At 45.1% G+C, this 115,343-nt stretch carries 108 protein-coding genes (1 of these 108 running past the window's edge); 23 read left to right on the forward strand and 85 right to left on the reverse strand.

Features of this window, described 5'->3' with window-relative positions; all coding sequences use genetic code 11:
* Positions 1-213 precede the first annotated feature (213 nt).
* The 25 genes from AA980_RS16395 to spoIIR form a co-directional block, all read right to left on the reverse strand.
* Positions 214-459, reverse strand: coding sequence for a hypothetical protein (locus AA980_RS16395; protein ID WP_047771756.1), 246 nt, complete (start codon positions 457-459; stop codon positions 214-216).
* A gap of 178 nt (positions 460-637) precedes the next feature.
* Positions 638-1,048, reverse strand: coding sequence for a F0F1 ATP synthase subunit epsilon (locus AA980_RS16400; RefSeq protein ID WP_024027589.1), 411 nt, complete (start codon positions 1,046-1,048; stop codon positions 638-640).
* 20 nt (positions 1,049-1,068) lie between these two features.
* Positions 1,069-2,490, reverse strand: a complete 1,422-nt coding sequence (gene atpD / locus AA980_RS16405; RefSeq protein ID WP_024027590.1) for a F0F1 ATP synthase subunit beta — start codon at positions 2,488-2,490, stop codon at positions 1,069-1,071.
* Between the two features lie 72 nt (positions 2,491-2,562).
* Entirely contained in the window at positions 2,563-3,420 is an 858-nt protein-coding gene (gene atpG / locus AA980_RS16410) for an ATP synthase F1 subunit gamma (RefSeq protein ID WP_024027591.1), read from the reverse strand.
* Between the two features lie 107 nt (positions 3,421-3,527).
* Positions 3,528-5,036: a F0F1 ATP synthase subunit alpha gene (atpA, locus tag AA980_RS16415; RefSeq protein ID WP_024027592.1), complete on the reverse strand. Its 1,509-nt coding sequence runs from the start codon at positions 5,034-5,036 to the stop codon at positions 3,528-3,530.
* A gap of 26 nt (positions 5,037-5,062) precedes the next feature.
* A complete protein-coding gene (locus AA980_RS16420) occupies positions 5,063-5,599 on the reverse strand; it encodes a F0F1 ATP synthase subunit delta (protein ID WP_024027593.1) in 537 nt (178 codons plus the stop codon).
* On the reverse strand, positions 5,596-6,120 hold the full coding sequence (locus AA980_RS16425; protein WP_024027594.1) for a F0F1 ATP synthase subunit B: 525 nt from the start codon (positions 6,118-6,120) through the stop codon (positions 5,596-5,598). The genes AA980_RS16420 and AA980_RS16425 overlap by 4 nt, the downstream gene beginning before the upstream one ends.
* 179 nt (positions 6,121-6,299) lie before the next feature.
* Positions 6,300-6,512 (reverse strand): F0F1 ATP synthase subunit C, encoded by a 213-nt coding sequence (gene atpE, locus AA980_RS16430; RefSeq protein WP_024027595.1) that lies wholly within the window; start codon positions 6,510-6,512, stop codon positions 6,300-6,302.
* Between the two features lie 67 nt (positions 6,513-6,579).
* A complete protein-coding gene (atpB, locus tag AA980_RS16435) occupies positions 6,580-7,293 on the reverse strand; it encodes a F0F1 ATP synthase subunit A (RefSeq protein WP_024027596.1) in 714 nt (237 codons plus the stop codon).
* Positions 7,294-7,320: 27 nt separating this feature from the next.
* Positions 7,321-7,692, reverse strand: a complete 372-nt coding sequence (locus AA980_RS16440; protein ID WP_034723623.1) for an ATP synthase subunit I — start codon at positions 7,690-7,692, stop codon at positions 7,321-7,323.
* Between the two features lie 405 nt (positions 7,693-8,097).
* Positions 8,098-10,320 carry a S8 family serine peptidase gene (locus tag AA980_RS16445; protein ID WP_024027598.1) on the reverse strand — a complete coding sequence of 741 codons (2,223 nt, stop codon included), beginning with the start codon at positions 10,318-10,320 and terminating at the stop codon, positions 8,098-8,100.
* Positions 10,317-11,333 (reverse strand): nuclease-related domain-containing protein, encoded by a 1,017-nt coding sequence (locus tag AA980_RS16450; protein ID WP_024027599.1) that lies wholly within the window; start codon positions 11,331-11,333, stop codon positions 10,317-10,319. Before AA980_RS16450 ends, AA980_RS16445 begins: the two co-directional genes overlap by 4 nt.
* Positions 11,334-11,710: 377 nt before the next feature.
* Complete coding sequence (locus tag AA980_RS16460; RefSeq protein WP_024027600.1) at positions 11,711-16,009, reverse strand: S8 family serine peptidase; 4,299 nt, start codon at positions 16,007-16,009, stop codon at positions 11,711-11,713.
* A gap of 775 nt (positions 16,010-16,784) precedes the next feature.
* Complete coding sequence (gene upp / locus AA980_RS16470) at positions 16,785-17,414, reverse strand: uracil phosphoribosyltransferase (RefSeq protein ID WP_024030601.1); 630 nt, start codon at positions 17,412-17,414, stop codon at positions 16,785-16,787.
* A gap of 123 nt (positions 17,415-17,537) precedes the next feature.
* On the reverse strand, positions 17,538-18,503 hold the full coding sequence (locus tag AA980_RS16475) for a DMT family transporter (protein WP_024030600.1): 966 nt from the start codon (positions 18,501-18,503) through the stop codon (positions 17,538-17,540).
* Positions 18,490-20,373: a phosphotransferase gene (locus AA980_RS16480; RefSeq protein WP_024030599.1), complete on the reverse strand. Its 1,884-nt coding sequence runs from the start codon at positions 20,371-20,373 to the stop codon at positions 18,490-18,492. The genes AA980_RS16475 and AA980_RS16480 overlap by 14 nt, the downstream gene beginning before the upstream one ends.
* A gap of 166 nt (positions 20,374-20,539) precedes the next feature.
* Positions 20,540-21,781, reverse strand: a complete 1,242-nt coding sequence (gene glyA, locus AA980_RS16485) for a serine hydroxymethyltransferase (protein WP_024030598.1) — start codon at positions 21,779-21,781, stop codon at positions 20,540-20,542.
* Between the two features lie 163 nt (positions 21,782-21,944).
* Complete coding sequence (locus AA980_RS16490) at positions 21,945-22,511, reverse strand: TIGR01440 family protein (protein WP_034724952.1); 567 nt, start codon at positions 22,509-22,511, stop codon at positions 21,945-21,947.
* Positions 22,512-22,836: 325 nt separating this feature from the next.
* Positions 22,837-23,283 carry a ribose 5-phosphate isomerase B gene (gene rpiB / locus AA980_RS16495; protein ID WP_024030596.1) on the reverse strand — a complete coding sequence of 149 codons (447 nt, stop codon included), beginning with the start codon at positions 23,281-23,283 and terminating at the stop codon, positions 22,837-22,839.
* Between the two features lie 214 nt (positions 23,284-23,497).
* The gene (locus AA980_RS16500) at positions 23,498-23,938 is read right to left on the reverse strand and encodes a low molecular weight protein arginine phosphatase (RefSeq protein WP_024030595.1); all 441 of its coding nucleotides are present in this window, start codon (positions 23,936-23,938) and stop codon (positions 23,498-23,500) included.
* A gap of 178 nt (positions 23,939-24,116) precedes the next feature.
* Positions 24,117-25,598 (reverse strand): C39 family peptidase, encoded by a 1,482-nt coding sequence (locus AA980_RS25855; RefSeq protein ID WP_024030594.1) that lies wholly within the window; start codon positions 25,596-25,598, stop codon positions 24,117-24,119.
* Positions 25,599-25,781: 183 nt separating this feature from the next.
* On the reverse strand, positions 25,782-26,339 hold the full coding sequence (locus AA980_RS16510; protein WP_024030593.1) for a manganese efflux pump MntP: 558 nt from the start codon (positions 26,337-26,339) through the stop codon (positions 25,782-25,784).
* A 328-nt stretch (positions 26,340-26,667) separates the two neighbouring features.
* Positions 26,668-27,711: an L-threonylcarbamoyladenylate synthase gene (locus tag AA980_RS16515; RefSeq protein WP_024030592.1), complete on the reverse strand. Its 1,044-nt coding sequence runs from the start codon at positions 27,709-27,711 to the stop codon at positions 26,668-26,670.
* 184 nt (positions 27,712-27,895) lie between these two features.
* Positions 27,896-28,342 carry a GNAT family N-acetyltransferase gene (locus tag AA980_RS16520; RefSeq protein ID WP_024030591.1) on the reverse strand — a complete coding sequence of 149 codons (447 nt, stop codon included), beginning with the start codon at positions 28,340-28,342 and terminating at the stop codon, positions 27,896-27,898.
* A gap of 290 nt (positions 28,343-28,632) precedes the next feature.
* Positions 28,633-29,472: a stage II sporulation protein R gene (gene spoIIR / locus AA980_RS16525; protein ID WP_024030590.1), complete on the reverse strand. Its 840-nt coding sequence runs from the start codon at positions 29,470-29,472 to the stop codon at positions 28,633-28,635.
* Between the two features lie 203 nt (positions 29,473-29,675).
* On the opposite strand from spoIIR, the gene AA980_RS16530 reads away from it, so the two are divergent.
* Complete coding sequence (locus AA980_RS16530) at positions 29,676-30,239, forward strand: CBO0543 family protein (RefSeq protein WP_024030589.1); 564 nt, start codon at positions 29,676-29,678, stop codon at positions 30,237-30,239.
* 35 nt (positions 30,240-30,274) lie between these two features.
* On the opposite strand, the gene prmC is transcribed toward AA980_RS16530, so the two are convergent.
* The 11 genes from prmC to AA980_RS16585 form a co-directional block, all read right to left on the reverse strand.
* Positions 30,275-31,219: a peptide chain release factor N(5)-glutamine methyltransferase gene (prmC, locus tag AA980_RS16535; protein ID WP_024030588.1), complete on the reverse strand. Its 945-nt coding sequence runs from the start codon at positions 31,217-31,219 to the stop codon at positions 30,275-30,277.
* Positions 31,212-32,285, reverse strand: a complete 1,074-nt coding sequence (gene prfA, locus AA980_RS16540; RefSeq protein ID WP_024030587.1) for a peptide chain release factor 1 — start codon at positions 32,283-32,285, stop codon at positions 31,212-31,214. The genes prmC and prfA overlap by 8 nt, the downstream gene beginning before the upstream one ends.
* A 165-nt stretch (positions 32,286-32,450) precedes the next feature.
* Positions 32,451-32,921 carry a hypothetical protein gene (locus AA980_RS16545; RefSeq protein WP_152681171.1) on the reverse strand — a complete coding sequence of 157 codons (471 nt, stop codon included), beginning with the start codon at positions 32,919-32,921 and terminating at the stop codon, positions 32,451-32,453.
* 217 nt (positions 32,922-33,138) lie between these two features.
* The gene (locus tag AA980_RS16550; protein ID WP_024031296.1) at positions 33,139-33,729 is read right to left on the reverse strand and encodes a thymidine kinase; all 591 of its coding nucleotides are present in this window, start codon (positions 33,727-33,729) and stop codon (positions 33,139-33,141) included.
* Between the two features lie 107 nt (positions 33,730-33,836).
* Complete coding sequence (rpmE, locus tag AA980_RS16555; RefSeq protein WP_024031297.1) at positions 33,837-34,049, reverse strand: 50S ribosomal protein L31; 213 nt, start codon at positions 34,047-34,049, stop codon at positions 33,837-33,839.
* A gap of 429 nt (positions 34,050-34,478) precedes the next feature.
* The gene (gene rho / locus AA980_RS16560; protein WP_024031045.1) at positions 34,479-35,744 is read right to left on the reverse strand and encodes a transcription termination factor Rho; all 1,266 of its coding nucleotides are present in this window, start codon (positions 35,742-35,744) and stop codon (positions 34,479-34,481) included.
* Between the two features lie 312 nt (positions 35,745-36,056).
* Complete coding sequence (gene glpX, locus AA980_RS16565) at positions 36,057-37,016, reverse strand: class II fructose-bisphosphatase (RefSeq protein WP_024031046.1); 960 nt, start codon at positions 37,014-37,016, stop codon at positions 36,057-36,059.
* A 222-nt stretch (positions 37,017-37,238) separates the two neighbouring features.
* Positions 37,239-38,525, reverse strand: a complete 1,287-nt coding sequence (locus AA980_RS16570) for a UDP-N-acetylglucosamine 1-carboxyvinyltransferase (protein WP_024031047.1) — start codon at positions 38,523-38,525, stop codon at positions 37,239-37,241.
* 261 nt (positions 38,526-38,786) lie between these two features.
* Positions 38,787-39,455, reverse strand: a complete 669-nt coding sequence (fsa, locus tag AA980_RS16575) for a fructose-6-phosphate aldolase (RefSeq protein ID WP_024031048.1) — start codon at positions 39,453-39,455, stop codon at positions 38,787-38,789.
* A gap of 139 nt (positions 39,456-39,594) precedes the next feature.
* Complete coding sequence (locus AA980_RS16580) at positions 39,595-40,452, reverse strand: class II fructose-bisphosphate aldolase (RefSeq protein ID WP_024031049.1); 858 nt, start codon at positions 40,450-40,452, stop codon at positions 39,595-39,597.
* 270 nt (positions 40,453-40,722) lie between these two features.
* Complete coding sequence (locus tag AA980_RS16585; RefSeq protein WP_024031050.1) at positions 40,723-41,094, reverse strand: response regulator; 372 nt, start codon at positions 41,092-41,094, stop codon at positions 40,723-40,725.
* A gap of 185 nt (positions 41,095-41,279) precedes the next feature.
* On the opposite strand from AA980_RS16585, the gene AA980_RS16590 reads away from it, so the two are divergent.
* Entirely contained in the window at positions 41,280-41,801 is a 522-nt protein-coding gene (locus tag AA980_RS16590; protein WP_024031051.1) for a DUF2529 domain-containing protein, read from the forward strand.
* 330 nt (positions 41,802-42,131) lie between these two features.
* Here the strand turns inward: AA980_RS16590 and AA980_RS16595 are convergent, their stop codons facing one another.
* The 10 genes from AA980_RS16595 to AA980_RS16640 form a co-directional block, all read right to left on the reverse strand.
* On the reverse strand, positions 42,132-43,727 hold the full coding sequence (locus AA980_RS16595; RefSeq protein WP_024031052.1) for a CTP synthase: 1,596 nt from the start codon (positions 43,725-43,727) through the stop codon (positions 42,132-42,134).
* A 246-nt stretch (positions 43,728-43,973) separates the two neighbouring features.
* Entirely contained in the window at positions 43,974-44,540 is a 567-nt protein-coding gene (gene rpoE, locus AA980_RS25860) for a DNA-directed RNA polymerase subunit delta (protein ID WP_024031053.1), read from the reverse strand.
* A gap of 104 nt (positions 44,541-44,644) precedes the next feature.
* Entirely contained in the window at positions 44,645-44,827 is a 183-nt protein-coding gene (locus tag AA980_RS16605; protein ID WP_024031054.1) for a hypothetical protein, read from the reverse strand.
* A gap of 327 nt (positions 44,828-45,154) precedes the next feature.
* Entirely contained in the window at positions 45,155-48,403 is a 3,249-nt protein-coding gene (gene icmF / locus AA980_RS16610; RefSeq protein ID WP_024030726.1) for a fused isobutyryl-CoA mutase/GTPase IcmF, read from the reverse strand.
* A 348-nt stretch (positions 48,404-48,751) separates the two neighbouring features.
* A complete protein-coding gene (locus AA980_RS16615) occupies positions 48,752-49,405 on the reverse strand; it encodes a TetR/AcrR family transcriptional regulator (protein ID WP_034723428.1) in 654 nt (217 codons plus the stop codon).
* Positions 49,405-50,544, reverse strand: a complete 1,140-nt coding sequence (locus tag AA980_RS16620; RefSeq protein ID WP_024027295.1) for an acyl-CoA dehydrogenase — start codon at positions 50,542-50,544, stop codon at positions 49,405-49,407. The genes AA980_RS16615 and AA980_RS16620 overlap by 1 nt, the downstream gene beginning before the upstream one ends.
* Before the next feature lie 155 nt (positions 50,545-50,699).
* Positions 50,700-51,830 (reverse strand): acyl-CoA dehydrogenase, encoded by a 1,131-nt coding sequence (locus tag AA980_RS16625; protein ID WP_047771784.1) that lies wholly within the window; start codon positions 51,828-51,830, stop codon positions 50,700-50,702.
* 86 nt (positions 51,831-51,916) lie between these two features.
* Positions 51,917-52,768: a 3-hydroxybutyryl-CoA dehydrogenase gene (locus AA980_RS16630; protein ID WP_024027294.1), complete on the reverse strand. Its 852-nt coding sequence runs from the start codon at positions 52,766-52,768 to the stop codon at positions 51,917-51,919.
* A 275-nt stretch (positions 52,769-53,043) separates the two neighbouring features.
* On the reverse strand, positions 53,044-54,231 hold the full coding sequence (locus tag AA980_RS16635; RefSeq protein WP_024027293.1) for an acetyl-CoA C-acetyltransferase: 1,188 nt from the start codon (positions 54,229-54,231) through the stop codon (positions 53,044-53,046).
* Between the two features lie 231 nt (positions 54,232-54,462).
* Complete coding sequence (locus tag AA980_RS16640; protein ID WP_024027292.1) at positions 54,463-56,565, reverse strand: 4Fe-4S dicluster domain-containing protein; 2,103 nt, start codon at positions 56,563-56,565, stop codon at positions 54,463-54,465.
* A 195-nt stretch (positions 56,566-56,760) separates the two neighbouring features.
* On the opposite strand from AA980_RS16640, the gene cls reads away from it, so the two are divergent.
* Positions 56,761-57,963, forward strand: coding sequence for a cardiolipin synthase (gene cls, locus AA980_RS16645; RefSeq protein WP_024027291.1), 1,203 nt, complete (start codon positions 56,761-56,763; stop codon positions 57,961-57,963).
* A 44-nt stretch (positions 57,964-58,007) separates the two neighbouring features.
* Here cls and AA980_RS16650 read toward each other — a convergent pair whose 3' ends face one another.
* The 5 genes from AA980_RS16650 to speE all read right to left on the reverse strand — a co-directional run bounded on the left by AA980_RS16650 (position 58,008) and on the right by speE (position 62,794).
* Positions 58,008-58,187 carry an H-type small acid-soluble spore protein gene (locus AA980_RS16650; protein WP_024027290.1) on the reverse strand — a complete coding sequence of 60 codons (180 nt, stop codon included), beginning with the start codon at positions 58,185-58,187 and terminating at the stop codon, positions 58,008-58,010.
* 494 nt (positions 58,188-58,681) lie between these two features.
* Positions 58,682-60,355 carry an arginine--tRNA ligase gene (gene argS / locus AA980_RS16655; protein ID WP_024027289.1) on the reverse strand — a complete coding sequence of 558 codons (1,674 nt, stop codon included), beginning with the start codon at positions 60,353-60,355 and terminating at the stop codon, positions 58,682-58,684.
* Positions 60,352-60,759 (reverse strand): DUF1934 domain-containing protein, encoded by a 408-nt coding sequence (locus AA980_RS16660; RefSeq protein WP_024027288.1) that lies wholly within the window; start codon positions 60,757-60,759, stop codon positions 60,352-60,354. Before AA980_RS16660 ends, argS begins: the two co-directional genes overlap by 4 nt.
* Before the next feature lie 254 nt (positions 60,760-61,013).
* Entirely contained in the window at positions 61,014-61,886 is an 873-nt protein-coding gene (speB, locus tag AA980_RS16665) for an agmatinase (protein ID WP_024027287.1), read from the reverse strand.
* An 80-nt stretch (positions 61,887-61,966) separates the two neighbouring features.
* Positions 61,967-62,794: a spermidine synthase gene (speE, locus tag AA980_RS16670; RefSeq protein WP_024027286.1), complete on the reverse strand. Its 828-nt coding sequence runs from the start codon at positions 62,792-62,794 to the stop codon at positions 61,967-61,969.
* A 337-nt stretch (positions 62,795-63,131) separates the two neighbouring features.
* Here speE and AA980_RS16675 point away from each other — a divergent pair, with 337 nt between their 5' ends.
* Complete coding sequence (locus AA980_RS16675; RefSeq protein WP_024027285.1) at positions 63,132-65,198, forward strand: transglycosylase domain-containing protein; 2,067 nt, start codon at positions 63,132-63,134, stop codon at positions 65,196-65,198.
* A 278-nt stretch (positions 65,199-65,476) separates the two neighbouring features.
* On the opposite strand, the gene AA980_RS16680 is transcribed toward AA980_RS16675, so the two are convergent.
* The gene (locus AA980_RS16680; protein WP_024031156.1) at positions 65,477-65,986 is read right to left on the reverse strand and encodes a YwhD family protein; all 510 of its coding nucleotides are present in this window, start codon (positions 65,984-65,986) and stop codon (positions 65,477-65,479) included.
* Between the two features lie 18 nt (positions 65,987-66,004).
* Complete coding sequence (locus AA980_RS16685) at positions 66,005-66,658, reverse strand: site-2 protease family protein (RefSeq protein ID WP_024031155.1); 654 nt, start codon at positions 66,656-66,658, stop codon at positions 66,005-66,007.
* Between the two features lie 168 nt (positions 66,659-66,826).
* On the opposite strand from AA980_RS16685, the gene AA980_RS16690 reads away from it, so the two are divergent.
* Positions 66,827-67,012: a 2-hydroxymuconate tautomerase gene (locus AA980_RS16690; RefSeq protein WP_024031154.1), complete on the forward strand. Its 186-nt coding sequence runs from the start codon at positions 66,827-66,829 to the stop codon at positions 67,010-67,012.
* Between the two features lie 81 nt (positions 67,013-67,093).
* Here the strand turns inward: AA980_RS16690 and AA980_RS16695 are convergent, their stop codons facing one another.
* The 4 genes from AA980_RS16695 to AA980_RS16710 form a co-directional block, all read right to left on the reverse strand.
* Positions 67,094-67,321: a hypothetical protein gene (locus tag AA980_RS16695; protein ID WP_024027435.1), complete on the reverse strand. Its 228-nt coding sequence runs from the start codon at positions 67,319-67,321 to the stop codon at positions 67,094-67,096.
* Between the two features lie 134 nt (positions 67,322-67,455).
* On the reverse strand, positions 67,456-67,959 hold the full coding sequence (locus tag AA980_RS16700) for a YwgA family protein (RefSeq protein WP_024027436.1): 504 nt from the start codon (positions 67,957-67,959) through the stop codon (positions 67,456-67,458).
* Positions 67,960-67,993: 34 nt separating this feature from the next.
* Positions 67,994-69,295, reverse strand: coding sequence for an HD domain-containing protein (locus tag AA980_RS16705; protein ID WP_024027437.1), 1,302 nt, complete (start codon positions 69,293-69,295; stop codon positions 67,994-67,996).
* 363 nt (positions 69,296-69,658) lie between these two features.
* The gene (locus AA980_RS16710; protein WP_024027438.1) at positions 69,659-69,880 is read right to left on the reverse strand and encodes a DUF1450 domain-containing protein; all 222 of its coding nucleotides are present in this window, start codon (positions 69,878-69,880) and stop codon (positions 69,659-69,661) included.
* A 303-nt stretch (positions 69,881-70,183) separates the two neighbouring features.
* Here AA980_RS16710 and AA980_RS16715 point away from each other — a divergent pair, with 303 nt between their 5' ends.
* Positions 70,184-70,930, forward strand: a complete 747-nt coding sequence (locus AA980_RS16715; protein ID WP_047771765.1) for an RsfA family transcriptional regulator — start codon at positions 70,184-70,186, stop codon at positions 70,928-70,930.
* A 117-nt stretch (positions 70,931-71,047) separates the two neighbouring features.
* On the opposite strand, the gene AA980_RS16720 is transcribed toward AA980_RS16715, so the two are convergent.
* Complete coding sequence (locus AA980_RS16720; RefSeq protein WP_024027440.1) at positions 71,048-71,917, reverse strand: lipoate--protein ligase family protein; 870 nt, start codon at positions 71,915-71,917, stop codon at positions 71,048-71,050.
* Between the two features lie 60 nt (positions 71,918-71,977).
* Here AA980_RS16720 and AA980_RS27005 point away from each other — a divergent pair, with 60 nt between their 5' ends.
* Positions 71,978-72,214, forward strand: coding sequence for a hypothetical protein (locus AA980_RS27005; protein ID WP_152681172.1), 237 nt, complete (start codon positions 71,978-71,980; stop codon positions 72,212-72,214).
* A 75-nt stretch (positions 72,215-72,289) separates the two neighbouring features.
* Here AA980_RS27005 and pta read toward each other — a convergent pair whose 3' ends face one another.
* Positions 72,290-73,261 carry a phosphate acetyltransferase gene (gene pta, locus AA980_RS16725; protein WP_024027441.1) on the reverse strand — a complete coding sequence of 324 codons (972 nt, stop codon included), beginning with the start codon at positions 73,259-73,261 and terminating at the stop codon, positions 72,290-72,292.
* A gap of 244 nt (positions 73,262-73,505) precedes the next feature.
* On the opposite strand from pta, the gene hemQ reads away from it, so the two are divergent.
* Positions 73,506-74,249: a hydrogen peroxide-dependent heme synthase gene (hemQ, locus tag AA980_RS16730; RefSeq protein ID WP_024027442.1), complete on the forward strand. Its 744-nt coding sequence runs from the start codon at positions 73,506-73,508 to the stop codon at positions 74,247-74,249.
* 245 nt (positions 74,250-74,494) lie between these two features.
* Entirely contained in the window at positions 74,495-75,001 is a 507-nt protein-coding gene (gerQ, locus tag AA980_RS16735) for a spore coat protein GerQ (protein ID WP_024027443.1), read from the forward strand.
* A 55-nt stretch (positions 75,002-75,056) separates the two neighbouring features.
* Here the strand turns inward: gerQ and AA980_RS16740 are convergent, their stop codons facing one another.
* The 3 genes from AA980_RS16740 to AA980_RS16750 form a co-directional block, all read right to left on the reverse strand.
* Positions 75,057-75,428 (reverse strand): DUF423 domain-containing protein, encoded by a 372-nt coding sequence (locus tag AA980_RS16740; RefSeq protein ID WP_024027444.1) that lies wholly within the window; start codon positions 75,426-75,428, stop codon positions 75,057-75,059.
* A gap of 16 nt (positions 75,429-75,444) precedes the next feature.
* Positions 75,445-75,771, reverse strand: a complete 327-nt coding sequence (locus AA980_RS16745; protein ID WP_024027445.1) for a YwdI family protein — start codon at positions 75,769-75,771, stop codon at positions 75,445-75,447.
* Between the two features lie 79 nt (positions 75,772-75,850).
* A complete protein-coding gene (locus AA980_RS16750; RefSeq protein WP_024027446.1) occupies positions 75,851-76,786 on the reverse strand; it encodes a helix-turn-helix transcriptional regulator in 936 nt (311 codons plus the stop codon).
* Positions 76,787-76,923: 137 nt separating this feature from the next.
* Here AA980_RS16750 and modA point away from each other — a divergent pair, with 137 nt between their 5' ends.
* Together modA and modB are read left to right on the forward strand one after the other, a co-directional pair.
* Positions 76,924-77,730, forward strand: a complete 807-nt coding sequence (gene modA / locus AA980_RS16755) for a molybdate ABC transporter substrate-binding protein (RefSeq protein ID WP_024027447.1) — start codon at positions 76,924-76,926, stop codon at positions 77,728-77,730.
* 9 nt (positions 77,731-77,739) lie between these two features.
* Positions 77,740-78,402, forward strand: coding sequence for a molybdate ABC transporter permease subunit (gene modB / locus AA980_RS16760; protein WP_034723534.1), 663 nt, complete (start codon positions 77,740-77,742; stop codon positions 78,400-78,402).
* 47 nt (positions 78,403-78,449) lie between these two features.
* Here modB and AA980_RS16765 read toward each other — a convergent pair whose 3' ends face one another.
* The 11 genes from AA980_RS16765 to fdhD form a co-directional block, all read right to left on the reverse strand.
* The gene (locus AA980_RS16765) at positions 78,450-79,469 is read right to left on the reverse strand and encodes a thiazole biosynthesis adenylyltransferase ThiF (protein ID WP_024027449.1); all 1,020 of its coding nucleotides are present in this window, start codon (positions 79,467-79,469) and stop codon (positions 78,450-78,452) included.
* A gap of 1,045 nt (positions 79,470-80,514) precedes the next feature.
* Entirely contained in the window at positions 80,515-80,748 is a 234-nt protein-coding gene (gene moaD, locus AA980_RS16770; protein ID WP_024029489.1) for a molybdopterin converting factor subunit 1, read from the reverse strand.
* The gene (locus tag AA980_RS16775; RefSeq protein ID WP_193392257.1) at positions 80,741-81,208 is read right to left on the reverse strand and encodes a molybdenum cofactor biosynthesis protein MoaE; all 468 of its coding nucleotides are present in this window, start codon (positions 81,206-81,208) and stop codon (positions 80,741-80,743) included. Before AA980_RS16775 ends, moaD begins: the two co-directional genes overlap by 8 nt.
* A 252-nt stretch (positions 81,209-81,460) precedes the next feature.
* Positions 81,461-83,386, reverse strand: coding sequence for a molybdopterin biosynthesis protein (locus tag AA980_RS16780; RefSeq protein ID WP_024029487.1), 1,926 nt, complete (start codon positions 83,384-83,386; stop codon positions 81,461-81,463).
* Between the two features lie 15 nt (positions 83,387-83,401).
* Positions 83,402-84,634, reverse strand: coding sequence for a molybdopterin molybdotransferase MoeA (locus AA980_RS16785; RefSeq protein ID WP_024029486.1), 1,233 nt, complete (start codon positions 84,632-84,634; stop codon positions 83,402-83,404).
* A gap of 20 nt (positions 84,635-84,654) precedes the next feature.
* The gene (mobA, locus tag AA980_RS16790) at positions 84,655-85,251 is read right to left on the reverse strand and encodes a molybdenum cofactor guanylyltransferase (RefSeq protein WP_024029485.1); all 597 of its coding nucleotides are present in this window, start codon (positions 85,249-85,251) and stop codon (positions 84,655-84,657) included.
* 14 nt (positions 85,252-85,265) lie between these two features.
* Entirely contained in the window at positions 85,266-86,075 is an 810-nt protein-coding gene (locus AA980_RS16795) for a formate dehydrogenase accessory protein FdhE (RefSeq protein WP_024029484.1), read from the reverse strand.
* A gap of 219 nt (positions 86,076-86,294) precedes the next feature.
* Positions 86,295-87,008 (reverse strand): formate dehydrogenase subunit gamma, encoded by a 714-nt coding sequence (locus AA980_RS16800; RefSeq protein WP_024029483.1) that lies wholly within the window; start codon positions 87,006-87,008, stop codon positions 86,295-86,297.
* A complete protein-coding gene (locus tag AA980_RS16805; RefSeq protein ID WP_024029482.1) occupies positions 87,001-87,831 on the reverse strand; it encodes a 4Fe-4S dicluster domain-containing protein in 831 nt (276 codons plus the stop codon). The genes AA980_RS16800 and AA980_RS16805 overlap by 8 nt, the downstream gene beginning before the upstream one ends.
* Complete coding sequence (fdnG, locus tag AA980_RS16810; protein WP_082195759.1) at positions 87,831-90,809, reverse strand: formate dehydrogenase-N subunit alpha; 2,979 nt, start codon at positions 90,807-90,809, stop codon at positions 87,831-87,833. Before fdnG ends, AA980_RS16805 begins: the two co-directional genes overlap by 1 nt.
* Positions 90,810-90,938: 129 nt before the next feature.
* Positions 90,939-91,700: a formate dehydrogenase accessory sulfurtransferase FdhD gene (gene fdhD, locus AA980_RS16820; protein ID WP_024029479.1), complete on the reverse strand. Its 762-nt coding sequence runs from the start codon at positions 91,698-91,700 to the stop codon at positions 90,939-90,941.
* Positions 91,701-92,112: 412 nt separating this feature from the next.
* Between fdhD and pdxK the strand changes: the two genes are divergently transcribed.
* A complete protein-coding gene (pdxK, locus tag AA980_RS16825; protein WP_024029478.1) occupies positions 92,113-92,949 on the forward strand; it encodes a pyridoxine/pyridoxal/pyridoxamine kinase in 837 nt (278 codons plus the stop codon).
* Positions 92,950-92,996: 47 nt separating this feature from the next.
* Here the strand turns inward: pdxK and AA980_RS16830 are convergent, their stop codons facing one another.
* The 3 genes from AA980_RS16830 to AA980_RS16840 are packed head-to-tail and all read right to left on the reverse strand — an operon-like array spanning position 92,997 to position 96,674.
* A complete protein-coding gene (locus tag AA980_RS16830) occupies positions 92,997-94,076 on the reverse strand; it encodes a Ger(x)C family spore germination protein (RefSeq protein ID WP_024029477.1) in 1,080 nt (359 codons plus the stop codon).
* Positions 94,073-95,164, reverse strand: coding sequence for a GerAB/ArcD/ProY family transporter (locus tag AA980_RS16835; protein ID WP_024029476.1), 1,092 nt, complete (start codon positions 95,162-95,164; stop codon positions 94,073-94,075). Before AA980_RS16835 ends, AA980_RS16830 begins: the two co-directional genes overlap by 4 nt.
* 25 nt (positions 95,165-95,189) lie before the next feature.
* Positions 95,190-96,674, reverse strand: coding sequence for a spore germination protein (locus tag AA980_RS16840; RefSeq protein WP_034724456.1), 1,485 nt, complete (start codon positions 96,672-96,674; stop codon positions 95,190-95,192).
* Between the two features lie 279 nt (positions 96,675-96,953).
* Here AA980_RS16840 and AA980_RS16845 point away from each other — a divergent pair, with 279 nt between their 5' ends.
* The 9 genes from AA980_RS16845 (at position 96,954) to AA980_RS16885 (ending at position 105,132) form a co-directional block, all read left to right on the forward strand.
* A complete protein-coding gene (locus AA980_RS16845; RefSeq protein ID WP_024029474.1) occupies positions 96,954-97,301 on the forward strand; it encodes a YojF family protein in 348 nt (115 codons plus the stop codon).
* Between the two features lie 19 nt (positions 97,302-97,320).
* Positions 97,321-97,986 (forward strand): bacillithiol biosynthesis deacetylase BshB2, encoded by a 666-nt coding sequence (bshB2, locus tag AA980_RS16850; RefSeq protein ID WP_024029473.1) that lies wholly within the window; start codon positions 97,321-97,323, stop codon positions 97,984-97,986.
* A gap of 486 nt (positions 97,987-98,472) precedes the next feature.
* The gene (locus AA980_RS16855; RefSeq protein ID WP_024029472.1) at positions 98,473-98,907 is read left to right on the forward strand and encodes a cytochrome c family protein; all 435 of its coding nucleotides are present in this window, start codon (positions 98,473-98,475) and stop codon (positions 98,905-98,907) included.
* Between the two features lie 18 nt (positions 98,908-98,925).
* Positions 98,926-100,791: a Sec-dependent nitrous-oxide reductase gene (nosZ, locus tag AA980_RS16860; RefSeq protein ID WP_024029471.1), complete on the forward strand. Its 1,866-nt coding sequence runs from the start codon at positions 98,926-98,928 to the stop codon at positions 100,789-100,791.
* A gap of 82 nt (positions 100,792-100,873) precedes the next feature.
* Positions 100,874-101,455 carry a hypothetical protein gene (locus tag AA980_RS16865; RefSeq protein ID WP_024029470.1) on the forward strand — a complete coding sequence of 194 codons (582 nt, stop codon included), beginning with the start codon at positions 100,874-100,876 and terminating at the stop codon, positions 101,453-101,455.
* The gene (nosD, locus tag AA980_RS16870) at positions 101,452-102,792 is read left to right on the forward strand and encodes a nitrous oxide reductase family maturation protein NosD (RefSeq protein WP_024029469.1); all 1,341 of its coding nucleotides are present in this window, start codon (positions 101,452-101,454) and stop codon (positions 102,790-102,792) included. Before AA980_RS16865 ends, nosD begins: the two co-directional genes overlap by 4 nt.
* The gene (locus AA980_RS16875; protein ID WP_024029468.1) at positions 102,756-103,553 is read left to right on the forward strand and encodes an ABC transporter permease; all 798 of its coding nucleotides are present in this window, start codon (positions 102,756-102,758) and stop codon (positions 103,551-103,553) included. Before nosD ends, AA980_RS16875 begins: the two co-directional genes overlap by 37 nt.
* Entirely contained in the window at positions 103,550-104,227 is a 678-nt protein-coding gene (locus AA980_RS16880; RefSeq protein WP_024029467.1) for an ABC transporter ATP-binding protein, read from the forward strand. The genes AA980_RS16875 and AA980_RS16880 overlap by 4 nt, the downstream gene beginning before the upstream one ends.
* On the forward strand, positions 104,224-105,132 hold the full coding sequence (locus AA980_RS16885) for a FixH family protein (protein WP_024029466.1): 909 nt from the start codon (positions 104,224-104,226) through the stop codon (positions 105,130-105,132). The genes AA980_RS16880 and AA980_RS16885 overlap by 4 nt, the downstream gene beginning before the upstream one ends.
* A gap of 122 nt (positions 105,133-105,254) precedes the next feature.
* On the opposite strand, the gene AA980_RS16890 is transcribed toward AA980_RS16885, so the two are convergent.
* The 3 genes from AA980_RS16890 to AA980_RS16900 form a co-directional block, all read right to left on the reverse strand.
* A complete protein-coding gene (locus AA980_RS16890) occupies positions 105,255-106,331 on the reverse strand; it encodes a PQQ-dependent sugar dehydrogenase (RefSeq protein ID WP_024029465.1) in 1,077 nt (358 codons plus the stop codon).
* Positions 106,332-106,347: 16 nt separating this feature from the next.
* A complete protein-coding gene (locus AA980_RS16895) occupies positions 106,348-107,202 on the reverse strand; it encodes a Cof-type HAD-IIB family hydrolase (protein ID WP_024029464.1) in 855 nt (284 codons plus the stop codon).
* Positions 107,203-107,279: 77 nt separating this feature from the next.
* Positions 107,280-107,948 (reverse strand): DNA alkylation repair protein, encoded by a 669-nt coding sequence (locus AA980_RS16900; RefSeq protein ID WP_024029463.1) that lies wholly within the window; start codon positions 107,946-107,948, stop codon positions 107,280-107,282.
* A 163-nt stretch (positions 107,949-108,111) separates the two neighbouring features.
* Here AA980_RS16900 and AA980_RS27520 point away from each other — a divergent pair, with 163 nt between their 5' ends.
* Positions 108,112-108,264: a hypothetical protein gene (locus tag AA980_RS27520; protein ID WP_024029462.1), complete on the forward strand. Its 153-nt coding sequence runs from the start codon at positions 108,112-108,114 to the stop codon at positions 108,262-108,264.
* 48 nt (positions 108,265-108,312) lie between these two features.
* On the opposite strand, the gene AA980_RS16905 is transcribed toward AA980_RS27520, so the two are convergent.
* Both AA980_RS16905 and ybaK read right to left on the reverse strand, forming a co-directional pair.
* Entirely contained in the window at positions 108,313-109,416 is a 1,104-nt protein-coding gene (locus AA980_RS16905; protein WP_024029461.1) for a PRK06851 family protein, read from the reverse strand.
* Positions 109,417-109,509: 93 nt separating this feature from the next.
* On the reverse strand, positions 109,510-109,986 hold the full coding sequence (gene ybaK / locus AA980_RS16910) for a Cys-tRNA(Pro) deacylase (protein ID WP_024029460.1): 477 nt from the start codon (positions 109,984-109,986) through the stop codon (positions 109,510-109,512).
* A gap of 255 nt (positions 109,987-110,241) precedes the next feature.
* Between ybaK and AA980_RS16915 the strand changes: the two genes are divergently transcribed.
* Positions 110,242-112,053 (forward strand): TIGR04190 family B12-binding domain/radical SAM domain protein, encoded by a 1,812-nt coding sequence (locus AA980_RS16915; protein ID WP_236691748.1) that lies wholly within the window; start codon positions 110,242-110,244, stop codon positions 112,051-112,053.
* A gap of 119 nt (positions 112,054-112,172) precedes the next feature.
* On the opposite strand, the gene AA980_RS16920 is transcribed toward AA980_RS16915, so the two are convergent.
* The 4 genes from AA980_RS16920 to AA980_RS16935 all read right to left on the reverse strand — a co-directional run.
* The gene (locus AA980_RS16920; protein WP_024029458.1) at positions 112,173-112,622 is read right to left on the reverse strand and encodes a hypothetical protein; all 450 of its coding nucleotides are present in this window, start codon (positions 112,620-112,622) and stop codon (positions 112,173-112,175) included.
* A 654-nt stretch (positions 112,623-113,276) separates the two neighbouring features.
* Entirely contained in the window at positions 113,277-113,984 is a 708-nt protein-coding gene (locus AA980_RS16925) for an ABC transporter ATP-binding protein (RefSeq protein ID WP_024029456.1), read from the reverse strand.
* Positions 113,985-114,764 (reverse strand): ABC transporter ATP-binding protein, encoded by a 780-nt coding sequence (locus tag AA980_RS16930; RefSeq protein ID WP_024029455.1) that lies wholly within the window; start codon positions 114,762-114,764, stop codon positions 113,985-113,987.
* Positions 114,739-115,343: the 3' portion of a branched-chain amino acid ABC transporter permease gene (locus tag AA980_RS16935; protein ID WP_024029454.1), read on the reverse strand. 370 nt of this gene lie beyond the right edge of the window; the window shows 605 of its 975 coding nt (coding positions 371-975); the start codon falls outside the window, past its right edge; its stop codon occupies positions 114,739-114,741. The genes AA980_RS16930 and AA980_RS16935 overlap by 26 nt, the downstream gene beginning before the upstream one ends.

Below are 115,343 nucleotides of genomic sequence, written 5' to 3' on the forward strand. Positions count from 1 at the left end.
CTGTCCGGTTCTGAGAGTTTACTGTCCACTTTTCCTCATTTACTCTCCACTTCCGACGATTTACTGTCCGCTTTTCCCCTTTTACTCTCCACTCCCTAAATTCCATCCACAAACAACTCAAATAGCCAGTCGCAAGACTGGCTCTGGCCAACTTCCACACCATCATCTAATTATTAGGATCTTTTTATAACGTATTCCTTTCCTTAAAACCATTTAAATGACCTTTTTTGAAGGACCTTTTGCATTTACTCTCCACTTTGGACATTTTACTGTCCGGTTCTGAAAGTTTACTGTCCGCTTTTCCCCTTTTACTCTCCACTTCCGACGATTTACTTTCCACTTTTCCTCATTTACTCTCCACTTCCGACGATTTACTTTCCACTTTTCCCCTTTTACTCTCCACTTCCGGTCATTTACTGTCCGCTTTTCCCCTTTTCCTCTCCACGTCCTAAACTCCACCCACAAACCTACTCAAATAGCCAGGCATTATGCCTGGCACACGTACCTTAAACATCATGAATATGCTAAAAACCCCTACACGAACTCTGCTTCCCTGACTCACATTCCCCTCCAACACCACAACAAAAAACCCCTCAAAGCGACAAAGCTGCCGCTAGAGGGGTTTTATTTTTATAAACTATAACATTCGTCTTTCCGATACGGCGAGGCGATTGATGGCGCGCTGCAGTGCCAGCTCAGCACGGCGGAAGTCGATATGCTCGGCCTTCTGATCGCGCATTCGCTGCTCTGCACGTTCCTTCGCTCTTAAGGCACGTTCTACATCAATTTCAGAAGCTGTTTCCGCTGATTGCGCAAGAATCGTTACCTGATCAGGACGAACCTCTAAAAATCCGCCGCTGACCGCGATAAATTCCATATTGCCCTCTTTTTTAAGACGGACCGCACCAATTTGAAGCGGAGCAACCATCGGAATGTGTCCAGGTAGAATGCCAAGCTCACCACTTTGAGCTTTCGTACTCACCATTTCCACATCTGATTCATACACCGGGCCATCGGGAGTAACAACACTGACTTTAATCGTCTTCATTTTTTACCCTCCTGGCGTACTTAGGCTTCTACACCCATGCGTTTTCCGGCTTCAACCACTTCTTCAATACGGCCGACCAAACGGAATGCATCTTCTGGCAGGTGATCATATTTACCCTCTAGAATCTCTTTGAAACCTTTAACTGTTTCTTTAACAGGTACATACGAACCCTTCTGGCCAGTAAACTGCTCAGCCACGTGGAAGTTTTGCGATAAGAAGAACTGGATACGGCGCGCACGAAGTACGACTAACTTATCATCATCAGAAAGTTCATCCATACCAAGAATGGCGATAATATCCTGTAACTCACGATATTTTTGTAAAGTAGATTGTACTTGACGTGCAACCTCATAATGCTCTTCGCCAACGATATCAGGCGACAAGGCACGAGAAGTCGATGCTAATGGATCCACCGCAGGGTAGATACCCATTTCAGAAAGCTTACGCTCAAGGTTTGTTGTTGCATCTAAGTGAGCGAAAGTCGTAGCCGGAGCCGGGTCCGTATAGTCATCGGCTGGTACGTAAATCGCTTGGATTGATGTAACTGATCCTTTATTCGTAGACGTAATCCGTTCTTCTAATTTACCCATTTCCGTAGCAAGTGTCGGCTGGTAACCTACCGCTGAAGGCATACGGCCTAATAGCGCAGAAACCTCAGAACCTGCTTGCGTGAAACGGAAAATATTATCAATGAACAATAACACGTCTTGTCCTTGCTCATCACGGAAATATTCAGCCATTGTCAAGCCAGTCAAGGCAACACGCATACGCGCACCTGGCGGCTCGTTCATTTGTCCGAAAACCATCGCTGTTTGCTTAATAACGCCAGAATCTGTCATTTCGTGGTAAAGGTCATTTCCTTCACGTGTACGTTCACCAACACCGGCGAAAACAGAAATACCGCTATGCTCTTGAGCGATGTTATTAATTAATTCCTGAATTAAAACGGTTTTACCTACACCGGCACCACCGAAGAGGCCGATTTTTCCACCTTTAATATATGGGGCAAGCAGGTCTACTACTTTAATACCAGTTTCAAGAATTTCTACCTCAGTAGAAAGCTCTTCAAATGTTGGTGCATCACGGTGAATCGAATCACGGCGGGCACTAGCCGGTACATCCTCTTTTAAGTCAATCGCATCACCTAATACGTTAAATACACGGCCAAGCGTCACATCACCAACTGGCACCGAAATCGGCGCACCAGTATCTTCCACTTCGATACCGCGGGTTAAACCGTCAGTTGAAGCCATCGCAATCGCACGAACCGTATCATCACCTAAATGAAGGGCTACTTCAAGAGTTAAGTTGATATCAACTTCCGATTGATTATGCGCTTTACTGACAACTTTCAATGCATTATAGATCGCAGGCAGATTGCCGCCGTCAAACTTCACGTCAACTACCGGACCCATAACCTGAAGAACGCGTCCTTTGTTCATCGTTTTCCCTCCTAACTTACTCTATCAAACAAATCCAAGCCTCGGGGCTCTTCTTTTTTTAAAAAAAATTATCTATTCAAGTGCTGCCGCACCGCCGACGATTTCGGCGATTTCTTGAGTAATCGCTGCCTGGCGGGCACGGTTGTAGATTAGAGAATAGTTTTTGATCATTTCTTTCGCATTATCGGTTGCGTTTCTCATCGCAGTCATCCGAGCGGCATGCTCGCTGGCTTTACTATCTAATAACGCACCATAAATTAAGCTTTCCGCATATTGCGGCAGGAGAACTTCTAAAATTTCTTCTGCTGACGGCTCAAATTCGTAGCTTATAAGCTTATGCGAACTAGATAAATCGGACAGCGGGAGAAGTTTCTTCTCGCTCACTTCCTGCGAAATCGCACTGTGATAATGGTTGTAATAAATATATAGTTCATCGAATGTTTCATCCGTAAACATACCGACGGTCGCGCTCGTAATGTCTTTAATGCTTTCAAAGTTAGGCTGATCTGAAATCCCGACAATTTCGAGGATGACATTCATGCCCCGCTTCACAAAAAAGTCACGAGCCACTCGGCCGATGGCAATGATAGCAAACTCATCATTCGACTTATGACGGCTTTGAATTGCTTGATGGACACGGCGAATCACGTTACTGTTAAACGCACCAGCAAGACCTCGGTCACTAGTCATGACTATATAACCGGTTTTCTTAACAGGACGGTGCTGCAGCATCGGGTGATTCACACCACCTGAGCCAATCGCAATCGACGCTGTCACTTCTTGGATTTTCTCCATGTAAGGAACGAATGCCTTTGCATTCATTACACCGCGGTTCCATTTCGCGGCTGAAGTCATTTCCATTGCTTTGGTAATCTGACTCATTTTTTTCGTAGAATTAATACTATTTTTTATATCGCGTAATGATGCCATTAGGTTCTCACCACCCTCATTCAAAGAATGTCTAGTCTCGGCTGCAGGCACCATGTGAATTTTTCACATGGTGCCTGACACCAGACCTTACTAAATGTCAGACCCTATTATTCGGAAACTGCAAACGTCTTTTTGAAGTCGTTGATTGCAGAAGCCATATCGTCATCAGAAGGAAGTTCCTTCGTGGTTGCAATATGGTCTAACAACTCTTTGCGGTTGTGGTCTAACCAATTATGGAATTCAGATTCAAAACGACGGATATCCTCTAATGGAATGTCATCAAGGAAACCGCGTGTTAAGGCATAAAGAATCGCCACTTGCTTCCCTACGGACAACGGCTTGTGAAGGTCCTGCTTTAGCACCTCAACTGTACGCGCACCGCGGGCAAGCTTTGCTTGTGTTGCTTTATCAAGGTCAGAACCGAACTGCGCAAATGCTTCAAGCTCACGGTAAGAAGCAAGGTCAAGACGGAGTGTACCGGCAACCTTTCTCATCGCTTTGATTTGCGCCGATCCGCCTACACGGGATACGGAAAGACCTGCGTTGATCGCTGGACGTACACCGGAGAAGAATAGGTCTGATTGTAAGAAAATTTGTCCATCAGTGATGGAGATAACGTTTGTTGGGATATAAGCAGAAACGTCACCTGCTTGTGTTTCAATAAATGGCAATGCCGTAATGGAACCAGCACCAAGTGTGTCGTTTAATTTTGCAGCACGCTCTAAAAGGCGGCTGTGCAAGTAGAATACATCCCCTGGATAGGCTTCACGACCTGGAGGACGACGAAGTAATAGGGAAAGTTCACGGTATGCAGCCGCTTGCTTCGATAGATCATCATAGACGATCAGTACGTGCTTGCCAGCGTACATAAATTCTTCTGCCATCGCAACACCTGAATATGGTGCTAAGAATAGCATTGGAGCTGGCTGTGAAGCAGATGCAGATACAACGATAGAGTACTCTAATGCACCGTGCTTACGAAGTGTTTCTACGGCACCACGCACCGTTGATTCTTTTTGTCCGATTGCCACATAGATACAGATCATGTCTTGACCTTTTTGGTTAATGATCGTATCGATGGCAACAGATGTTTTACCTGTTTGACGGTCACCGATAATTAACTCACGCTGGCCGCGTCCGATTGGCACGAGCGCGTCAATCGCTTTAATACCCGTTTGTAATGGCTCATGAACAGATTTACGAGCCATAACGCCAGAAGCAACCGCTTCTACTGGGCGTGTTTTTGTTGTGTTAATTGGACCCATTCCATCGATTGGTTGTCCTAATGAGTTAACTACACGTCCGATTAGTCCCTCACCAACTGGAACCTCCATGATGCGGCCTGTACGGCGTACTTCGTCGCCTTCGCGGATTTCCGTGAAAGGTCCAAGGATGATAATACCGACGTTATTTTCTTCCAGGTTTTGTGCCATACCCATAACGCCGTTCGAAAATTCAACAAGTTCTCCAGCCATGACATTGTCGAGGCCATGAACACGTGCGATACCGTCACCTACGGAGATAACTGTACCGACATCAGTCACTTGTATTTCTGCCTGATAGTTTTCAATCTGCTTTTTTATCAGGGCACTGATTTCTTCAGCTTTGATGCTCATGAGTTTCACCCCTAATCTTTCAAATCTTAACTTAACAATTTACGTTCTAAACGGCTGAGCTTACCGCTCAATGAGCCGTCATATATACGATTTCCAATCCGAAGGCGGAGACCGCCAAGCAAGCTGGAATCTACGATATTTTCAATTTTCAGCGATTTCTTACCGATTTTTGCGGCAAAAACTGAAGATAGGGCAGCACGCTCTTCCTCTGTTAAGGCACGGTAACTGTGCACTTCTGCCTCAGCGATACCCATTGCTTCGTTCGCCAGTTCAATAAACTCATTGGCCACATCAGCGACTTCATCCTCGCGATGACGGTCAATTAAGATTAACAGTGTATTGAGTACATATACATTTACCGATGCAAAAGCCTGTTTTAAAATTTCCTTTTTCTTATCAGCTGAAAGCTTCGAAGATTTTAATACGGCTTTAAATTCAGGATGATACCCGACAACTTCCCTCACTGCACGAAGGTCTTCTTCTATTACTCCAAGAGCTTGAGTCTCTTTCGCAATTTGGAAAAGAGCCAACGCGTAGCGCTTTGCTACCATGGAGTTACTCATCGTTTTTCTCCTGCCTCTTGGATATATTCGTTAATCAATTTGTCTTGATCCGCTGCGCTCAATTCTTTCTCAATTACTTTAGAAGCAATTAGGACAGACAATGATGCCACTTGTTCGCGAATCGCGGCAACTGCTTTTTCTTTTTGCTGCTCAATTTCTACCTTAGCGGCTTCTTTAATGCGCTCAGCTTCTGCGCGGGAAGCGGAAATGATTTCTTCACGCTGAAGATCGCCTTGCTTTTTCGCTGCTTCAATTAAACTTTGAGCGTCATTGCGGGCTTCTTTTAACATATTTCTTTGTTCTTCTACTAAAGCGGCAGCTTCTTTACGGCTCTTTTCAGCGGATGTGATTTCATTTGCCACATGCTCTTCACGTTCTTTCATGATGCCCATCAAAGGTCCCCATGCGAACTTCTTCAGCAATGCCATCAATATGATAAAAATCACTAATTGGAAAAGAATCGAGCCCCAATTAACTCCGGTATGTGCTGCTGCACCTAATACTAGACTGCTTGTAAACACCTCGGGTTCACTCCCTTCAAGAGTTGTTCCTTTATATATACAAAAAACCATCATTTTCAATCGTCATTTTTCGAAAAACTTTTATCAGGGTTTGTAACATTAACCTGATGGATATAGATATAAACGAATGGCGAAGGTTCTCAAGAAATCTTCGCCATCGGTCTCGGAGTTACTCTAGATTACTTACCTTGAACCATGAACGCGATAACAACCGCGATAATAGGAATCGCCTCAACTAACGCAACCCCGATGAACATTGTTGTTTGAAGCATACCGCGAGCTTCTGGCTGACGAGCGATACCTTCAACTGTTTTTGATACGATAAGACCGTTACCGATACCGGCACCTAGTGCTGCTAAACCGATTGCAATTGCTGCTGCTAATAGACCCATTTGTAATTTTCCTCCTTAAAATGTATAAATAATTTTATTTTTTTGTTCAAATAGATGAACAGTTATATTAATGGTCGGTACTTACCTTATGAGACAAGTAAACCATTGTTAACATGGTGAAAATAAATGCTTGAATGGCACCAACAAAGACTGAGAAGCCCTGCCATGCCAGCATTGGTACTGCTGCTGCAGCCCAACCCCAAGTTCCGGATGTAGCAAGACCGCCTGCGAGTAAACCTAGTAAAATCTCACCCGCATAAATGTTTCCGTAAAGACGGAGACCGAGAGTCAGCGTATTCGCAAACTCTTCAATAATTTTGATTGGGAACATGAACCAAAACGGTTTAAAGAATTCTTTCCCGTAGGCAGCTGTCCCTTTCATTTTGACTCCATAATAATGGGATAATCCCACCACCAATGTCGCCAGTGTCAGTGTTATTCCTGGATCGGCAGTCGGTGATTTCCACCAAAGTGTATCATTGATGACGATTGAAAATGGCAACCCCAGCATATTAGAGACAAAGATATACATCATCATGGTAATTCCAAGCACATGAAATCGTCCGCCGGTTTTCCAATCCATCGTACTGTTAATGATGTTCTTCACGAAATCCATGACCCATTCCATGAAATTCTGAACGCCGGTCGGCTTCATCGCCAGCTTACGCGTCGATAAAACGGCAATTAAAAAGACAACTGCACTTGCGATGGTAATCATTAACATGTCAGCTAAATTAAAATTAAGTCCAAAATATGTTACTATTGGAGCTTTGTGTTCCAACAATATTCACCTCGCTTCCCCAATTTTTTATGTATTTTTAATGCTGTGAATAAAAAAATCTATCATAATGACAATATAGGATGTCATTAACCCTATAACCACACTGATGAGGTGAAGCTGGTCTGGATACATCATCGTAACCATAACTGCCAGCGCCGCCGTCGCAAACCTTGAAAAAGATCCGAGTGAGCGCACCTTTTTCCCCTGTTGAATCGACTCGCCAAACTTGTCCATCTTTCGGACCATTAACCACAAATTAAAAAGGCTCAAACTCGTCCCAAAAACCAATCCCAGAAAGACGGGTTGATAAGACGTGAACCCCCAGCCGAGTACATAAATAGATAATAACAAAAACATCCATCTTCGCAGTCTTGAAAATATTAGTTGATATTCCGGCATGGTTGGTTTAATCTCCTGAAAAGAATTGACGGATTCGGAATCAATACCTGCCGTAAGTCCAACGAACAATCCGAGTATTAAGAAAATTACTTCTACACTGATGAAGCGGACTTGAGGTATTCGGGATAGCTGAAAAATAGTATTTCCAGCACCTAAACATAGGGTAAACAACATGAAAACCCTGTCATTTTACACCCTTTGTAAGCATACAATAGGCAACTTTCAATGTCAATGCGTTTAGGTGAATTATTCCACAATCTATACCCCGTAATTTCTTCCAAAACCGTATTCTGTTTTACACTATAATTGTATTGGAAAATCGCAACATTTTATGGCTAAATTGTGTCGATTTTGTGAACATTTCTTCACAAATTGTGTAAAGTAAACAAAGACTAGGACATCCGCCTAGTCTACTTTTTCACCAATCTTGATCATCGTTTCAATAAAATCCTCCTTGTTCGCCTTCTTGGCAAACACCTTCACAAGGTAGGTTCCCTCTGCCGGCAGCTGCTCACTTGGAATGTCCTGCTTGATCAGCCCCTTTTTCACATTCACCGCTGTATCCAAGAAGCCAATAAACCGGTAATCCTCAGGGTTAAACAAGGCAATCCCAAACTCTTCCGCCCCGCCCGGCAAATAGACCTCATACCTGTACTGTCCCGGTTTGTCCGCTTCAGCAAAATCAAAGCCCATCACCCTCGGGTAGCCCGGTTCCTCAAGCACATACAAATATGGGATTTGAATCGTCCTCGCCCCAGCTTGCAGTCTAAGATAGCCATCATGGATTTTCCCTTTAAAAATCTGCGGGTCGACCCTTAGCTCAACCATAACATCCTTTGCTTCGTGCGGTTCTAAGGTGAACGAGAGCGGGAACCTCCAGCTCAGCCCGTCAACACGGTTCGGAATCGTAAATGAATAGCGCGCGCTTCGCTCACTCGTATTTTCAACATGTAAAACAGCCTTATGACTGTCACGCTCATCGCTAAATTTTCCAAATTGGATACTGCTCGGAGTGACGAGCGACGCCGTTTTGATCGCTTCATCCACTTGGATCCTGCCAGCACCTTGTTCGAAGGTGCGATAGTAGCTCCCTGTTTTTGCGGTCACCGTTGCCTTGGAGGAATCGGCCCCGCCCGTTTTTACCAGCGGTTTCGCCGTGTTCATCAACGCTGCCTTGATTTGCTCAGGCGTCCAGTCCGGATGCGCCTGCTTAATCAACGCGCAAGCCCCGGCGACATGCGGCGCCGCCATACTCGTCCCCTGCAAGCTCAAATAGCCGCCAGGCACCGTCGAGTTAATCGCCACCCCCGGCGCGACAATGTCCGGCTTAATTTCCCACGACCCCGTCACCGGCCCCCTCGAGCTGAAATCAGCGAGCTGATCCCGTTCTTCCGCGACCAAGACCCGTGCCGACAGCCCTTGCTTAATTTTTTTTTGTAAAATAACTCCGTCAGCCTTCGAGAGTGAACCGACAGGGATGCTACTCTGCGTATCGAGGTTGCCCATGAAGCCCCCGCTCATATTATTGTAGATTAGCACAGCTGCCGCCCCCGCTTGACGGGCGTTTTCCGCCTTTTCCGAAAAAGTTAATGTTCCCCTTTTCATTAGGACTAGTTTGCCCTGCACCTGATTCAATTCGGTTTTCCTGCCAATCCCGCCTTCGACAATCTCGAGCGAGCGGTCAAGCGCCCAGTTGGCTGAGCCCTCCATTGGCTGAATCCGCAATCGATTCCGGCTTCCTTCTATTAATAAAGACGGTATCTCCATCGTCGGCGTCGAGGCCCCAACAGATATCGCCTTCGATGCCGTCCCCGGCGAACCGACTGTCCAGACATTTGGTCCGGAATTCCCAGATGCCGCCACGGCGACAATCCCTTTATCGACGGCGCGGTTGAGGGCAAGACTAATCGGCAGGTCGGGGCCGTTGATATCGTTCCCGAGCGAAAGGTTAACAATATCGACTTTATCCTTAATGGCCTGCTCAATCGCTGCCAGCACCTGCTCGGTTGTTCCGCCGCCGCCCGGTCCAAGCGCCCGGTAGGCAACGATTTGGGCCTCAGGGGCGACGCCTTTTATTTTTCCATTTGCCGCAATGATGCCGGCGACATGGGTACCGTGGATGGTCGCCTGCCCAAGGACCTTCGTTTCCATTGGATCACGGTCATTGTCAACGAGATCGTGGCCGCCGGCATAGTTCTTTTTCAAGTCTGGATGGGTGTAATCGACGCCGGTGTCGATGACCCCAACCGTCACACCCTTTCCAGTCAGGCGTTGATTTTTTTGATCAAAAATGCTGCGGACTGCATCGCCGCCAATGATTTTGACACTTCCCTCGGTTTGGACTCGATACTGGGTGACTGGTGAGATGTTCAGGATTTGTTTATTCCCGGCAAGCCGCGCGATTGCCTGTGATTTCCCTTGGACAGAAAAACCAGTAATCGCCTCGCGAAAAACACGGCGGAGTTTAACATCCCTAAACGGGCGGATGAGCTCATTAATTTCCTTCTCGGTATGCGGTTTTTCTAAAAGAACGATCGCGATCGTCTCCTGTGTGGGTTTGGGAATCGGCGGGTAGATGAGTGTTCGTGGAGCTTGAAAGGCCAGGATTAAGGCAAGCAGTAATTTCATTTGAAAAATTCCCCTTTTTTAATATCCTTTTCAACGAGCGGGGAAAGTATGCGGTTTTTTGGGAGATGGTATTTGGTTCCTCGTTTTGTACCGGTAGACGGCAGGTTTAGCGAATGGAGGAGATTTTTCGCCACGGCATCTGAATCAATATGTAAGAAATCCTTGAACTGCTTTCTAGTCATCGTAGGGCTTAAGAGAAGAAAAAAGTCATCCACCGCAGGTATATGGGCAGTCTTTGAAAGAAATTTGCAGATCGGACATTGCCAATTAGCTGAACGATAAATCATCGGAAGCTTATTACAATTTGGGCAGCATACGCCAGTTGAAATCTTATTAGGTAAGATATTGTGCTGGTGGAGAATGTCAGGGATTGCAATCGTGTGCTCAGCTAACAGGCAATCCGATAGATCATCTAGCTTCTTTTTGCTTAACTGGGGAGCTTGATATTTCCTTTCAAGTTCGTTTATTTTATCAAGAAGTGACTCTCCAAAGATCAAGTGGTCATAAATTTGCATATTATCTGGAGTTGTTTCGATAATCGTTGAGGTTTTGCTAATCAGAGCGATTGACTCAATTGGTAAATTTTTGATGTGTTTTTTTCGGAGCCAATTACGAAACTGGACATGGTGCCTTTTTACTTGTTGAATTGGATTTGAAATTCCTTCTTCCTTGCCCTGATACTCTTTTATGACCTGATTGGAGCCTTTTTTAAAGCGTAACGTACCGGAAATATTTTTAATTTCAGCAATCAGCACGAAGTACTGTGAGAGTATGAGCAAATCCAGTTGAAATGCCTTTTTATCATGAAGACGCAAGCCACGAAAAATGTAATACTTATCCTCCGGTAAGAACGAAAGGTAAAAACGTGTTTCTTTTTCACCATAATATCCTTTTAACCGCCATTTTAATTCCCTCTCAATCAACGGTCTTAGGGGATCAATTTTTGACATCCTTCTTAAGATCGCAATACACTGATGAATTTCAATAGAAACTGCTAAATCCAGTTTAATCATTAGCCAAAATCACCTCTATTTAGTAAATTCATTCATACTATTCGATTCTTGATGAGGAATTCCTGCGAATTTTGGACTATTTTGACGAAATTTTATCTTATTTTCACAAAAAGTTCAAAATCCCAGGAGAGTTTTTTCTTCGGAAAAAGTTTTGGCTACTTTTTGTGGAGTTTTGGCTACTTTTCAGAGGGTTTTGGCTACTTTTTTGATAGTTTTGGCTACTTTTCAAGGAGTTATGGCTATTTTTCAAAGGGTTTTGGCTAATTAGACATTATCTGGAAAATCCACCCTTAAAAAATCACCCATTTTTTTATAAATCAAATACCCCTAAACCTCAAAAAAGGCGGACATCTAACTGTCCGCCTTCCCACATGAAATTACTTAATCCAAGCTCCATCTGAACCTAGTTTATAACCGTCAATTGTTGTGCTGTAGGCCATTTTTCCAGACTTCAGATTTAGGTAATACCATTTACCGTTGATGAGCTTCCAGCCTGTGTTCATTGCACCGCTATTGCTTAAGTGGTACCACTCACCGCCAGTTTTCAACCAGCCAGTCTGCATCGCACCGCTGTTGTTTAAGAAGTACCATTTGCCGCCATCAAGCGCCCAGCCTGTTTGCATTGCGCCGGATTTATTTAGCAAGTACCATTTGCCGCCATCAAGTACCCAGCCCGTTTGCATTGCGCCGGATTTATTTAGCAAGTACCATTTACCGCCGTCAAGTACCCAGCCTGTTTGCATAGCACCATTTTTATTCAAGTAATACCACTTGTTGCCATCAAGCAACCAGCCAGTCTTCTTCACATCTTTCGTGTAGTAGAACCATGTGTTTCCTTCCAAATTCCAGCCATTTTTCACCACTGGAGCCGGATCTGGTTTTGGTTCTGGTTGTGGATCCGGTTTTGGATCTGGCTTAGGATCTGGGTTTGGTACCGGATCTTGATCCTTCACTTCCGCACGGAAGATCGTGATATCCTTCTTCGTTTCATTTCCGCCAAAGTCTTGGAGACGAAGGCTTACTTTGTTTTCGCCATGCTTCAAGTCAACCGTAAACTCATACGGAGTATCAGCAGGAGTCATGACATCTACTGGGCTCTTGTATGGTTGTACAAATACTTGGTCAGCGCCAACATATAAAGATAAATAGTTGAAGTTATCTTTTAATTGTAGCTTCACCGTAGCTTGATCAACATCATAGCCCACTTTTTCAGGGGCATCGACAACGATTTCACCCGGAGTTGTATCGACATAGACAATTCGGGAAATGCCGTACTCTTTGCCCGCAATGTCCGTTACCGTAATCGGAATCTTATACTTGCCGTCTTTCTCAAACTTAACTGTTGTAGAGAAATTGTATTGCTTCTTCGCTGCATCGTAAGTAAGGGCTACATCTTCGCCATTTACTTGGACTTTTTCTACGCCAAGGTCGTCAGTAGCATAACCTGAAACTGGAACCTCAAGCGATCTGTAAGTTCCATTTGCTGAAGGTGCCGACATGAACACAAGCGGAAGGGAAGTGTCACCTGCAGCTGTTTTCGAACTGCCAACATTGTAAGCATAATCAATCGCAAATACTTCAACAGACGTTTTTGCCGCCAGCGGAGTTGCAAATTTATAGCTTGTTGCCGTGCCGCTTACTGTATCTGTTACTAATTTTCCATCAACATAGATCGCGTAATTCATCACGCCAACGCCTTGCTCATCCGTTGTCCAGTTAACGGTTGATGCATCATTATCGTAGGTTGCTTTCACCTTTGGAGCTGTTGTATCGACATAAACTGGAATCTTCTTCGATTGATATTCTGCACCCTTGTAATCTACCACAGCTTTGATTTCGTAGTAGTACAGGCCGTCATCCACCTGCTTAGAATTAACAGTCCCATCCCAAGCACGGCTAGATTTCAAGTTATACGTACTAGACCCGGAATTGCCAGAATTATAATAGCTTTTCCGTACATCTTTTTCTAAGGCAACGCGGCGAAGGAGCTTGCCGTCTTTATCAAGAACGTTAAACTGCGCTTCAGAAGCATTCCGTAAGAATGTTGGCAGCGGGAAAGCATTATCCATTAGGCCATCGCCATTTGGTGAAACTGCATAATATTGTTTTCCAGGAACAGGAGCCTGCAAATACGTTTTACCCGCACTTGTAAACAGCATTTCATTCAAACCATGGTTAAAGAACTTCGTTTCGCCAAAATCCTTAAAGCCGTCAAGAATGCTAGGGCGATCCCATTTACCGTAAAAACCTACATATGGAACGTTTAGTGTTGCTTCTAATTTATTGTTCATATCTGTAAGTGTAACGAAACCTTCAACGAAAATATCCTCTTTCAGGTCTAAAGCAATTTTCTTACCGGCATTATCAAGACCCGGGATTTTTGCATTCGTTAAATCAACCTTTACGGAAAAATCAACCGATTGTCCGGCTGGCACTGTTAAGGTTTTTGGCGCATCAACTACCGCACCATCCATGTTGCCGGCAATTAACGCATTCGTATCTGGTTTACCAGTCGTTTGCTTAATCGTGTCCGTTAAAACGTCGGTATTCACAGCGTACGTTACCGCTTTATCGGAAATGTTCTTTGCCGTAAAGTTCATCGTGAATTGTTTGCTTGTGAAATCTTTTAACGCAACTTTGCCTTCGTTGCTTGATTTTTCAACAACGACAACAGGTGTTGAAACCGCGTTGAAGGTTTGCATCATCCCTGCACCTTGACGGCGAGGCGAGAATGGCTGGCCATTCAAATCAACAATTTTGCTGGAAGTGTTCATTAAGAGAACTTTTGCAAAGTGGGTCCGTTCGCCAGCTGTTAACGCCTTGAAACGATCATCCTTCTTCAAGTATTGCTGGACAAGTGCACTTCCGCCGGCAACGTGCGGCGCTGCCATTGATGTACCGCTCATCACTTCGTATTGATTATTGTTTACAGTAGAATAAATTTTTCCGCCTGGAGCAGTGATTTCAGGTTTGAAATCAAGGTTCGGTGTAACACCCCATGAAGTGAAGTCGGTCATCCGGCCCATTTCAGGATCTTCTGTTTTCTTTGTTTGTGTTACGCGAAGCGTTGTGTTGCCTGCTTTGATTGCTGCTTCAAGATCAAGGCCTTGCTGTCTTTGAATCTTCATGAACGGAATTTGCCATCCGCCTTGGTTTTCATAGAATACTGGGTTATCACTGTTATAAACGATAATACCGGCTGCTCCTGCAGCTGCAGCATTTTTCGTTTTATCGGCAAACGCTAAATCGCCACGCGGCATAACAACAATTTTACCTTTGACATCAAGTCCGGCATAGTCTGCTGGAGCTCCAAGCTTTCCGCCAAGGCTAACTAGCTGTAATGTATTATTTTTCGCAAGGTCGGTCCAATCATCAATTCCAAAGCCTGTTGCCGTGAAGCCTGCTGCACCATCAACAGTGATGTTATGTTGGTAAAGGTAGCTCACATTACCGGCCGCTGCGACTTGAATCGTGTCCGTATTTAGACCAGGTGCTCCAACAACGCCAATATCCGGATTGCTTGCATATGGATTTGGATTGGCTGCATAACCGTAAGAGATATGACCGGAGTTACCTGCAGATACCGAGCAGACAATTCCGTTGTCAACGGCACGCGTAATCGCTAAGTCTTCAGCACTCTTTGGATCATAGAAAGAAGCAGTCGAACCTAAGCTCATGTTTAATACATCTGCGCCTAGTTTAATAGAATCATCAATCGCTGCCAGGTAGATATCTGAAGACGTTGAAGCATAGTTTGGATCATTACTGAACACTTTCATGCCAAGTACCTGTGCTTCAGGTGATACCCCTTTAATTCCACCGTTTGCTTCATCACCGTTAGCCGCTACTGTGCCGGCAACGTGCATGCCGTGCATAGAAGCACCTGGTGCTAAATCAAGGATGGTATTGTTTTCATCATAGTAGTTGTAGCCATATGGCACTTTATCTGTGAAAAATTTACCTTTTAAGCCGGCTTGGTCAACCTTGGCTTTTGTTAACGCATCCTTGGAAGCATCTGTTACTTTGAAATCGCGGTGAGATGGGTCCACGCCTGTATCAATAACAGCGACAACCATGCCTTCACCTTTCAGTTTCGCATCGGCCCAAGTGGTTTGCGATTGGATAAACGAGTGGCTTGTTTTCATTTCCGGTGTTTCTTCTGGACGATTGTATTCGTTGGCAATATATACATTCTTAACGCCAGGAATCGCCTCAATTTTAGCAATTTCGCCGTACTGAACATCACCGCTGAAGCCGTTAAACGCAGTCGTGAAGGCCTTTTTATAGCTTAGTTTCACGCCTTTTGCAGAAATCTTGTCTTTAACAGTATTTTGTTGTTTTACTAGTGTTGAAGCTAGTGAACTCTTTTTACTTTCTGCTAAATCTTTGTATAATTTCCCCTCTTGTGTCGCGAATTCGACTGGTGTTTGTCCATCTACCTCGACGATCACGCGGACCCTATCCGATGGATTTAAGCTTGCACTTGTCTTAATATCCCCAGAATCGATTGTTTTCAGATCCTTACTTGTCAGGTCCTGTAGCTGCTTTACTTTTGCAGCAAAATCATTTTCTTGCGTGCTTTCAGCAGACGCTGATGCGGCAAACCCTAGATTAGAAAGTACTAGAGCAGACGCGAGCGCATATGAAGCAGCCTTTTTCTGTGTTTTTTTCTTCATGAATGCCTTTCCCCCCTATATGTCTATCAAATTTTGATTTTAAGTAATTATTCGAAAAATCAAAATAGCTAAACTTTATCTTAATAGTTTTTGTAAATTTGGTCAATATAATTTTTTTATTTTAAAGATAAATATTTTTCTATATTTTCAGAATTATATATACTGGTATAAAGAGGAAAACCATTCATCACCACCTTTCTTTCGACAAATTGGAAATTATTTTCTTTTTGGTTTGGAGGTTTTTTGGAATATCTTTTTTTCGATCTGTGGACTTGTTGGAATTTCATTTTAGATAGATTTGGTGGCCTTAATCGGAATATTATTTTATAATTAGAGATTTTTTATGAATTTAAAAGGTTTTTTTAGGGGACTCTCTCGTTTAGATGGTCTGTGAAAAAGGTTTTGGCTATTTTTCTTGGGGTTTTGGCTACTTTTTTACCTGTTTTGGCTATTTTTTTGATGGTTATGGCTATTTTTCAGAGAGTTATGGCTATTTTTCGAATGGTTTTGGCTATTTAGACATTTATTGGAAAATCCCAAACAAAAAAAGCCGAGTAGACTCGACTTTTTTTAAAGGCTGTGTTAAAAGGGGATGTTGATTTCCGTTTCAGGCGCGAGCGGTTCGCGGGGCGGGCGGTGAGCCTCCTCGGCGAATTGCGCGCCTGCGGAGTCTCACCTGTCCCGCTGCTCCCGCAGGAGTCTCGCGCCTTCCACTCCAATCAACATTGTGTTCAAAATCAACAATATTCTTTAACACAGCCTTTTTAAAAAGAAATTATTTCGTCCCAAATAACCGGTCGCCGGCATCGCCCAGGCCTGGCACGATGTAGCCGTGGTCGTTCAATTTCTCATCCAGAGCGGCGATGTAAATATCGACGTCCGGATGCTCCGTTTTCACGGCTTCGACGCCTTCTGGTGCGGCAATCAAGCACATAAATTTGATATGTTTCGCACCGCGCTTTTTCAAGGCATAAATCGCATCAATCGCGGAGCCGCCTGTTGCCAGCATTGGATCCACGACGATGAAGTCGCGCTCTTCGACGTCGCTTGGAAGCTTCACATAATATTCAACCGGCTTTAATGTTTCCGGGTCGCGGTATAATCCGACATGGCCTACCTTCGCGGCCGGAATACATTTCAACATTCCGTCCACCATGCCAATTCCAGCACGTAAAATCGGAACCAACCCTAGTTTTTTCCCTGACAACACCTTTGATTTTGTTTTACACACTGGTGTTTCAATCTCGATATCTTCAAGCGGCATATCCCTTGTGATTTCAAACGCCATCAATGTCGCCACTTCGTCGACGAGCTCGCGGAACTCCTTTGTTCCGGTATTAATATCCCGTATGTACGTAAGCTTGTGTTGGATAAGCGGATGGTCGAAGACGTATACCTTTGCCACAATAATCGCCCCTTTTACTAAAATTATTCAAACACTCCGTACTATTTTACAGAAATAAATTGCAATGAGCAACTCGTAGCCTGTCTATTGAAAGAAAAACTTGCCGACAAATGCCGGCAGGTTTTATGCAACTCCGCTGAGTAAATCTGGTTCTTTCTTATCGACTACAACCGTCAAGACGGCGCCTGCCATGATGAACACGGCAAAGACAATATTTTTCAGCGAGAAGTCGCCGTGTAAGAATAACACGTCTAGAAAAATCGCAAAGGCAACGTAAGAGATATTCAAGGACATCGCGCGAACAGGACCGATGAGTTTAATCGCTTGATAATAAAATACGTAAGAAAGTGTGCCGAACATGGCGATGAGCGCAATAAACCAGAAGGTCTTTGTCGTTGCTACCTGCACGGTTAGTGAATGGCCGACAAAAATCGGAATAATAATCACCGCAAAGATTACTGCTGAGGTTAATTGGCGGATGAACAGCGCCTGCAAGGGGCTTACTTCATCGTCCTTCATCCCGTATGCAGAAATCACCGACTCCATGCCCCAGCCAAAAATACAGAAAATGATAAAAATCAGGCCAATTGATACCGAGGTGCCGGTAATTAAATTGCCGGAATAGCCCAGGGCAATCGTGAAACCGATACTCGTCAGAAGCCCGAGCCAGTTTTTCAAAGAAAGTCGGTCCCGTAAAATTAAGAAGGCAAACAGCGCGCCGACGGCCGGAAAAATCGATGAAATCGATGCGGTGAACGATGGACCGATTGACTGCACCGATAAAACATAGAAGGTCATCCCGACCGGACCGCCAAGCGTGGCGGCAACTACAACCCACCAGCCGCTTTTCGTCCTCAGCTTGCGAAAGGCTGTGCCGAGTTCGCCTCTGACTGCCATTAACAGCATCATCCACAAGGAAGAGAACGTGTCATGCAAAAAGGTACTTAATAACGGCGCCGCTAAGAGAATATCGTTAAATTTTAAAAATGTGGTCGAAGATAGGGCATAGCCAATTAAAATCGTGTCAATTGCCCATGTTAATCCTGCACCTAAGCCAATCGCAACGCCTTTTGCATTAAATTTTTCCAAATTCCTCTGTCCCCTTAAACTGATCTTGGTATTGCTGTAAATTGCTTTGTGCACGGGTAAACCGCGTGAAGGCGTAGGAGCCAAAATCTTCGCCGCCGGCTTCCTTCATCAGTGCCCAGATTGTCCATAAGAAATCTAGGAAAATCTTATTCAATAACAGCTGCTGCAGGTTTGCGCTCGTGATTTCGCCGTTGAAGTATTCAAGCAAGAACAGCTTTTCCTCAGCAGGAGATAGTTCCGCCTCAATGATATAGCCGGCGACATCCCAAAGCGGATCGTTCATGCCAGAAAATTCCCAGTCAATCAAGTACATCTGCTCTTCCCCGCTCTTGACGAAGTTTTCCGCCAGCGGGTCATTATGGCAGGGAACAAGCTGCACCTGTAAGGATTGATAGAAGGCCTCTAGTTCGAGTACCTGTTGTTTCACTTTGGCATGGCCATCGAACAGCTTTCCATTTAATGCGGACAAAATGGTTTCATATTCGGTTATTTTTTCAAATACATCAAACCGGGAGCTGAACGTCTCCCCAGAGGTATGCAGAGTATTAAAAATCCCCGCTACCTTGATAAGGTTATCTTCCCGTGTGCCTGTCTTCGGATTGAGTGTTTCCGCATCCGGGATAAAGCGGGCAATCTTCAAGCCCGTTTGTTCATCGAAGTAAATCACCTCAGGATTAATCCCAAGCCGGCTGGTAATCTCCGAATTAACCTTCTCTGCCAGCCGATTAATATAATGCTCGGTTCCTTTTCCCGGGATCCTCACTGCCAATTGATCCGTGCTGGTGGTGACCTTATAATTCCGATTCGTTAAGCCGCCAAGTACTTCGACAGCGGTCACCTCTTCTACGCTGATGTTCAAAGCCGATGCAATGACTTGCTTCAGCTCTCTTTCTTTAAAATCAGCTTCTTTCTTTTGGAGGGATGGGTAGATGTTATCAACCACTTTAAAATGATGCAGATAGCTATCAATTTCGGCCCAAATCAAATCAGGAATCTTTAAAAAACCAATCTCTATTTTTCTAGATACATCTAAGAGTAAGTACTCGTAATTTACATATGGATTTTTATTGTTCTTAAATAAACGGAGCATTTCCATGTACACGTCATAAGAAATCTTCGTAATCCCCGTCATCTCGCCGTCAATCCGGTTTAATTGGTGAATGTCCTTGGAGATTTTATACAGATGATTGTTCTGAATTTCGATGAATGCCTCATCGCCCAATCCACTTTCTTTTGTCACCAGAATGCAGTCCCGTTCAGGGTGGTTAAGCAGGTCATAAACCGCCGTTTCCTCGATGAGAATATCATCTTCAAACAGAAGGAAATCATCAGTAATCAAGTCATTCGCCTTGGCAAGCGAGGCCATACTTCCCGTCCACAAATACCTTGGATTTTCAACAAAGTGCAGATTGCCATTTCCTTTTAAAAATTGCGCTTCGGCAAAGGCCCCTTTTTGATAACCGGTGACAATGATGATTTTTTCAATCCCGTTATTCTCTAAAATCGCAATGTTTCGCTCTAAAAGGGTCGTATCCTTGATGGGAAGCAGGCAGGCCGGTAAATCAAATTCTGACTTTTCCCCTGCGGCGAGGATGACTGCTTGTTTTACCGTTTTCCTTTCATTGCTGTACAGCTTGATTTTCGTTTCATGAAGCTGCTCTACCTCACTTTTCAGAAATTCAATACCTATTTCAGTAATGAGATAGCTGTGTTTATTACTCGATTTTTCAATCGTGATGTACTCTTCTTCAACTAAGTCATTCAATGTATAATTTACTTTTCCGATTGAAAGATTGCATAAATCAGCTAATGCTCGTTGACTAATTTCCGGTTCCTTTGAAATCAGTTCTAATAGACGAAATTTGTACATAGTGCGATTCAACTCCACCTTGTTCAATTTTTGAACAATAGAATCATACCATATTTTTTTGGGAAGTACAGATGTCTTTTTTAAAAATAAATCGACATTTTTTTTCAAGAATCGACTACGATGAAGCGAAAAATCGGCCTTCGTAGTGAAGGCCGATGGGTAACGTTTAATATTCCGGATAAAGGGTGAAGTTACTTGTTAATGCTTCAACGCGTTTACTCGCCTCTTCAAGCTTCGCTGCATCCTCATGGTTTTTCAACGTAAATGCGATGATGGAGGCAATTTCGTCCATTTCTTCTAGACCAAAGCCGCGGCTTGTGACAGCGGCTGTACCAATACGGATACCGCTTGTGACAAACGGGCTTTGCGGATCGAATGGGATCGTGTTTTTGTTCACGGTGATGCCAATTTCATCAAGCACCTTTTCGGCTACCTTGCCTGTTAAGCCAAGGTTCTGGACATCGACCAGCAGCAAATGGTTATCGGTTCCACCAGAGACAAGCTTTAGGCCTTCCTTTTCAAGGCTTTCCGCTAAGCGCTTGGCGTTAGCAATAATGTGCTCCGCGTAATCTTTGAAGCTTGGCTGTAGGGCTTCGCCAAAAGCAACGGCTTTAGCAGCGATGACATGCATCAGCGGACCGCCTTGGATCCCAGGGAAAATCGATTTATCAATTTTCTTGCCATATTCCTCTTTGCAAAGGATCATCCCGCCGCGTGGACCTCTTAACGTTTTATGCGTCGTCGTCGTCACGAAATCGGCATACGGCACTGGATTTTGATGCAGGCCTGCGGCAACGAGTCCGGCGATGTGAGCCATATCGACCATTAGGTATGCGCCGACTTCATCGGCAATCTCACGGAACTTGGCAAAATCAATTTCACGCGGATAGGCGCTGGCACCGGCAACAATCATCTTTGGCTTGTGCTCAAGCGCTTTTTCACGGACAACATCATAATTGATGCGGTGCGTTGTTTCATCGACACCATATTCAACAAAGTTATATTGAATACCGCTGAAGTTAACCGGACTGCCGTGTGTTAAGTGACCGCCGTGGGAGAGGTTCATGCCGAGAACGGTATCGCCCTGCTCAAGAACGGTAAAGTAGACGGCCATATTGGCCTGTGCCCCGGAATGAGGCTGGACGTTCACATACTCCGCACCGAAAATTTCTTTGGCACGGCTGCGGGCGAGGTCCTCGACCACATCGACATATTCACAGCCGCCGTAGTAGCGGCGTCCTGGATAGCCTTCTGCATATTTATTGGTTAAAACGGATCCCTGTGCCTCCATAACCGCTTCGCTGACGAAATTTTCTGAGGCAATTAATTCAATTTTACTGCGCTGACGGCCTAATTCTTTCTGAATCGCTTGATATACCTGCTCATCCGCTACTGACAAATGCTTCATATGATAAATCCCCCTTAACACTATTTACATATTGTGTGAAACCGCAAACAATTTGAAAATTCCCTCTCCATTTTAGCACGTTTTTCTTTTATGTAAAATTTAATATGGTGCCTGACACCTTCTTCCATTAAAAGGGAAATGGTGCCTGACACCAAGGACGTTTTTAAGAACAGCTTGAGTTTTCTTTGTTTCGTTCATAGACGGCTCTGGCGCCGCCAATCAGTTTTGGGCGTACTTTAGCCAGGGTTACATAGGCTTGGCCGATGGTTTTTTGCTTGACGCGGATTGGTACTGCTACATGTTTCAAGTGCATGCCGATGAGGGTGTGCCCGATGTCGATCCCTGCATCTGCCTGGACGAACTCGACCACAACAGCATCATCCATTTGCTCAAACGCATACGTCGCCATCGCCCCGCCCGCCTTCCGGACAGGAACAACGGAAACTTCGGCTAACCGGCGTTCCTCTGCCGTCTTACGCTCAACAACCAGCGCCCTGTTTAAATGCTCGCAGCATTGAAAGGCGAGTTGGATCCCCAGCTCCGCCTGAAGCTTTTTCAACCCGCGAAAAATCATTTCGGCAACTTCGATGGTGCCCGAGGTGCCGATTCGTTCGCCGATGACCTCGCTCGTGCTGCAGCCAATAACCAGCAGCTGCCCTGGCTTAAACGCTGCCTGCTCCTTGAATTCCGTTAAAATCGCTTCCAACTCTTTTTCCCATTCGTGAATCATCATCGGCACATCCCTTTCAATACGGCTGTTTTCTAACAAATTGTTTGCTTCCAAGGAATCGAATCAGCAAATCTACCTTTTTTCAAAAAATATCTTAAAAATTACGTGAAGGTGAGCCTTTTTCAGCCTCCCCCTCATGTTTATTTACCCAAAAACCTAGTCTATTTGCGAAAAAGCAGCGCTTATCTATGAACTTTCCATTTTTCCCCGAAGAATCTGCTCTTATTTGCGAATTTTCCTGTCTTATTTGCGAATTCACCTGTTTTATTTGCGAAAAGTTCGCTTTTATTTGCGAATCGCAAATTTATTAGTAAACTCAAGAAAGTTAGAGATTCTTTTCTTCATATTCAGTGATTTTGCCGACGCGGTCCGCATGTCGTCCGCCCTCAAATTCCTCAGTCAGCCAGATTTCGGCAATATCTCGCGCCAAGCCAGGCCCAATTACGCGTTCACCCATCGCGAGCACATTTGTATCATTATGAGCTCGTGTTGCTTTGGCACTAAACGTGTCATGCACTAAGGCACAGCGAATGCCTTTCACCTTGTTGGCGGCAATACTCATGCCAATACCAGTGCCGCAAATCAAAATCCCTCTATCAAACTCACCTCTTGCCACCTTTTCGGCGACAGGGAGCGCATAATCCGGATAATCTACCGATGTTTCACAATCACAGCCAAAATCAACATAGTCAATCTTTAATTCATCCATTAAATTGGCGATTTCCTTGCGAATATGGATGCCGCCATGATCTGATGCCAGTGCTACTTTCATGTAAAAATCCTCCTGTTCCATTCTTAGTCTTCATTTTATTTTGACATACCGCCCTAAAAATATAAAGATTCATGAAAAATAAAGGCTTCGTGTTTAGCAGAGGCACCTGTATCTGAGCTGTAAGCATAACATAAACGCCCGCTATTAGAGCGCAGGCCAAACCATCAGCATAAAATAAAAGCTCTCCATTTAAGCAGAGAGCTCCCATTCAGCATTACGGTTTTAATTTTTCGATTGCTTTATTGATTAATTCTTCCAGCTCGCGGAAGGTTTCTTGATACATTGCGAGGCTCCCGCCGTAAGGGTCAACGACGTCAGGATTGAATGGTTCGCCGCTGTATTCCTTTAAGGTAAAAACCTCAACGCTTGCCTGTGGATATTGCAGCAGGATCGCCGCTTTATGCGAGGCAGTCATCGTTAAAATCAGGTCGGCCCATTCCACCTCTGCTGTGGTCAGCGGGGTTGAGCGATGCTGATGTGAAATCTCGTTGTCGCCGAGTACTTTCTTGGCATGCGCTGATGCCTCACTGCCGGTCGCGGCATAAATCCCCGCCGATCTGACTTCAATGCCATCTAGGTTTTTATTTTTCAAAATTGCTTCCGCCATTGGACTGCGGCATGTATTGCCCGTACAGACAAACAAAATTCGCTTCATAAAAGCCTGCCCCCTTTCCTTCTTATCATTATGTCCCAAATTCCCAACAAGTTCATCATTGGTGCCTGACACCCTTAACATGTTCGTGGTTTCTAGGAACTAACAAATGGTGCCTGACACCCATAATACGTTCGCGTTTTCCAGGAACTAACAAATAGTGCCTGACACCCTAAATAATTTAGCGATAGGTTATAGCTTGTTTACCCAATTGCTCCCAGCCGCGTTTGAAGGCACTGATTGTGACTTTGCGGTTTTTGGTTACGGACAATGGGTCATTGAAATAAATATATTTGCTGTCATAGCCTGTGATGAGGACACTGTGTTCCTTATAAGTAATGGAAAGCTTGCCAGTCGGCGTATTCCACGTCTGCCAATATTGTGATGGGACGGTGTCATACCATGAGGTTACAATCACCCAGACAGGCTTGCCGTTATTCAGCTGCTTATAAATCTCTTCAAACCGGCTGCCGCTAAAATCGACGACCCGATTAGGCAGATATTTCTCTGCTAGCTCCGCGATTGGCCCGTGGTAAACGCCGAGACCCGGCTTCGAAAAGCTATACATATCACCGACAAACCCAGAATAAGGATTGCCGAAGTAAATTTGTCCATTCCTTGTTGAATACGGGGTCGGATCCCGCCGCACCTGGGATGCTAATGTCATTTTGTTCGCCTTCACACCGGCATCTTGGAGCATCATCGCAAGCGAGGTAACTTCACAGCCGCGCGGGAGCTCCGGCATTTGCGCTATCAGCGGGGCATTAAGCTGCACCGATGACACAGCACCGCTGCCGCCAAGGTAATACCTATCCCCTCCGCTTTGAATCCAGCCCGTTTTCATCGCGCCATCCGAATTAAGATAGTACCATTTGCCGCCATCAAACACCCAGCCGACTGCCATCGCGCCGTTTGCCGCCAAATAGTACCATTTGCCGCCGCTCGATAGCCAGCCGGTTTTCATCGCGCCATTACCAGCTAAATAATACCAGCGGTTCCCATCCTTTATCCAGCCCGTTTTCATCTTTCCTGATCCATCCAGATAATACCATTTATTACCATCCAACACCCAGCCGGTCTTCATCACCCCTGCGCTATCAAGGAAATACCATTTGCCACCGCTCGATAGCCAGCCTGTCAGCATGGCTCCACTATTTTTGAAAAAAAACCACTTGCCTTTATCGAGTAACCAGCCTGTTTTCATGACCCCGGTTTGGTCAAGATAGTAGCGGCTCCCGTTATCGGTAATCCAGCCTGTCTGCTTTTCGCCATCAGGACCATAGTAATACCAAAGCCCGCCCGCGCGGACCCAACCAACTGCTGCCACTGTTACTTCGATTGCATATGTATTTCCTGCCCCGTCATCCGCCGTAATATTGAGAATCGTGTTTGCAGGCTGCTTCAATATCGCCGCTTCAAACACGCCTTCCGCATTGGCTTGTGTGGTGCTGAGCAGACCCTGTTTATTTTCCACCTTGATGGCGGCATTCGGGAATGTTTTTCCTTTGATGACTGTCGTTTGAGTTGTTACTTTTTCTACTAATTGAATTTCCTCTGAATTATTTATCCTTACCTGCGTTTCTGCTCCCGCTAGTTTTGGAAAAAGAGCTTGAGAGATTACCAGCAATGTAAGGCAAAGATTGATCCATAATTTCCGTTGCACCGTAGTTCCTCCCCTGTTAGATTTAATAGATTGCTAGGTAAAAAATTTACCAGCTACTATTCTATCATAATTACAGGGGATTTTGGAAAATTGAAACATTTATGGCATCGGATGCTTTACCCGTTACTAGAACGGTATGAGTAGCTTTAAGCCAAAACAGAGTGGAATCAAAGGCTCGAACCCTTACCAGAACGGTATGAGCAGCTTTAAGCCAAATCCGAGCAAAATCGCGCCGCCAAGTGCTTCACTGTAGGTCCCGATCCAGCCCCGGACCTTTCTGCCCAGCAGTAATCCGGCCCAGGTTTGCATGGTGGCAACGATTCCAAAGCATAAAATCACCATAATGGTTTTTGCACCGTAGATGCCCAAGGTCAATCCGACGGAAAAACTATCAAGGCTAACACTCAAGGCAAATAACAATAAGCCGAAGCCAACCGGCGTAATGACTTTTTCCTCCCCTTTTTTAAAGGTTGACCAGACCATTTGCACACCTAGTACAATTAACAGCAGCCCGCCGATAAAGGTGGCAAACGCGCCAAATTTTTCTGATAAATATTTGCCGGCTATTAGTCCAACAAGCGGCATCCACACATGAAATAAGCCAATCATCAGGCCAATATTAAAAACCCTCCGCAGCGGCAGTTTGTACATCCCCATGCCAAGCCCAACCGAGAAGGCATCCATCCCCAGTGCAAATGCCATTATAACTAGTGTAAGTATTTCGCTAACCAATTCAGACATTCCGTCCCCGCCCCCTTGGACTAACTAACCTAAGCATATGCACGTCCAAACTGTTTTAGAAGCCAATCTCGGGAAACGGGGCGCTTGCCGTCACTCCAATTTTGCAAAAAAACACCAGTCCCCGCTAGGGGAGCTGGTGTTTAGTAGATGAGCCCGCTTGCCGGCGCCAAGACTCGCATTGGTATATTCGCGAAGATTGAGGACGGAGAAAAACGTGCGGCTTACGTATCGCTTATTCCGTAATGAAAAAACAAGCCGATTTTATCAAGGCTAACTTATACCGTAATGAAAAATAAACGGAATTTTTCCTGTGTGACTTACGGCTAGCTTATTCCGTAATGCTCTTATTCCCAGCCGCTTTCTGGAGGCGGTTCATGATGGCATCGCCTACTCCGGTGTGCGGGAACATTTCACTAAAAATAATATCCACGTCAAGCCGGTTAAAGCGGCGCAGTGTTTCATAAAGGGCAGCGGCAACCGTCTCAAGCTCCGCCCTCCTGCCGCACGCCAGGACATAATCTGCCTGATAGAAAGATTCAAGCTCCTCCGTCGTCAATACCCCGACCCGCAGTCCTTCCCGCTGCTTTTCTTCTACTAAATGCTGAAGAAACTCACGGGTGCCTGACACCATAAAAAGCGGGGCATTTGGGGCGTAGTGGCGGTATTTCATTCCGGGTGCTTTCGGCTTAGCTCCCGCTTCCGTTAAGGCTAGATCGACGCTAACCTCACCAATTACAGCTTCGAGCGCTTCTTTCGTGACGCCGCCGGGTCTTAGGATGACCGGGATTTCCTCGGTGCAATCGATAACCGTTGATTCAACGCCAACCCCTGTCGGTCCGCCATCAAGCACGGCGGCAATTTTTCCGGCTAAATCATCGATTACATGCTCTGCCTTCGTCGGGCTCGGTTTGCCTGAGCTGTTAGCACTTGGCGCGGCGATTGGCAGACCGCACTTTTTCAACAACGCTAGGGCCACGGGGTGATCCGGCATCCGCACCGCAACTGTCGCAAGCCCAGCCGTTGCCTTTTCTGACAAAACGCCGGCTTTCTTTTTAAAAATAATCGTCAACGGTCCCGGCCAGAACTTGTCCATCAGCACTTCCGCCTTAGCAGAAATCTCGGTAACAAATCCCTTGAGCTGCTGTTTTTCGGCAATGTGAATAATTAACGGATTATCCACAGGTCTGCCCTTTGCCGCAAAAATCTTCGCAACGGCTTCATCGCTCTCTGCGTTCCCTCCGAGTCCATAAACCGTCTCTGTCGGGAGCGCAACCACTTCGTTTTCCCGTAAAAAATGGGCTGCATCCACAACTTGTGGATTACTTTCTAAATTATCCACATACTTATCCACTTTCCAGATCTTTGTGTTCATTGTTATCCACCTTCATCACAGCTGAGTCATTTATCGAAATTTGACGAAAATAGTCACTTAGACCGATATTTTTCAATCAATACGTTTGAAAGTATAAAAGAAGGCGGGGATAAAAACAAGTTTTATCCACAAATTGTGCATAACTTTCCAGTAAAAGTGGATAACTTTGTGGATATATCCACAATTAGAGTGAAAAATTTAAAAATAATGAGTTATCCACATTTAAAACGTGGCGAATATGTTCTAAGTGATAAAATGACAGCGGCAGATCGCCGCGGCCAATCGGCTGGAAACCCAGCATTTCAAAAAGTGCCAGTGCGGCACCTTTATTTGTTGCCAAAAATAAACTATTCAACCCTTTCTCGTTCGCTAATTGCACCATTTGATCAAATAGAACTAGAATTTCCTTTTCAGCTTGTCCCGGCGAAACAACCAGCGACCGCAGCAGCCCTGAATCTGCGATTACCTCCATGCCAAGCGTTCCCCGGAGCGCGCCGTCCTCATCCTCTAATAGCAAGAAATTACCGATGGTCTCTACCGTCAGCCCATCCGTCCCAAGATTTGCTCTTGAAAGAAACTCTTGTAAATGGCCCAAATCTCCTCCATCAGCCTTACGAATTAATGCCTGCATCCCATCCACCTCTTTTTTAGCCGATCGGAAAGTATAACTTTCCGATCAGGCATAAGTGCAACTACGCCTCATGAACCGCCTAACGGCTCGCCAGTCGGCGAGTTTTCTTTAGATTCTATTCTATGAATATGAAAAAGTAGGCCAAATAGAACAGCCGGATTCAGGAATCTAGTAAATATTTTTTATTCGCATTCACGTTGGAGCTGGATTCAAAAAACTAGTTCAAAGTGATCCACACCTAAATTTTTGTAGCCCAAGACAAAAGCCAGTCCTTTTATCCAGGAACTGGCTTAATAAAAAATCTTTTCCCACATCTCGACGACAAAGAATTTCACCTTTACCGGTGCTTCATCTTCAACGGTGTACACTGGCGCCGCTTTTTCCTTTTTCGGCTGCTTTTTTTCTAGCGCAGGTTTATTCGCAACTTTCGACTTTTCCGTTACCCTCTCTTTATCAATGAATGCCGGCTGGCTTGCAGCCATCACTTCCACGTCTGAAGCCTTCTCATGGGCCATTTCCACTTCTTCAGAGTCCTTCTTCGCCTTTTCAGGAGCCCCTTCCACTTTTTCAGAATCTCTTTCCCCAGCCTTCGCCGTTTTTTGTTTTTCATCAAAGCCTTCACTAACGGCATCCCCATTTGAAAAATCAAGGAAGCACAACGGCGGATACAGTACGCACCACCAATTTGCTCCTTCACCACTGCCAAGCGTAATCAAAATCGCTTGATACTTGCCCGCCGGGTATAAATACTGGCCGTATAATTTCGTCGGAAACTGGACTTTTGCGAATTCTACCTTTACCGGCTGATCTGCCCCTTCCTCGAGGACTACTTTTTCGGCAATCGCTTGAATTTCCGGGAGCTTCGCATTGATGACGGTTCTTGCTTTTTCCATTGAAGTTAAATCCTGCACCCAGAGAGTAATCTGAGCGTTAACGGCATCGCGGACCTTCCGTTTAATCGCCTGATCTGTTTCAAAATCACTATTGGCGAGAATCCTGAGGCGAATCGCCTCCCCTGGAATCACAATCGATTCCTTCTGCGCCGCTTCCGTTTTTGGCATATATAAACTCAACATCGTTGCAAACGATAATACAATCAAATAGCCCCAAACTGCTAATTTACTTCTCATTTCCAGCACCGCCCCTTCACTATCAACATTGTGGACAAAAGACAAGAATCTTAAACTAGTAAAATTTGATATTTTTGCAAAGAGCAATAAAAGTTTTTTTTGTAAAAAAAATCATAAATATGAGGAAAATGGCGAATGATGATAAATAAGAAAAACTCCACAATTCATGCAGGATCATTTTTAATAAGGAGTTGGGTTTTAGAATGGCATTTATGGAAGGAATTAGAGAATCAAGAAAGGGCGCGCAGCTGATTATCGACGGAAGTGACATGATGTCTAAAGCAGTTGTTGATCACTTTCTCTTTACATGGCAATGGTGGTTCGGGATTGGATTATTTGTTGTCCCGTGGATTATTTGGCTCCTGCTTCGGAAAAAGGAGAGTACAGGAAGGTTACTTCTTGCGGGGTTGATCACGATGATATTAGCACTAATTATTGATCTGATTGCAGTTGAAGTAGGGTTATGGCGCTATCCGATGAAATTTTCACCTGTTGCCCCAATGTTACTGCTTCCTTATCATTTTTCGTTGGTCCCAGTGGCGATTATGTTTGTGCTGCAAATTAAGCCAAAAGCGAATTCACTGTTAAAAGGGGCGATATTTGCTGCCCTCGCCGCTTTTGGGGCGATGAAGTTTTTTGTCTGGATTCATTTTTACGACCCAAAAGACTGGTTGTCCATTTATGACTTTTGTATTTATTTATTTTTATTCTATGTAGCTTATTGGTTCAGTAAAATTGGCGGCTATCAATCCATAGCTGAACAATAATTGTTTTATAGGGAACCGGAAAAGGCTTCGGGAAATTACATCCCGAAGCCGATTTCGGCAAACACCATCCGGTCCTTGCCGTTGATATCATTAACAACTTCTACCCTAACATCTGGGAAAGAATCCCTAAAAAGCTCCGCGACCGCTTCGCCCTGACCGGCACCAATTTCGAAACAGACGAGCGCGGCCGGTGCCAATACCCGTGGCAGCTCACTCATAAAGCGGCGGTAAAAATCCAAGCCATCCGCGCCAGCGAACAAGGCCCGGTGCGGCTCATGCTCCGTCACCACCTCGGACATCGTCTCAATATCACCAACCGGAATATACGGCGGATTCGAAACCACCACATCCAGCTTAACGCCCCGATCCATAAACGGCGCCAGCAAATCCCCCTGAACAAACTCAACCTCCGCCCCTAGCCGCGCAGCATTCTCCCGCGCCACCACAAGCGACCGTTCAGAAATATCAGTGCCTGTAATTTGGGTGCCGTTTTTGGTGCCTGACACCCGCCGTGGACATTTGTCCGCCCCACGTGGACACTCGGTGCCTGACACCCGATGTGATTCTATTTCTAATTTCAAGCTGATGGCGATGGCACCGCTGCCTGTGCCGATATCGGCCAGTACCAATCCATGCCGGCCGCTAAAAAGCCGTTCTATCCGTTCGAGTGTTCCTGAGACAAGCTCCTCGGTCTCTGGCCTAGGTATCAGTACCTCTTCATTGACGAGAAACGACCGGCCGTAAAACTCCTCGGTGCCGATGATGTATTGAATCGGCATACCTTGACCATGTTCGCGAACAGCCTCCTCGAATGCCTCCCAAACCGCCGGCGTTACCTCCTCACGTAAATTCGCAAACAGCTGCGCCCGTGACATCCCGGTGAAATGGCGCAGCAAGAGCTCTCCCGCATTTTCATCCCGACCTGACCCGCTTAAAAAAGAAGAAGCCCATTTCAGAGCTTCAAATACTTTCTTATTCATTTGAGGCACTTTCCAGTCTGCGCGCTTGATCGTCCATAATCAAGGCATCAATCACATCGTCGAGCTTTCCTTCTAACACCTGGTCGAGCTTCTGAATCGTTAAGCCGATCCGATGGTCGGTCACGCGGTTCTGCGGGAAGTTGTAGGTGCGGATCCGCTCCGAACGGTCACCGGTACCAACGGCCGATTTCCGCACCTGGTCGTATTCCGCCTGGGCTTCCTGTTGGAACTTATCATAGACGCGGGCACGTAATACCTTCATCGCCTTGTCTTTGTTTTTGTGCTGTGATTTCTCATCCTGACACGAGACCACAATCCCGGTTGGAATGTGTGTTAACCGAACAGCTGACATGGTCGTGTTAACGGACTGTCCGCCGGCGCCGCTAGAGGCAAACGCGTCAAAGCGGATATCCTTATCGTGGATTTCCACTTCTACTTCTTCTGCTTCCGGCAAGCATGCTACCGTTGCTGTTGAGGTATGGATTCTGCCGCCTGATTCCGTTTCCGGTACACGCTGAACCCGGTGAGCGCCATTCTCAAACTTCAATTTCGAGAATGCACCTGTTCCATTTATCATAAAAATAATTTCCTTGAAGCCGCCAAGACCTGTCGGGTTGGCATCAATGACATCCGTTTTCCAGCCCTGTGCTTCTGCATAGCGGCTGTACATGCGGTAAAGCGTACCAGCAAACAACGCCGCCTCTTCGCCGCCGGCAGCACCGCGGATTTCAAAGATAACGTTTTTGTCATCGTTAGGATCCTTTGGAATTAGAAGAATTTTCATGCGCGCCTCTAATTCTTCAATTTGTGCTTCCAGTTCGTTTACTTCTTCCTTCACCATTTCACGCATATCGGCATCAAGCTTATCATCGAGCATGGTCTTGGCTTCTTGAAGCTGTTCACGAACCTCCTTATATTGGCGGTACGTTTGTACGGTCTCTTGTATATCAGCTTGTTCTTTTGAATATTCACGAAGTTTTTTTGTATCATTAATAATTTGCGGGTCGCTCAAAAGTTCGTTCAACTTTTCATAGCGATCTTCCACGGATTGAAGACGATCAAACAAGTTAATTCACCTCAGTTTTTAGTGCATAACAGTATAATTATAGTATAGGTAAAAAGCGCCGTCAAAACCAAATTGCTGGGAGAAAATTTTTTAGGGGATTTTTTTTCAAAAAAAGTAACACTGACACTGGCCGCAAAAAAAACATGCCCTAAAAATCAGAGCATGTTATCGGCGATCTTCTTTTACGCGCACTTCGATATGATATCGCGGTATTGCCTGGATGAGTTTTCGGTGAAGACGTGCCTCAGCGTCGACCTTTTTCTCGTCAGATAGCATTCCTTTTTTATTAACGGAAACCCACATCCGGTCGCCGTTTATCCAAACAGAGTCGGCAACAAATTCATTTGTACCTGCAATCACTTGCTTCGCTTTGTCAATATCGTTGCCCTGATTTCCTGCACCGGCCTCTCCGCCGCTTCCCGTTCTCTCAAGGTCAAGGAAGTTCGGATTTTGGTTGGTAATATCATCTTCCACAAGGTGCTGCTGATCCTTTCCGCGGTTAGACATATAATTAGGAGCGTTCCGATCTGTCCGCAAGTCATACGCCTCTTCATTTGCACCGCGATTGTTATTCTGACACCCACTCAACATAAACAACATAATCACCATAAGAAACATCCACTTCTTCAGTATCAACACCTCCTAATACTATCATGCCCATCTGAAAATTGAATCTGCCCAGTGAAATCCTTCCAATAGAAAAGGGATTTAGGGTGTCAGGCACCGCTCGTGGACAAATGTCCATCCCATGTGGACACCAACTCGTTCAGAAATAAAAAAAGACATTGTCCATTCCACACGGACAAATGTCTTTTTTGGGTGTCAGGCACCACATAAACTCAATCTCACCAACTTATCTCACCGGAATGGCTTTGGGGACTTCGTGGTGGTGACGGCAGCGGGGCTCGTAGGCCTCGGATGCGCCGACTAAGATGACTGGGTCATGGTAGGATGCGGGCCGGCCGTCAATTAGGCGCTGGGTTCGGCTTGATGGTGAACCGCAAACGGTGCAGACTGCCTGGAGCTTCGTAACTGTTTCCGCAACTGCCATTAATGGCGGCATTTGTCCGAATGGTTCGCCGCGGAAATCCATGTCAAGACCGGCGCAGACGACGCGGTGGCCGCTGTCCGCCAGCTGCTGCACAACCCGGACAATACCTTCATCAAAAAACTGAATTTCATCAATCGCAATGATGTCGATATCCGCTTCAACATGTTGAAGAATTTCTAAAGAATGGGAAATAGGCTTCGCCTGAAAAGAAGAGCCATTATGGGATACTACAGATTGCTCGCTGTAGCGATTATCAATTCGAGGCTTAAACACAGCTATTTTTTGTTTGGCAAATTGAGCACGCCTGACCCGGCGGATCAATTCCTCCGATTTTCCAGAAAACATACTGCCGCAGATAACCTCAACCCATCCGCTTTGTTTCATTAAATACATAAACGGCGTTTCCTCCTTAGCAAATCCTTTTAGATCTATTATTATGATTAGAATTTTTCAAAATAAAAAACAGGCAAGAATATTGCTTTCTTGCCTGTTTTGAGCGATTATTGCTGCTGATTCTTAAGGCCGTATTTTTTGTTGAAGCGGTCAACACGTCCGCCAGCTTCAGCGAATTTTTGACGTCCAGTATAGAATGGATGACATTCTGAACAAGTTTCAACACGGATTTCCTTTTTCACTGAACCAGTTTCAAAAGTATTTCCGCAAGCGCATGTCACCGTTACTGTTTTATAATTAGGATGAATTCCTGCTTTCATTCTTTTCATCTCCTTCCGCCCTGAATCTTTCGAAACAGAGTTAGCTAAAGTGCTTGTCTGTCGACGAGCACTGAAATACTTATAGCACACTGCAACAATTATAACAAGGGATATCTGTTTTTGCAAGGTGGGACTTTCAGGAAAAGTAGTTATTTTTTTAAAAAGGCTGTGTTAAAAGTGAATGTTGATTTCCGTTCCAGGCGCTTCGCTTTCCGCGGGGCGGGCGGTGAGCCTCCTCGGCGAATCAAGCGCCTGCGGGGTCTCACCTGTCCCGCTGCTCCCGCAGGAGTCTCGCGCCCTCCACTCCAATCAACATTGTGCTCAAAATCAACAATGTTCTTTAACTCTAAAAAAGAAAACTCTCCTTTTCCTGAAAAAATGTTCTTTCGGTGGAAAAAACCACACCGCTTGTCCCAAAATCCACCGTTTTTACGAACGGCGGCCCTTCAATTCCTCACCGAGCTGGGCAAAAAATTCTTCATTCGACTTCGTTTGTCGTAATTTTTTCAAGAAGCGTTCGGCAAAGTCTGGTGAGTCTGACATTGACTTCCGAATCGCCCATAATTTATCCAAATGATCCTTCGGAATAAGCAATTCTTCCTTACGCGTTCCGGAACGGCGGATATCAAGCGCAGGGAAGATACGGCGCTCAGCAAGCTGGCGGTCCAGATGCAATTCCATATTCCCTGTACCCTTAAATTCTTCATAAATGACATCATCCATACGTGAACCCGTATCAACTAAGGCCGTTGCGAGGATCGTCAAGCTGCCGCCTTCTTCAATATTACGAGCCGCACCGAAGAAACGCTTCGGACGGTGGAAGGCTGCCGGGTCAATCCCCCCGGAAAGTGTCCGACCGCTTGGCGGAATCACCAAGTTATAGGCACGAGCCAAGCGGGTGATGCTGTCCATCAAAATGACGACATCGCGTTTGTGTTCCACTAGGCGCATCGCCCGGTCAAGCACAAGCTCAGCTACTTTAATATGATTTTCAGGCACTTCGTCAAACGTCGAGCTGACGACATCGCCGGCAACCGAACGTTCAATATCGGTTACTTCTTCGGGACGCTCATCGATTAACAACACAATCAGCTCAACATCCGGATGATTCGTAGTAATACTGTTGGCAATTTCTTTCAATAGCATTGTTTTACCCGCTTTTGGCGGAGCAACAATTAAACCCCTCTGGCCAAAACCGACTGGTGCGACAACATCCATAATCCGAGTTGAAAGATGCTTTTGCGTTGTTTCAAGCTTCATTTTTCTGTTTGGATAAAGGGCAGTTAACGCTGGGAAATAGACGCGCTCTTTCGCCGATTCCGGATCTTCCCCGTTTACTGCTTCTACGTGCAACAGCCCGTAATAGCGTTCATTTTCCTTCGGTGGACGAACCTTACCGGAGACTTTATCGCCGTTACGCAGGTCGAAGCGGCGGATTTGCGATGCCGAAATATAAATATCCTCAGAACTTGGCGAATAATTAATTGGCCGCAAGAACCCGAATCCTTCAGATTGAATGATTTCAAGTACGCCTTCCATGAAAAAGTAACCCTGCTGTTCAGCACGAGATTTTAAAATCGCAAAAATTAATTCTTTTTTCGTTAATTTGCTGTAATAGGTCACTTTATATTCACGTGCGAGTTCATAAAGTTCCTTCAGCTTCATATTTTCTAAACTTGAGATTGTTAACTCCATTTGTGCACCACACTTTTAAATTTTTCCATCAAATCCGCTCGTTTAAAAGAACGGGTGATTTTCTTTGAATCGTCTTTTTTATGAGAGTAGAGGAATTGAAAAAGAAGTAGAAAGAAATGAATAGAATTGCAGAAATTATTAATAATAAAAACAATTACTATTTTACCCCTTGTACAAAAAATTAATCAACTCATTTTTTCAAAATCCTCTATTGGAAATTTTCTCTGGAAGGAAAACTCTTGGAGAGATCGGAAGTTTCTCTATTTTTTAACTGGTGCCTGACACCATGCCAGTGTCAGGCACCACAAACACCTACAGCACCAAGTTCGGTTTTTTCTTCAGGCTGTGACGGCCTTCGATAAAACGGACCGTTCCTGATTTTGCGCGCATAACAACGGAGTGTGTAGAACCGTATGAGCCTTTAAATTGCACACCTCGGAGTAGTTCTCCATCGGTAACACCTGTTGCCGCAAAAATAGCATCGTCGCCCTTGACCAGGTCGTCCATGCGGAGGATTCGATTGACATCCAAGCCCATTTTCAAACAACGCTCAACCTCGGCATCACTTTGCGGTAATAGTTTCCCCATTATTTCACCGCCGAGACATTTCAAGGCTACCGCCGCTAGGACGCCCTCCGGAGCACCGCCGGAACCAAAGAGAATGTCAACGCCGGTATTATCGAAAGCGGTGTTGATGGCTCCAGCGACATCGCCGTCGTTAATCAGCTTTATCCGAGCACCGGCTTCACGAAGCTGGGCAATAATATGTTCATGGCGCTCGCGGTTTAGAACGGTTGCCACGACATCCTCGATATCCTTATTTTTTGCTTTGGCAACTGCTTTAAGGTTGTCTAAAACGGATGCGTTGATATCAACAAGTCCGACTGCTTCTGGTCCAACTGCAATTTTTTCCATATACATGTCGGGGGCATGAAGCAGGTTGCCATGGTCAGCGACAGCCAGTACAGCTAAGGCATTCCAGCCGCCTGACGCTAAAATATTCGTGCCTTCAAGCGGGTCAACGGCGACATCGACACGCGGACCGTAGCCTGTTCCAAGCTTTTCGCCAATATAAAGCATCGGTGCTTCGTCCATTTCCCCTTCGCCAATGACGACCGTTCCTTTCATTGGAACCGTGTCAAACACATCGCGCATCGCTGAAGTAGCAGCACCGTCGGCTTCATCTTTTTTGCCGCGGCCCATCCAGCGGGCTGAAGCAAGAGCTGCTCCTTCTGTAACGCGGACTAGCTCCATTGTTAAACTTCTTTCCATTGATCTCCAACTCCCGTTTTCTCTATTACAACCTTCAAAACTTGCTTTTTGTCTAGTCTAGCAATACCGAACTGGGTACAAGCCCCGTTTCACGGGCGCTTTTCTATCTAGTTTTTTCAACCTCGCCAGCACTGGCCATATTTGTCCGATAATCGCTCGTCTACCTAAGTATTTAATAGTCTCGTCTTGCACTGGCCGTATTTGTCTGACTGGTGCCAGAATCTACGTATTTTTTAGCTGCTCGACCTCATCCTTTGTCAATGCTTCCCGCCAAACCGTGGCACCAAGGCCATTTAACTTTTCTTCGAGATTGCTGTAGCCGCGGTCAATATGCTCGAGCCCGGTTACTTCGGTAATCCCCTCAGCGATCAGGCCGGCAATGACAAGTGCTGCGCCTGCTCTTAGGTCGCTTGCTTTCACTTTGGCCCCTTGAAGCTGAATCGGGCCATTGATGATGGCGGAGCGTCCTTCGACTTTGATATTCGCATTCATTCTTCTTAGTTCATCAATATGCTTGAATCTTGCACCGTAAATGGTGTCGGTAACAACGCTTGAGCCAGCGGCCTTTGTGAGGAGAGTCGTAACTGGCTGCTGCAGGTCTGTAGGGAATCCCGGATAGACGAGCGTTTTAATATCAACCGCTTTCAAATCAGCAGATCCGCTGACAAACACCTGATCATCGCCCGATTCGATTTGTACACCCATCTCGCGGAGCTTGGCAATTAATGATTCTAAGTGCTGCGGGATGACATTGTCGATTAAGACGCCTTCCCCAATCGCAGCCCCAATAATCATATAGGTACCTGCTTCAATCCGGTCCGGGATAATCGTGTGGCGGCATCCATGCAGGGTATCGACACCATCGATGCGGATGACATCGGTTCCGGCTCCCTTAATTTTTGCACCCATATTGGTTAACAGTGTGGCTACATCAATGATTTCCGGCTCTTTCGCGGCATTTTCAATGATGGTCCGTCCTTTGGCTCTGACTGCGGCCAGCATAATATTGATGGTCGCTCCCACACTGACGACGTCAAGGTAAATCCGGGCGCCGCGGAGCTCGTCGGCACGTAAATAAATCGCACCCTGCTCGTTCGTTATTTGGGCGCCGAGTGCTTCAAAGCCCTTAATATGCTGGTCAATCGGTCTCGGACCTAGATGGCAGCCGCCTGGCAGGCCGATGACTGCCTTTTTAAAGCGGCCAAGCATCGCTCCCATTAAATAATAGGATGCACGCAGCTTTTTCACTTTACCGTTCGGCAGCGGCATGGAAATCATCGTTGCTGGGTCAACGGTCATTTCATCATCGCTAATTTCGACCTTTCCGCCGATTTCCTCGAGCAAGTCCTTGAGGATTTCAACATCAGAGATATCCGGCAGACCTTCAATCGTCACTGGTGATTCCGCTAAAATGGTTGCAGGAATTAAGGCAACGGCACTATTTTTCGCTCCACTGATACGAACAGTCCCCTTTAACGGATATCCGCCCGCAATTTTTAGTTTTTCCATTTCCGACTCCCTTCCAAGCCCTATTCAAGTATGTATGGTTGATGGAATGGATCCTTTTTGGTAAGTGCAATCATTGACAAAAAAGATTGCACTTACGATTTTATAAAAAGATCCTAGTCCCAAACAGGCTTTAGGTATATTTTTCCAACACCAAAAGTCAAATTCCGACAGTTTGTCTATTCTTTAGTTTACACGAAAATTCTAATTTCATGTATCGATATTAAAAAAATTTACACGAAAATGGAAAAAACAAAGAAAAACTTAAGCGTTTGTGTGATTATTCCAATCTTTTAGGAAGCCTTCCATGCCTTTGTCGGTCAATGGATGCTTGGTTAACTGCTCAATGACTTTATAAGGAATTGTGGCAATGTGTGCACCTGCCATTGCTACACGCGTTACATGGTCAGGATGGCGCACAGATGCAGCAATGATCTGGGCATCTAAGTTATGAATACGGAATAATTCTGCAATTTTAGCTACTAATAGTACACCATCTTCAGAAATATCATCTAGACGTCCTAAGAATGGTGAAACATATGCCGCACCTGCACGGGCAGCTAATAGTGCTTGGTTGACAGTGAAGATCAGGGTTACATTGACTTTAACACCCTTTTTTGCAAGATAACGTGTAGTCTCTAAGCCCGCTACTGTCATTGGCACTTTAATGGTAACTTTTTCATCGCCGCCATTAATTTTGATTAGTTCTTCCGCTTCTGCGATCATTTGTTCAGCTGTTTCAGCATATGGGGATACTTCTGCAGATACAGATTCCACTTCTGGTACCGCTTGAAGAATTTCCTCGATGCGGTCTTCGAATTTCACACCTTCTTTTGCAACTAAAGAAGGGTTTGTTGTTACACCAGATAAAACGCCCATTTTATAAGCCTTTTTAATATCCACTAGGTTTGCTGTATCAATGAAAAATTTCATTTTGTTTTTCACTCCCATTTTTCGACTAAATTTTTAAATTTCTGTTTACACACTGAAACCGTCCTCGTGTTAAGGACGGTTTCATTTTATCATATTTAGAGCAAACAACAAAAAATGCTGGCATCTGCCTGCGGGTTTGTTATGCTCTGCCTGAAGAACCGAATTCGCGCATTTTGCCGATTACAGTTTCTTTAATAGCATCGCGAGCTGGGCCTAAGTATTTACGTGGATCATATTCGTTTGGTTTTGCGGCTAACACTTCACGCACCGTCTTCGCTGAAGCGATTTGGTTTTCTGTGTTTACGTTGATTTTTGCTGTTCCAAGCGAAACGGATCTTTGGATATCCTTTGTTGGAATTCCAGTTCCGCCATGAAGTACAAGCGGCATGCCTGTAATCTTGCCGATTTCCTCCATTTCAGCAAAGCCAAGGTTTGGTTCGCCTTTGTAAGGACCATGGACAGAACCTAGTGCAGGTGCAAGGCAATCAATGCCAGTGCGCTTCACAAGCTCTTCACATTCTTTCGGATCCGCATAAATAACACCTTCAGCGACAACATCGTCCTCTTGGCCGCCTACAGTTCCAAGTTCTGCTTCAACCGAAACACCTTTAGAGTGTGCATAGTCAACCACTTTTGAAGTGATTTCGATATTTTCCTCAAATGGATGGTGTGAAGCATCAATCATAACAGAGGTAAAGCCTGCATCAATGGCTTCTTTACATTTTTCGAAGCTTGAACCATGATCAAGGTGAATAGCCACAGGAACTGTGACATTATAATCTTCCATTAACCCTTCAACCATTTTGACAACGGTTTTGAATCCACCGATATAACGTCCTGCCCCTTCAGAAACACCAAGAATAACTGGTGACTTTTCTGCTACGGCAGCCTGAAGAATCGCCTGTGTAAATTCTAAATTATTAATGTTAAATTGCCCAACAGCGTAGCCTTCCGCTTTTGCTTTGTTCAGCATTTCTTTCATTGAAACTAAAGGCATTTTTCTTCCTCCTTAATTTAGGTTGCTATCATTTCGAAACAGGGCTTTCCATAGTAAGGTTTTCCCTCAATTTTACTGATTATGTATACAGTAAAAATGATAGGCAGCCAGTAAAAATTTTCATATGTATCATACCAAATCAACGGAGGAAATGCCATTAATCAGCCAGCGTTTTAGAAATTGTCATAATGAAAGCGCATCCATATCTCGACATTTTAATAAACCTTCATTTTACATACTGCTAAATGAATGTTTTTCAGTCCGATTGGTTTAGTTGGCCTTTTGCGGAATATGTTTTCTTACGGCAGCACGGATATCATCAATGTCAAAAGGTTTGGCAAAATGAGTGATTGCCCCCAGATCCTTCGCTTCTTGAATCATATCCAATTCGCCGTAGGCGGTCATGATGATTACGCGGATATCCGGGTCGATGACCTTCATTCTTTTTAAAATTTCAATTCCGTCCATTCCCGGAATTTTCATATCGAGCAGAACTAGATCCGGATCATGCTTTTTGACAATGTCCAGCGCCTGAATTCCGTTGGCCGCTTGAAAAGTTTGATATCCTTCCTTTTGGAACACCTCGTTCAACAAAATTCGAATACCAAATTGATCATCAACGATTAAAATTTTCTCCTTCATTCATTCCACCTCTTCCGATTAATTAGATTCACTATTTGTAGATATTTACACCTATACACACTTGTAGTTATTCTCCTTCAGTTCTGAAAAATCCTGCCTGAATTTTGACAGATTGGGGAAATATCCTTTTATTTTTGAATTCGCTGTAAAACGACTATAATGATAGTGCGTAAAGGAGGATTTAGATGTTAAAAATGTTTACGACTCAATTAACCGGCTTGTTTAAACGGATCGAAGAAAAGGGAGAATTTTCGTTTGAGGACGGTGCCCGTTTGTTGGCGCAAGCGCCCGTTGGAGACGGCTCCATCTATATTTTTGGCACGAAGGAAATGAAGGCGGTCGAGCTTGAAGCCTTCGAAGGAGCGGAGCCGTTCAAAGGGGTCAAACGGATAACGGAAGCGGAGTTGAGCGATGCCGACCGGGTGTTGATTTTTTCCCGAACCTCCGCCGATGAAGACGCTGTTACAGTTGCGGCCGAGCTGCAGGAAAAGGGTATCCCCTTTGTGGCGGTATCCACCGTAATCGAGTCTGCTGAAGCTGATTTGGCGGAAATGGCGGATGTTCACATCGATTTGCGGCTGACCAGAGGCCTGCTTCCGGATGATTTCGGAAACCGCTACGGATACCCTTCTTCCATGGTCGCATTATTCGTCTATTATGGCTTAAAATTTACGATTGACGAGATTTTAGCGGAATATGAGGAGTAAAGCAGATACTTTTTTGAAAAACGGCCGTAAAAGAGGCCGTTTTTTTAGGTTCATTACGGTCTTGATAAAGGGGTAAAAATGTTTTGGCTACTTTTTTAGGGGTTTTGGCTATTTTTCTTATAGTTTTGGCTACTTTTTAGAGGGTTTTGGCTACTTTTCGGAGAGTTATGGCTATTTTTCAAAGGGTTTTGTCTATTTAGACATTTACTGGAAAAATTCAAAGACGAAAAAGGACCAACCCTCACCAAAGATATGGGGTTTATCCATTTAGACTTTTCTTACCAAAAAAAGACCAGCCCCCAACCAAGGGGAACTGGTCCAACAAAACTTTTATTTTTCAATAGTCGCTTTGATAAAGTCGTGGAATAGCGCTTGAGGACGCGTAGGTCTTGAGACGAATTCCGGATGGAACTGGGAAGCCACGAACCATGGGTGGTCGGCTAGTTCGACAATCTCGACTAATCGGCCATCTGGGCTTGTTCCGGAAAAAATGAATCCGGCCGCTTCCATTTCTTGACGATAATGATTGTTAAATTCATAGCGGTGGCGGTGGCGCTCGTAAATAACCTTTTCTTCATAAGCAGCAAACGCCTTCGTTCCTTCAAGCAAACGGCAAGGATAGAGACCTAACCGCAATGTACCGCCTAAATCCTCGACATCCTTCTGCTCTGGAAGTAAATCAATGATCGGATGAGTCGTTTCTGGAACAAATTCAGCGGAATGCGCATCGGAAAGTCCGAGCACGTTGCGCGCAAATTCAATCGTCGCCAGCTGCATCCCCAAACAAATCCCAAGAAACGGCTTCTTCTGCTCACGGGCATAACGGGTCGCTTCGATTTTCCCTTCGATGCCGCGGTCGCCAAAGCCGCCCGGCACAAGGACGCCGTCCACGTCATTCAATAACTCCGCCACATTTTCCCGCGTCACGTCATCAGAATTAATCCATTTAATTTCGACATCAGCATCAAAGGCATAGCCGGCATGTTTCAGCGCTTCAACTACTGAAAGATAGGCATCCTGAAGCTCAACATATTTACCGACAAGGCCGATGCATGTTTTCCCTGAAAGGTTTGTAACGCGGTCGACAAGCGCCTTCCATTCCGTCATTTCTGCAGCCGGATAATCCAATTTCAAATGGTCGCAGACGATTTGATCCATATTTTGTTCTTGCAGCGCAAGTGGAATCGAATAAAGGGTATCGGCGTCCTGACATTCAATCACCGCTTTGGCATCAATATCGCAGAATAAAGCAATTTTATCTTTCATGTCCTGCGGAACAGGCATTTCCGTCCGCACGACGATGATATTTGGCTGAATTCCGAGACTGCGCAGTTCTTTTACACTGTGCTGGGTCGGCTTCGTCTTCATTTCACCGGCTGCCTTAATGTAAGGAATCAGCGTGCAGTGGATGTACATGACATTATCGCGGCCGATATCACTTTTAATTTGGCGGATTGCCTCTAAAAACGGCAGCGATTCAATGTCGCCGACAGTGCCGCCGATTTCAGTTATCACAACATCGGCATTCGTTTCTTTTCCGGCGCGGAAGCAACGGTCCTTAATTTCATTGGTAATATGCGGAATAACCTGTACGGTTGCACCTAAATAGTCACCGCGGCGCTCTTTGCGCAACACTGTTGAATATATTTTACCTGTTGTCACATTGCTGTACTTGTTAAGATTGATGTCGATAAAACGCTCATAATGCCCTAAGTCCAAGTCCGTTTCCGCACCATCATCGGTTACGAACACCTCACCGTGCTGATAAGGGCTCATCGTTCCCGGGTCAACGTTAATATAGGGGTCGAATTTTTGAATCGTTACATTCAAGCCGCGATTTTTCAATAAGCGCCCTAAAGAGGCTGCGGTAATCCCTTTTCCTAGTGATGAAACGACACCGCCTGTTACAAATATATACTTAGTCATTAAATCTTCCTCCTCCATTACAGTTTGTACATTATTCGGATTGTTAAAGAATTTTTTCATAAAATTTATTCTACCCAAACCCGTAAAAAATGAAAAAACTCCGCCGTTAAAAGGGAGTTTTTCAAAATAAAAAACGCTCCACTCGCGATTGCAAGGGAGCGCATTTAGCTAAATAATGATTCGTTCCTTTTTTAAGGAGCCCAAACAAGATGATACAAGGGGGAGATTAAAATGTCAAGCAGCTTATCAGTCCTCTTCATCTTCCTCAATCTCTTCTTCTTCATCCAGGTCTTCATCAAGATCTTCGTCTTCATCAAGATCGAATTCTTCATCCTCTTCAATGACATCTTCATCGTCATCTTCGTCAAATTCGTCGACTTCGTCCAGATCAAGATCTTCTTCATCATCAAGAAGATCGTCTTCCTCGGCAAAATCATCGAGCTCGTCATACTCTTCCTCTTCGATTTCATCGAAGTCTTCGAGTTCTTCTTCATCAACAACCTTTTTCGCCTTTTTCTTCTTAGGCTTCACAACGGTTACGACTTCTTCCTCTTGTGTATCAATTGGATACCAGAGGCGAAGTCCCCAGCGATTCTCTCCTAATGAGAGGAAGCGGCCGTCTATATTCATGTCGGTATAAAATTGTGCCAATCTAGCGCGAATTTCTTGTTCAGAAATATCGGAAGCTGATTGAATCTCACTGACTAAATTACTAAAGGAGATTGGCTGCTTGCTATTTTTTAAATATTCATAAGCCATTTCGATGAGGGATAACTCTTGTAATTCCTCTTTTGAGTATTGTTTTAAACTCAATATTGGCACTTCCTTCCGCTTGTCTATCAAAATACATATTCTTCATTATAAACAAATTCTTCTCGTTTATGCTAGTGCTAGCAATTGTTTCCGCTGATTATTTCTTAATCTGTTTCATCATGATTATGATTCTTCTTTTCTTTAAACTTTTTTGTTTCTTTAATCGTGATGACAAGAAAGAAAATCGCCAGCAGCAGGAATGAGATTGCACCTAATTGCATTTCATATAAATAGTATAATGGCCAGGCAAAAATTATTAAAACAATAATCATATAACTAACCTTCATCGTCCCCACCTGCCTGTTATCTCTCGAAGTTTGTAATTTAGTTAGTTTGATTATATAAAAAAAATCAAGAATTTAACATCTTCTTGTTTAAAAAACATGGCTGTGTTAAATGAGAATGTTGATTTCCGTTCCAGGCGCTTCGCTTTCCGCGGGGCGGGCGGTGAGCCTCCTCGGCGAATCAAGCCGGGGTCTCACCTGTCCCGCTGCTCCCGCAGGAGTCTCGCGCCTTTCACTCCAATCAACATTGTACTCAAAATCAAAAATGTTCTTTTACACAGCTAAAAACATAAAAGACAATGGCTATGGGCAGCCATTGCCAGTTTTTCATTACATATTCCTGCGATACTGGCCGCCGACTTCGTAAAGTGCCTTGGTGATTTGCCCGAGGCTTGCGACTTGGACGGTGTCCATTAATGCAGCAAATATATTGCCGCCGCTGACCGCTGCTTCTTTCAAGCGCTTCAAGGCATCAGCCGACTCCCCGCCATGTGCCTCCCAGAAGGCACGCAAATTATTGATCTGCAATTCCTTCTCCTCTTGTGTTGCCCGAGCAATCTCCATATTATTCACGTCATCCTCGGAAGGCGGATTTGGGTTCAAATACGTATTAACGCCAATAATTGGCAATTCGCCGGTATGCTTCTTCATTTCGTAATACATGGATTCATCCTGGATTCTGCCGCGCTGGTACTGCGTTTCCATTGAACCTAGGACACCGCCGCGGTCATTCAAACGTTCAAACTCCTGGAGAACAGCATCCTCGACAAGTTCCGTCAACTCTTCCACCACGAAAGAACCTTGAAGCGGATTTTCATTTTTACTTAACCCATGCTCCTTGGTAATAATCATTTGAATCGCCATTGCCCGGCGCACCGACTCCTCAGTCGGAGTCGTAATCGCTTCATCATAAGCATTCGTGTGCAGGGAATTACAATTGTCCTGTAAGGCCATCAGCGCCTGCAAGGTCGTGCGGATATCATTGAAATCAATTTCCTGGGCATGCAGCGAGCGTCCCGATGTCTGCACATGATATTTTAATTTTTGGCTCCGCTCGTTTGCGCCATATTTATCGCGCATCACCGTTGCCCAAATCCGGCGGGCCACCCTGCCAATCACCGTGTACTCCGGATCCAACCCATTCGAGAAAAAGAACGACAGGTTCGGTGCGAAATCATCAATGTTCATCCCGCGGCTCAAGTAATACTCGACATAGGTGAAGCCATTTGAGAGCGTGAACGCCAGCTGCGAAATCGGATTCGCTCCTGCCTCGGCAATATGGTAGCCGGAAATCGAAACCGAATAATAATTGCGCACTTGATGGTCGATGAAATATTGCTGGATATCCCCCATCATTCGTAAAGCAAATTCTGTTGAAAAAATACACGTATTCTGGCCTTGGTCTTCTTTCAAAATATCGGCCTGCACCGTACCGCGCACCGTCTTCAATGTAAAGGCACGGACGTCCGCAAATTCTTCCACCGTTAACACGCGGCCAAGCTCTGCTTCCTTCTTTTGCACCTGCTGGTCAATCGCCGTATTCATGAACATCGCCAAAATAATCGGCGCCGGGCCATTAATCGTCATCGACACCGATGTCGACGGGTGGCAGAGGTCAAAGCCGGCATAGAGTTTTTTCATATCGTCGAGCGTACAAATGCTGACACCGCTCTCGCCGACTTTTCCGTAAATGTCAGGACGGTAATCCGGGTCTTCTCCGTACAAGGTCACCGAGTCAAACGCCGTACTCAGGCGTTTCGCGTCATCATCTTTCGATAAATAGTGGAAGCGGCGGTTTGTCCGTTCCGGTGTCCCTTCGCCGGCAAATTGCCGTTTCGGATCCTCCCCTTCACGCTTGAACGGGAATACCCCGGCCGTATAAGGGAACGAACCCGGCACATTTTCTTGGTACACCCAGCGGAGGATTTCCCCATAATCCTTATAGCGCGGCAAGGCCACTTTCGGAATATCGAGGCCTGATAGGCTTTTTGATTTTAGCACCGTGATAATCTCTTTATCACGGATTCTCGTCACGAATTTTTCACCTGAATAGGCGGCTTTCGTTTCCGCCCACGTAGAGAGGATTTTCCGCGACTCCGCTGTCAGCAAGTCTTCCGTTTCCTGTTTAACGGACTCTAAGGCAGCGACGACTTCCGGCTGCTCCTTAACTGCATCCAAAGCACCTTCAAGCTGGAATAATTTCCGGGCAATATTCGCCTGTGCTTCCGCTTTCTTATGATAACCGCGCACCGTTTCCGAGATCTCGCGCAAATAGTAGCGGCGGTCAGTTGGAATAATCACATTTTGCTTTTCAACTTTTGCATGCTTCGAAAAAGAAGTCAGCCACTCCGCCGCCATCTTTTCATTGACTTTTTCCACTAACGCCGCAAACAAGGCGTTTGTGCCCGGGTCATTGAACTGACTGGCAATCGTGCCATACACCGGCATTTCCGATGGGTCTTTTTCAAACAGCATATGGCTGCGCTGATATTGTTTCTGCACCTGGCGCAATGCATCCTCCGAGCCCTTGCGCTCGAATTTATTAATGACAATCAAGTCAGCAAAGTCAATCATATCAATTTTTTCAAGCTGCGACGGCGCCCCGAATTCACTCGTCATCACGTATAAGGAAACATCACAGATTTCCGTGATTTCGGCATCCCCCTGGCCGATCCCGCTCGTTTCCACGATGACAAGGTCAAAGCCAGCCGCTTTCGTCACTGCGACCGCATCTTTAATCGCCAGCGACAGCTCACTCTTTGAATGCCTGGTCGCGAGGCTGCGCATATAAACGTTCGGCGAGAAAATAGCATTCATGCGGATGCGGTCACCTAACAAGGCTCCCCCTGTTTTCTGTTTCGTCGGGTCAACCGAAAGAATCGCCACTTTTTTATCCGGGAGCTCGTTGATAAAGCGGCGGATCAATTCGTCTGTTAACGAGCTTTTCCCCGCGCCGCCCGTTCCCGTGATTCCGACCACTGGAATTCGTTTCTCAAGTGACTTCACTTGTTCTAGGACTAGCTCAGCTGTTGCCGCCGCCTCGTTCCTTTGATCGACATGAAGTTCGGCTAAGGTAATCAGCTTGGCAATCGCGTTAACATCGCCTGAAGGCAGCTTTTCGATTTGCTCGGCCGGATCAAGCGGAACCGTCGAAAAATCACACTCCGCAATCATCCGGTCAATCATTCCCTGAAGTCCCATCGTCCGCCCGTCTTCCGGCGAGAAAATCCAGGCAATCCCGTACTCGTGAAGCTCGGCAATCTCCCTTGGAATGATAACCCCGCCGCCGCCGCCATAAATGCGGATATGCGGTGCCCCTTTTTCCTTGAGTAAATCGTACATGTATTTAAAGTATTCCACGTGCCCGCCTTGATAAGAAGAAATCGCAATCCCCTGGACATCCTCTTGAATCGCGGCGTTCACCACTTCCTCCACTGAGCGGTTATGCCCAAGGTGGATGACTTCGGCCCCGCTCGCCTGCAGAATCCTGCGCATAATATTAATCGAAGCATCATGGCCATCAAATAAACTCGACGCCGTCACAAAGCGGATATGATGCTTTGGCTGGTAAGTTCCCATCGTAATCCCCCTTTTTGAAAAAACTCTCGTTTACCTGTTCGTACTTTTATTTAGGCTTGTTAAAAGTGAATGTTGATTTCCGTTCCAGGCGTGAGCGGTTCGCGGGGCGGGCGGTGAGCCTCCTCGGCGAATTGCGCGCCTGCGGGGTCTCACCTGTCCCGCTGCTCCCGCAGGAGTCTCGCGCCTGAAACGTAGAGCAACATTGTGCTTAAAATCAACAATGTTCTTTAACACAGCATTTATTTAAAAACGAATCTCATCCCACTTTTGCTAAACGAATCTCGTTCCCGCTTTTATTAAAACGAACCTTTTGTAAAAATGAACTTCGTTCGCCGCTCGCGATTTTGCCTACTTTTGCGGAACCTCTTGTGATGCCGAGACTTCACTGCTAATTCCCGATAACAAAATTTCGGTCTGCAATGCAATATATTCTTCGAGCGTAAATAATTTCCGTAATGCCCAGCGGCGGAAGCCCCACATTTGCCCCTGGACAAAAATATTATGGGCGATGATATCGACCTGTTTTTCCGTTAGTTTCAGTTCGCCGTTTTCGACACAGCGGGTGAGCAGGTCCGCAAACATCGCCACCATTTCCATTTCCTTTTTCAACACATACGGAAGGGCGTCCTTCGAAAGTGACTTCACTTCCTGATACATCACCAATACCTCGGCCTGCATTTCATCCATCACTTGAAAAAAATTGGCGATCCCCAGCTTCAAACTCGCAAGCGTCCCAGATTTCAAGGAGAGGTCCTGCTGCAGGCGCTCGCTGACATGGTCATAAATGCTGTCACAAACAAGATAAAGGACGTCTTCCTTTGTGCGAATATATTCGTAAAGCGTCCCGATGCTGAAGCCGGCCGCCTTGGCAATTTCCCTCGTCGTTGTCCGGTGGAAGCCCTTTTGTTTAAAAAGGGTGACGGCTCCTTTGATCATTTGATCGCGCCTCTTTTGCACGAGACGTTCGTCTTTGACTGATGCCTGAACTTCTCGTTTTTTCATCATTTAGTGATCATTCTCGAGATAACGAGACGCTGAATTTCTTGTGTTCCCTCATAGATCTGCGTGATTTTCGCATCGCGCATGAATCTTTCAACCGGATAATCCTTCGTATAGCCATAACCGCCAAACACCTGAACCGCTTCGGTGGTTACCTTCATCGCCGTGTCGCCGGCTAACAGTTTCGACATCGCCGATTCTTTTCCGTACGCCAGGCCGTTTGATTCAAGCCAGGCAGCTTGATAGGTTAATAGTCTTGACGCCTCGATTCCTGTCGCCATATCAGCCAGCTTAAAGCTGATTCCCTGCTGGGCGGCGATTGGTTTGCCAAATTGGTGGCGTTCTTTCGCATAATCAACCGCCGCATCTAAGGCACCTTGGGCAATTCCCACGGCTTGAGCAGCAATCCCGTTGCGGCCGCCGTCAAGCGTCATCATCGCAATTTTAAAGCCTTCGCCTTCTTCGCCAAGGCGGTTAGCGACTGGAACCTTGCAATCTTCAAAAATAATCTCTGTTGTCGGCGAGGACCGAATCCCGAGTTTCTTTTCTTTTTTGCCGACCGAGAAGCCTGGGAAATCACTTTCGATAATAAATGCGGTTGTGCCCTTTTGCTTGCTGGATGGATCCGTTAAGGCAAAGACAACATAAATATCGGCCACGCCGCCATTGGTGATGAAAATTTTTGAACCGTTGAGGACGTAATGGTCGCCTTCTAAGCGGGCCGTCGTCCTCATTCCGCCTGCATCGGAGCCGCTCCCAGGTTCGGTTAAGCCATAAGCGCCGATTTTTGCGCCCTCTGCCATTGGGCGGAGGTAGGTTTGTTTTTGCTCCTCGCTGCCAAATTTGTAAATCGGCCAGCCGGCAAGGGAGGTGTGCGCGGAAAGAAGGACACCTGTTGATGCGTCAACGCGGGACAGCTCTTCCACGGCGATACAATAAGCAAGATAATCGCTGCTGATGCCGCCGTACTCTTCCGGCCACGGAATTCCTGTTAAGCCAAGCTCAGCCATTTTGTCAAAAATCTCACGGTCAAAGCGTTCTTCTTCATCACGCTCGGCCGCCGTCGGTGCTACTTCGTTTCGCGCAAAATCCCGCACCATTTTACGTATCATTTCATGTTCTTCGGATAGTTTAAACTGCATTTTGATTGCCTCCTCTTATTAAAAAAACGCATTCTACAAATTTGAGCTGATATTGTACAAAATTAGGACGTTATTCTACAAATTTATGTGATGATTCTACAAAAATAAGTACCCATTCTCCAAAAACAAGTCCTTATTCAACAATTCCCATTCGATCAAAGATACTTACTAATCACAATCCGCTGTATTTCGCTCGTGCCTTCGTAAATTTCCGTTATCTTGGCATCACGGAAATAGCGCTCCACCGGGTAATCTTCTGTGTAGCCGTAGCCGCCAAATACTTGAATTGCTTCCGTTGACACCTCTACCGCAGTACGTGCGGCAAACAGCTTCGCCATCGACGCTTCCATCCCGCATTTCTGGCCACGGCCCCGCAAATCTGCGGCACGATAGATTAATAGTTTTGCCGCTTCCACATTTGTAGCCATGTCAGCGAGCTTAAACCCGATTCCCTGCTGGACAGATATCGGCTTGCCGAATTGCTGGCGCTCTTTCGCGTAGGCGGTTGCGGCTGACAGTGCAGCCTCGGCAATTCCAAGGGCCTGGGCGGCAATTCCAATGCGGCCGACCTCAAGGTTTGCCATCGCGACCTTAAAACCATCGCTTTCACGGCCGAGAAGGTTTTCTACTGGAACATGCATATCCTCGAATGTTAGCTGCACCGTTCGCGAGCCATGCAGTCCCATCTTCTTCTCATCCTTGCCAATTACAAGACCAGGGGTATTTTTTTCAACAATAAAGGCGGCAATTCCTTTTGTCCCTAATTTTGGCTCGGTCGAAGCAAAGACAATATAAATATCGGCCTCGCCGCCATTGGTAATAAACATTTTCGAGCCGTTGATAACATAATGATCACCCTTCTTCACGGCACGGGATTTTAAACTGGCCGCATCAGAACCGGAACTTGGCTCCGTTAAACAAAACGCCCCTAAATACTCGCCCGAAGCAAGCTTTGGCACATATTTTTGTTTCTGTTCTTCCGTTCCAAAATAAAGGATCGGCATCGTACAAACTGATGTATGAACCGAAAGAATGACACCAATTGTGGCACTCACCCTTGATATTTCATTAATAGCAATGATGTACGAGGTAAAGTCCATCTCGGCCCCGCCGTATTTTTCCGGAACGGGAATGCCCATCAGGCCGAGCTCACCCATTTTGCGAAGAATCTCGCGCGGGAATTCCCCTTTTTCCATGTTATCTATAAATGGGGCAATTTCGTTGGCAGCAAAATCACGCACCATGTTCCGCATCATTTCTTGTTCCGCTGTAAATGTAAGCTTCATGCAAATCTCCCCTTTTGGAGAATCTAAAGTGGCAGTATTCATTGGTACAACCCCTTTTCACTGAAAAAATGGGATCAGACGCTCGCTTACTTGTAAGTGTAGAAGCCGCGTCCTGTTTTCTTGCCGAGCCAGCCTGCTTTCACATATTTACGCAGCAGCGGGCATGGACGGTATTTGTCATCACCGAAGCCCTCATGGAGTGTTTCCATAATGTAAAGGCATGTATCAAGGCCGATGAAATCCGCCAAGGTTAACGGTCCCATCGGGTGGTTCATCCCGAGCTTCATCACTTCATCAATCGCTTCTTTCGTGGCGACGCCCTCATACAAGGTAAAAATCGCTTCATTGATCATCGGCATCAGCACACGGTTGGAGACGAATCCTGGGAAGTCATTTACTTCCACCGGAACCTTGCTCAACGTCTTTGTCATGTCTTCGATTACTTGGTACACTTCATCAGCCGTTGCGAGGCCGCGGATAATTTCGACGAGCTTCATCACCGGCACCGGATTCATAAAGTGCATGCCGATGACCTTTTCCGGGCGCTTCGTTGCCGCCGCTATTTCAGTAATCGGCAATGACGAGGTGTTGCTTGCTAAAATCGCATGAGCCGGCGCGATTTCATCTAGCTGCGCAAAAATTTTCGTTTTGATTTCCATATTCTCTACCGCCGCCTCGATAACAAGGTCGATTTCAGCAGCATCGTTTAAGTCGGTTGAGGCGGTCAATCTTGCCAGCACTTCCTGCTTTTGCTCCGCTGTCATCCGGCCTTTATCTACATTACGGGTGAGATTTTTGTTGATAACTCCGAGCCCGCGCTCAACGAACTCCAGCTTTAAATCATTCAATAACACTTGATAACCTGCTTGCGCACAAACCTGGGCAATCCCCGCTCCCATTTGTCCTGCACCGATGACCATAACCTTTGAAACCTTCATCTGTTCCCCTCCGTCCCGAGGTTGGAAATGAGTCCAACCTCTTTTTTATAAAAATATTTTAAAGAGCTGTTTTTGAGTTATTAATTGATATTCGCTAGTAAATAGGTGGTTTCCGCCAGTAAACGGTGGGGTTCGCCAGTAATGAAGGCTTTTCCGCCAGTAAGCAGTGGGTTTTCGCCAGTAATGAAGGCCATCCCGCCAGTAAGCGGTGGGGGTTCGCCAGTAAAACACGCTTATCCGAAAGTTACGCCACCCTTCAAAACAGCAAATCTCCCTTACCCCCGCGGAACCTCAATCATCACCGCATCGCCCTGGCCGCCGCCGCTGCAAATCGCAGCCACACCGATTCCGCCGCCGCGTCGCTTCAATTCGTGCATCAAAGTGATGATAATCCGCGCGCCGCTTGCGCCTATCGGGTGTCCTAACGCGACCGCACCGCCATTGACATTGACCTTTTCCGGGTCAAGGCCGGCATTTTTTCCACTGACTAAAGCGACAGCCGCGAACGCTTCGTTGATTTCAACTAAGTCAATCTCAGCAAGGCTCCTGCCCGTTTTCCGCAAAAGTTCATTGATGACCAGTCCCGGTGTTTGCGGGAAGTCCTTTGCTTCCACGGCAATTTCGGCGTGGCCGAGAATCACCGCTTCCACTTCACGTCCTTCATTCAAAGCTCGTTCTTCGCTCATGAGCACAAGGGCGGCCGCACCGTCATTGACCCCTGGGGCATTTCCGGCGGTAATCGTTCCCGTTGAATTAAATACTGGTGCTAACTTCGCTAGCCGCTCTAGTGAGGTGTCCTTCCGCGGTCCTTCATCGTGCTCGACAACCAGCGGCGCCCCTTTCCGCTGCGGCACCTCTACGGCAACAATTTCCTCTGCCAGCTTTCCGCTCTCCATCGCAGCAATCGCCCGAACATGGCTTCTCAATGCCCACTCGTCCTGTGCCTCGCGGCTAATGTCCATTTCCTCAGCTGTCGAGTTACCGTAAGTGCCCATGTGAACGCCGGTAAAGCTGCAGGTCAAGCCGTCATGGATCATTAAATCCTTAACAGCACTGTCGCCCATTCTGAAACCCCATCTTGCTTTTGGTAAAATATATGGCGCGTTGCTCATCGATTCCATCCCGCCTGCAACAATCACTTCTTCATCACCGGCGCGGATGATTTGGTCGGCCAAGCTGACACTGCGCATCCCCGAGGCGCAGACCTTATTAATTGTTTCTGTTTTGACTTCCCAAGGCAGGCCAGCGTGATTGGCGGCCTGACGGGAAGGGATTTGTCCTTGTCCCCCTTGCAGGACGGTTCCCAGGATGACTTCCTGCACATCCGCAGGCTTCACGCCCGCACGCACCAACGCTTCTTTAACTGCAATGCCCCCAAGCTGTGAAGCGGTAAAGCTGCTAAAGATACCCCCTAATTTTCCAAAAGGTGTTCTTACCCCGCTTAAAATCACCGTTCTCCCCATTCAAAACACGCTCCCTTTTCCCAATATTCAGTCATGTGGATTTAAACATACCCTTTTCGGCGACTGAACGCTCGCTCGAAAAAATATTAAAAAAAATATACGAATGTAAGCGTTTTATTTATATTCTTATTTTACATAAAAAGGAGCAGAAGTTGAACTGTTTTACACAAAATTGCTAAAATTTCAGAAATTCCGTTAACAACTCAACCTCTGCCAGGCTAAAAATGACTATTAAGAAGCTTCACCACAAACTGCTTTTTCTAAGATTTCAGCGACATCATAGGTCGCAACCTTTTCTTCAACCTCTTTCGCCTTTGTTCCGTCCGATAGCATCGTTAAACAGTATGGACAACCAGAACTGATGACCGAAGGATTGACTTCCAAGGCCTGCTCGGTCCTGCTGACGTTAATGCGGTGGCCCGTTTCTTCCTCCATCCACATCAAGCCGCCGCCGGCACCGCAGCACATCGCCTTTTCGCGGCTCCGTTCCATTTCGACGAGCTTCACACCTGGAATTGCTTTTAAAATTTCCCGCGGCGGATCGTAAACGTCATTATAGCGTCCTAAATAACAGGAATCATGGAAGGTAATCGTTTCGTTGACCGTGTGTTTTGGTACAAGTCGGCCATCCCTCACTAGCTCAAAGAGAATTTCGGTATGATGATATACTTCCACATCCTTCAAGCCGAAATCAGGGTATTCATTTTTGAAAATATTATAGGCATGCGGGTCAATTGTGACAATTTTCTTGACCTCCGCCTTTTCAAATTCCTCGATATTTTTCGCTGCCAGCTCTTGGAACAAGAACTCATTGCCAAGACGGCGTGGTGTGTCACCAGAGTTTTTCTCTTTGTTGCCGAGGATGGCAAATTTCACGCCCGCTTCATTCATAAGCTTCGCAAACGATAAGGCAATCTTCTGGCTGCGGTTGTCGTAAGAGCCCATCGCGCCCACCCAGAAGAGGTATTCGAATTCTTCGCCGGTCTTGTTCATTTCCTTCACGGTTGGAATTTGAACATCGTCGCGGACATCACGCCAGTTTTCGCGCTCTTTCCGGTTTAAGCCCCATGGATTGCCTTGGCGCTCAATATTGGTCATCGCGCGCTGAGCATCGGCATCCATTTTTCCTTCGGTTAACACTAAATAACGGCGGAGGTCGATAATTTTATCAACATGCTCGTTCATCACTGGACATTGGTCTTCACAGTTCCGGCAGGTTGTACACGCCCAAATTTCTTCCTCGGTGATCACGTCGCCAATCAAGCTTGGACTGTAAGCAAGCGAAGCAGCTGATTCCTGAGCCCCCTGCCCTGCCGCGGCCAAGGCAATTTGGTTGCCTTTTGTGTTTCCGAATGCGAATGTCGGGACCCACGGCTGCTTCTGGGTAACTGCGGCACCGTGATTTGTTAAGTGATCGCGAAGTTTAACGATTAGGTCCATTGGTGACAGCATCTTGCCTGTTCCCGTTGCCGGACACATATTCGTACAGCGGCCGCACTCGACGCAGGCATAGAAATCAATCATTTGGTGCTGGGTGAAGTCTTCAATTTTTCCAACGCCAAACGACTCTTGTGTTTCATCTTCAAAATCAACCTTTTGCAGCTTACCCGGTTTTTCTAAACGGTTAAAATAAACGTTTGCCGGTCCGGCGATTAAATGCGCATGCTTGGATTGCGGCACGTATACTAAGAAAGTCAATAAGAATAATAAGTGCGCCCACCAGGCAATATAGAAAATCGCAATCGATGCGGTTTCACCAAGCCAGGAAAAGCCGAGCGAAATGACCGAGGCGACTGGCTCTGTCCAGGACGGATCTTCTCCGTGCCAGATGATGCCCATGCCATTTCCGACGAGAACGGAAATCATCAAGCCGCCGATAAATAAGAGCACAAGGCCTGATTTGAAATTGCGCTTTAAGCGGACTAATTTTTCAACATAACGGCGGTGAAACGCCCAGATGACCGCGACAAAGATCATCAGTGTGACAATCTCTTGGAAAAAGGTAAACCCGGCATAGAGCGGACCTAACGGCAGGTGTGCCCCAGGTTTAATGCCTTTGATAATAAAATCAATCGCGCCAAATTGGACAAGGATGAAGCCGTAAAAAAACATGACGTGGATGGCGCCGCTTTTTTTATCCTTAAGGAGTTTTTTCTGCCCAAACACGTTTACCCAAATTTTTTGGAGCCGCTCTTTGACATTGTTGTCAAACTCGACCTTTTTGCCAAGTTTAATAAAGGCAATCCTTGTTTTCACGACATAAACGAACAGACTGATTGCGTAAGCGGTTACAAATAAAAATGCAATGAGGTTGACCCATAAAAGACCATTCATATAAAAAACGCCCCTTTCTTCGTTAATGATCATTTTTGCAAGTTGTCGAAAATAATTAATTTTCTGAACTTATCCTTAATTCTATTATATGGTGAATGAGCATTCAGTCAACCAATTTTTCGGAAGATTTCCTCGACTTATAGAAATAACCGCTATCGGAAAGACTAACAACACCGAATGGGGGAAGGATTTTCAATGACATTTGCACTCATTTTGAGCGGTCTGCTCGTTCTTATCATTTTATGGCTTGTTCTTGATTTTAGGTTAGGCAGAAAGAAGCATCTTTCGCTGGCAGGCCAAGTGGAAACGGCTATCCTCCATGGCAGCTTTGAGATGTTTACGCACGGCAAGGAATTGTTCCGTGATTATTTCGCCGAAATCCGAACGGCGAAAAAACATATCCATGTGTTGTTTTATATTGTTAAAGATGATAGTCTAGGCGAGGAATTTTTCACCCTTTTAAAAGATAAGGCGCGGGAAGGTGTAGAGGTTCGGCTCCTGCTTGACCGGATTGGGAGCTGGGAGGTTAACAAGGTGATGGTGAAAGAATTACTTGATGCAGGTGTCCAATTTGCGTTTAGTAATCGGATAAAGCTTCCCTTTCCCTTTTACTCCTCGCAGGTCCGTAATCACCGCAAGATTTCGATTATTGACGGCGAAATCGGGTACCTCGGCGGCTTTAATGTCGGGCGGGAATATATTGATGAGGACCCAAAGCTCAGCCCCTGGCGCGATTACCATTTAAAAATAAGCGGCGAAGGCGTTAATTTTTTGCAGAGTGAGTTTTTGATTGATTGGAATGAGTATGGCGGTGAGAATTTATTAAGCCGGCCGGCTTATTTCCCGGAGCTGCCAAAGGGTGAGGTCCGTCATCAATTTATTCCGACGGAAGCAGGTCAGCTTGAAGGAAGCTTTATTCGCTTGATTCAGAAGGCAGAGCAATCTATCATGATTGGCACTCCTTATTTTATTCCAAGTGCGGCGATTTTTGCGGAATTAACGGAAGCGATGCGCCGCGGCGTCGACCTTACCGTGATGGTTCCCTACACGGCTGACCATTTTCTTGTCCAAGAGGCTTCGTTCCGCTATTTACGAAAGCTGCTTGCCGCGGGCGCTTCGGTTTATCAATATAAAAACGGTTTTTACCATGCAAAAACGATTGTGATTGATGACAAAATCTGTGACATCGGCACCGCCAATTTCGATAAACGGAGCTTGTTTTTAAACAAAGAAATCAATTGCTTTCTTTACGATCCGGCTTTTATTGAACGTGTTAAGGCTGTAATTGAAAAGGATATCCGCGACGCCGAGCGCTTGACATTGGCCACACTTAACAAAGCGAATTTGTATCGGTCTGTGAAGGAAGGCCTTGCCGGGGCGATTTCTTACTTTTTATAAAAATGGAAAGAGTCTCCGAATCAATGCCGGAGACTCTTTTAACTTTATTCCTCAATAAGATTTAGCACCGGAACATCGCGCTCATTTTCGGGATCTTTCTTTGAATAAATCCGCGCCATTTTTGTGGCTTCGTCCACGTGCTGGATGATGACAGGGGTCCCGTCATAGGTCACATTAATCATATTGACGGATTCGGCAATCTCCTTTGCTCTTCCTACATTCATGGGTTCGGTTCACTCCTCACTGAAAATTCTCTATTAATATTTGTATTTTTTTGGGATGTATTCATTTTTATGGACTGTTTTTTGAGAAAATAAATCCGCAGGCTGATTGGGAAATCTTCTGTTGACATGTATGGATGATTTACTGTCCGGTTTTGCCGATTTACTATCGACTTTGCTACATTTACTATCCGGTTTTACCCATTTACTGTCTGGTTTTAGTCATTTACTCTCCACTTTTCACTTTTACTGTCCGTTTGCCGATTTACTGTCCAGTTTGCTACATTTACTATCCGGTTTTACCAATTTACTGTCCGGTTTTAGTCATTTACTCTCCACTTTTCACTTTTACTGTCTGTTTGCCGATTTACTGTCCGGTTTTACCCATTTACTGTCCGGTTTTAGTCATTTACTCTCCACTTTTCATGATTTACTGTCCACTTCAAAAAACAAGGCCCCCTTATCCAAGTAAGGGGGCCAAATCCAACCAACCAATATTACATTTTTTCCGGTGCCGAAACGCCGATTAATGCCAGCGCATTTTTCAAGGTAATTTGCACTGCTCTCACCAATGCGAGGCGTGCCTTTGTCCGCTCCGGCTGTTCGCTATCCAACACCTTTTCCGCATTATAAAAACTATGGAATGTCGATGCTAACTCAAAGATATAATTCGTAATCCGGTGCGGCACGCGTTTCAGCGCTGCTTCGCCGACAGCCGACGGGAACTCGCCAAGTTTTTTCAGCAAGTCGATTTCCTTTTCCGAAGTTCCCGCTAGCGAATAATCAACATCCGCATCAGCCGTCATGCCTTGCTCCGCGCCCGAACGTAAAATGCTTGAAATCCGTGCATGGGCGTACTGTGCGTAGTAAACGGGATTTTCGTTCGACTCTGACACCGCTAAATCGAGGTCAAAATCCATATGTGTGTCCGAGCTGCGCATCGCAAAGAAATAACGGGTCGCATCGAGGCCGACCTCATCGACTAAATCGCGCATCGTGACTGCTTTTCCGGTCCGCTTGCTCATCTTCATTTTCTCACCGTTTTTATAAAGGTGAACAAGCTGGATGATTTCGACCTCGAGGGCCTCACGGTCATAGCCGAGCGCCTGAATCGCCGCCTTCATTCGTGGAATATAGCCGTGGTGGTCGGCACCCCAAATATTGATCAGCTTTTCAAAGCCGCGGCCGAGCTTGTCCTTATGATAAGCGATATCCGGGGTCAGATACGTATACGAACCATCCTGCTTAATTAACACGCGGTCCTTGTCATCGCCGAAATCGGTTGAACGCAGCCACGTTGCACCGTCCTCTTCGTACACATAGCCGCTCGCACGTAACGCCTTCAAGGCCTCGTCAATTTTTCCATTTTTATAAAGCGAGGTTTCCGAATACCAGACATCAAAGCCGACACGGAAATCCTCGAGATCCTTCTTCAACTTCGCCATTTCATAGTTCAAGCCGTACTCACGGAAAAATTCAAACCGCTCCGTGTCGGGAACCTCAACGTACTTATCGCCAAACTCCTCTGCCAGCGTCTTGCCGATGCCAATAATATCGGCCCCGTGGTAGCCGTCCTCCGGCATCGCCTTTTCCAGCCCAAGCGCCTGAAAATAGCGGGCCTCAACAGATAATGCGAGATTATTAATCTGGTTGCCGGCATCATTAATATAGTACTCACGGGACACATCGTAGCCCGCTTTCGCTAAAATATTGCAGAGTGAATCACCAACTGCGGCACCGCGGGCATGTCCGAGGTGGAGGTCGCCTGTTGGATTGGCCGACACGAACTCGACCTGAAGTTTTTGACCGCCGCCGACCGTTGTTTCGCCGTACTTGTCCCCAGCCTTAAGGACCGTCGGAATCAAGTCGGTTAAATAGCTATTATTCATGTAAAAATTAATAAATCCCGGTCCCGCCAGCTCAATTTTTTCAATTGAAGCCTGCGACCGGTCGAAATTGGCTACCAACGCCTCGGCAATTATCCGCGGCGCCTTTTTCGCGACACGGGCAAGCTGCATCGCCATATTCGTCGAGTAATCGCCGTGAGACTTTTCCTTCGGGATTTCCAGAATTACATCGGGAATCTGCTCCTCTGTCGCAAGCTCCGCTTTCAGTACCGCTGCCCGGATTTCTTCCTTTATTTTACTTTGAACCTGTTCTACTATATTCATTTTTTATCCTCCTGAAAGGTAATTTCTAAATGGTATCTACCGGCGGGCGAGCCCTGCATCGTGAAATCATAAAGAATGTCAATCAGACCTTCCTTATGTTCGATTCTTCTCGCCATTGTTATCGTTTCAAACGTACCAAACGGCATTTCGTAGCTGCCGCGCAATTCTGTATGTAAGCGAAACGGGAGACGCATTTTCACAGCACCCGAGCGTAAAATCAGCGCTTCCTCGTTTGCCACCTTAACAATAGTGCGAACCGTGCCTTCCTCGTGCACTTCCTCATACCGAAGATAAAACGCATCTCCTTTACGATAAGCGCGGCCAAACACGACCAGTTCGAACGTCTCCTGCTCATCAATCGTCGTTTTCACATTAATTTTTACAGGTATTTCAGTATTCAACAAAAGTATTGCACTTCCTTCTTAAAAGGAACTCGAAGTCAGCTCTCTTTATTTGTCCTAGAATTCATCATTAACATACGCGCCACAACGCATACTCTACCTATTATAAACATTGCAGCCACACAAATCAAAGATGCCCGCCCCTACGATGGGGCAGGCATTAAACCTTTGGCGTCAGGCACCAATTACCTTTTTTTACTAAATGGTGTCAGGCACCATTTTCCAATTATAGCCAATCGGTGTCAGGCGCCTTTTCCCTATTTTACCCAGCCAAGTAGCATTTCGCGAAGTAGTTTGCTTGCTGTGTTTGCTGTTTGCTCGGAGGGGTCGTAAATTGGCGCCACTTCTACTAGGTCGCCGCCGATTACGTTTACCTCGGAACGGGCGATTGCATGGATTGAGGCAAGCAGCTCTTTCGAGGTGATGCCGCCGCAATCAACTGTCCCTGTTCCTGGCGCATGTGCGGGATCCAACACGTCGATGTCAATCGTGACATAGACAGGACGACCGGCAAGCGTTGGCAGGATTTCTTTTAAAGGCTCAAGGACATCAAATTTGGAAATGTGCATGCCATTTTCCTTTGCCCACTCAAATTCTTCCTTCATTCCGGAACGGATACCGAAAGAATAGACGTTTTTCGGTCCAATCAATTCAGCAATTTTGCGAATCGGAGTCGAGTGTGACAGCGGCTCGCCTTCATAATTCTCACGCAAATCGGTATGGGCGTCAAAGTGGATAATCGCCAAATCCGGATATTTTTTATAAACAGATTTCATCACTGGCCATGATACAAGATGCTCGCCGCCCATTCCAAGCGGGAACTTGTCTGCCGCAAGAATTTGATCGACGAACTCTTCAATTAAATCCAAGCTGCGCTGGGCGTTCCCAAACGGCAGTGGAATGTCGCCGGCATCGAAATATTTTACCTCGTCAAGCTCGCGGTCAAGGTAGGCACTGTACTCCTCGAGACCAATCGACACCTCGCGAATTCGCGACGGGCCGAAGCGAGAACCGGGGCGGTAGCTGACCGTCCAATCCATCGGCATTCCGTACAATACAACCTGACTTTCTTCAAAATTCGGGTGGCTCTTAATAAAGACATTTCCCGAATATGCTTCATCAAAACGCATCATTGCATCTCCTTCTTTCATGGGGTCAGAGCCCCATTACTTTACCGCATTACCTTGTCGGGGGTCTGACCCCCGACGCGTTACTTCACTAAATCGCCAACAAACTTAGGCAATACGAATGCCGCTTTGTGCAGCTCTTTTGTATAGTATTTTGTTTCGATTTCGTGGAAGCGGTCTTCGCTTACTGCTAATGGATCATATTTTTTCGAACCGATGGTGAATGCCCAGAGGCCGCTTGGATACGTTGGGATATTGGCTACGTACAAATTGGTAATCGGGAAGATTTCCTTGACGTCGCGCTGTACGCTTCGGATTAAATCTGCCTTAAACCACGGGTTATCGGATTGAGCAACAAAGATGCCGTCTTCCTTTAACGCCTTGGAAATCCCGGCATAGAAGCCTTTGGTAAATAAGTTAACAGCAGGACCAACCGGCTCCGTTGAATCGACCATAATCACATCATAGGCATTTTCGCTTTCCGCAATATGCATAAAGCCATCGCCCACCTGAACGTCAACACGCTCATCGTCAAGCCAGCCGGCAATCTCAGGCAAGAATTTCTTTGAATACTCGATTACTTTGCCATCAATATCAACAAGCGTCGCTTTCTTCACGCTTGGGTGCTTTAACACTTCACGGATAACACCGCCGTCGCCGCCGCCGACAACAAGCACATTCTCAGGGTTTGGGTGCGTAAATAATGGAACGTGTGCCACCATTTCATGGTAAACAAACTCGTCTTTAACAGAAGTCATGACCATGTCATCTAATAACAGCATGTTGCCCCACTCTTCGGTTTCAATCATATCCAGCTTTTGAAATTCCGTTTGCTCTGTATGTAAGGTTTTATTTACTTTCATTGTGATACCAAAGTTTTCAGTTTGCTTTTCTGTAAACCAAATTGACATCTTCATCTTCCTTCCATTTTATCCTATTTTCGGTATTGAACTTCGACTACTGTCTAGCTCCAGCGCCCAGCGGCTAGTGGACTTCGCTCTTCTCCCTACTATAAGTCAACATCGGATCGCTCCGCTCTCCGTGTTTCCTTTATCTCAGTCGAAGCGCTCTAGTCCATACGCCGCTAAACGGGCGCTTCCGCTTTTCTTTTTTATACTACCCAACCTATTGAATTACAAACGGAAAAAAAAGTCTAGCAAAACTTTATGAAAACGTTTAAAAAGAGTCTATTTTTTCAATACTATTACTATCTATTTTTTTCAAAAGGGAAGAACGGGGGTGAACTTAGTGGAAATCATGACTGATCACGGGTTTCGGAAGACAGTTAAATATTTGCGGGCATTTATTATCATCAGTTTGATCGGCATGATCTGTATGCTCGTTCTTTTCCTTGGCATTCTTGCCTATGCAAAAATTTTAGGGGCGCCGCCGCTCGCAGTTCCGCAATCCACGCTTTTCTATGCCGATGATGGGACACTGATTGGTGAGAGTAACAGCGGTCAAAAACGCTACTGGGTCGGGCTCAAGGATATTTCACCAGATTTAGTTAATGCGACCGTCTCGATTGAGGACAAAAGTTTTTACAGTCATCATGGTTTTGACCTTAAACGAATTGCCGGTGCTGTCCTTGCTGATATTCAAGCCTTTGCCAAGGTGCAGGGTGCCAGCACAATCACCCAGCAATATGCGCGGAATCTGTTTCTTGAACACGATAAAACGTGGAACCGCAAGCTGCACGAAGCATTTTATACCATCCGCCTTGAAATGAATTACTCGAAAAACGACATTCTTGAAGGCTATTTAAATACGATCTATTATGGCAACGGTGCGTATGGTGTCGAAGCGGCGAGTCAATACTATTTTGGCAAAAAAGCGGCGGATTTAACCCTTGCTGAAGCAAGCATGCTGGCGGGAATTCCCAAGGGCCCCGGCCTCTACTCGCCGCTTGCCTCTATGGAAAACGCCAAACGGCGCCAGGCAATTATTTTAGCAACGATGGTGAAAAATGGCTACATCCAAACTGATACAGCAAAAACGGTGGCAGCAGAGAAGCTCACAATAACAGGCAGCCACACGGCACAAAGGGTTAAAGTGGCCCCTTATTTTCAGGATGCCGTCAAAAATGCCTTGAAAAACCAATTACATCTTGACGACCGCACGATTGCCCTTGGCGGCTTAAAGGTGTTTACCACCCTTGACCTGAACCAACAGGAAGCCGCGGAAAGGCAAGTCCAGCAATACGTTTCCAACTCGTCGGAAATTCAGGTCGGGTTAGTCGCGATGGATCCGAAAAATGGCTATCTAAAAGCGATGGTCGGGGGACGGGACTATGAAAAAAGTCCGTTTAACCGGGCTGTGCAAGCGATAAGACAGCCGGGCTCGACCATCAAGCCGCTGCTTTATTACGCGGCGCTTGAGCAGGGATTTACACCATCGTCGACAATGCGCAGCGAGTATACGACCTTTCATTTTGATGATGGCCAGGCCGACTATACACCGCATAACTTTAACAATAAATATGCGGACGGCGAAATAACAATGGCGCAGGCTCTCGCCGTCTCTGATAATATCTTTGCCGTCAAGACGCATTTATTTTTAGGAGAAGAGACGTTAATCGAAACAGCAAAGCGCTTTGGGCTGTCGACAAAAATGGCCCAGGTTCCGTCGCTGGCATTAGGAACCTCAGGCGTTCGCGTGATTGAAATGGCCAATGCTTACAGCCTGCTTGCCAACGGCGGGAAACGGGTTAATCCGACCTTGATTACTCGAGTCGAGGATTATAACGGCCATGTTATTTTTGAAAAAAAACAGGAGGCCAAAAAGGTTTTAGATCCAGCCAAGGCGTTTGTGCTGACGCAAATGCTGACAGGTATTTTCGATAAAAAGCTAAACGGTTATGCCAAGGTCACCGGCAGCACGATCATCAACGATCTAACTCGGCCCTATGCTGGTAAATCGGGATCAACGGAAACGGACAGCTGGATGATTGGCTATTCGCCGCAGCTCGTTACGGCTGTTTGGGCGGGCTATGATATCGGCAAACCGATTGAGCTGACAGCGGAAAAGACATACGCGAAAAACATCTGGGCGGGCTTTATGGAGGAGGCGTTAGAGGGCAAGCCCGTCAAGTCTTTTACGACGCCGAAAGAGGGGGTTATCGGCGTTTACGTTGACCCCGCGAACGGCAAGCTGGCAACAAAAGACTGCCCGGTCCGGCGCTTCACCTATTTTGTCGCCGGCACCGAACCAACGGAATATTGCACCGATCACCTAAAGAATGAGAATCCAGACGCGAAGAAAGAGAAGGTCAACAAAAAAGTACCATGGTATAAAAAAATTATGCCATGGAGTTAATATGCTAAAGAAAACTCGCCGATTGGCGAGCCGTTAGGCGAAGACAGAGGCGTAGTTGCACTTATGCCTGATAGGAAAGTTATACTTTCCTATCGGCTAAAATAGAAAAGCTCCAGAGAATTTCCCCGGAGCTTTTCTTGTCCTAGTTTTACGTGTGTTCACACATTGCTAATAATACTATCTATTTTTCAAAAAAACCATAAGTAATTATTCGCTTTCTTAAAAAGATTGGAAAATGCCCAGCGCAAGCAGCCTAGGACCTCGAGCTATTTTCCCTATTACTCTGCCAATAATCCTTTTTTCAGTTCATCATTAGAATTATTCCACAATACCTCATTATGCCCGCGGAGGAAATCGGCCAGCACTTGCTTCGACTTCACATCCATATCGTCGACAATAATATGGCGCTTTAACGACTTATCCATCCGGTTTACATGCTCCGGCAGCGATTTGTAACCGCGGCGGATTTCCCGGTCCACGGTCATGTAGCAGGCGGTCACACCGGCATAATACGGTCCTTCCGGTTTGCGGTCAATTGTCACCCACACAAGCCAATACGGTTTCCCGTTCGGCACTTCTTCTTTCGTTTTTAAAAACTTGATCCCTTTTTCGACGACACTGCGGGCGTGCATGGCGCCGACATCGATTTCGGCAGTGCCTTCGTCGACATCAATAATAACCGGCGAGACATTATCAAGACTTAATGCCCCCTTGCCATAGCCCTTATGCCCGTCTGTCGGGTCACTTTTGATAATATTAAAAGCTAGCTTCTTCTTATTTTCATCCATCGCTGGTGCAGGCCTCCTTTATAAAAATAATCCCTTGATGAAAGAACCAAGGACATTCCACACCCAGGGAACGATTAGTTGAAAGAGTGGCTGAATCGTAACCCGATTCAATGGTTCAATCAGGACTAGAATCAAGAAAATTAACATTCCATATTGTTCATATTGTGTCATTTTTGCCCTAAGATGATTAGGGGCCAGATCCTCGAGAATCCGGTACCCGTCAAGCGGCGGGAGTGGCAATAGGTTAAAAACGAATAAGACGATGTTGAGCTGGGTAAATATATCTAGAAAATGATAAAAATTGACCGATTGCAATATTCCAAATCGGCCAAACCCGAAGGCGATGAGAAAACCAATTGCCGCTAACACCAAATTGGCAAGCGGTCCTGCCACCGATACAAGAATGCTCGCAAGGCGCGGTCTCTTAAAAAAGAAACGATTGACCGGTACCGGGCGAGCCCAGCCAAAGCCAGCGATTAGTATTAAGATGGTTCCGAACGGGTCAAGATGTTTTATTGGATTCAACGTCAGCCGGCCTTGGTTTTTCGCTGTCATGTCGCCGAATTTATAGGCAACATAGGCATGGGCAAGTTCGTGAAACGTAAACGCAAAGATCAGCGTAATCGCTACGTAGGGAATCTCCTGCAGCGGATAGGCAAGAAATCGTTCCAATAGTGTTTCTCCTTCCTCATGAAAACGGCTTAGGGACCGCCACTAGTTTTCCTTTAGTATACATGAAACGGCTTCAAAAAAGAAAAGCAAATGCGCTGACCGTGATTGCACTTTTTCCTTGTTTGTGAAAAACTACTAATAGTGACTTTTTAAAGGAGGAAACACATCATGCCATATGTAACCGTAAAAATGATTGAAGGCCGTTCAGAGGAGCAAAAACGGGCGTTAGTTGAAAAGGTAACTGCCGCAGTCAGCGAAACCACAGGCGCTCCAACAGAAAACATCACCGTCTTCATCGAAGAAATGAGCAAAAACCACTACGCCGTCGGCGGCGTCCGCGCAAGCGACAAATAAAAAAAGCAGCAAGAGTGTCATTAAGGGTGTCAGGCACCATGTGAAAAATTCACATGGTGCCTGACACCCTTTTCCATTTACTCACAAAAATTTCATCTCATCTTTGGGTTGGTCCAGTTTCATTTGTTCGAGTTCGACTTTCATTTTTTCTGTTTCGATTAAGAAATTTTCATGCTTTAGTTTCTCAAGCTCCAGTTGATCTTTAATCATACCGGCTTTTAACATGGTTTGTTTCTGGAAATGGCCTGTTAAAATGGCGACAATCGGAATTCCAAAAGTCATCACAACCGCAATTACTCCAATAATCAAAGCACTCCGCCTCCCTCATTTACTCGATAGACAAATCATAGCAAATTTTCAAAAAAATGAATACAAAATTAACTGAAAATTCCGCATTAAAAAACCGCCCGAATTTCTAGCTCTCCAAGCGGTTTTGACAAAACTTATTGAATTTTCGTTTTCAACTTCTCAATATAACAGTAGGCCTCGTCAATTTCGGCCTCGGTGTAGCGCTGGCTGCTTTTTAAGGTAAACACCTTGTTGGCAACTTCCGCTTTTGAAAGATTATCAAAATATAATACCGTCGAAACCAGCTCAAGGAATCTAGCATTCTGCCCATTCATATCGGTCAGGCAATCCTGCAAAAACGGCATTTCCACCTCATTCAGGCTCAAAAACTCTTTTCCGGAATCCGTCAGCGTGTAGCGATATTGAAAATAGCCGCCTTTTTTCTCCTTCACTTCATCGAGAAAACCCATATTACACAGTTCCTCCACCCTAGTCGTCAACTCCTCTGAGTACGGACCGTAAAAGTGAAACTGAAACCGCTCCTGAAACGGAAAGGCAATCTTCTTCGCAATATATATCATCTTCTGCAGCTTTTTTCTGCCGGTAATTTCACCGGACACCATAATCGCCTGCATCAGCTTCGCATGATCATTTAACACGTTCGTCATCTCCTACTCCATCTATAACCAATTCTTATTCTATCTCTAAAAGTGCCCGTATTTGTTTTTTTACGTTCTTTTTAGTCGAGTCATCCCGAAGGAAATCGGCCGGGTAATAAAGCTTATGATCGGTTCTTCTTTTTCCAGAAATAGCATCCACTATCTCCGACTCCCGCGATAACTCTCGCAAATCACCATTTTTCATTAATAAATGAATCGGCAGCCGCTCTTCTTCCTCGCCAGGGCGGTAAAAGTCATACGGCAAATCCGAAGACGAATCGACAACCAAATAATATTCCGGGTCAATCCCTGCTTTTTTGAATAAGGAATTTAGTTCGGCGAGCTTCTTGTATTCTTTCGCAGGATCAAATTCGGCAAACTTGAACAGATTGCGATTAACAAAGCGCCGGCAAAGGTCGCGTAAAATCGCGTCTTCTTCCTCCTGCCAAATTTGAAAATAATATAAAATAACAGATTCATCTAATTTTAAATAGTCTTCTAATGTCACCTGGCCATGAAAGATCGATGTAAAGTGGAGCGGTTCATATTTAAACGCATAGTTCTCTTCAAACAATTGCTTGGCGCGGTGAAGGATTTTCGTCAAAATCACCTCAGCGCTTCTTGATACCGGGTGGAAGTATACCTGCCAGTACATCTGGTAGCGGCTCATGATATAATCCTCAACCGCATGCATCCCGCTCTTTTTGATCACAACTTGGTCTTCCCGCGGCCGCATCACCCTTAGGATTCTTTCCATATCAAAATGACCGTAGCTGACACCGGTGAAATACGCATCCCGCTGCAAATAATCCATCCGATCGGCATCAATCTGGCTTGAAATCAGGCTGATGACGAGCTTCTTTTCCGACGTTTTCGCAATCACTTCGGCTACTTTAGCAGGGAAATCAGGGCCGACCTTCAAGAGAATCTCATTTACCTCTGTTTCTCCTAAAATGATCTTCCTGGTAAAGTCCTCATGATCAAAATCAAACACCTTTTCAAAGGAATGAGAAAAGGGGCCGTGCCCGAGGTCGTGAAGCAGGGCGGCACATAGGGTCAGAAGCCGGTCATCGTCGTTCCATTCCGGCCTGCCTGCAAACACATCATCAATGATGCGGCGGACAATTTCATAAACCCCGAGCGAGTGGTTGAAGCGGCTGTGTTCCGCTCCGTGGAAGGTTAAGAAGGTCGTTCCAAGCTGTTTAATCCGGCGGAGGCGCTGAAATTCCTTCGTTCCAATTAAATCCCAAATCGCCCGGTCGCGCACATGGACATAGCGATGGACAGGGTCTTTAAATACCTTTTCTTCGATTAGTTTTTCCGCCGAATATGCCATTGGTTTCCCTCTTCCTCATATACTTGCTTGGCTAGCTCCAGCGCCTAGCCCCTCGAGGTCACAAGCCAATCCGGCCAAAAGGTTAAAAAGCAACCTTTCGTCCGGCTCGTCTTGCGCTGGTCGGGGCTGAGCAAGGCGCTTCCGCTTTTCTTGCTCCTATTATATCCTAAAATCCACCTATTTTTCAGCAAAATTCCGCAGGATTTTTCGACAACCTGCTTTCGGTGTCCCTTTTGATGTCAGGCACCGAATTCCAATAAAAGGGAAATGGTGTCAGGCACCAAATCCCATAAAATGAAAAATGGTGTCAGGCACCCAGTTCCATAAAAAGTAAAAATCACCTAAGCTCTGAGACTAAGGTGATTATTTTACCTTTTTGCTAACTTTCTCCATTAATTCCTCTTCTGTTAATGCGGCGACTGGGCGGTTATTAACGAAGGCAAAGGTTTTTTTCCGGCCGGGTCCGCAATAGGACTGGCAGCCAATCTTGATGTCGGCGTCCGGATCGATATCTTTCAAGCGAGGGATTAATGTCTTCAAATTCACGGCCTGGCAATCATCACAAACACGAAATTCATTCGACATTCGTTACAACCCTTTCTACGTTCAATCTATTTGCTTTTATATTTATTTTATCCTACGAGGATTTTATAAACTGGTTAACCACATTGGTATTTTACATTTTCTCATTTGCCAATGCAAGTTGCAATCTTTAGCAATCGCGCCTGGGGGATATTAAATCTTTCAGTTAAAAAATCTACTATCCTTTCATTCCTTTTGGTATAAAGCTTGAAAAACTTGTCCATGATAAGACTAGAACTTTTAAAAATCGTCAGGATCATGCCTGACACCGTTAATTGGAAATTTTATTAGGGAGTTGAAAAAAATATGAAAGTTCGTCAAGATGCATGGACAGATGAGAATGATCTGCTTTTGGCCGAAACTGTGCTCAGACATGTCAGAGAAGGCAGTACACAGCTGAATGCCTTTGAAGAGGTGGGGGATAAGCTGAATCGGACCTCCGCGGCCTGCGGCTTCAGATGGAACGCCGTCGTTCGTCACCGCTATGAAAAAGCATTACAGTTAGCCAAAAAGCAGCGGAAACAAAGACAAAGAGTTTTAGGCAAAGACCAGGGCGGCAAGAAAAAGCTGCTGTACAGTCCGCCGGTAACCGCTTCCGTATCAGAGGAACTGGAAACATTACCGCTGCCAGCCGAAATGCCGCTCGAAACTGCTGTTGAAGTGCCGGAAATGGCCGTCGAGTTTGCCGCTGAAACATTTGTAAAACCAGCCGTAACACAGACATACCGACAGCCGGCAACAACAGGACTCTCGCTCGATTCAGTCATTAGTTATTTGCAAAACTTTCATCATGCCAATCTGCAAAATGAAGCATTAAAAAGTGAGAATGAAAGATTGAAACGAGAAATGGCAGAGCTAAGAAAGCAAAATGAGGAAATGACGGCAAAGATTGCCGGCCTCGAGCAGAATTCCGAAACCATTCAGGAAGACTACGAGACACTTATGAAAATCATGAACCGGGCAAGAAAGCTTGTTTTATTTGAAGAAGAAGAAAGACCCGCGACCAAATTCAAAATGGACCGCAATGGGAACCTAGAGAAAGTCGCCGAATAAGAGAGAACATTGGTATTGGGAGAAGAGAATAAAGCGCAGCATCTCATGAAGAAAAGCCGTAATCCATCAGGGGTTACGGCTTTTTTAGCTTATCAGAATTTATATCCATAAATTCAACTACGCCTCTGTCTTCGTCCTATCGGACTCGCCAATCGACGAGTTTCCATTTATCTGTTCATTCCGCTCGACAATCCTTTGGTAATAACCGGGAAATAACGCCAGCTCGAACGGATTCAATTGCCCTGCATATAAAAAATCGCTATTTTCCTTTAACTGGTTTAATAGCCGCAGCATCACATCAGCAATCGTGAAATCTGTCTCAAGCAATTCCGAAAGCGACGCCATAACCTCAGGGACAATTTCCGGGTAGACGAATTTTGTTTGTTCGGCTTGTTTCGCCCGCTGATAAAATTGCTTCACAAGCTCGGCACGGTTTCTGCCGCTGCCATTGACACAGAGATAAATCTGGACCGCGACCCCTTTTTTGAGGCGGCGCTGGGAAATGCCGGCGAATTTTTTTCCATTGATACTAAGGTCATAGCTCCCCGGGCAGTAGGAGCCGACGATTTCCCGGGCCTCAATCTCGAATGGAAAATCAGCAAACATCTTTTGAATCAGCAGCCACATCGCGTCATAGCCGCGATTGATATCAATCCCTTTTTCAGCCTCCGGAAAAATTAACGAGATATTTAGGACGCCTTCGTCCAGAACGACCGCTAGGCCGCCGGAATTCCGGACAATCACGTCGTACCCCTGCTGCTGTAAAAATTCAATCCCTGCCTGCAAAAACGGCAATTTTGTATCCTGAATGCCGAGGACAATCGTATTGTGATGGACCCATGTCCTTGCCGTCGCCGGTGCTTCGCCCGCCCCAACCGAGGCACAGATGGTATCATCGGTTCCGAACGATTGAATGGCTTGAAAGTGCATCCCGACCGCGGACTGGTCGATGATCCTCCACTCGGGCTGATGCAGTAAGTCTTCCATGTTGTGTCTCCTCTTTATTAAAAAAATCCTCTTATTATTATATCAAAATGAGTATGAGTAGTGGAAATAATGAAATCTTTGTATGATTTTGGACTTCTTACTCATTTTTTTCGATTGAGAGTAGGAGGTATTGGACTTTCTACCTCACTTTTTTGCTTAAAAGAAGGAGGTTTTTTGGTTTTGGCTATTTTTCAAGAGGTTTTGGCTATTTTTTCACCTGTTTTGGCTATTTTTCGAGGAGTATTGGCTATTTTTTTACCTGTTTTGGCTATTTTTCAACCTCTTTTGGCTAATTAGAAATTTTCTGTAAAAAAATCACCTTTTAATTATGTAAAAAGGAGCCAGTCCACATCCGGACCAGCTCCAAACTCCTTACAAACCCTGCGCCGCCGTAATTAACGCCAGTTTGTACACATCTTCTTCGTTACAACCACGTGATAAATCATTTACTGGCGCATTTAAGCCCTGCAAAATCGGGCCAACCGCTTCAAATCCACCCAAACGCTGGGCAATTTTATAACCAATGTTTCCTGCTTCAAGGCTAGGGAAGATAAACACGTTCGCATCCCCTTGCAGGACGGAACCTGGCGCCTTACTTTTTGCCACAGATGGAACAAATGCTGCATCGAACTGAAACTCTCCGTCGACCACAAGCGTTGCATCGCGTCGCTTCGCCTCTTCAACTGCTGCAACCACTCGTTCCGTTTCCTCCGATTTGGCTGAACCCTTCGTTGAAAAGCTCAACATCGCAATTCGTGGTTCGATATCAAACATCTCCGCCGTTTTTGCGCTTTCCACAGCGATTTCCGCTAAATCATTGCTGTCCGGGGCAATATTGATGGCGCAATCGGCAAACACATATTTTTCATCGTTGCGTACCATGATGAACACACCGGAAGTTTTCTTAACGCCGGCCTTTGTTTTAATAATTTGCAGTGCCGGGCGCACCGTGTCCGCAGTTGAATGAGCCGCGCCGCTCACTAAACCATGCGCTTTATTTAAGTACACAAGCATCGTGCCGAAGTAGTTTTCATCGAGCAAGATCTTGCGCGCATCTTCCTCCGTTGCCTTCCCTTTGCGGCGCTCCACAAATGCTGCGACAAGCTCGTCCATGCCCGCATAGCTTGTCGGATCATAGATTTCCACCGAATCCAGTGTAACGCCAACCTCAGCAGCTTTTGCCTGTACCTGTTCAATGTTGCCAATCAAAATCGGCGTGATTAATTTTTCAGCAGCCAACCGCCCTGCTGCACGGACAACCCGCTCATCCAATCCTTCTGGAAAGACAATCTTCAACTCGCGTCCGGAAATTTTACCCTTTAAACCTTCAAATAAATCACTCACAATAAACCCTCCTTAAACAAACTCCATTATTAGCATACTTTACCGTGGTAAAATTTCAAGCATAGTAGTCACAGACAGCGTTTTCATTCAAAAATTTATTTTATAAAAAAATGGCAACTCCGTTTTACTATTACCCTTTTTTGATAAAAATAACCACTTACGGTGACCTAGAGGTTTATTCATTCGCCCTTTGGTCAAACTATGATATAGTTATAGGCAGAATTATTATTTAGGAGTGATTATAATGAGTGAAGCAGCACAAACGCTTGATGGCTGGTATTGCCTTCATGATTTCCGTACTGTTGATTGGACAACTTGGAAAATGCTTTCAAGTGATGAGCGCCAGGCAGCCATTCACGAGTTTTTAAGTCTCGTTGAAAAATGGAACACAACACAGGAACGCAAAGAAGGCAGCCATGCTTTATATACAATTGTTGGCCAAAAGGCTGATTTTATGATGATGATCCTTCGTCCAACGATGGAAGAGTTGAATGAAATTGAAACCGAATTCAACAAAACAAAATTAGCGGAATTCACGATTCCGGCACATTCCTATGTTTCAGTCGTTGAGCTAAGCAACTACCTGCCTGCAGGTGAGGATCCATACCAAAATCCGCAAATCTTAGCTCGCCTGTATCCAACGTTGCCAAAAACAAAGCATGTTTGTTTCTATCCAATGGACAAACGCCGCCAAGGCGATGACAACTGGTACATGCTGCCAATGGAAGATCGCCGCAGCATGATGCGCAGCCACGGGATGATTGGCCGTACATATGCTGGAAAAGTAAAGCAAATCATCACCGGCTCCGTCGGTTTTGACGATTACGAATGGGGCGTGACCTTGTTTGCCGAGGATGTCCTCCAATTTAAAAAGCTTGTCTATGAAATGCGTTTTGATGAAGTAAGTGCCCGTTTCGGTGAATTTGGTGCATTCTTTGTCGGCAATATTTTAGAGGAAGAACGTGTGGCAACATTCCTTCACGTGTAAGAAGCGTCACATATAAAAAGTTCTCAGCAGATGCTGGGAGCTTTTTTTTCATCTCGCCGTTTATCCTCGGAGTCATATATTCGGACTTTCCTTCATACAAATAAAACAGCGAGTCTTAATGATTGCCCCCCAACTAAAGAGAAGGGATTTTTATTCTTTCCTGCAGTCACATTTTGGAGTAAGGGGAGTATCAATAGAATGTTGGGCCATTCGTTTATGTTTATTCATATTAGGAGGGAAAAAAGATGAGCCAATATTACAATCAACAAGGTTTTCAGCCCTATACCGGCGCTGCCGGACAGCAGGGCGCACAGCCGATTGCAGGCGGGGGGCAGGGGTTTATGCCCACACAACAGCAGGGATTTCAGCAATTTCCACCAGCGGCATCTGGGGGGTTCCCGCCACCAGCTGCAGGTGCCGGGGCGTTCCCGTCTCCACCAGCTGGAGGGGCCCAAGTGCCAGGGATGCTACCAATTGAGCAGTCATACATCGAAAACATTTTACGTTTAAACAAAGGAAAACTCGTCCACGTCTTTGCAACTTTTGAAGGGAACACCCAATGGAATGCGAAGGAATTTACCGGGATTATTGAAGCGGCAGGAAGGGATCATGTCATCTTAAGTGATCCACAGAAAGGAACACGTTACCTCATCCCAATGGTCGCCGTGGACTACATTACATTTGCGGAAGAAATCGAGTATGAATATCCATTCGGTGCCGGCCCGACCTTAAGCACGTTCCCGCCAAGGTAAGTGAAACTGCAAAAACACCAATTGTCCGCCAATTGGTGTTTCTTTTTGAAAAAGTTTAAAAATTCTTCACTGCGCCAACAATCATCAGAATCCATGCAGCTAAGAAACAAACGCCGCCAATCGGCGTGATTGCACCCAAAACGCCTACCTTTGTCAAGCTCAATAGGTACAAGCTGCCGCTGAACAAAATAATCCCTGCAAGCATCAACCAGCCGGACCAGCTGAATAACGAACTAGCCCCCGCCTTCCCAAGGAGAATCCCAATGATTAAAATCCCTGTCGCATGGAACATTTGATAGGTAACACCGGTTTTCCAAATCTCTAAATAGTGGGCATCAAGCCGATCCTTTAGGCCATGCGCCCCGAAGGCCCCGAGTGCCACTGCTAAAAAGGCATTGATCGCACCCACAATAATAAACACTTTCATTTAATTTTCCTCCATTTTAAAAGTCAAACAATGAATCGCCGTTTGCTTCGTCATCCATTTCTAATTTTTTCGCCTGCGGCATTGCTGCCGGCTGTTGGAAAACTTGTTGATTCAGGATAGGCTGTTGGAATATTTGTTGATTCATCGCAGGCTGCCCAATAACCGGAGCCGGTTGAATCACTGGCACTTCCATTTTCGCTGCCGCTTTTTCGTCTAAAATCAATTCGCATAATATTTTAATAGAGTACACTTTTTCCCGCAAGCTTTCTTGCTTAGCGCTGCTTTTCGCCAGCTTCAATTCCTCTTCTATTTTTGCTAATAATGTTTGGACAGGTATATTCACTTTGAACATTTCCCTTCTGTTTCACTTCTTTCGACAAATTCTCTCTGTTTCACGTGAAACAAGTCATAATTTGTCAGAATTAATAAGTCTCATAAATAACTGAACCTGTTTGCGATTGATCATAATCACCCAGAGAACTGATTTCTGTTTGAAACAATGAAGAAGATAAAATTTCCTTTACAATCCGGATGAGCGCTTCATTTTCTGGTGTTTTCAACATAACGAGGTCGTACCGTTCTTTAATTAACGGGACAAAGTCAACTCCCACCATTTTCGCTGCTTTTTCAATTCCTACGCCGACATCGGCCTTTCCGGTCGCAACAGCCGAAGCGACGCTTATATGATTCGTCTCCTCGTGTTCATAACCAGTAATCGCCTTCGAAGATATTTGATGAATTCTGAGCTGTTCATCAAGCAGAATTCTTGCTCCCGACCCTTTTTCACGATTAATCATCGTGATCTGTGGTTGATTTAAATCCGACCACGAAGTGAGATTGAGCGGGTTTCCTTTTTTAACATACAACCCTGCTTTTCTGGAAACGAGATTGATTAGGATGTACGGATATCCTGTTAAAATTCTTTTTACATATGGAAGATTATATTCCCCAGTATCACCATCAAACATATGTAAACTCACGATATCACAGTCACCATTGTATAAAGAGATGAGACTGTTTAAGCTGCCGGCGTAAGACCTGAGTGACTTATATGGAGAAGATTTCTCGATCTGTTTTCCGAGGATATCAAGGACGATATCCTGTCCGCTAATAACGACGTTGTGGGATTCCCTTATTTCTCTCCTCTGTGGTTCAGCAGCCGGAACGGCAGATGCGGGCATTTGGGCAGACTTCTGATTTTTAATATACTGGTCTAAATCGGCTGCATCCATCCGCATTTGTCTTCCGACACGGAATACGGGCAGCTCCCCTTTTTTTATTAAATCATATATGGTAAGCTTCGAAACTTTTAACAGCTGCGAAACCTCTTCAATCGTATAGGAAATCTCCTTTGACATGTTCATTCCCTCCTCATTCTATTGTATCTCATTACTTTTTAAAAAGCATTTTGCAAAAAATTTGTGATTTTTTTCATAGTATTACTAATATAACTAGTTATAATTAGTTATATCTAAATATAAGGAGAGAGATAAATTTGAAAAAAAGTTATCTATTATTTTTATCGGTAATGATGTTTATACTTGTCATTACTGGCTGCTCCACTAATGATCAAAGCAAACAGCCGGCTGAGAAAAATCAAACAGCACCAGATAAGAAAGTCGAATTAACCATTTCAGCAGCCGCAAGTTTACAAGATGCCTTAACCGAAATTACCGCAAATTTTAATAAAGAGCATGGTAATGTGAAAATCAACTACAATTATGGCGCTTCCGGAGCGTTGCAACAGCAAATTTCACAAGGAGCACCGGTTGACCTGTTCTTCTCGGCAGCGGAAGATAAATTCCAGCAATTAGTGTCAGAGGATCTAATTGAGAAGAAAAATGGCATTGATCTTGTCGGAAATGAATTGGTGCTAGTTGTTCCCAAAGACTCCGCAAAAGGAATTAAAACGTTTGGAGACCTGCCAAAAGCAGATAAGATTTCAATCGGTACTCCTGAATCGGTACCAGCCGGTAAATATGGGAAAGAGGTATTAGGAAACTTAAATGTCTGGAGCACTGTTGAAGGAAAAGTCGTCTATGCCAAGGATGTACGCCAAGTGCTTACATATGTGGAAACAGGGAATGTCGATGCTGGAATGGTGTATAAAACAGATGCGTTGACATCAGATAAAGTAGAAATTGCCGCAACGGCTGATGAAAAGACCCATACGCCTATCATCTATCCTGTAGGAGTCATCAAGGCAAGTAGCCATCAAAAAGAAGCTATGCTATTCTATGATTATCTACAAACGAAAGCAGCAATGGACGTTTTTGAAAAATACGGATTTAAAGGACTGTAAAAATCTAACATGATAGACCACTTTTGGGATCCTGTAAAACTCTCGCTAGAGATCGCAGTTGTTTCAGGATGTATCGTTTTGGTTATGGGGTTATTGTTAGGAAAATGGATGGCGAAGGCAAGGTTCAAAGGGAAAGCCGTTATCGAAACAGTTTTCCTGTTACCATTAGTGTTACCGCCAACCGTTGTCGGTTTCCTGTTACTTGTGATTTTTGGAAAAAAGAGTCCCATTGGCCAATTCATCGAATCGATCTTTCAGCAGCCGATTATTTTTACTTGGTGGGCAGCCGTTCTTGCGGCTGTAGTTGTCGCTTTTCCACTCATGTATCAATCAGCTAAGACCGGATTTGAAGAGGTCGATGGTGACGTTGAGGATGCAGCGCGGGTAGATGGGGCGAATAAATTCCAGCTCTTCCTCTTTGTTTCCGTCCCGCTCGCCTTGAAATCGATTATCTCAGGGGGAATCTTAAGTTTTGCCCGCGCGTTAGGTGAATTTGGCGCGACGCTCATGTTCGCCGGAAATATCCCCGGGAAAACGCAAACCACCCCTACCGCTATCTATGTCGCCATTGACTCGGGCAACATGCAGATGGCTTGGCTTTGGGTTTTGTGCATGGTTGGCATCTCCTTTCTGATGCTCGTCTGCGTTCAACTTTCGAGGGGAAAAAGTTAAATGGCATAGGAAAACCCGTACCAATGTTGGTACGGGCTTTTCATTTTTCATCCCAAAATCCGTTGATAAAGCGACTTGGCGTGTGTTAAATCCTTTGTTCCATGGATGAGGGCACGGCCATCTTGAAAAATTACGATCCGCTCGGTGCCGATTTCAACAGACAATAGGTACGGATTTCCCTTCACAGTGTATCCAAGCCCGCTCAGCTGACCGGAAAGCTGCTCGAGTGAAATCTCCCCGGCAGCGGACGGGCGAATTTGCACGGTATCGCGGCCGCATAAGACGGTTGTTTTGGTCATATTCTCATGGTCTAAATAAGGATATGTCCGCTCCTCACCACATGACAAACAGCCGGCAAACTTCGCCTTCGACATTTTCATACTTGTGTATTGATTCCGCCATAAATCAAAGCTGACAAACGAAGTCCGGACCGCATCCCAGTCCTCGACTAACATTTTCATTGCCTCCGCTGTTTGATGGGCAATGACCATTTGCACCGCCGGAGAAATAATTCCACCCGTATCACAGGTCATCCCCTGCAGTGGAATCGTCCGCAGCAAGCAATTTAAGCAAGGCGTTTTCCCGGGTATGATCGAAAAACTCATTCCGAAGCTGCCGACACAAGCCCCGTAAATCCATGGAATATTGTATTTTTGCGAAATATCGTTCATCATCATCCGCGTTTCAAAGTTATCGGTGGCATCAAGCATCAAGTCAACATCACCGACAAGTTCTTCCAGCAATTCGGGTATAGCATCACCGATAATCGCCTGGATTTCGACATCGCCGTTAATCGCTCGCAAGCGTTTTTCCGCTGCCGCTGCTTTTGGCAGCTTTTCAGCGACATCCTCTTCGGTATAAAGCTGCTGGCGCTGGAGATTGCTCGCTTCAACATAATCGCGGTCAATAATGGTAAGTTTGCCAACTCCGGCGCGGGCGAGGATTTCGGAGCTCCCTGAGCCCAAGGCACCAGCGCCAATAATGAGAACATGTTTCTTGCTTATTTTTGCTTGTCCCTCTTTCCCAATCCCCGGGAAAAGGACTTGCCGTGAATATCGGTCGTTCATACTTTTTCCCCTTTTCTAACAGAAAACCCGCCAATTGGCGAGCTTTCAGGGTATGAATTTATCGTTATTAGTTGGATTCCAATGGTCGAGATGCGTGTTGATTAATTTGAATCGTTATTAGAGTGCCCTAGTGCCTCGGCTTTTCGCACGTTCGGGCACTATGAGTCTCTCAGAGTGCCCATGTTACACCGTTTTTCGTGTGCTCGGGCACTGTAAACCGCTCAGAGTGCCCATGTTACACCGTTTTTCGTGTGCTCGGGCACTGTAAACCGCTCAGAGTGCCCATGTTACACCGTTTTTCGTGTGCTCGGGCACTGTGAACCGCTCAGAGTGCCCATGTTACACCGTTTTTCGTGTGCTCGGGCACTGTAAACCGCTCAGAGTGCCCATGTTACACCGTTTTTCGTGTGCTCGGGCACTGTGAACCGCTCAGAGTGCCCATGTTACACCGTTTTTCGTGTGCTCGGGCACTGTAAACCGCTCAGAGTGCCCATGTTACACCGTTTTTCGTGTGCTCGGGCACTGTGAACCGCTCAGAGTGCCCATGTTACACCGTTTTTCGTGTGCTCGGGCACTGTAAACCGCTCAGAGTGCCCATGTTACACCGTTTTTCGTGTGCTCGGGCACTGTGAACCGCTCAGAGTGCCCATGTTACACCGTTTTTCGTGTGCTCGGGCACTGTAAACCGCTCAGAGTGCCCATGTTACACCGTTTTTCGTGTGCTCGGGCACTGTGAACCGCTCAGAGTGCCCATGTTACCCTGCTTTTCGTGTGTGCGGGCACTGTAAACCGCTCAGAGTGCCCATGTTACACCGTTTTTCGTGTGCTCGGGCACTGTGAACCTCTTAGAGTGCCCATGTTACACCGTTTTTCGTGTGCTCGGGCACTGTAAACCGCTCAGAGTGCCCATGTTACACCGTTTTTCGTGTGCTCGGGCATTGCCAACCTCTTATTGTGACCGGCCATCCATTTTTTTCGCTCGTTCGGGCACAATCAACCTCTTATTGTGACCGGCCACACGATTTTTACACTCGTTCGGGCAAAATCAGCCGCCGCTCACAGGCGGGATAAACGCAATTTCGTCGCCTTCGCCAATGATTTCATCGTTCCCAGCAAACTCTTCATTGATTGCTGTCATCACGGTTTCCATGCGCGGTAAATCATACTTTGCCACAAGCTCATCCTTAAACTCAGCAACTGTTTTTCCACCGGCATCCAACGTTAAAAACTCCACACCGACCGCATCGCGCAAATGAGCAAAAAACAATATCTTATTCATTCAGATCACCCTCCTCTGGCTTACCGCTCGGGTAGGCAACGGTCTCTAATTGGTTGCCCATCCATGATTCGCCGTCTTCCCAATGCTCTTTCTTCCAGATTGGAACGATTTCCTTAATCCGCTCAATTGCATAGCGGTTCGCTTCATAGGCATCGGCACGGTGCGGTGTCGACACAGCAATCACAACCGCGATATCGGTAATATCTAAGCGCCCGACCCGGTGGGTAATCGCAACCTGAGAACCGGCCCAGCGCTCCTCAATCTCCGCGCCGATCTGCTCGAGCTTCTTCACCGCCATTGCTTCATACGCCTCATAGATTAAAAATAACGTCTTTTTGCCGTGCGTTAATTCGCGGACCGTCCCAATGAAGGTAGTAATCGCACCGGCTTCACGCTGGACTACCTTATCAATCACAGCCTGAATCTCAATCGGTTCCTTAGAAATTTCGTACATCTTCATGATTTCACCTCTTCGGCCCTCGCATTACGCGTGGGGTAGTTGACCAAAACTAGCCAATTCTATTGCATCCATTTACCTCTTCGTTCCTCGCATTACGTCCAGGGTAGTTGACCAAAATTGCCAAATCCATCGCATCCATTTACCTCATCGTCCCGCGCATTACACGTGGAATAGTTGACCAAAATCAGCCAAATTTCTAGGATCCCTTCGACATTTGGGGTCTAGATACTAGTAATAGTGGGGTAGTCGACCTCAATCAGCCAAACTCTTAAGCTCTGCATTTCCAACGACTTCGTAGCCGCCGATTTTTTCAACCTGCTCGCGGAAGGCTGCTGATTGAATGATCTCTACGAGCAGCCGGCCGTGTTCACTTTCAAAAAAGCTGCGCTTCATTACTAAATCGTATTCCTCGTCGGCAACCGGAACAAAGTCTAAGCCCATCGCTTTTGCCGCTGGATAAATCCCAAGACCGGCGCCGTTCCCATCACCGTTCACTTCCGCTGCTACCGCTAAATGGGAAAACATTTCTCGGTCATAGCCGGTAATCGCTTCCGGCTCCAAGCCCGTTTCCTTCAGCAGCAGATCGAACAGGATTCGAGTGCCGGCGCCTTTTTGCCGGTTGACGAAGTTTGCATCGGTCCTGACTAAATCGGTGACAGCGGAAATCTCAAGCGGATTCCCTTTTGGCAGAATCCAACCTTGCTTTCTTTTTAAAAATGGATAGAGAATAACGTCTTGTCCGGCTAAAAGTTTCCTTACATATGAAATATTATATTGCTTTGTGTCTGGGTCAAGCAAATGAATGCCCGCTACATGGGCCTCGCCCTTACGAATCGCCATGATCCCGGCCATACTGCCGACATGCGAAGAGACAATCTTCATGTCGGTCCGCACCCGTTTCAACTGTGACGATAACAAGTCAATCGTTAAATCGTGGCTGCCGGAAAACACGATCGCCTCCTTGATCTCCTCAAGCGGGCGCAGCAATTCGACCTCAGCGAAATCTCCCTGCTCATAGCCAATGATATTCGGCGGCACAATTAACAGACCGTCTGCCCTGACATAGGACATCGTGACCCCCGCTGCTCTTGTTAGCGGGTTGGCGACAAATTGTCCATCCACATAGCCGATATTCATTCGGACAAAATCCTCAGCACCCATTGACGACACAATCCGGCGCCCAAGCTTGACGGTTACTTTCTGACGCTGCGGTACTGGAACCCCTAAGTATTGACAGACAAGGGGCTGGACAAACCACTCTAAGGCAAGATACGCGGAAACAGGATAGCCTGGAACACCAACGACAATTTTTCCATTTATTTTTCCTAAAACAGTTGGTTTTCCGGGCCGTGCGGCGACCCCATGGGTATAGACCTCGCCAAGTTCGCCGATAATGTGGACCGTAAAGTCCTTCCTGCCCGCCGAGGAGCCGGCATTAATTACAATAATATCCGCGGTTTCCGCAGCCTCCAATAACACTTCTTTAATCTTTTCCGGCTCGTCCTTCACGATGGAATGGAGCCTAGGCTCGCCGCCCCAATCCTTAATGAAACCGGAAAATACCGTGCCGTTAAATTCAATAATTTTTCCTGACGACAGTGCAGCACTCGCCTCTACCAACTCATTGCCCGTTGGGATGATCGCCACCACTGGTTTTTTGACAACAGGAATAACCAGCTGCTGGGCGGCAAGCAGTACACCTAAATCCGCCGGCCGTAACTGATGTCCCTGTGGAAAAAGCATTTCCTCTTGAACAATGTCCTCGCCAATCGGGCGGATATGCTGCCAAGGGGTGGCAGGTTCGATGATTTCAATCGTTTCTTCGTCGACGACATGAACATGTTCAATCATAATCACGGCATTGAACGGCGAGGGAATCGCATTCCCTGTGTCGACAAAGCAAAAATCCGCTCCGATTTTCAGAAAAAGTGGATTTTGCTCATGGGCTTGATAGGTACGTTCCGCGACAACAGCAATCCCATCCATCGCCGAGGCGTGGTAGTGCGGCATTGACACCCGGGCAAAAATCGGCTCGGCAGTCACACGGCCCAAGGCTTCAGCGACAGCAAGATGCTCTATCTCCGGGGTCAGCCTGGAAGCAGCAAGAATTTCTTCCCTGGCCTCGGCGCGGGGTTTATCTTCTAAGTAAATTTTTCGCTTGTACGGTGTTTGATTCATTTCCCTGATGCCCCCTTACCGTGACGGAATCACAGGTACATATTCACCCTGTGATACGCCTTCTTTTTCTGAACTAATCTCAACAATGCCATCACTTTTTACCAATGTTGTAATTAAGCCTGATTTTCCGATAATCGGCTCGGCCCACCAGTCGCCGTCCTGCTCAAACAAGCGGACACGGATATAATCCGACCGTCCTGGTGAGGATGGAATGTTTTTCGTTATTTTTGCAAAAATTCGCTCCGGCTTCCGTCCGAGGACTTCACCTGTTAGCGTCCGCAAAATCCGCTCACCGAACAGCTTAAAAATAATCATCGCCGAGGCCGGGTGTCCCGGCAAGCCAATCACCGGTTTTCCATCTGCCACTGCTAAAATCGTCGGTTTCCCCGGCTTGATTGAAATCCCATGAACGAACACTCCAGGGTCGCCTAAGGATTGGATCACATCGGTTGTATAGTCCTTGGCCCCGACAGAGCTGCCGCCGGAGAGAATTAAACAATCGCATTGCTGATAAAGTTCAAACGCCTTTTGCTGGAATTCAGCAAAGTCATCCTTAACAATCCCGCCGTAAACAACCTCAACATTCCAATCGCTCGCAAGTCCGGCAATCGTTAAATAGTTAATATCGCGGATCTGCCCCACTTGAAGTGTTTCTGTTTGATAGGGGACAATTTCGTCGCCGGAGGAAAGGTAGCCGGCTGTTATTTTTCGAAAAACGGTTACATGTGTAATTCCTAACGAGGCGAGTGCCCCTAATTCCTGGGGTCGAAGCTTCGTACCGGCCGCCAGGAGAATTTCCCCTTCGCGAATGTCTTCGCCCTTTCGGATGACATTTTCCCCTGGGGCTACCTGCTTGTACGTATTGAGGAGATCCTCTACGTCTTCACAGTGTTCAATCATGATGACGGCGTCGCTGCCTGCCGGAAGCATCCCGCCGGTGGGAACATAAACGGCCGTCCCGGAGCTGACCGTCATAGTCGGAACCTCGCCCATGTGCACTTCCCCGGCAAGCGCTAAAAAGCCGGGCATCGATTCGGAGGAGCCATACGTATCCTTCGCCCGAACAGCATAGCCGTCAACCGTTGAGCGGTCAAAGCCGGGGACATTTTCCTCAGCAATCACCGGCTCGGCAAGAATATAATGAAGCGCCTTGTCAAGCGCCCGCGTTTCTGTTTGCTTAATGGCCGGTACTTGCTCCGCGATTAAGGCAAATGTCTCTTCCACTGTTTTCACTTTGAAAAATTGCATGGTTCCTTTTCCTCCTTAGCTCAATCCGCTTCGGCCCACTTTTTGGCATCTTCATATTCATTTGGGTGATTCATATTGAAAAAAACTCGTTCAAGGTCATGTTGGCTATAAGTCTGGAGCTCGCTTTCTGTTACGTAGAGAACATGTAAGCGGTCAAGCAGATGTTTCATCCGCAAACTACCTTCTTCGATACTCTTAGCTGCTTCTCCTGCTACTTTTTTATGAAAAACAGCAAATAACGGGTGCTGTTTGCCATTGATGACAGGGATGACGGCATCATAATGGCCGCAAGCATGGACAAGTGCCTCGGCGAGCTCGACGGAAATAAACGGCATATCACAGGCGACGATAAAATTCACATCGTAATCAGAAGCTGTTAAACCTGCATGAACACCCGCCAGAGGGCCCATTCCCGGATAATGGTCCGGGATCATTTTCATTTCTAAAAATTCATAGGTTTCAGGTTCATTGGTTACGAGAATTATATCATCAAAGAGCAATTTAAGCGCATCGCAGGTTCGTTCAATATTGGTTTTCTCGTTTATCTTTAACAGGGCTTTGTTCGTGCCCATCCTGCTCGACTTTCCGCCTGCTAAAATAATCGCGGCAGCTTTCATGTAAAAACACCCTCTTAATTTGTCTCTTTTTTTTCACCGATCACATGATACCCATTCTCCTGCGCTACAAAATCCAGATGAATCGAGTTCAAATCGAGTAAAGCAGCGGAGGGCTGGCTGATATATTGTCTTGTATCAATAATTTTAATATAGCCATGGCAAGTACCGCAAACCTGTATTTGCGAAACCGCATCGCCTTCAATGGTGAGAAATTGGATTGTCTTATGGTCTTCATTGCCGCAATGTGAGCATTCGAGACGCTTGGCATGCCAGTGAGCAAGACAGCGTGGGCAATGGATGACCTTTTTGCCTTCTTCTTTCAGTGTTGCTAATCTTACTGGTTCGCCGCAAACAGGACAGCCTGCCCCAGGGTTTGAATGATGAATTTCGTGCTGGACCTTTTCAGCGGTCAATTGTAAGTAGGGACGAAGGGCGGTTTCTGCGAGGAATTGCGGGATCCATCCTTCTAGGCCGTGACAAGCAGCAAAGCTGGCAAAATAAACATGATTAAACGCAAACGCCTCTTCAATCCAGCGAATTGCTATTTCTTCGTTTAGCAGGCTCTCGATGCCTGAAAGCTTCGGCTCAAGTTCAGGATTGCTGTTTATAAGGATGGCACTTATTTCCTCTATCCACTGTTGGAATAGTGAAATTTCAAAATCAATAGCCGTAAGTGCGGCTGCAGGCACTCCTGCTTCCATGGCCGCTTTATCAAGATTGGGCCTAATTATTTCCGGGTTTAGCTGTTGCTTCCACTGTTCCTGAAGCTGGACGATTTTCTTTTGCAAATCCTGGTATTCTTTTGAAACAACGGATTTAATCATCGTTGTCGCACCTCTTTTTAGGGTATTTTTTTGATTCGCTGATATATTAGGTAGATTCGCTGATAAAACTTAAAATTCGCTGATATATTGCTTAGATTCGCTGATAAACTGTTAATATTCGCTGATAAAACCACATTCTTCTAGTTAAACCTGTTTATTTTAATGGAAATGGCTGTCACAACAAAGACAGCCATTCCCTTTTGACTATAAATTTAAATATCAGGCACCCTTTTTACGCTTTGGATCATCTAAGTCAGGGAAGTTGCCCTTTTTCACTTCTTCGTCATACCAGTCGCCATAGTGGCCTTTTGCCCACCAGGCAGGAACTTTTCCGTTAACTACGCCGGAATAGCCTGGTCTTGAGTGTTTATGAACGACAGATAGATAGACGTGTCCAACGATTACGGCAATTCCTAAACCGAAACCAACGTTATGAAGGAAATAGCCCCATTGCACAAGTGCTCTTGGAAAGAATTCAGGGAACCACATCGTGAAACCTGATGCAATAACCAAGATCGCACAGAAAATCTGGATCACCGAGTTTATTTTTTCTCCAGCGTTAAAGAAGGTTTGTTTTATATGCTTAAACTTAAAGCCGAATAATTCTTTAACGAATTCACTGAAGAATTGAAGGTCGCGCTTCTTCCATGTGATTAATTCTTTCATCCATTGGAAAAAGAACTTCGGACTAAAAATTAACAAGATGAAGGTTGGCATTATAAATACTACGGCGAAAATTCTATGCAATAGCCGTGCCATGGCCGGACCGCCAAGAACTGGATAGAGCCAGTTAAAGAAGTCGGTATACATTGGCAGGGCCGTGATGTAAAGAGCAAAGAATGCAAGGCCATTGATTGCGTGTGCCCAAACGAACGCCTTTGGGAAGCGGCGCACCTTTACATTCGCTTTTGGGTGCTTTTGATAATTACTCATGGCTGCCACCTCCATCTTCTGCGTCATTACCCGCTTTTTTACTAAAAAACTTATTAGCGACAAATGCGCCGACAACCGCCATCGTGGTGGCACCAATCATTGCTTTCCCGATTGGCTGCGCATAGTCCTTCCATAAAACAGCTGAAGTAGGGACTTTCGGATTTTCAGGAAGGCCGTACACGCTTGGCTTTTCTGCCAGCACGTAAACCGTATGCGTACCGCCAACGCCCTGCGGATTATAGACCATGGCATTCGGGTAACGATCCTTAATTTCCTTCACACGCTGCTCTGCTTTTTGGATCATGGCGTCTTTATCGCCAAACTCCATTGCACCCGTGTGACAGGTTGTTACGCATGCCGGCTGTAGGCCCTCTTCAATTCGGTCCGTACACATCGTACATTTATGAGATTTGCGATACTCTTTGCCGTTTTTATCCTTGTATGTCTTTAAAGAAATCACTTCAAATGGACAGTTTTGAACACAGTAACCGCAGCCAACACACTTGTCTTGATCAATGACAACTGTTCCATACTTCGTATAACTGATCGCATTTTCAGGACAAACCTTTTCACAGGCAGCATCAGAACAGTGGAAGCAGCTAGAATGACGGAACAGGTAGTCTAAATCGCCTTTGCCATTTTCATGCTCGATGTACTGCAGGACATTCCATGTATCTGCTGTTGTTTTCGCATGTGATTGCACACTGCCAAGGAATTCCGTCGGCTCCGCCGGCAGGTCGTTCCAGTTTTTGCAGGCCACCATACAGGCACGGCAGCCGTCACACTTTGTGACATCGACATATTTCACATATTCTTTCGCCATTAGTCAGCCCTCCTTACATTACAGAGGAATGCTTTGAATTCTGGAATCGTCGTATTGGCGTCACCAATATGCGGTGTTAGACGATTCGCTGTATCGCCTGTGGCAAATCCTTTATAGCCGAAGTGCCACGGCATTCCAATTTGATGAACTTTTTTGCCGCTAACACTATAAGGCTTAAAGCGTTTTGTCACCATTGCATAGGCTGTGATTTCTCCACGTGCTGAGCTGACAATGATTTTATCCTTATTCTTAATGCCTTTTTCCTTGGCAAGCTCTTCACTCATTTCGACAAACATATGGCCGGCAAGCTCTGAGAGCCATTCTTGGTTCCGTGTCATTGAGCCAGATTGCCAGTGTTCACTTACCCGGTACGTTGTTGCAACAATTGGGAAATTTTTCTTATCGCCTTTTTTATTGAAATCGCCCTCGATTACCACGGCAGCCGGGTTCAATTGCGTATTCGAAAACGCATTTGGAACAGGGCTTTCAAATGGTTCGTAGTGTTCAGGGAACGGTCCATCATTCAAAGTAGGAGCAAACAATAAGGCGACACCATCTTTATTCATCATAAACGCCCCGGTACCACCAGGCTCAGTTGGTGCTGTAACTGCCTTAAAGTCCGGCACGTCATTGCCGACCCATTTCTTCTCGGCACCATCCCACCAGATCACCGCTTTTTCCTGGCTCCATGGTTTGCCGCTAGGATCTGCTGCGGCACGATTATAAAGAATCCGGCGGTTCATCGGCCAAGCATAGGACCAGTTCAAATAGTGTTCTCCGCCTGTGTCCTTGTTGTCACGGTTCTTCGATTTGTTTTTGCCCTCTTCAGGATAGAAGCCGGAATAAATCCAGTTGCCGCTTGAAGTCGTCCCGTCATCTAACAACGCGCCGAAGCTAGCGATTAAATTACCGGTCTTCAAGTCATAGCCGTTGATTTCTTTCGCAACAAGGTCAATATCTGGTTCTTCGCCTGTGCCGTAGTTCCAATCAAGCGCTAAGAATGGTTTATCAGCCGATTTTGGACTGTTCGCATATAGCTTCTTCAGTTTTAAGGCAAGTTCATGAATGATATCAAGGTCTGGTCTTGCTTCGCCTCTTGAATCAATCGCCTTCCAGCGATACTGCATCCAGCGCGAGCTGTTCGATACACTGCCCTCTTTTTCAAACGATGCCGATGCTGGAAGCAGGAATACCTCGGTATTGATTTTCGCAGGATCGCTGCCGGCCTCTTTTTGCCAGAACGATGAAGTTTCCGTTTCCCAAAGGTCAACTGCAACCATCCACTTCAGATTCCCAAGTGCCTCTTTTTCCTTACCGGCGTTCGGGCCGCCGACAACTGGGTTTGTGCCAAATAAGAACGTTCCGTCCAGTTCACCCTTATACATCGCATTAAATAAGTTGATATGTGAGTAGTTTTTATTCCCTTTTGGTAAAAATTGATAGCCAAACTCGTTTTCTGCCGTTGCATTTGCGCCATACCATGCTTTAAGCAAGCTGACGACAAATTTTGGCTTGTTGCTCCAGTAGCCTGTTTTAGGTGTTTCTTTTTCCAAATAGCCTTTCAGTGTTGCATGCTCTGGAACGGTAGCTTTTGGTGCACCTAGATAACCTGTTAAGTTATCAAATAATAGACCGAAGTCTGTTGAGCCTTGAACGTTGGATTCGCCGCGCATCGCGTTGATTCCGCCGCCTGGTAAGCCGATGTTTCCTAACAGCAATTGCAGAATTGCATAGATACGGACGTTTTGTGAGCCGACGGTATGCTGAGTGGTTCCCATTGCATACATGATTGTTCCTGCTTTGCCAACTTTTCCTGTTTCACAGAAGGTTTTACAAACTTTTAAGTAATCTTCTTTTGCTGTTCCAGTTACGGCTGTGACCGTGTTGACATCATAACGGGAATAGTGCTTTTTCATTAATTGGAAAACAGAACGCGGGTGCGCTAATGTTTCGTCTTTAACCGGCTTGCCGTCTTCCGTTGTTTCAATGGCCCATTTTGTTTTATCGTAGGCTCTTTTTGTTTCGTCATAGCCTGAGAATAGGCCATCATTAAAGTCATAACCTTCTTTGACGATAAAGGAGCCGTTTGTATAGGCAGCAACATACTCTTTGTGGATGAGATTGTTTTCGAGTGCATAATTGATCATCCCGCCGATAAACGGAATATCCGTCCCGGAGCGAAGCGCAGCGTAAACATCAGCCTGTGCGGATGTACGTGTATAACGCGGGTCCACCGAAACGATTTTTCCGCCGTTCTCTTTCGCCTTCGTTAGCCATCTAAAGCTAATCGGGTGATTTTCTGCAGGGTTCGCGCCAATAATCAATGCACAATCAGTATGCTGCAGATCATTCCAATGGTTAGTCATTGCTCCACGACCAAATGTAGGTGCCAGACCGGCAACCGTTGAACTATGTCATATTCGTGCCTGGTGCTCTAAATAGGTGACACCAAGCCCTCTCATTAGTTTCGCGAGCAAATAAGTTTCTTCGTTATCAAGTGCCGCCCCGCCAAGGCTGGCAATTCTTTCGGTTTTATTGACGGTTACACCATTTTCTACTTCGACAAACGAACGGTCGCGTGTTTCTTTGGTGCGTTTGGCAATGGTATCGAGCATCCATTCCCAATCCTTCTCTTCCCATTTATTGCTTCCTGGTGCACGATAAAGCGGTTTGGTTAAGCGTTTTTCAGATGTATAAAGCTGTCTTAATGTTGTTCCCTTGCTGCAAAGCTTACCTTCGTTAATTGGGTTATCCGGATCCCCTTCCGTATAAACCACGGTATTATCTTTGGTGTGAACGAGGATTCCACATCCGACACCACAGTAGCAGCAAATGGTTGGTGTTACAGTTGCTTTGGCAATTTTGAATTCTTTTGATTTTGCATAAGCCTTTTTATCATTAAAGCCGAGCTCGACAACTGCAAGTGTTGCTGCTGTTGCGCCTGATAGTTTTAAAAATTGCCGGCGATTTAGGTTCATTTCAACCATCACTATTCTCCTTCCCAAACATATTGATTAGAACATCCCTTAAAAAAGTGAAAGCCCCTTAATCCGGTGCTAGACACTCTTTTTCTCTCTATTTAATTCCTTGCTTTTCATCCACCCCTTTCAATGCATCTCTGCAGCCAGCTCGACGTTTAAGTCGTTTTCGACTCTGCCTGACGAGGTATAAATCGTCGCCATTTTCCCTCTTAAATAGCCGATTACCTCAATATTTAAATATTTTGCCAGCTGTACTGCCTGTTTAGTGGCCGCTGTCCGCGAACCGATAACAGGGAAGCCAAATTTAGCTGCTTTGGAGAGCATTTCATATGAAACCCGGCCAGTTGTTAGTAAAATTAACCTTTCGGGTTGTAAACGATTTCTCAGCGCATGACCAATAATCTTGTCGACGGCATTGTGTCGGCCGATATCTTCGCGAATCGTGATATCGCCCTGTTCATCGACAATACAGGCACCATGCATTCCGCCTGTTTCGAGATAAAGATCAGAGTTTTGCGCGAATTGACTGCGCTTTTTTAACAGATAACTTAGTTGATAGGCTTTGTTTGATGTCACTTTGTCAAAGCTCTTCACGTCTGTCATTGAGAAGAAGGTGACACCCCTGCCGCAGCCGGCGGTGTAATGCTTCTTTTTTGAAAAAATTTGCGTATAATCAAAACCGGTGTGGAGCGAAACATTGATGGTGCCCATGTCTTCGTTAATGTCGACCGATTCTAAATCGCTTGCCCCCTGAATAAATCCTTCAGAAAACAAATATCCATATGTCCAATCTTCAAGGTCGGATTTTGTCAGTTGAAAAACAGCCATTTCATATCCGTTAATGATTAACGAAATCGGATATTCATCCGGACAACCTTTGCGGTTCATGGTTTTTCCTCCACTCCAGGTATTTTCCTTATCTTTTCATTGTAGAAATAGAATCAATTCCACTCAGCGACATTTGTCACATTGTCGAAATTTGTAACCTTTTTAAAAGGGATTTTGCCTGCAAAAGGCAAGGATTACCCTTCTCTTTTTAATTTGTGTCAGATTTCCAACAATTGCAGGTATGGAAAATGGAATAATTGTAAGCGATTCCGAAATGACCTGCCACATACCCCCATCCTAAGCCGCCATTTTCCTTTTGAAAGTAATATTTATCACACAAAATGATTGGAAATAGTAAAAACCCTGGAATTGTCATTTTTCTGTCAACTATTAGCCCTTCATTCGCAATATCTGTTAATTTTTAAAAAATGTTTTATAATAATAGATAGGTTTTTAGAAGGAGGAGTACATGATGACAATCAAAAAAGTAATGACGATTGCCGGCTCGGATACAAGCGGCGGCGCTGGGATTCAAGCGGATTTGAAGACGTTTCAGGAGCTCGGCGTCTATGGGATGACGGCACTAACAACGATCGTAACGATGGATCCACACGATTGGCGTCACAGCGTGTTTCCGATTGCCATCGAGACACTGAAAACACAAATCGATACGATTCTTTCCGTCGGCATCGACGCAATGAAAACAGGGATGCTCGGAACGGTTGAAATTATTGAATTAGCGGCAAAAGTGATTGATGAAAACAAGCTTGACCGTGTTGTGATTGACCCTGTTATGGTTTGCAAAGGCGAAGACGAGGCATTACACCCGGAAACAACCGATGCGATGCGTGAGCTTCTATTGCCGCGTGCCTTAGTTGTTACGCCTAACCTTTTCGAAGCGGGGCAGCTGGCAGGTACGAAAACACCTCATACAGTGGAAGAAATGAAAGCGGCAGCCGTGAAGATTCACGAACAAGGAGCAAAGTTCGTGTTAATCAAAGGCGGCAGCAAGCTTCATTCTGAAGAAAAAGCCGTCGACCTCCTATATGATGGCCAGGAATTCAAGCTGTACGAGTCTGAAAAATTCGAAACAACCTACACCCACGGCGCGGGCTGTACCTATTCTTCAGCTATTACCGCTGAGCTTGCTAAAGGGAAGTCTGTTTATGAAGCAGTCGATGTGGCGAAGGCATTTATTACTGCAGCCATCCAGCAAGGTTTCCGCTTAAATGAATTTGTCGGACCAACCTGGCATGGTGCCTACCGCGGCGCTGAGGCAGTAACGGAGTATTGCGAGGATTGTGAATAGAACCGAAGAAAGGAGCCGGTCTACCAGACCGGCTCCAACTTTTACCTTTAATCAACCACACCTTTTTCGAGAATGACCACATTTACCTTTACCCTGACCAATACATTCGGATATTGGTCTAACCACTGTTGATAACGAAAGTTTCTTGTTCTGCTGCGAACTTGATCACCAAAGCCTATGGGATCAATCTTTAACTTCTGAAACGTACGAATCATCGCTGTGGCTTCCTTTTCCAACTCTTTTTCCACTTGTTTCTTAATTATAGCAATTTCCTTTTCGTCCGTTTTCTTCCCTGTATATTCCTTAATGATCCCTCTCACCTTTACATCGACATTAATTTCCGGTTTTTTTTTTAAGTTAACAACACGATAAGTATGCTTTGTATTAATATTCTCGATAGCCGCATATTTCTTATTTTTTAACTTCAGTTTATAGGTCCCTAACTTTATGTTTTCTATTAGTGCCTGAAAAATAAATTGCTGATCTTGGCGGAGATTTTTCACATAATGATCATCCTTAAATAAAGCAATCCCCTTCAGATGGACATTCTCCCCTTTTTGCTCAATCAGCGGTAAAAACGGATCCTTTAATTTGGAATTGTAGGCATTTAGGAATTGGTGGAGGTTATTCGTTGGCAATTCACCCGAGTTCATATTTTGTTCGATTAGCATCGATAAATATGCACCCGTATCGCGATCACCGTACTTCTTTTTCAAAAGTTTATTTGTTTCCCCATCGACAACGGCAACAAACAACCGCTCACTAATAGAAGGGTCCCTTTGCAGCGAGTCCACTAAATCGCCAATTCCATGTTTTGCTACTTCCTTGCTATATAAAGCCACTTCTAATTTGCCGGTTACCACTTGACGGGATGATTGTTGATTGATTTTACTGAATGTTTGTGTACTCAATTCATCACTAGCGATAAAGGTTCTATTTCCTACGCTCTTGTCAGGTCTATAAATAGGACGAACGGTCGTGGCCTTAAACGTATGTCGATCGACATAATCATAACCTACAGCAGATGGCATGTTAATATCATCTAAAATCTGCCTTTGTACACGGCCAAACATATAGGAAGAAAAAATAATGAGTAACACCACCGCTATTTTTATCTTTTTCTTCATATTTTTTTCCTCATTTTAAAACGAATATGATAACAAATAAAAAGAAATGGTATATAGGCAAACAATATCCAAAATCCAATTTCCCCGACAATTGTATTATATTGTTCGATTGTTTCGCGATCAATTAAGATACAACTAACAATCAGGCAAAGAAATAAAAGGACGGCGAGAACATTCCGCTGTTTTAGCTTAAACATTTCCTTTATTCCCCGGCTCGCCGACCAAAACATCAAACAAATGATTGGTAACATGACAACAGCCCAGGATGTTACGCCAATAATTTCGAAACGCTCCACGAAAGGTAATTTGATAATCTTCCACATCATTAATGTCGGCCAGATCACTTTTTGCAAATACCCCTGATCAAAGAATCCTAATGTAACGATCATGATCAGAAGATACAGGCATGTTGTGAAAAGATTCCCTAAATGAGCCCATTTTTGTGAACTCTCCGGTTGTTTAATAAAAGGGTAATAGAACAATCCATATTCAAAGCCAGAAAAAGCTAATACCGCTCCCTTAATAGATTTAGCGATGTCAAAAAGCGAATGATCAAAGACTGGTAATAGATTGCGAAAATCCGAAAATTGAATGGGCACAAAAAAGGTTAAAATTAAATAAGCGGGTAACACAACCGCCAAAAAGCAAACACCGGTAACAGTGCGAAACCCGCCTGAAACGACATAGTAGACACTAAACAGCAATACTAAAGCAAACGGCCATGTTTTTAGTAAAGGAAACATCCAAACTTGAACAATTTCTATATACGAGCGCAACACGGTTACACTCTCTGCCAGAACATAAAGAATAATGAGCAGGCTTAACAAATTACCGAGCCATTTTCCAAAAGTACGTTGGTGAATCGTCATTAAATCGCCCTTGTCCTTATTTAGCATCATGTACATCATCCAGATTAATAGATGTACGATGATTCCTGATATTAAAATCGGAATCCACGCATCATGGCCGACATAATTAGCGATATCTCGTTGAAAACTTAAAGGCCCAACACCATATTGCATCCCATGCACAAGGAAAAATACAAGGAATGGTGAGACAAGAAACTGATCTTTTATCGCCGTTTTCATAGGAAACCTCCTTTACAATTGGCGGCTATTCGTCGATATCCTTCACCTCACTAGCTTTTTGTTTTGAAAAACGCTGCGGATCTTTTGTTTGTAAAAACACAGGTCTTGTTGATTGAAGAGAAAAAGGTACACGAATAAATGAATCTTTTAAATCCTTAAACCTGGGGGGGTAAATTGGTTCTAAGTAAGGCCTGCCCAGTGACGTTAACCGGAGTAAATGAATCATTAAAAAAATAAACGCAACCGCAATCCCTAATAGTCCCCATAAATCGGCAAGCAAGAGAAACGGAAACCGGAGTAAACGAATCGTATTACCCATCCGGTATACCGGTGTTGTAAAGGAAGCTAATGCCGCAAGTGCAACAATAATCAGCAGCACATTGCTTGTTAACCCCGCATCCACTGCTGCGGTTCCAATCACGATACCACCCACGATACCGATTGTTTGACCAACCTTTGACGGAAGTCTTGCCCCGGCTTCCCGGAGCAGCTCAATCGTTAACTCCAGAATGATGGCTTCAAGAATGGGCGGTAAAGGAATATTCCTTCTTGATGATACTAATGTCACCATTAAATCTTTCGGGATTAATTGATAATGATACGTTAAAACGGCCACATAAATCGGCGTCACCAAAATAGAAAAAGAAACGGCAAAGACCCGAATAAGCCTAAAGGCGGAAGACATTTGCCAATTGACATAATAATCCTCAAACGCATTAAATAATCCCATTACCGAAATCGGACCAATCAACGCATGGGAGGAGCCATCGACAAGAATCACCACACTGCCTTCTGCCAGCACACCTGCGACACGGTCAGACCGCTCGGTATCAATTAATTGCGGAAAGAGAGAATGCCCATTATCGGCAATCAGCTGGGCAATAATCGAACTATCGAGAATTTGATTGAATTGCAAATCGTTAAGCCGCTGACAAACAGTATTAACGTTATCTTCATTCGTGATTCCTTCAATGAATAACACGGCCACTTTTGTTTTTGAAAGTGTTCCAATCGTAAACTCTTTTACTGTTAATTCTGATATTGGCAATCGTTTGCGAACGAGATTTAAATTTGTCGTTATTGACTCCACAAAGGCTTCTTTCGGGCCGACAACACTATACTCCTCTTCAGGGATGGTAACCTCACGGGCCTTTTTCATTTCCGCGCGGACAAGGATGCACGCTCTATCATTTACATCGAGTTGAATCAGGACAGACCCTAATAAAAGCTGATCTTGAATTTGTTGCAGATCACTAGTAATTAAGACATCCTCAAAAGGAAGGGCGGCCTTAATCTCTTCTAATGTTGTGAATGCTGATTTATTTAAATAGGGAAGAATATCACGATGCAAAATCTCGACATCAATTAAGGTGCCAAAATAAGCAACCCAATATGGCAGCGGCGACTGTGGATGATGAAAATGAACAAAATCACCCGATTTTTTGTACATATTTATTAAGGCAACAAGGTTGTTTTCTTGTTGTTCAGCAGGTTGTTTTCGAAACCACATTTTCACGAATCCTTATCCCTTCTGGCTTTTCTAAAAACTATGTTCCTAGGATTAAGGATTTCCAAGTTAATATTTCTTAATTAAAGTTAATTGTTTCCAATTGTTATTTTTTTCTAAGCAATCATTTCGCATTTTGCAACTGATTTTAGTATGATAGTTACATTATTAAATAAAAATAGTCAAAGGGTATGACCCCTGTGGCTAAACTCTTTATAGTAAAAGGCTTAAAAATTTTCCATAGTATATTTTGGAGACCCTTTAGGGAAAGGAGGCCGCATTTTGGAATATATTGATGTTAAAAACGTACAAGACGCCATCAATCGCTTTGCGAATAAAAACGTCTACATTCATATGGAAACGACCAACGGTGCCTATGCATCGCACCATGATCAGTCTTTCTTTTCAGCTGGCGCCTATATCCGTAATGCGCTTGTCCGTTACGAATTAGGAAAAATCACCGGAACAGGCCCTTACCGTGTTGGCCTAAAAATAAACCTCGGCTGGATTTATGCTGAGGGCCTTACACATTTTGAAATCGATGAAGAGAATCACCTATTATTAGCCGGCCACGATAGTAATGGAAAACTTGCTGTTGCGCTGGAAATCAGCAGTACACCATTCGCATAACCGGAAAGGAGCATGAATTATGGAAAAAGAGCGCCATGTTTTGGTTGTTTTCCCTCACCCTGATGATGAGGCCTTTGGTGTATCCGGGACGATTGCGACCCATGTACAAAATGGAACGCCTGTCACCTATGCCTGTTTAACCTTAGGGGAAATGGGACGCAACATGGGGAATCCCCCATTTACCAACCGGGAAAATCTGCCGAAAATCAGAAAGCAAGAGTTACAGGAAGCAGCCCGGGTTTTGGGCATCCAGGACCTAAGAATGCTTGGATACCGTGATAAAACGATTGAATTTGAAGATGATGAAAAACTCGCGGCCTCGATGCTGGCAATAATCGAGGAAGTCAATCCATCCCTCATCATTACATTTTATCCAGGCTATTCGGTCCATCCCGACCATGACGCCACTGGTGCGGCCGTCGTACGCGCTGTTGAAAAATTGCCCGCTGCCGCAAGACCAACCTTACACTGCGTCGCCTTCTCGAATAATTGCGTCGAAGAGCTTGGGGAAGCAGACATTGTCCATGACATAACCCCTGTCGCTGACAAAAAACTCGCCGCCATTCGCGCCCACCGCTCACAAACCGAGCAGATGTTGATCGGCATGGAAGAGAAATTAAAAAATCAAGACCCGCAAACAATGGTCTGGATCAATAATGAACGGTTTTGGACGTATACGTTTTAACATTAAAGCCCTTCGATTTTTCGAAGAGCTTTTTTTATTAAAACAAAGTAGTTATTTTTCCAAATAAACGTTTCAAAATAAAAACTCCTTCGAGGAGCTTTTTTTATTAATACGAAGAGGGTTTATTTTTCCAAATTATGTCTAATTAGCCAAAACCCTTTGAAAAGTAGCCATAACATCATGAAAAGTAGCCAAAACAGGCTAAAAAGTAGCCATAACTAAAAAACCTCTTCCTTCCATCATGTAGTGACGAGATTCACAAAGAGTTCACCCTTTTCAAAAAACACCCTCAAGAGAGCGCTGACATTTTTTCAAACCAAATTCACAAAAAGTTCAATTTTTCAAAACCACGATTTCCTTAACCCTTTCCAACTTCTTCACAAAACGTTCAAAAACCTCGATAAAGATGTGCTCTACATCACTATTTTACCGTTGACCAGTGGGTAGGATGGAGTTGTTCATTTATATAAAAGGAGGGGGACAAAATTGCAAAAAGCCATTATTAGCTTTGTTATCTTTGCATTACTTGGTTTTGGCCTTGGATACCTCGTATTTGGGGTCATCATGGGGGACTCCGCGAAACAGCCGCAGGTGGCGCAGACTGAGACAAAGGACGAAGCGACAACTAAAGAAGAGAATACAGCGGCCACTTCTTCCGCGAATGAAGACAATATCCTTAATCAAAAGGGATGCCTTGGCTGCCATAGTGTTGAAGCACTCAACATCAAAGGCGGGGCAGTCGGACCTGACCTTTCACAAGCGTTTGTTAACGTTGAAGGAAAACATGGCAAACCGATTCAGGAATTCCTAAAACAGCCTACATCTGCCGTAATGTCAGGCGTTATTAGTAAAAGTCCATTAACAGATGACGAGCGCAAGCAGGTTTTAGACCTATTAAAGCAAGCATCTGAAGCCAAATAGAAAGGAGAGTGTAAGTAAATGAAAAAATGGATCCCAATCGCCTCCGGTTTGCTTGCCGGTTTTATTGCCGCAACAATCACATTCGCTGACTTTTCCGCAAAGACAAACACGGAAGCTGCTTCAAGCAACAAGAGTGATGCTGAAAAAGTGTATGTTCCATTCGGTCAAAAAGATGATTATTACTTATTCGCATCTGGCGGCCACTCTGGACAGATGTTTATCTATGGTGTGCCATCGATGCGCAAAATCAGAACAATTCCTGTCTTCTCGCAGGATTCCGCAACGGGCTATGGTTTTGATGAGCACTCGAAAAAATTAATGGGCGGCTATACGTGGGGGGACCTGCACCATCCGGCCTTCTCGGAAACAAAGGGCGATTATGATGGAAAGTGGATGTTTGCAACCGATGTTGGCAACAGCCGTGCCGCTGTTGTTGATTTGGAAACCTTCACGACAAAAGATATCATCAAGGTTCCAAACACAGCCGGCCCGCACTGTGCTGCATTCGTAACGGAAAATACAGAGTATATGTTCCTGCCGACTCGTTTCGCCGTGCCGGTTGGCCAAAAATATGAATCACTTGATAACTATAGCCAAAACTACCGCGGGGTTATGTCAGCGGTTACCTTTGACGAAAAGAATGTCAAGTTGAATATTGCTTACCAGGTTGCACTTCCACCTTGGTCCTATGATCTGTCTGATGCAGGTAAAAAAGGCTCTGCCGATTGGGCCGTGATGACGACCTACAATACAGAAGAAGCAACAACAACATTAGAAGTAAATGCTTCGCAAGCAGACCGTGACTATATTGTTCTTTTTAACTGGAAAGAGCTTGAGAAGATGGTCAAGGAAGGCAAATATGAAGATGTTGATGGCCAAAAGATGATCTACCCTGAAAAACAAAAAGGCGGTATTTATTTAGTGCCGGTCGCTAAATCACCACACGGAGTCGATGTTACACCTGATGGTAAATACTTTATCGCTTCCGGAAAATTAGCACCTGCGATGACGGTATTCTCGTTTGAAAAGGCATTTAAAGCTGTTGAAAACAAAGACTTCGCCGGTGAACGTAACGGGATTCCAATCCTTAATTATAAATCCGTGATGGAAAGAGAAGTAAACCCAGAAAATGCCCTTGGACCGCTTCATACCCAATTTGACGACAAAGGCATGGCCTACACTACAATGTTCATTTCTTCAGAAGTCGTAAAATGGGATCCGAATACGGGGAAAACCTTAGACCGTGTCCCTGTTCAATATTCACCAGGCCACTCTGTTGCTGCTGAAGGTGACACCGTCTCACCTGATGGGCACTGGCTCGTTGCTCTGAACAAAATTGCCAAGGACAGCTACTTGTCAGTTGGACCGTCACACCCTGAATCGATGCAGTTAATTGACATCAGCGGCAAGATGAAGGTGATTCAATCGGCACCGGTTGACCCAGAGCCGCACTATGCCCAAATGATTAAGGCCGACAAGATTAAAACGATTAATGTTTATCCAAAGGATGAAAAAAATAAAGATGCCGTTTACAAGCAAAATGATACTAAAATAGTCCGTAAAGGCAACGAAGTCCACGTTTACGGGATCGCGATGCGCTCAAGATTCATTTTCGACGCAAAAGCAAAACGCCCGGACGTAATTGAGGTTAACGAAGGAGATCACGTCTTCATCCATTTAACCAATATTGACTTTGATGAAGATATTACCCATGGTTTTGCGATTAACAGCTATGACTTGAATATAGAAGTTCAGCCTGGACAAACAAATACGATTGAGTTTACAGCCGATAAAGCGGGGACGTTCCCAATCTATTGTACAAACTTCTGCTCAGCCTTACACCAGGAAATGAACGGCTACTTCTTAGTAAAACCGAAACAATAAATGTTTTTCAGTGGGTATCAATTAGAAAAATTGGTACCCACCTCCATTTATCTTTATTTGCACTATTAAAGGAGTGGTTAACTTGAATGATAGTAGTCGGAAAAGTACTAAATTATCAATCACGTCTTCATTACTAATTGGACTATCAGCTATTTTAATCGTCGTTTCCTTATTTTTTCCGTGGTGGAAGATGGTCTTTTATGCACCGCAATATCCGGAAGGCTTAAATATTATCGTCTATCCGAACAAGCTCGAAGGACAAATTGATATTATTAATGGGCTGAACCACTATATCGGGATGTCGAATTTCGGTGCAGAAAATTTCCCTGAATTATCCTACCTTGCCTACCTTGTTGGCGGATTAGCCGTTATAACCCTATTAACGGCGATTCTTCGCAATAAGAAAGTGCTTTACGGGCTGATTAGCATCTTCATGATTGGCGGTCTGGCCGGCATAATGGACCTCCATTTTGCTTTACAAAAATACGGAACCAATTTAAGTCCAAAGGCGCCGATAAAAATTGACCCATTTGTTCCGCCGATTATCGGTCAAAATACAGTGGCAAATTTTGTAACACACAGTTTACTAGGCACAGGCATCTATTTTGTCATCGCCGCCTTTATTCTATTACTAATTCCGGTATGGAAGGATCGAAAAAAATGAAAAAACTAATGCTCTTTTCTTTCATTTTTTCCCTGTTTATAGTCATGAAACCTGAGAAAAATATGGCAGCCGAAAACTTGCAAGCAATGATCGACTCCATGAAAGAGGGGGCGGTATTAAAGCTTGAAAATAAAACCTATGAAGGCAATATCGTCATCAATAAACCACTGACGATTATTGGCGCAGCTAAAACCGTGATCAAAGGAGACGGAACCGGGAACGTGATTTCGATTAAGGCACCAGATGTAAAATTGAGCCATTTAACGGTGTCAGGCGGAAGCATGGACCGCAACTCCAGCGAGGAATACGCAGCCATCAAAATCTACACCGATCATAATGTGGTTGAACATGTCAGCATCCGCCATTCCTTTCACGGTGTTTATTTAAGCAAGGCCCACGATAATACCATCCGCTACGCTGATATTAAAGGGATGGGAAAAGGGGAAATTGCCGCCCAAGGCAATGGCATTCATGTTTTTTATGCAAATAATAATCTCTTAGAACACAATACCGTCGACGGCACTCGGGACGGAATGTTCTTTGATTACGCCAATGGAAATAAAAGCTATGACAATAACATAACCAATACGAGATATGGTCTGCATTACATGTACTCAGACGAAAATATTTTTAAACGAAATGTATTTACAATGAATACGGGCGGCGCTGCTGTCATGAACTCGAATCATCTGAAACTAGAAGACAACCAATTCATCATTAACTATGGAAACCAATCGTTTGGCCTGTTGCTATTGCAAGCCAATGATAATGATATAAAAAACAACACCTTTTACATGAACCAGCGGGGCTTGTATATTGACCAAGCAACAAGAAACACGATTCAGGGGAACCGCATCATCCAAAATCAGATTGGCATTGAACTGTGGGCCAGCTCCAACGAGCAAATATTCACCTTGAACCGGATTTCCGAAAATACCATCCCCGCCGTTACCCTTGGCGGCAAAGGGGAAAACAATGCTTGGAGCAAGGATGGCAAGGGCAACGACTGGGGCGCAAGCTTTCCGCTCACCGATTTAAACCAAGACGGGATCGGTGATTTTCCAGTCACCTATCATTCTTCCCTCCATCAGCTGATTGAGGACCAAGAACTGACCAATCTATTTTTAAAAAGCCCGGCGATTTCAATTTATGAAAAAATCAATGCGACATTGATGGACGACGAAGTTATGTTTCAAGATTCACACCCATTAGCAGCCGCAAAAGCTGAGCATGCTTGGATTCTATATCTAGTCATCACGGGGGTTGCGGTGTTGATCTTATTGAAGGGGGGACATCGACTATGCATTATATTTGGAAGGAATGGAAGGAAAATATAAGAGGTAAAGGGCTCTGGCTTTCATTAAGTATTATTGTGCTCATATCTGTCAGTATTTTGTTCCGTTCCACAGCGCTTTCCTTTGATAAAGGCTTTTATGTTTTGTTAATCAATCTATTTGATACGCTCATCTACTTTATTCCGATTCTAAGCCTATTTATCGGGGCGTTCTCGATTTTTCAGGAAAAGGAACAAAAGACGTTGATCATGCTGCTCACGAAGAAGGACAATTATCCAAGCTTTTTGGTTAAAAAAAGCCTCGGGCTTTATACAGTTGTGCTTGTCCCGCTGATTGTCTGGTTTTTCATCTATTTGCTGCTATTGAAATTTACCTTTCAACTCGATATCAAAAGCTATTTAGTGTTCGTGGCAGCGATTGTCCTGATGACGCTTCTTTTCTTGCAGATGGGCGCAGCGATCGGGAGCTTCAGCCGTTCGCGGATGCAAATCATCGGCTATACAATATTCGTTTGGTTTTACTTTTTCTTCCTGCACGATTTTATTCTGCTATCGTTTTTACCTGACGTCACCTATGAAAATGTAAAATTCTTTTCCGCGATTTACTTTTTAAATCCGCTTCAGTCCGTTAGGATGTACTTGGAAACCGGGATGGGTGTGTATTCGTTCGGTCACATGTCGAGGCTAATGCAAGCCTTTATGTGGACAAAGCCGGTCCTCTTTTTGCTCGGAAATTTGCTTGTCTGGCTTGCGGTTTCTGTTGGTACCGCAATTGTCTTCAACCGTAAGGAGGGGTATGAATGATTAAGGTGGAGCATTTAGACCAATCGTTCGGAAAAAAAGCAGTGTTAGATTCGGTCACGATTCAGATTAACAAAAACGAAATTTGTGCGCTTGTCGGCCGCAATGGCGCGGGGAAATCCACGTTTATTAATAGTCTCCTAGGCTTGCTGCCTGTTAAACAAGGGTCTATTTCAATCAACGGGATGGAAGTCACAAAGAAAAACGCTGCTTGGAAAAAGGCCATTGCCTACTTGCCGGAGAAGTTTATGCTTTATCCGATGCTGACCGGGCTCGAGAATATGACCTTTTTTGCCGAAGCTGTAGAGAAAACCGCCGATTTGGAACGAATCGAGCACGCGCTTCGATCGGTCAGCTTGTGGGACGACCGCAATGTCCAAGTGAAGTCTTATTCAAAGGGAATGCTCCAGCGCCTCGGCCTAGCGATTACGCTTTACCAGGATTCCAGCATCTTGATTTTGGATGAGCCGACAAGCGGCATTGATCCGATGGGAAGAAAGGAAATTCTCGAGGTGCTGAAATCCCTTCATGATAAAACGATTCTGCTGTCGTCGCATCATCTCGATGAAATCCGCCAGGTCTGTACCCATGTGGCCTATTTAAATGAGAGAAAAATGGAGAAATTTACAGTTGACGATTTTTTGGCGACACACAATTTAGGAGGGATTGAGTCATGAAGAAAAGTATGTTGTTTGCGACTTTTTTGCTAATGCTGATGGCGATGCTGACTGGCTGCAGTTCGGGACCTGATTATACAATCAAAGTAACAAAGGAGCTTTATTATCAACAGAATACCGCGGCACCGTTTGAAATTAAAGTAACCGAGGGGAAAAAGGCGGTTAAAGGACTCGCTGTCTCCGCAGAATTTTCGATGGCCAATATGGATCACGGCACAACGGATGTGAAGTTAGCTGAGGGCAAAGATGGTACCTACTCCGGTAATGTTGCCCTGCCAATGAGCGGGAAGTATGAGGTCGCTTTTAGGATGGAAAAAGACGGTGTGAAATCGGAAAAGGTCATTGAAATCAACGTAGTGAAAGCGAAAGGAGTCGCCACAATAAACGGCGAATGGATTACGAATGAAGATTTAGCTTTTTATCAATTGGTCAATCGCTTGCAGCTGGCAATTAACCGAGAAACCGCTCAGCAAAAATATACGGGCAAGCAGTTAGAGGAAGAGCTTGCCTATTTAGACTCACAGGAGAAAATAAGCAACGATAAGAATCAATTATTAACACAGATTATCCGCCTGCGCTCAATGGCAATGCTTGCCGATGAAAAGGGGCACAAAGCGGCGGATACTGAGGTTAACGCGGCAGTCAGCAAGGCGCGCGAGCAATATAATGGATTCCCATCTGCGAAAAAGTTGATTAGTGACTACGGCGAGGACAAGTTTTGGGCAACAGAAAAGCAGCAATATAAGCTGATTGTTTTATCCCGGAAGGTCCAAGAGGACGTCGTTGCGCAAGTGCAAAAGGAAAACCCACAGGCCGGCGAGCAAGACGTCCTCTACCAGGCACAGCAAAAATACGAAGAACTCCTCGTCTCTCAAGTAAACTCCTTAAAGATCGAAATTCTTTAGGGAGTTTCTACGTTTCAATTGGCGGAAAACAGTATCCAACTGTCGAATAAGCTGAGCCAACTGTCGAAAACCCCTTCCCAATTGTCGAAAAGACAAAATCGCACTGGTTCTGTCCTCATGAATTATTTAATATCATCCACCCGAACCCGATACAATTTGTCGTCCTTCGCATCAGGATCTCCGCGGCCGTCAGTATTGTTACTGACAAAGTATAAATACTCGCCGTCAACAAACACATCACGTATTCGCCCCAAATCGCTTATTACCACCCTACTTTGCTTCCGTTCCACATCAAACTCGCGAACGGCATTCCCTCTTAACTCCGCAACATAGAGCTTGCCGTCAGCTGCCGCCATCCCAGAAGGAGCCCAAGTTACCTCAGCACCTGACTGGAACAAAGGCGTTTCCATCCCCGTCTTTTTCTCCATTCCTTGTATAACCGGCCAGCCAAAATTCCCGCTAGCCTTAATCCGATTAATTTCATCATGTGCCGATTGCCCGTGTTCACTTGCATATAACGTCTCTCCAATCCACGCTAACCCCTGCGGATTCCGGTGACCATAACTATAAATATACGAATTCGGATCCGGATTATCGACCGGAATCGCCCCATCCAAATTCATTCTTAAAATTTTCCCATTTAACGAACCGAGATTTTGAGCAACAGAAGGTGTTGTCGCATCACCCGTCGTAATATAGAGCTTCCCATCAGGACCAATCTTCATCCTGCCGCCATGATGGTAGGCCGCACTTGGAATGCGATCAAGCAGAATCCGCTCCTCCTTCCAAATACCAGCATTATAACCTAACACAACAACACGATTAAACTGCCCCCCGCCATCATCCGTATATGTATAATAAGCAAATGCCTTTTGTTTCGCAGCAAATTCAGGGTCTAGTACAAAACCGAGCAGCCCTGCTTCAGCTGCCTCGCCCAGCGGCTTTTCAAAATGCACACGCTGGCGTTCCATTTTACCAGCTTCCACTTTTACGATACTTCCAGTTCGTTCACTAAGATAGAAGGTTTGCCCAATTTTATCAATCGACCATGGGACAGATAAATTTACAGCCACCACTTCCACTTCAGGCTCAATGACAACCGCTTCATCCGCTTGCCCGCCTTCCTCCTTTTTTTCAAAAAAAGAACAGCCTGAAAGCAACAACATCAGCATCAGGAAAATAGAACCAAAGCGGTACATAAACACCTCTTCCCTTCTATAATACTTCCAAAATCGCCTTCGCGACGCCGTTTTCCTCGTTGGTGTCCGTTATAACATCACATAGTGACTTAATTTCATAATTAGCATTTCCCATCGCCACCGATCTGCCGGCTTTTTCAAACATCGAAACGTCGTTATAGTTATCGCCAATCGCCATGGTCTCCGCCAAGGAAATTCCTTTTGCATGAGCGAATGCTTCAAGCGCCAGTCCTTTTTGCGCCTTCTTATTGGTTACTTCTAGGTTTTCCCGGCCTGAGGCGGCAACAGCCAGTTCGTTAAAAGCTGTTAACAATTTACCAGCAGCCGCAAGCTTATCAGCATCAAACGAGAAAACAAGCAGCTTATAAATTTGATACTCTTCGTCACTAAAGAGAATTTCATAATCTTCGACCGTATGAACCAAGCCATCACGCAGCCTTGCTCCAGCAGCATAGATAATCTCTTCACGTTTTACTTCAGGATTGGCGCTGACGATAATGTCAACGAGCGTCGAAACGGCCTTATCCGCGTCAACCGTGAAGGCACCCTTATTGGTATACACTTCAAAATACACATCAACTTCCGTTAATTTCGCCGCAACTTCTCTTGTTAACTGTTTGCTGATTGGCGTTGCCGAAATCACGTCCCCATCCTTCGAGCGGACCTCCGCGCCATTGACACAAATGACCGGACAGCTAACTCCCGCCTCAGCCAAGACATAGGTCGCCTCTTGGTAGGACCTGCCCGTCGCCACGACAAATTCTACTCCTTGCGCTTGTGCTTTTATAATGGCTTGCTTATTTTCCTCACTAATTTGTTGAACCGAATTTAATAATGTTCCATCCATGTCTGATGCTATACATTTAATCATGCTGTCAAAATCCACCTTTTCTTAGTTTTCGTTAGTGCCATTCTAACACGAACAACCTAAACATGATTCCCTTTTGCTCAGTCCAAATACTTGCTGCCTTCACGAACACTTAATGGCGCGAGCGGCTGAGCTTCGATGAACTTCTTGACGGAAGCCGGATTGGTCTTCGAGTATTCGCGCAACGCCCAGCCGATTGCCTTTTGGATAAAAAATTCCTTACTATCGGCATTTTGCCGTATGTAGTGATAGAGCAGAGCATCATTCGTTTTGCCTTTATATTTTAACTGAAAAAGAAGCGCTGCCCGCCGGAGCCACATATTATCATCAACAGCCCAGTCATCAATCGTTTCCGTAATGACTTCCGGAAATTTTTCAGCAATCTTCCCAACCGGCTTTGGCGCAATCGCATCGACGGTATCCCACCACGATTTTCTCGTAAGCAGCTGCTCCATAAACGGAAAATCCGCTTTCTTCAACTTATTCAGCGATTTCTCCAAATAAGTTAGGGCCGTATATTGGTACTCCCGTTCCTCTTTCTCCCAAAGCGCCTTCACAAATTCCTTGTTAAATGGCTCCTTTAATATCCCCGTTTCCTTGAAAAATTGCTTTTCTAATTCTTTTCGCAACGGGGATTTAATCCCTAAATATTCAAAATGACCCTTCATATATTTCTTCATCGGTTCTGCTTCCGCTTGATTGCGGTTCTCTTCAAATTTCTTGGTTAATAACTCGATATTTGATGACAATTAACTCACGCTCCCTGCAACAGTTTGTCCTCTTTAATTAATTGTAAAACAAGGCTTGCTTTGTATTAATTCTACTAATTTTCAACTTCCCCTTTTTATTTTTCACGCATAAACAGCTGTACCAAAGCCAAACTAAAACTTAGTAAAAAAGGAGGGAAAGTAGATGACGAAAAAGTTTAACAAAGGAAGCCGCAATCAAAACTCCCCGCAGGCAGGAAACGCTGAGGCGGAATTTGCTGCTGAGTTTGTCAGCGGCGATAACAGTAAGGGCAATAAACGCAACACGAAAGCCCAGAAAAGCAAGACCAATCCATAATAAATGAGGTGCCGGGATGATACCGGCACCTCATTTGCTAACGAACGATTAATGGTGACTTGCCTCCGCCAATTCCTTGATTTCCTCCGCAATCTTTGCCTGAATCCCTTCGACAACAGAAAAATCCATCGCCGCAATATAAATGGCCTCAAGCTCATCATGGAGCTCTTTTGCCTTTGCAAGATAGCTGGTTGCCTCCGTCATTTTGCTTTTATATCTCGCCGCTATTTTACTAATAATCTCGGCAAAAAGATCATCCGTTCCCGGGTCAATCAAAATTTCGTACATATCGATGATTTCATCGCCGTCCCTGCTTGGAAAATATTCATGCGGGGCCGTACTATCAAAAATAGCCACACCCAGCTCTCTGAAAATGAGCATATCCAGGCTATTCGGATCGAAGCCGCAATGATACACTTCGACATCGACACCGCGCTCCTCTGCGGCAGCGGCCAATTTTTTCAGCATCGTCGATTTTCCGGAGCCAGGGCGTCCTTTAATGAAATAGCGTTTCGGAATCCCCTCCGTTAAATTCGGGACAAAATCAACGGCACCCTTTGGCGTGGCGGCCCCTAAGAACCGATGGCGGACATCCGCAGTCTTATTCAACTTCATTTTTCCAAAAAAGCTGTCAATTAGTTTTCTTGTCAATTGGTCGGCCTTGTTAAAATCCATGCTGTTTATATAAATTTTCTCCCAGTCATCATGAATTTCCAACGCTTCCTTAAAGGTCGCGTACGCCTTCTGGAACAACTGACTAATCTGATCGGTCAGCTGCTGGATTGGTTTCTTTTGAACCGCAAGCGCCCTCGCATTCCAAGCTTCGCCCAAGTTTATATATTCTTCCACTGCTCCTGGTGCTTTCGGTTCAATCACATGCGGCGCGGTACCATCAACGATTCCAACCTTCAACACCGGGATTAACACGCCATCAATCGAATTATTATCAGATGAACAATGCAAAAATTCAACATTATAGCCCTTTTCAATCCATTCATGGCCAATTTTCTTCATTAGTGAGGATTTACCTGTTCCCGGACCGCCTTTTAAAATAAATAAGCGATCAAGTCCCTGGAGGTTGGAATCGTACAGATTATGGAACCCCCTAGCTGTATTACCGCCGGCAAAATAATTTTTAATTTTTCCTGCCACTCATCAACACTCCCTTTTTCATAATAAACATAAGGTTAATATCACACTATCTTATGCTTATGCCGTCTATAGGTGAGTGCCCATGTAAAAATTTCATTTTCTCAAATCGATGATTTCTGCTTTCGTTAATTCCTTTAAATCCTCCGGCTTGAGCACGATTTGAACACCAATTTTCCCAGCACTAACAACGATTGAATCAATGAGCAGGCAGTTTTCGTCGAGGAAGGTCTGATACTCCTTTTTCATCCCAATTGGGGAACAGCCGCCGCGGATATAACCGGTCCATTTTTGAATATCCTTTACGGGAATCATTTCGACCTTTTTTTCAGCAGCTGCTTTGGCAGCCTTTTTTAAATCCAACTCAGCCGCAACCGGAATAACAAAGACATAGATATTTTTACTCGCACCCTGGGCTACAAGCGTTTTATATACCTCGTTTACGTCGCGGCCAATCTTCTCCGCCACCGAAACGCCATCTATTTTTCCATCTTTATTATCATATGTCTTCATAGTATAGCTGACCTTTTTCGCATCCAATATGCGCATTGCATTTGTTTTCGTCTGTGACATTCTATTCTTCCTTTTCGCTTTTCATGAAAAAAGCCCTTTTTCCTTTATTTTAGCAAAATTACGATGTTTTTATGGTGATTCTTTAGATTACTTTCCACCATACACAAAATCCCCCAAAATTTGTCACCCATTTGTCACTCTATTAACCCACTAATATAGTAAACTAAAATTATCCAATATACTTACAAATAATAATGTGAACTTATTCACAAAATTATCTTTGCAAAAATACATAGAAAACAATTTGAGGTGGTTATGATGAAATACGATTTAGTTCTCCTGCATGCGCCAAGTGTTTATGACTTTCGAAAAAACTCCCTGCTCGCCGGTCCGATCAGTGATGTGGTGCCATCATCACCAGTGTTTGAAATGTATCCCATCGGGCTGACAAGTATTGCTGACTATTTGGAGCGCTACGGGCTGCGGGTGAAAATCATCAACATCGCTAACCGGATGCTGATGAGTGAAACATTTGATGTGGAAAAAAAACTACGAAAAGTCCAAACGAAAGCATTCGGCATCGACCTCCATTGGCTCCCGCATGCCCATGGCAGTATTGAACTTGCAAAAATTGTGAAAGCGATCCATCCCGAAACACCGATCATCTTCGGCGGCCTGTCGGCGACGTATTATCATAAAGAATTAATTGAATATCCGTGTATCGACTTTGTCATGCGCGGCGACTCAACCGAAAAGCTGATGCTCCTTTTGATGAATAAACTTGAAGCGGGGAATACCCATTATGCCGACATCCCTAATTTAACCTGGAAAAAGGGCAGCGAATGCGGCTTCAATCCGATTACATATGTGCCAAAGGATTTGGATGATATCGACGTTCCGGGCTATCGCTATACGATTCGTTCCGTGTTTAAATATCGTAATTTCCTTGACCCACTCCCCTACAACGGCTGGCTGCAATACCCGAACACCGCTTTACTTACAGCACGCGGCTGTTCGCAAAACTGCCTCATCTGCGGCGGTTCCAGGGAGGCCTATGACCAAAACTGCAATCGCAATTCGCTGGCATTACGGTCGCCGAAGAAGCTTGTCGAAGATATTCAATTTATTTCCCGCTTCAGCCGGGCACCTATTTTCATTCTCCATGACCTAAGGCAGGGCGGCCGTGAATATGTCAATGAGTTTTTCAGCCGGCTTAAAGAACTGAATCTTAAGAATGAAATCGTGTTCGAATTATTCCAATATGCCGATGAGGAATTCTTCAAACAAATGAATGACAGTGTCCCTAAATATAGCATTGAAATTACCCTTGAAACCCATGATCAAAACATCAGACGTTATAATGGAAAATTCAGCTGTACCAATCAAAAAGTCATTGATACGCTTAATTTCGCCTTACAGAATGGCTGTAAAAAAATCGACTTGTTCTTCATGGTCGGAATCCCCGGCCAGACCTACAAAAGTGCCGTTGAAAACATTGATTTCTGCGAAACGATTCATTTAGCCTGTCAGCATGACCCAAGAATTTTTTACTTTGTGGCACCACTCGCACCGTTCCTCGACCCGGCGAGTCCTGCCTTTGAACATCCGGAAATCCATGGCTATAAAAAACTCTGCCATACCTTGGAGGACCACCGCACGGCGATTACCCAGCCATCATGGAAGCATATGCTTAGTTATGAAACAAAGGATATGACCCGGGATGATATTGTGAATTCGACCTATGAAGCCGCCCAAAAGCTAAATGAGTTTAAATTAAAATACAATCTCATCGATCAAGCCGGCTATGATGACATTAAAGTGAAAATCGAAAAATCGATGGAATATATCGAAAAAATTGATTACCTTCTCTCACTGCCTGAGGATCAGCAGACGGGGGAATTAGCAAAGATTCAACGGGAAATTGAAGAATTAAATAAATACAGCATCTGTGGTAAGAACGAGTTAAAGTGGGAAGTCCAAAAGAATTATGCTAATTTCTTTTCACTCGCCTTAGTCGGATTAGAGCAGCTTTATGAGGATTACGTAAACAATTTCAGACATTGGCTAAGCCCAAAACGGCGCAAGCAATTCCAGCTTGAACCTGAACAAAGAAAGATGAAAATGTAATCAATAAAACATGCAGGTTTGCGAATCTCAGAAGACCAGTATTCTCTGGTCTTTTGTTTTTTAAGAGAGCGTCTTGAAATTTACAATTGTAAATGTAACAATTCCCCGAAAAAGCTAAGTTATTCCTTATAGGCAAAAATCGTTATTAATATAATGATTATAGGTAATGTACTTACTAATACCTTGATAGGCCATTTGAATTTATTTACTATAAGATTTACTGATAATAATGATGAAAAGGCAATAGTATAACGTAACCAATAAAAACTATCCCATTCATCTAATCTACCTGTAATCAAATGGGTTATTACTAATAATACTACCACATTCAACCATAAAGGCCATTTTTTAAACTGTACCCTAATTAATAAAAAGGTCACAATATTAATAGTGATAAATATTAAATATGCAGGAATATTATAAAGCATACCGAAAAACGTGCCTTCCATAAGTGATTTACTATTTATAGCAACCTTTAATCCTAAATTAAGAGCAAGATACGTCAGTCCATGATTTAGAGTAAAAACCATTGCTGCACCTATTATATTCTTTTGGACTAAGCCCTCCATTTTAATACTCACCCTTCATATGAAATAGCTAGAAAAGTGGATAGCCAAATATAGGGCTATCCACAAAGCTCTCATTTTATTTCGAAATTCTAATTTGTGCATTTTCAAAAACTGGAGCTAGATTAATTACACTTGCTGCACCATTTGCTGGAGTGAATTGATAAAGTGTTTTCCAACTACCCCCGTTATCAGCTCTATAAATTTCATGCCAAGGAAATGCATCAATCAAAGAAAACCATTAACATTCTAGACCAGAATTCTCTGGTCTTTTGTTTTTATGAGAGCTTCTTGAAATTTACAATGTTAAGGAAATCCCAATATTAAAAAGGCTGGATTTTGGTGTCAGACCCCCGCTGAGCTAAAGCGTTACTGCCCCGGGGGTCTGGCACGAAAGCCTGGCAAAAATAAAATAAGCGGAGATTTTCCGGTTAAATGCAGATTGGAGTTCGTTTCGGGGTAAATAAGGGGAGATTTTCCGATTATGCCAAGAAAAATCCCCCATTTTCGAACTTTTCAAGTAAATAGGCGGAATCTCTCCGCCTATTTAAGCCTTTTTTATTAATAATTACTAATTTAGCGGAATTTCTCCGTCTATTTATCAGCTTGGGTGCTTAACCTAATCCCCCAACCTTAACGGATTCCCCCAACACCCTTTTAATGCCCGCCCAAGTAGGCTGCTCTAATTTGATCGCTCTGGCTCAGTTCCTCTGAAGTACCTGCTGCAACAATTTTCCCCGTCTCAATGACATAGGCACGGTCGGCGATGGATAATGCCATATTGGCATTTTGCTCAACCAACAGGATGGTGGTGCCCGTTTGATTGATTTCCTCAATAATCCGGAAGATTGTTTTCACGAGCAGCGGGGCAAGACCCATGGAGGGCTCATCTAACAGCAATAGGCGCGGTCTGGCCATCAAGGCACGGCCCATCGCTAGCATTTGCTGCTCGCCGCCTGATAACGTTCCTGACAACTGCTTACGGCGTTCCTGCAAGCGCGGAAAAAGCTGAAAGACCTTTTCAAAGTCTTCACGGATCCCTTTTTTATCTTTGCGCAAGTAAGCACCTAATTCCAGGTTTTCCTCAACCGACATGTTGGCAAATACACGGCGGCCTTCCGGTACTTGTGAAATACCGCGCTTCACAACTAACTGCGGGACCTTCCCGGCTAAATGCTCACCTTCTAACAAGATTTCGCCGGTCTTCGGCTTTAATAATCCGGAAATGGTCTTTAACAGCGTACTTTTTCCAGCACCATTGGCACCAATCAGTGTGACAATCTCTCCCTGTTTGATGTCGAGGGAAACTCCTTTCAATGCATGAATATTTCCATAGTAAACATTAATATCGTTTATTTTCAGCATTTAAGAGACCTCCTCGCCAAGATACGCTTCGATGACTTTTGGATTATTTCTGATTTGCTCCGGTGTACCCTGGGCAATCAATTGACCATGGTCAAGCACATATATTCGTTCACACACTCCCATAACAAGAAGCATGTCATGTTCAATTAATAGAATCGTTAACGAAAACCGTTCACGGATCAGGGCAATTAAATTCATCAGTTCCTCGGTTTCCTGCGGATTCATCCCGGCAGCAGGTTCATCAAGGAGCAATAATTTTGGATTGGCCGCCAAGGCTCTAGCAATTTCAAGTCGGCGCTGCTGCCCATATGGCAGGTTTTTTGCCTGTTCATGCATGACCGACTCAAGCTTAAAGATTTTCAAGAATTCAATCGCCTTTTCCTCCATTTCCTTTTCACCGGAAAAATGGGAAGGGAGGCGGAGGAGGGAGCTGACAATCGAATGCTTAGCAAGCGAATGATAGGCAACCTTTACATTATCAAGCACAGATAAATCACTAAACAGGCGGATATTCTGGAACGTCCGGCTGATTCCTTTTTGGTTAATTTTATAAGGAGCCAGCCCATTTAATTTTCCACCGTCCAGCGAAATGCTTCCTTCAGTCGGAACATAGACACCTGTTAACAGGTTAAAAAACGTTGTTTTTCCAGCACCATTCGGGCCAATTAATCCAACAAGTTCTCCTTGATTTAATTCTAAATTAACATCGGAAACGGCCTTTAAGCCGCCAAAACGGATGCCGACATTCTCGACTTTAAGCAACGGTGTTTTTGCCATCATTGTGCACTCCTCCTTTAGCAGCTTTGCCTAGTTTCAAGAAAGAGGTAATTTCTTTCGATCCCATTAATCCTTGCGGACGGAAAAGCATCATCACAATCAAAACGAGGCTGTAAATAACCATCCGTACTTCTGGATAACTAGAAAGGAAGGTTGAAATGATCGTTAAAGCAATAGCCGCAATTACTGCTCCCGACATACTTCCCAAACCACCAATCACGACTAAAATCAATATATCGAACGATTTCAGAAACCCGAAATTTGGCGGCTGGATAATATAAAAGTTATGGGCATGAAGTGCACCGGCAACACCAGCAAAGAAGGCACCAATGATAAACGCCATTACCTTATAAAATGTCGTATTAATCCCCATCGCATCAGCGGCAATTTCATTTTCTCTGATAGAAATACAGGCTCGTCCATGCGTCGAGTTCGTGAAGTTGACGATGACAACAATCGTAATGACAACACAGGCAATCAGCCATGGCCATGTTGTTAGATGGGTTACCGTCATGCCGCTGGCCCCGCCGATATAATCAATATTTAAGAAAACAATCTTGACAATCTCACCGAAACCAAGGG

It is taken from the genome of Neobacillus vireti (genome assembly GCF_001026695.1).
Taxonomy (GTDB): Bacteria; Bacillota; Bacilli; order Bacillales; family Cytobacillaceae; genus Neobacillus; species Neobacillus vireti.

Coding starts and splice junctions, on each gene's coding strand:
- AA980_RS16400 (WP_024027589.1), bottom strand. CDS start 1,048: ATGAAGACGATTAAAGTCAGTGTTGTTACTCCCGATGGCCCGGTGTAT.
- atpD (WP_024027590.1), bottom strand. CDS start 2,490: ATGAACAAAGGACGCGTTCTTCAGGTTATGGGTCCGGTAGTTGACGTG.
- atpG (WP_024027591.1), bottom strand. CDS start 3,420: ATGGCATCATTACGCGATATAAAAAATAGTATTAATTCTACGAAAAAA.
- atpA (WP_024027592.1), bottom strand. CDS start 5,036: ATGAGCATCAAAGCTGAAGAAATCAGTGCCCTGATAAAAAAGCAGATT.
- AA980_RS16420 (WP_024027593.1), bottom strand. CDS start 5,599: ATGAGTAACTCCATGGTAGCAAAGCGCTACGCGTTGGCTCTTTTCCAA.
- atpE (WP_024027595.1), bottom strand. CDS start 6,512: ATGGGTCTATTAGCAGCAGCAATTGCAATCGGTTTAGCAGCACTAGGT.
- AA980_RS16440 (WP_034723623.1), bottom strand. CDS start 7,692: ATGCCGGAATATCAACTAATATTTTCAAGACTGCGAAGATGGATGTTT.
- AA980_RS16445 (WP_024027598.1), bottom strand. CDS start 10,320: ATGAAATTACTGCTTGCCTTAATCCTGGCCTTTCAAGCTCCACGAACA.
- AA980_RS16450 (WP_024027599.1), bottom strand. CDS start 11,333: ATGATTAAACTGGATTTAGCAGTTTCTATTGAAATTCATCAGTGTATT.
- AA980_RS16460 (WP_024027600.1), bottom strand. CDS start 16,009: ATGAAGAAAAAAACACAGAAAAAGGCTGCTTCATATGCGCTCGCGTCT.
- AA980_RS16480 (WP_024030599.1), bottom strand. CDS start 20,373: ATGTACAAATTTCGTCTATTAGAACTGATTTCAAAGGAACCGGAAATT.
- glyA (WP_024030598.1), bottom strand. CDS start 21,781: ATGAAGCATTTGTCAGTAGCGGATGAGCAGGTATATCAAGCGATTCAG.
- AA980_RS16490 (WP_034724952.1), bottom strand. CDS start 22,511: ATGATTCACGAATGGGAAAAAGAGTTGGAAGCGATTTTAACGGAATTC.
- rpiB (WP_024030596.1), bottom strand. CDS start 23,283: ATGAAAGTAGCACTGGCATCAGATCATGGCGGCATCCATATTCGCAAG.
- AA980_RS16500 (WP_024030595.1), bottom strand. CDS start 23,938: ATGAAGCGAATTTTGTTTGTCTGTACGGGCAATACATGCCGCAGTCCA.
- AA980_RS16510 (WP_024030593.1), bottom strand. CDS start 26,339: ATGTCTGAATTGGTTAGCGAAATACTTACACTAGTTATAATGGCATTT.
- AA980_RS16515 (WP_024030592.1), bottom strand. CDS start 27,711: ATGAACACAAAGATCTGGAAAGTGGATAAGTATGTGGATAATTTAGAA.
- AA980_RS16520 (WP_024030591.1), bottom strand. CDS start 28,342: ATGCAGGCATTAATTCGTAAGGCTGATGGAGGAGATTTGGGCCATTTA.
- spoIIR (WP_024030590.1), bottom strand. CDS start 29,472: ATGAGAAGTAAATTAGCAGTTTGGGGCTATTTGATTGTATTATCGTTT.
- AA980_RS16530 (WP_024030589.1), top strand. CDS start 29,676: ATGGCATTTATGGAAGGAATTAGAGAATCAAGAAAGGGCGCGCAGCTG.
- prmC (WP_024030588.1), bottom strand. CDS start 31,219: ATGAATAAGAAAGTATTTGAAGCTCTGAAATGGGCTTCTTCTTTTTTA.
- AA980_RS16550 (WP_024031296.1), bottom strand. CDS start 33,729: ATGTATTTAATGAAACAAAGCGGATGGGTTGAGGTTATCTGCGGCAGT.
- rpmE (WP_024031297.1), bottom strand. CDS start 34,049: ATGAAAGCAGGAATTCATCCTAATTATAAAACAGTAACGGTGACATGC.
- rho (WP_024031045.1), bottom strand. CDS start 35,744: ATGGAGTTAACAATCTCAAGTTTAGAAAATATGAAGCTGAAGGAACTT.
- glpX (WP_024031046.1), bottom strand. CDS start 37,016: ATGGAAAGAAGTTTAACAATGGAGCTAGTCCGCGTTACAGAAGGAGCA.
- AA980_RS16570 (WP_024031047.1), bottom strand. CDS start 38,525: ATGGAAAAACTAAAAATTGCGGGCGGATATCCGTTAAAGGGGACTGTT.
- fsa (WP_024031048.1), bottom strand. CDS start 39,455: ATGAAATTTTTCATTGATACAGCAAACCTAGTGGATATTAAAAAGGCT.
- AA980_RS16580 (WP_024031049.1), bottom strand. CDS start 40,452: ATGCCTTTAGTTTCAATGAAAGAAATGCTGAACAAAGCAAAAGCGGAA.
- AA980_RS16585 (WP_024031050.1), bottom strand. CDS start 41,094: ATGAAGGAGAAAATTTTAATCGTTGATGATCAATTTGGTATTCGAATT.
- AA980_RS16590 (WP_024031051.1), top strand. CDS start 41,280: ATGTTAAAAATGTTTACGACTCAATTAACCGGCTTGTTTAAACGGATC.
- AA980_RS16595 (WP_024031052.1), bottom strand. CDS start 43,727: ATGACTAAGTATATATTTGTAACAGGCGGTGTCGTTTCATCACTAGGA.
- AA980_RS16605 (WP_024031054.1), bottom strand. CDS start 44,827: ATGAAGGTTAGTTATATGATTATTGTTTTAATAATTTTTGCCTGGCCA.
- icmF (WP_024030726.1), bottom strand. CDS start 48,403: ATGGGAACTTACCAGCCAAAGCATCATATCCGCTTTGTGACGGCGTCG.
- AA980_RS16615 (WP_034723428.1), bottom strand. CDS start 49,405: ATGAAAAAACGAGAAGTTCAGGCATCAGTCAAAGACGAACGTCTCGTG.
- AA980_RS16620 (WP_024027295.1), bottom strand. CDS start 50,544: ATGCAGTTTAAACTATCCGAAGAACATGAAATGATACGTAAAATGGTG.
- AA980_RS16625 (WP_047771784.1), bottom strand. CDS start 51,830: ATGAAGCTTACATTTACAGCGGAACAAGAAATGATGCGGAACATGGTG.
- AA980_RS16630 (WP_024027294.1), bottom strand. CDS start 52,768: ATGAAGGTTTCAAAGGTTATGGTCATCGGTGCAGGACAAATGGGAGCG.
- AA980_RS16635 (WP_024027293.1), bottom strand. CDS start 54,231: ATGGGGAGAACGGTGATTTTAAGCGGGGTAAGAACACCTTTTGGAAAA.
- AA980_RS16640 (WP_024027292.1), bottom strand. CDS start 56,565: ATGAATGGTCTTTTATGGGTCAACCTCATTGCATTTTTATTTGTAACC.
- cls (WP_024027291.1), top strand. CDS start 56,761: ATGACATTTGCACTCATTTTGAGCGGTCTGCTCGTTCTTATCATTTTA.
- AA980_RS16650 (WP_024027290.1), bottom strand. CDS start 58,187: ATGAATGTAGGAAGAGCAAAGGAGATTGCCGAATCCGTCAATATGATT.
- argS (WP_024027289.1), bottom strand. CDS start 60,355: ATGAATATAGTAGAACAGGTTCAAAGTAAAATAAAGGAAGAAATCCGG.
- speB (WP_024027287.1), bottom strand. CDS start 61,886: ATGCGTTTTGATGAAGCATATTCGGGAAATGTCTTTATTAAGAGCCAC.
- speE (WP_024027286.1), bottom strand. CDS start 62,794: ATGTCAATTTGGTTTACAGAAAAGCAAACTGAAAACTTTGGTATCACA.
- AA980_RS16680 (WP_024031156.1), bottom strand. CDS start 65,986: ATGGATGAAAATAAGAAGAAGCTAGCTTTTAATATTATCAAAAGTGAC.
- AA980_RS16690 (WP_024031154.1), top strand. CDS start 66,827: ATGCCATATGTAACCGTAAAAATGATTGAAGGCCGTTCAGAGGAGCAA.
- AA980_RS16705 (WP_024027437.1), bottom strand. CDS start 69,295: ATGGCATATTCGGCGGAAAAACTAATCGAAGAAAAGGTATTTAAAGAC.
- AA980_RS16710 (WP_024027438.1), bottom strand. CDS start 69,880: ATGTCGAATGAATTTCGTGTTTGTGATGATTGCCAGGCCGTGAATTTG.
- AA980_RS16715 (WP_047771765.1), top strand. CDS start 70,184: ATGAAAGTTCGTCAAGATGCATGGACAGATGAGAATGATCTGCTTTTG.
- AA980_RS16720 (WP_024027440.1), bottom strand. CDS start 71,917: ATGGAAGACTTACTGCATCAGCCCGAGTGGAGGATCATCGACCAGTCC.
- hemQ (WP_024027442.1), top strand. CDS start 73,506: ATGAGTGAAGCAGCACAAACGCTTGATGGCTGGTATTGCCTTCATGAT.
- gerQ (WP_024027443.1), top strand. CDS start 74,495: ATGAGCCAATATTACAATCAACAAGGTTTTCAGCCCTATACCGGCGCT.
- AA980_RS16740 (WP_024027444.1), bottom strand. CDS start 75,428: ATGAAAGTGTTTATTATTGTGGGTGCGATCAATGCCTTTTTAGCAGTG.
- AA980_RS16750 (WP_024027446.1), bottom strand. CDS start 76,786: ATGTCAAAGGAGATTTCCTATACGATTGAAGAGGTTTCGCAGCTGTTA.
- modB (WP_034723534.1), top strand. CDS start 77,740: ATGATAGACCACTTTTGGGATCCTGTAAAACTCTCGCTAGAGATCGCA.
- AA980_RS16765 (WP_024027449.1), bottom strand. CDS start 79,469: ATGAACGACCGATATTCACGGCAAGTCCTTTTCCCGGGGATTGGGAAA.
- moaD (WP_024029489.1), bottom strand. CDS start 80,748: ATGAATAAGATATTGTTTTTTGCTCATTTGCGCGATGCGGTCGGTGTG.
- AA980_RS16775 (WP_193392257.1), bottom strand. CDS start 81,208: ATGAAGATGTACGAAATTTCTAAGGAACCGATTGAGATTCAGGCTGTG.
- AA980_RS16780 (WP_024029487.1), bottom strand. CDS start 83,386: ATGAATCAAACACCGTACAAGCGAAAAATTTACTTAGAAGATAAACCC.
- AA980_RS16785 (WP_024029486.1), bottom strand. CDS start 84,634: ATGCAATTTTTCAAAGTGAAAACAGTGGAAGAGACATTTGCCTTAATC.
- mobA (WP_024029485.1), bottom strand. CDS start 85,251: ATGAAAGCTGCCGCGATTATTTTAGCAGGCGGAAAGTCGAGCAGGATG.
- AA980_RS16795 (WP_024029484.1), bottom strand. CDS start 86,075: ATGATTAAATCCGTTGTTTCAAAAGAATACCAGGATTTGCAAAAGAAA.
- AA980_RS16800 (WP_024029483.1), bottom strand. CDS start 87,008: ATGAGTAATTATCAAAAGCACCCAAAAGCGAATGTAAAGGTGCGCCGC.
- AA980_RS16805 (WP_024029482.1), bottom strand. CDS start 87,831: ATGGCGAAAGAATATGTGAAATATGTCGATGTCACAAAGTGTGACGGC.
- fdhD (WP_024029479.1), bottom strand. CDS start 91,700: ATGAACCGCAAAGGTTGTCCGGATGAATATCCGATTTCGTTAATCATT.
- pdxK (WP_024029478.1), top strand. CDS start 92,113: ATGACAATCAAAAAAGTAATGACGATTGCCGGCTCGGATACAAGCGGC.
- AA980_RS16830 (WP_024029477.1), bottom strand. CDS start 94,076: ATGAAGAAAAAGATAAAAATAGCGGTGGTGTTACTCATTATTTTTTCT.
- AA980_RS16835 (WP_024029476.1), bottom strand. CDS start 95,164: ATGAAAACGGCGATAAAAGATCAGTTTCTTGTCTCACCATTCCTTGTA.
- AA980_RS16840 (WP_034724456.1), bottom strand. CDS start 96,674: ATGTGGTTTCGAAAACAACCTGCTGAACAACAAGAAAACAACCTTGTT.
- bshB2 (WP_024029473.1), top strand. CDS start 97,321: ATGGAAAAAGAGCGCCATGTTTTGGTTGTTTTCCCTCACCCTGATGAT.
- nosZ (WP_024029471.1), top strand. CDS start 98,926: ATGAAAAAATGGATCCCAATCGCCTCCGGTTTGCTTGCCGGTTTTATT.
- nosD (WP_024029469.1), top strand. CDS start 101,452: ATGAAAAAACTAATGCTCTTTTCTTTCATTTTTTCCCTGTTTATAGTC.
- AA980_RS16875 (WP_024029468.1), top strand. CDS start 102,756: ATGCATTATATTTGGAAGGAATGGAAGGAAAATATAAGAGGTAAAGGG.
- AA980_RS16880 (WP_024029467.1), top strand. CDS start 103,550: ATGATTAAGGTGGAGCATTTAGACCAATCGTTCGGAAAAAAAGCAGTG.
- AA980_RS16885 (WP_024029466.1), top strand. CDS start 104,224: ATGAAGAAAAGTATGTTGTTTGCGACTTTTTTGCTAATGCTGATGGCG.
- AA980_RS16890 (WP_024029465.1), bottom strand. CDS start 106,331: ATGTACCGCTTTGGTTCTATTTTCCTGATGCTGATGTTGTTGCTTTCA.
- AA980_RS16895 (WP_024029464.1), bottom strand. CDS start 107,202: ATGATTAAATGTATAGCATCAGACATGGATGGAACATTATTAAATTCG.
- AA980_RS27520 (WP_024029462.1), top strand. CDS start 108,112: ATGACGAAAAAGTTTAACAAAGGAAGCCGCAATCAAAACTCCCCGCAG.
- ybaK (WP_024029460.1), bottom strand. CDS start 109,986: ATGTCACAGACGAAAACAAATGCAATGCGCATATTGGATGCGAAAAAG.
- AA980_RS16915 (WP_236691748.1), top strand. CDS start 110,242: ATGATGAAATACGATTTAGTTCTCCTGCATGCGCCAAGTGTTTATGAC.
- AA980_RS16920 (WP_024029458.1), bottom strand. CDS start 112,622: ATGGAGGGCTTAGTCCAAAAGAATATAATAGGTGCAGCAATGGTTTTT.
- AA980_RS16925 (WP_024029456.1), bottom strand. CDS start 113,984: ATGCTGAAAATAAACGATATTAATGTTTACTATGGAAATATTCATGCA.
- AA980_RS16930 (WP_024029455.1), bottom strand. CDS start 114,764: ATGATGGCAAAAACACCGTTGCTTAAAGTCGAGAATGTCGGCATCCGT.